The sequence below is a fragment of the Spirillospora sp. NPDC047418 genome, from assembly GCF_040643275.1.
In the GTDB taxonomy this organism is placed as follows: domain Bacteria; phylum Actinomycetota; class Actinomycetes; order Streptosporangiales; family Streptosporangiaceae; genus Spirillospora.
On the sequence record NZ_JBEYTW010000003.1, the window covers coordinates 126438 to 220250 of the forward strand.

A 93813-nucleotide genomic window follows, 5' to 3' on the forward strand; every position below is an offset into this window, starting at 1 on the left:
GTTATTTAGATTCATCCACCACCCCCACCTGCCCCCCCTGGGGCCGTTTGCCCGTGGGGTTTTTTTTTTTATCTCCACATAAAAAACAACCACCACGCCGCAGATCAACAACGGGTGGCTCGGGCGTGGCCCGGCGCGCTAGGGCTGGTAGCGGTAGCCCATTCCCGGTTCCGTCAGCAGGTGCCGGGGGTGGGACGGGTCGCTCTCCAGCTTGCGCCGCAGCTGGGCCATGTACTGCCGCAGATAGTGGGTCTCCGTCCGGTACGAAGGGCCCCACACCGTGGTGAGGAGCTGCTGCTGGGCGACGAGCTTGCCGGGGTTGCGGAGCAGGACGTCCAGCAGCCGCCATTCGGTGGGCGTCAGGTGGACGCCGTCCGACACCGTCTTCGCGGCCAGGTCGATCGTGTGCCCGCCCACCTGGGCCTCGGCGACCGCCTCGGCGGACGGGACCCGGCGCGTCACGGCGCGGATGCGCGCGACCAGCTCCTCGATGTCGAACGGCTTGGTGACGTAGTCGTCGGCGCCGGCCTCCAGCGCCTCGACCTTGTCGCCGCTGCCCGCCCGCCCCGACAGGACGATGATCGGGACCTCCGTCCAGCCGCGCAGCCCGTGGATCACCTCGATGCCCTCAAGATCGGGCAGCCCCAGGTCGAGCACGACCAGGTCGGGATGCCACGACCCGGCCCGGCGCAGCGCGGTGGTGCCGTCGGCGGCGACCTCCACCTCGTAGTCGCGGGCGCGCAGGTTGATCCGCAGCGCCCGCAGCAGCTGGGGTTCGTCGTCGACGACGAGCACGCGCGTCACGGCGCCTCCTTCCGGCCCATGGGCAGCGAGACGATCATCGTGAGGCCGCCGCCCGGGGTGTCCTCGGGGATCAGCGCGCCGCCCATCGCCTCCGTCAGCCCGCGTGCCAGCGCGAGCCCGAGCCCGACGCCGGTGTGGTTGTCGCGGTCGCCGAGCCGCTGGAACGGCAGGAACGCCCGCTCCCGCTCGCCCTGCGGGATGCCGGGGCCGCGGTCGGCGATCCGCAGCTCCACCCGGTCGCGGATCGCGCCCGCGGTGATCAGCACGGGCTCGCCGGGCGGGCTGTGCCGCAGCGCGTTCGCGATGAGGTTGACGAGCACCCGTTCGAGCAGGGCCGGGTCGGCCGACACCTCGGGCAGCGCGGGATCGAGCCGCACCGACGCCTCGCCGGCGCCGAGATCGCCGAGATCGTCCAGGGCGCGGGGGACGACCTCGTCCAGGGCCAGCGGGCGGGCGGCGATGCCGAGGACGCCCGCCTGCAACCGGCTCATGTCGAGCAGGTTCGCGACCAGCCGGTCGAGCCGGTCGAGGGACTGCCGCGCCGTGTCGAGCAGTTCGGCGCGCTCCTCGTCCGTCCAGGCGATGGAGGTGCCGGTGAGGCTGTCCACCGCGGCCTTCGCCGAGGCCAGCGGCGTGCGCAGGTCGTGGCTGACCGCGTTGAGCAGGGCGGTGCGCATCCGGTCGGCGGCCTCCAGCGGGCGCGCCCGCTCGGCCTCCGCCCGCAGCCGCTGCTGCCGCAGCGCGCCCGCCGCCTGCACCGCGAACGCCTCCAGGACGCGCCGGTCGCCGGCCGGCATCGGGCGGCCCCGGACGGCCAGCGTCAGATCGTCCCCGACCGGGATCTCGGCGTCGCCGTCGCCGGGCGCGCCGCAGGGACGGCCCCCGACGGTCGCGACGATCCGCCAGTCCGCGTCCCCCACCGGACGCTCCGCCGGACGTTCCAGCAGCGTCACCGACGCCAGCCCGAACGTCTCGCGGAGCCGGCCGAGCACCGCGTCCAGCGCGTGCTCGCCGCGCAGGACGTCCCCCGCCAGCGTCGACAGGACCTCCGCCTCCGCGCCCAGCCGCGCCGCCTCCCGGGACCGGCGCGCGGCACGGTCCACGACCACGCTCACCCCCATCCCGACCAGCACGAACACCGCCAGCGCGAGGAGGTTCTCCTCGGCGGCGACGGTGAACCGGTGGACGGGCGGGGTGAAGTACCAGTTCAGCAGCAGGAACCCGGCGACCGCGGTGAACATCGCCGCGCGCATCCCGCCGACCAGCGCGATCGCGACCACCGCCGCCAGGAAGAACAGGATGTCGGACGGCAGCGAGATCGCCGGACGCGCCTCCAGCAGCCCGAACGTCAGCAGCGGCAGGCCCGCCAGCGCCAGCAGGAACCCGCCGACCCGGCGGCCCACCGGAAGCCCCTGCTCCCGCCCCGGCCGCGCGACGCCGCGCCGCGCCTGGTCGTGGGTGACCATGTGCACGTCGATCGAGCCGGACCGCGCCGTCGTCGTCACGCCGATGCCCGGCCGCAGCAGCTGCGCGAACCGTCCCCGCCGCGACACCCCCAGCACCAGCTGCGTCGCGTTGGCGCCGCGCGCGAAGTCCAGCAGCGCGCGCGGCACGTCGTCGCCGACGACCTGGTGGTAGGTGCCGCCGAGCCCCTCCACGGTCTGCCGCTGCCGGGCGAGATCCCCCGGCCGCGCGCCGGCCAGCCCGTCGCCGCGCGCGACGTGCACGGCGAGCAGGTCGGCGCCCTTCGACCGGGCCGCGATGCGGGTGGCGCGGCGCAGCAGCGCGTCGCCCTCCGGGCCGCCGGTCAGCGCGACGACGATCCGCTCGCGCGCCTCCCACGTCCCGCCGATGCCGTGGTCGGCCCGGTACCGGTCGAGCTGGTCGTCGACCTTCCCGGCCAGCCACAGCAGCGCCAGCTCCCGCAGCGCCGTCAGGTTGCCGACCCGGAAGTAGTTCGACAGCGCCGCGTCGACCTTCTCGGGCCGGTACACGTTGCCGTGCGCCATCCGCCGCCGCAGCGCCTCCGGCGCCATGTCGACCAGCTCGACCTGGTCGGCGCGGCGGACCACCTCGTCCGGGACGGTCTCCCGCTGCACCACCCCGGTGATCTGCTCGACGACGTCGTTGACCGACTCCAGATGCTGGACGTTCACGGTCGAGATGACGTCGATCCCGGCGTCCCGGATCTCCTCGACGTCCTGCCACCGCTTCGCATGGCCGCCGCCGGGGGCGTTGGTGTGCGCCAGCTCGTCGACCAGGACCACCGCGGGCGCCCGCTCGATCACCGCCGCGACGTCCAGCTCGGTGAACTCGGCGCCGCGATATGTGAGCGTCGTGCGCGGGACGACCTCCAGGCCGTCGAGCAGCGCTTCGGTGCGCGGACGGTCATGCGTCTCGACGTACCCGACGACGACATCGGTGCCGCGCTCGCGTCGCCGCCGCGCCTCCGACAGCATCGCGTACGTCTTCCCCACGCCGGGGGCGGCCCCCAGGTAGACGCGGAGCTGCCCCCTGGCCATACCCCCATCCTCCCAGGCCGCGCCCCTTGCGCGATGCCGTGCCCTCCCGTCTTGACGCCGTCCATACGCCATCGCCGCCAACCTCGACGCTCTTCATACGCGAGGAGGGTGACGGCCGGGGCCGGTGGGCCGGGTACCGTTTCGCCGTATACCGGTCACGCCGAACGACCGCGTCCGCCAGTCATTCGAGTGAGCGCCCGTGCAGACCCTGATCATCGACAACTACGACTCGTTCACGCACAACCTCGTCCAGTACGTGGCGGAGGCGGGGGCCGAGCCCGTCGTCCTGCGCAACGACGAGGTGCCGTGGAGCCCGGGGCTGCTGGAGCCGTTCGACAGCGTCGTCATCTCGCCCGGCCCCGGCTCGCCGGAGCGGGCCGAGGACTTCGGGATCTGCGCGGACGTGATCAGGCACGCCGGGATTCCGCTGCTCGGGGTGTGCCTCGGGCATCAGGGGATCTGCCATGTCCTCGGTGCGCGCGTCGTGGCCGCCCCGGAGGTCCGGCACGGGTTGTCCTCATGGGTCGAGCACACTGGGGACGGGTTGTTCCGGGGGGTGCCGTCGCCGTTCTCGGCCGTCCGGTACCACTCGCTGGTCGTGGACGAGCTGCCGCCGGAGCTGGAGGCGGTGGCGTGGACGTCCGATGGCGTGCTGATGGGCGTCCGGCACCGGCGCCGCCCGATCTGGGGCGTCCAGTTCCACCCGGAATCGGTGTGCACGGATCATGGGCGGCGCATCATCGCGAACTTCCTGGCGCAGAGCGGGCAGGTTGACGCCTCACCGCGCCGCGGCGCGGCAGGTCCGGGGGCGTTGGCGCGGGCGCAGGCGGGGGCGAAGGCGCCTGCGAAGGCGTTCAGGGTGGTCGCGCGGAGGCTGGGCGCGCCGGCGGTGGCCGAGGACGTCTTCGGTGCGCTGTTCGCCTCGTCCGACCGGGCGTTCTGGCTGGACAGCAGCCGGACCGGCGAGCACGGCGGACGGTTCTCGTTCATGGGGGACGCCGGCGGCCCGCTGGCCCGGTTCGTCACGTTCGACGTGGAGACGGGCGGGCTGGCCGTCGAATCGGCGAGCGGGCGGGAGCGGATCGAGCGCGCGTCCTTCTTCGACTGGATCGATGCCGACGTGCGCGCCCACGCGGCGGAGATCCCGGATCTCCCGTTCGGCTTCGCGCTCGGCTGGGTGGGATACCTCGGTTACGAGCTCAAGGCCGAGACCGGAGGCTCCCGCGCGCATCGCTCCCCGCACCCCGACGCCGCCATGATCTTCGCAGACCGCGCCGTGGTGTTCGATCACGCGGACGGTGTCGTCCATCTCCTGGCGCTGTGCCCGGTGGGCGACGACCGTGCGGCACTGTCCTGGCTGGACGACACGGAAGCGCGCCTGGCCGAGCTGCCCGTCCCGGAAGCACCCGCCCCGATCACCGAGCCGCCCGGGGCGTCGCGGCCGTCGAGGGCGTCGGGGCTGCTGACGCTGCGGCACGGGCGGGGCGCCTACCTCGGCAAGATCGCCGAGTCCCGGCGGGAGATCATCGCCGGGGAGACCTACGAGGTCTGCCTGACCAACCTGCTCACGGCCGCCGTCCGCGCGGACCCGTGGGACCTCTACCGCCGCCTCCGGCGCAGCGACCCGGTGCCGTTCGGGGCCCTGCTGCGGTTCGGCGACCTGACGGTGCTGAGTTCCTCACCCGAGCGATTCCTGCGGGTGTCGGCGGACGGGCAGGCCGAGTCGAAACCGATCAAGGGCACCCGGCCGCGCTCGTCCGACCCGTCCGAGGACCGGCGGCTGCGCGCGGAACTCGCCCGCAGCGTCAAGGACCGCGCCGAGAACCTGATGATCGTCGACCTCGTCCGGCACGACCTCGGGGGAGTCGCCGAGGCCGGGTCGGTCACCGTCGACCCGATCTTCGACGTGGAGAGCTACACGACCGTCCACCAGCTGGTGAGCACCGTCCGGGCCCGGCTCCGCCCGGACATCTCGGCGGTGCGGTGCGTGCAGGCGGCGTTCCCCGGCGGCTCGATGACGGGGGCGCCGAAGATCCGCACCATGCAGATCATCGACCGGCTGGAGGAGGGGCCGCGCGGCGTGTACTCCGGGGCGATCGGCTACTTCTCGCTGTCCGGGGCGGCCGACTTCAGCATCGTGATCCGGACGGCCGTCGCCTCGGCCTCCGCCGGGCGCATCGAGTTCGGCATCGGCGGCGCCATCACCGCGCTGTCCGATCCGGCCGCCGAGTTCGAGGAGACCGCGGTCAAGGCCGCCCCGCTGCTCCGCCTGCTCGGCGCCCCCTTCCCCGGCCTCCCCGGTCACCCCGGCGTTCCCGCTGCTCCGGTCTCCGAGGCGACCCTCGTGGGCGGCGTCTGAAAGAGCCGTTGCGGAGCCCGAGGTGAGGGGCGGGGCGGGAGCGCGGGACCGCCCCGTCCCCTCGCGTCACTCGCCGTCGCAGGCGGGAGTGACGGTCTCGGGCGTCCCGGTGCCGATGAACCCGAACGTGGTGCCGGCGCCGGGCGCCAGCGCGCCGTTCCAGGATTCGTTCGCCGCGCTGACCGCCGTGCCGTTCTGCGTCACCTTGGCGCCCCAGAACTGCGAGACGGCCTGGCCGCCGCCGAACGTCCAGGACACCTTCCACGCGTCGATCGCCGCCGTCCCGGTGTTCTTGACGGTGACCTCGCCCTGGAAGCCGCCTCCCCACGACCCGGTCGTCTTGTAGGCGGCCGTGCAGTTGCCATCGGACGGCGGAGGGGTGGTGGGCGGGTCGGTCGTCGGCGGGTCGCTGGTGACCGGCGGGCTCGTCGGGGGCGTGGCGTCGGAGGTGTCGCCGTAGACGATGCCCCGCCCGTTCGTGCCGAGATAGACACGGCCGTAGACGCGGGGATCGCCGGTGAGCGCCTCGCCGGCGTTGCCGTACTGGTGCTGGTCGTCGTTGATGCGCGTCCAGGTGCCGCCCGCGTCGTTCGACCGGAACAGCCCGGTCACGCCGCCGACCGTCCCGACCAGGTAGACCGCTGGGTAGTTCGCGCCCGGAGCGGCCTTCCCGAACCCGACGTTCACCGCCTTGGAGATGCCCGCGGCCGTACTGTCGCCCGCCTTGCTGAAACTCGCGCCGGAATCGGTCGAATGGAACAGCCCGGTGTCGCCCGCGAGCCAGATGTCGCCCTCCTTGCCGGGCACCGCCTTGAAGTGGACACCGCTGGACGGCAGCCCGGACGCCGCCGTCGCCGAGAACGACTGCCCGCCGTTCGTGCTGACGTAGAACTTGCCTCCGGAGAACGCGTAGAACTTGCTCGCGTTCACCCGATCGGACTCGACGATCGCATTCGCGGGCACGCCGGACGACTGGCTCCAGCCGTTACCGAACCCGACCGAATACACGACCTGCTGCCCGCTGTCACCGGGCGCCCACACGAAACGGCTTCCGTCCGCCGCCGCCGCGACGGTCCCGCCATTGTTGATGCCGCCGGGCTCGGTGCCCTGGAACCAGTTGGCCCCGCCATCGGTCGAGAACGCCACATGACTGTCGTTGGGACGATCCGAATCGGTGAAGTTGCCCGCCCGCACCATGATGCTCGGCTTGCCCTCGGCATAGTCGAGGCTGGTGGTGCTGGTGAAGACGGGCTGCGTGAACATGGTCGACGGAACGGATCCGAGATCGGTGTGCCGGAACCCGCCGATGTCCCCGAGCCCGCTGATCAGCGGTGCCCCGGACGGCGGGCTGACCAGGTCCAGGACGGCGGTCTCCTCCAGCCCCTTCACCATCGGTTCGATCGTGAACTGGCCGCCCGCGTCCCACTGGGTGAGGTTCTCGGTGCCGTAGATGGTGGCGCCCGTCCCGTACATCAGCCGGTTCGAGTTGAACGGGTCGATCTCCACCGACTCGTTCATCCAGCCGAGTTTCGGGGTGACCTCCGGTGGCGACGGATTGGTCCCGAACGTCAGCCAGGGCACGTCGGAGACGTCCTGGGTGTAGCGGAAACTGCGGTTCGGATAACTCGTCCAGTCCCAGATCCGGGTCCAGGACGCGCCGCCGTCCGTGCTCCGCCACATGATCATGTCGGGCCACCAGGACACCTGCGTGGCCACCATCAGCGTCCCGGGATGCTGCCGGTCGACGGTCAGGCCGCTGTAGCCGAAGTAGTCGTCCGAACTGCTCGACGGTATCGGGCTGATCTGCGTCCAGGCACCCGACTGAGTATCGAACTTCCACACATCGCCCTTGCCGCCGTCATAGGGGCCGGCCGTGTCGCTGGTAGCGATGTAGAGCACATGATTCGCGGCATCGAGCACGCCCTTGTGGGCGATGTACCCGGTCGGCCGCCCCGGTACGGGCTCCCACGTGGCACCCGCGTCCGTACTCCGGTAGACGGTGTTCTCCTTATCCGCCACGCCCACATAAATCGTCCTGCTCGGCGATCCGGCGGTTCCGCTGCTCTCGTCGAACGTCACCCAGACGACTCCGGGCCGGTGATTGCCGTACCCGGACGTGTCGCTCGGGTTGTCGGAGTAGTCACCGGGATTGGTGAAGCTGTTCACCTTCGCCCAGGTCGCACCCCGGTCGGTGCTCCGCCAAAGCCCATGCCCCTCGGACGTGCCCATATAGAGCACGCGATTGTCGTTCGGATCCACCGCGAGCCGCTCGCCCATGCCCCGTCCCGGCATGTTCCCGCCGAGCTTGAACGGCAGTTCGGCCGCCTGCCACGTCTTGCCCCGATCGGCCGACCGCAATACGGCCCCATGATTGGGATCCCAGTCATTGGTATACATGCCAACGGCCGCATAGACCCGATCCGCGTCCACCGGGTCGGCGGCAAGACTGATGACGCCGTTGTACCCCCACTTGTCCCAGCCGACCCAGTCCAGCAGCGGCACCCACCGCCCGGCCGGCTGGTCCCACCGATAGGCCCCGCCGATGTCGGTGCGGGCGTAGACCAGGTTCTTCTCCTTGCGGCTGAAGACGATGCCGGGCACGAACCCGCCCCCGTCGATCCGCACGTTCTTCCACGTATACGTCTCGGCGGCCGCCGCGGGACGGACCGCGACGGCGGCCACCACCGCCACCATCGAGGCGACCAGGGCCAGCGCCGCCACCACGGCCGCCACGGCCCCGCTGATCGATCTCCGCATGGGCATGCACAACCTCCCTGGATCCGACTGGAGTTGGATCTGACTGGAGGCTGATCGAAGCGCTTCGATTCGTCAACGATTCCCGTGGCCTGCCACGGTGCGCCCCGCCCACCTGCGCAGACGAGCGGACCGCCATGAAAACCCGCGAAAACCATTCGAGCGCCCGCGTCCCCGCGTCCCCGCGTCCCCGCGTCCTCGCGGCCCGCATTCCCGGGTGGCCAGTTGCCCGGCTCGGCGGGTCAGGGGCGTTCTAGGGATTTGCGGGTCCAGTGGGCGGCCTGGCGGGCCAGGTCGTCCTGCTGGTCTCGTCCGGTGCCGTACTGGATTTCGGCCACCAGGTTGTCGACGTGGAACCAGATCACCGAGTCGCCGTCCGGGCCGGGGGTGGTGAAGGCCGCGTCACTCAGGTCGGAGAGTGGCGTGACCTGCTCGGTGGCGTTGGCCTTCTCCTCGGCGAGCAGGCGGCGGGCCTCGCCGGCGGTGTCCGCGGTGCGGAGGGTGAGGGTGAGCCGCTCGTCTCCCTTCGCCAGCGCGGAGGTCTGCCAGACGCAGTTCTTGCGCGGCCGTCCGGTGGACGAGTCGGGGCTCTCGTCGCCGTGGTTGTGGAAGGTGCGCACCAGCCGGGTCGCCTGTTCGGCGCTGATGAGACCGCATGGGGCGGGCGCGGACGCGAACGGGGCCGGTCCGGCCGTGCCGGTGGATGCTCTTGCCCGGGGCGCCGGTGAGGGCGGCTCGTCCTGGCTGCGGGTGATGATGATCGTGATGGTCGCGATGACCGCCGCTGTCGCCACGGCGGCGGCCAGGGCGGCGAGGAACCAGGGGCGGCCCGGTTTCGGCGAGTGGGCGGGGAGGGTGGGATGCCCGGCGTCGGCGGAGTGCGGTGTCGGCGGCGGGGCCGTGGGGAGCGGGGCCGTGTGCTCACCGGCCACCAGGGCGCGCAGGTACGGCTCGGCCGCTTCCGCGCCCAGGCGCGCCACGGGGTCCTTGACGAGGAGCCGTTCCAGCAGCGGGGCCAGTGGCCCGGCGGCGCGAGGCGGATCCGGCTCGTCGGCGAGGACGGCTCCCAGCGTGCCCATGACGGTGCTTCGGGCGAACGGCGAGCGGCCCTCGGTCAGGGCGTAGAGCGTCGCTCCCAGTGACCACAGGTCGGAGGCGGGGCCGCCGTTGTCGTGCCGCGCGCGTTCGGGCGCCATGTAGGACGGCGACCCGATCAGCGAGCCCGGCCGCGTGAGCGTGGCCTCGCCTTCCAGCGCGGCGATGCCGAAATCGGTGAGGACGGCGGCTCCGTCCTCGCGGAGGAAGATGTTGGCGGGCTTGACGTCCCTGTGCAGGATCCCCTGGGCGTGGGCCGCGCGGAGGGCGCCGACGATCTCCAGGCCGATGCGTGCCACCCGATCGGGCGGGAGGGGGCCTTCGTCGGCGAGGATCGTGTCGAGGGAGCGGCCGGGAAGCAGATCCATGACGATGCACGGCCGGCCCTCGTCCATGACCACGTCGTGCACGGTGACGATCGACCTGTGCTGGAGGAGGGCGGCCGCCCGGGCCTCGCGCAGGGCGCGTTGTGCCGCGTGGTCGCGCTGCTCGGCGCTCAGATGGTCGGGGAGCAGGAGTTCCTTGACGGCCACGTCCCGGCCGATGAGCTCGTCGCGGGCGCGCCAGACCACGCCCATGCCGCCCGCACCGAGGCGCTGGACGAGCCGGTACCGTCCGGCGAGCGTGCGGACCTGCGCGGTCATGACTTCGCCGCCGCTCGCGCGACCCAGCGCGCCGCCTCGCGCGCCGCGCCGGGGGACGCGGTGCCGCGCTCGTACATGAACTCGATTCTCAGCACCGTGTTCTTCACCCGGAGTACGACCCCGGAGATGTCCATGGACTTCGACAGGCCCGTGGACGTGTAGGTGAACGCCTCGTCCCCTATGCCGTCGGCGGTGCGCGCCGCGCTCTCCCGCGCCTTCACGTGGGGGACGTCGATCTCGGTCCATCCCCAGTAATGGATTCCGGGTGTGGACGCGTTCTTGGTGCTCACGTACTTGTTGTGCGCCTCGACGGGCGACCGCGGGGGAGCGTCGACGGTGGTCCGGCCTAGGTCGCTGATCGCGACTCCGCGTTTGGACACCGCCCATCCGCAGGATTTCTCGTCCTCGTCGACCTCCGGCTTCCCGCGTGGTATCAGGCGGTCTACCTGCTGCTTCGTGAGCAGGCCGCACAGGTCGAGGCCGGGCGGCGCGCTCGGGGACGGCGTTGTGGAGGGCGCCGCCACCCTCGGCGCGGACGGCGCTGACCGTGTCGGATCGTCGGTCGCCCCGGTCTCTCGACTGGAGGTGTTCATGGCGACGGCGCCCACGAGCGCAGCGCCGATCGCGACCATGGTGACGCCCGCGGCGATCGGAACCCATATCCGCCGCGTTCCCGTCCGCGCGGGAACGGACGGGACCGGGGCCGGGGGCGGGGCCGGCAGACCGGACGGCCTCCCGGCGGACACATTCCACAGGGCCCGCCGCACGTCCCCGATTCCCGGCCGCGCGGACGGGTCCTTCCGCAGCAGATGCCACAGCAGCGGTGAAAGGTGGCCGGCCTGCCGTGGCGGCGCCGGCTCTTCGGCCAGCACGGCGCCCAGCACCGCCATCGGGCCGTCCCGCTCGAAGGGCGGTCTGCCCTCGACCGCCGCGTAAAGGGTCGCCCCGAGCGACCACAGATCGGACTCGGGGCCGCCCGGCTGCTCGCGCAGCCGCTCGGGGGCGATGTATCCGGGGGAACCGACGAACGTCCCGGTGCGGGTGAGGGCGGGATCGGCCTCGATGTTCGCGATGCCGAAGTCGGTCAGGACGACCCGGCCGTCCTCGGCGAGCAGCACGTTGCCGGGCTTCACGTCCCGGTGCACGATGCCCCGGGCGTGCGCGGCCCCGAGCGCGTCCAGCAGGGCCGCGCCGATCCGGGCGGCCGCGGCGGGCGGGCACGGGCCGTCCCGCCGGATCGCCTCGGCCAGGGAGGCACCGCGGACCAGCTCCATCACGATCCACGGCCGCTCGTCCTCGATCACCACGTCGTGCACGGTGACGACACCGGGGTGGTCGATCAGCGCGGCCGCCCGCGCCTCCCGCTGCGCCCGGTCCGCCGCCACCCGGCGCTCGTCCGCGGTGAGCACGTCCGGGAAGACGATCTCCTTGACCGCGACGGTGCGGTGCAGCGTCTCGTCCACGGCCGACCAGACCGTCCCCATGCCGCCGCTGCCGAGCCGCTCCCCGAGGCGGTACCGGCCGGCGAGCACATGACCTGACACCTGAACCCCGGTCCCCCTTCCGACGACCGATCACGTGGCCGATCCGGCAATGATCCGACACGGACCCGCCTTCGCGCGACCCGGGAGCCACATCCGATGGCGCCGCCACTACCGGACGGGGAGGTGGTGAAGGGAACTGGGCAAGGGGAGCAGGCTTCTTGAGCGGGGCGCGCGAGGGCCGGAGCATCCCGCGCGCCCCTGGTGGATCAGCAGTGGTCCATGTTGTTGGGCGGGTCGTTGCTCGTCCACACGTGGACGGCCGGGACGTAGCCCCAGGTGCCCGTGTCGTCGCCGTAGGTGTAGTACCAGATGTAGTTCCCGCCGCCCGTGTAGGCCCCGGTCACGTAGCACTTGAACCAGCTGGGGTTGCTGCGCAGGTGGTCGACGATCGGTGAGTTGGTGCCGTACATCGCCCGCTGGTAGATGGCCGTCGGCGCGTCGTTCCCGCAGTGCAGGTGGCCGCTGCCGTCGACGTAGCAGGGCGGGTTGGCGTAGGCCGTCCCGCCGGTGAGCGTGAGCGTCGTGGCGGCCGCCGCCACGGCCGCGGCCCCCGCGATCGCGGCCCGCCGGTGCATCCTCATCCGGAGGTTCTCCTTTACTCGTGACTTCGTGTCTGAAACGTGAATCTCTTCCCCCGGCCTGCGTCCTCCTCCCCCGGTTCCGGGATCGTCAGGACGTCAGAATCGCTCGGCTTTTACGAAGGCCACAAGGTGTTTTAGTCTGGGCTGAAAGACGCATCTCGCGACGGGGGTCCGGGTGTTTCGCATTCATTTCACGAGTGAAGATCTTGCGCGCGTCCGGGTCGCCGTCCTCGGGCCATTGGCCGAGACCCAGTTGAGCCTGCAGGTCCTGCAGCGACGGGACGACGCGGTGGCGTTCGGTGCCTGGCGGCGGCGGGCCGGGGACGCGCTGCCGCCCGAGGCGCGCGGCCTCGCCCGGTTCCTGGCCCATGCGTCCCATGCGCCGCTGGACCTGTTCACCCTGGTAGGCGCCGTGGGCGAGCGGGACGAGTTCGTGGACCGGGTGATGGACGTCCCGTTGGAGCCGCTTCGCGTCGAGGTGGAGACCTTCCCCGGAATGGCGCGCCGCCGGCCGCCCTGGCTGCGCCACCTGGGCCACGAGGAGGACGCGTCACATCGGTTGGCGACGGCCGTCCGGGCCTGTTACGACGCCGGTCTCCGCCCTTACTGGACGCGGATCAATGATCACCTGGAGGCGGAGAAACACGCATACGGAAGGGCCATGGCCGAAGGCGGAGTCCATGCCCTGCTTTCCAGTCTCCGGCCCATGCTGCAATGGAAACCGCCGGTGCTGGAGATTCCTGGATATCAGCCGTACAGAATAAGCGATCTGCACCTGAACGGCAGGGGAGTGGTGCTCGCACCCTCCCTGTTCTGCCGCAGCCGCCCCCTGGCGTACGCGCCCCTCCGCGACCCGGACGCCGCCCTGCTGCTGATCTGTCCCGCGCTCCGCGACCCGCTCGCCGCCGCGCAGATCTGGGCGCCGCCCACCTCGCGTCCGAGCGAAGCCGTCGTCGCGCTGCTCGGCCGGACGCGCGCCGAGGTCCTGGACTGCGTCGCCGAGGAGCGCACCACCAGCGAGATCGCCGGGCGCCTGCGGATATCGGTCTCGGGCGCCAGCCAGCACGCGGCGGTGCTGCGCAGCGCCGGGCTCGTCACCTCCCGGCGGGACGCCAACCGCGTCCTGCATCACCTCTCCGCCCTCGGCGCCGCCCTCCTCGACGGCCGGACCCCCGCCACCGGCCGCGCGTGACCGCGCCGCACCGGGCCCGCCGCCAGGCCCGCGGGCCCCGTGAGGGGCAGGGCCCGCCGCCGGGCCCGCGGGCCGGCGGCGGGCATCGCTGACCGTCAGCCGGTGACCGTCAGCTGGCGAAGGTGAACCAGTTGAGGTTGACGAAGTCGGCCGGCTGTCCGCTGCTGAACGTGATGTAGACGGTGTGCTTACCGGTCACTCCGGACATGTTGGCGGGCACCGTCCGCCAGGTCTGCCAGCCGCCGGTGTTGGCGACGGCGAACTGGCCGAGCACCTGCCCGGTCGGGCTGTCCAGCCGCGCCTGCACCAGGCCGCTGACCCCGGCCGGCGCGCCGGAGGCGACCCTGGCCTTGAACTGCGTGGCCGGGGTGCCGCCGAAGTCGACGTTGTCGTAGCGGAGCCAGTTGCCGTTGTTGATGTAGCCGACGTCCTGGCCGCCGCCGCTGTCGGTCGTGCTCTCCAGCTGCGTGCCCGACTGGGCCTGGTAGCCCTCCGCCTGGATGGTCGAGCGGGCGTCGACCCCGCCGCCCGTCGGGGGCGGGGTGGTGGTGCCGCCGCCGCTCTGCCAGATCGCGACGTAGTCGACGACCATCGGACGTCCCGAGACGGTGTCCGCGGTGGGCGTGCCGAACCCGGCGACGCCGTTGGGGAAGCCGCCGCCCATGGCCACGTTGAGCAGCAGGAAGTAGCCGGCGTGGCTCGTCATGTTCGCCCATGTGGTGGCGTCGAGCTGGTTCTGGCCGATGCTGTGGAACTGCTGGCCGTCCACGTACCAGCGCAGCTGGTTGGGGCTGACGCTGCGGTCCCACTCGAAGCGGTAGGTGTGCATCGCCGACTGGCAGGACGAGCCCGGGCAGGCGCGGTTGGCGCCGAGCCCGTTCGTCTCCTGGCACGCGCCGCCGGGGTTGACACCGCAGTGCAGGACGCCCCAGACGGAGTTGATCCCGTTGACGTTCTCCATGATGTCGAACTCGCCGATCGCCGGCCAGTTCTGGTAGTTGCCGCGGTACGGGGAGCCCAGCGCCCAGAACGCCGGCCAGTAGCCGAGGGCCTGGTTCCCGGTGACGTTCGGCATCTGGACGCGTCCCTCGATGCGCAGGACCCGGCCGTCGGCGGGCTTGAAGTCGGTGCGCTGGGTCTCGATGCGGGCCGACGTCCACTCGCCCGAGGAGCTCTTGATCGGGGTTATCCGCAGGTTGCCGCCGCCGTCCAGGCTGACGTTGGCGGGGTCGGCGGTGTAGCGCTGGATCTCGCCGGTGCCCCAGTTTCCGGGGCCTCCCGGGTAGCCGTGGCCGGTGTCGATGATCCAGTTCGCGGACGAGGGGAGCTGTCCGGCGGAGCCGTTGAAGTCGTCGCTCCAGACCAGGCTCCAGCCGTCCGGGGGCGGCGGGACGGCCGCGCCGGCCGTCGGCGCCGTCACGGTGGTGGCGAGCACGGCCGGGAGCGCTGCGGCGAGCACGGCCAGGACGGACCTTCGCCAGCGGCGGGGACGTCTCGGTGGGGTCATGGCGGGGACCTCCAGAGCGGGGGTGGGAGCAGGCGCGGGGCGCCTGCCTCTGGTGGGGTCAATGTCGCCCGCCGAGACCCGCCCGTCAAGAGTCTGGAGAGCGCTCTCTCGGGCGCCTTGGAGTGTGATGGCCGCGCCCATCTGCGCATATATCGGTTATATCGCTGGTCAGATTCTTGGGAGAAATCGCTCTCTTGACAGCCCTGCCTGCTGGCGCCATTCTCTGCGAGAGCGCTCTCTCACCCGGTTCCGGGCCGGTTCCAGACCCCACCCCCACCGAGGACAGCCATGCGCAGAGCCCACCGCCGACTCCTGCCCAGCCTCGTCTCCGCCGCCGTCCTGGCGCTCGGCCTCTCCGCCTGCGGGAGCGGAGACGGCGGCGCCGGCTCGGACGGCACGGTCACGCTGACCGTCGACACCTTCAGCACCTTCGGGTACGAGGACCTGTTCAAGCAGTACGAGTCCGCCCACCCCGGCATCAAGATCAAGCACCGGAACGTGGTGCAGCTCGACGAGTACCTGCCCCGCCTGGAGCAGTGGATCGCCGCGGGCAGCGGCGCAGGCGACGTCGTCGCCATCGAGGAGGGGATCCTCACCAAGTTCATGGCCCACCCCGACAAGTTCGTGAACCTGCTCGACCACGGCGCCGGCTCGCTCCAGGGCAACTTCCTCGACTGGAAGTGGAAGCAGGCGCTCAGCCCCGACGGCACGTACCTGGTCGGCCTCGGCACCGACATCGGCGGCCTGGCCATGTGCTACCGCACCGACCTCTTCGAGAAGGCGGGCCTGCCGACCGACCGGGAGAAGGTCGGCGCGCTGTGGCCGACCTGGGACGACTACATCGCCACCGGCCAGAAGTACTCCGCCAAGGTGAAGGACTCCAAGTTCGTCGACGGCTCGGTGAACCTCTACAACACGATCCTCGCGCAGAGTGCGAGCCAGACCGCCGGCTACACGTTCTTCGACCGCTCCGGCAAGCTCGTCGCCGGGAGCAATCCCGCGATCAAGAACGCCTGGGACACCACCGTGAAGATCCAGGAGGCCGGGCTGTCGGCCGGGCTGAAGTCGTTCGAGCCGAGCTGGGGCTCCGGCTTCAAGCAGGCCAAGTTCGCGACGATCGCGTGCCCGTCCTGGATGCTCGGCGTCATCAAGGAGAACGCCGGTGCGGACGCGTCCGGCAAGTGGGACGTCGCGGCGATCCCGGGCGGTGCGGGCAGCCGCGGCGGCTCGTTCCTCGCGGTGCCCAAGCAGAGCAAGCACGCCACGGAGGCGGCCGAGCTGGCCAAGTACCTGACCAGCGTGAACGGTCAGATCACCGCGTTCAAGGCGCGCAACAACCTGCCGTCGTCCCCGCAGGCGCTGGACGACCCCGCGGTGAAGTCGTTCAAGAACGCGTACTTCAGCGACGCCCCGGTCGGGGAGATCTACGCCGCCGGCGCGAAGGCGGTCAAGCCGCTCTACCTGGGCGCCGACAACAACCCGGTCGGGCAGCGCTTCGAGGACGCGCTGCTCGCGCTGGAGCAGGGCAGGCTCGCGCCCGACGCGGCGTGGAAGAAGGCCCTCGACGACGCCGAACGCGAAGCTCGATGACGATCTCCATCGGTTCCCGCACGGGGCCCCGGGCGGCCGGTCCGCCCGGGTCCCCGGTGCCGCGCCGCCGGTCGCGGACCGCGCTCACCCGGTGGGACATCAAGTTCTCGCCCTACCTGTTCATCTCCCCGTACTTCCTGCTGTTCTTCCTCTTCGGGCTGTTCCCGATGGGCTACACGGTCTGGGTGGCCCTGCACGACTGGGAACTGCTCGGCGCCCATGAGTTCGTCGGCCTGGAGAACTTCCGGCTCGTCCTGACCGACCCGCAGTTCTGGAACTCCGTCCGCAACACGGTCGGCATGTTCGTCATCGCCACCGTCCCGCAGCTGCTGGCCGCGCTGGTGCTGGCGAACGCGCTGAACCAGCGGATGCGGGGGCGGACGCTCGTCCGGATGGGCGTGCTCGTCCCGATGATCACCTCGATCGCCGCGGTGGCGATCGTGTTCGGCCAGCTGTTCAGCCGGGACTTCGGCCTCGTCAACTGGGTGCTCGGCTGGTTCGGGGTCGACCACCTCGACTGGGCCGCCCGGCGCTGGACGTCCTGGCTGGCGGTCTCGGTGATGGTCGACTGGCGGTGGACGGGCTACAACGCGCTGATCTACCTGGCCGCCATGCAGTCGATCCCGCGCGACCTGTACGAGGCGGCGGCGATCGACGGGGCGTCCCGCGCCCGCCAGTTCCGGACGATCACGCTGCCGCTGCTGCGGCCCACCATCATCTTCACCGCGATCGTGTCCACGATCGGCGGGTTCCAGCTGTTCACCGAGCCGCTGCTGTTCGGCAACGGCGACATGGCCGGCGGATCGCTGCGGCAGTTCCAGACGGTCACCATGTACATGTTCGAGAACGCGTTCCGCCGGTTCGACTACGGCTACGCGTCCGCCGTCTCCTGGATGCTCTTCATGCTCATTCTCCTCGGATCCCTCCTCAACTTCCTGTGGCTGCGGCGGATGGGAGGCACCAGATGATGATCATGAAGACGCCGGGGCGGCCGCGGCGCAAGCGCGGCGGCGGCGCCGTCGCGGCGCTGTGGGACGCCGGGCCGCTCACCCGCGTCACGCTCCTCGCGACGATCGTGCTGTCGCTGTTCCCCATCTACTGGATGTTCGTCGTCGCGACCCGCACCAACGACGTCGTCGGCTCGACGCCCCCGCCGCTCACGCCCGGCGGCGAACTGGGCCGCAACCTGTCCCGGCTGTTCGGCAATGAGCAGGCGCACTTCACGCTCGGGCTCGTCAACTCGGCGATCGCCGCCACGACGGTCACCGTGTCCACGCTGCTGTTCGCCTCGCTCGCCGGATTCGCCTTCGCCAAGCTGCGCTTCCGCGGGCGCGGGGCCCTGCTGCTGGTCATGCTGGCGACGATGATGGTGCCGGTCCAGATGGGCATCATCCCGCTCTACATGCTGATGGCCGAGATCGGATGGACCGGGAAGCTCCAGGCCGTCATCGTGCCGTTCCTCGTCACCGGTTTCGGCGTGTTCATGATGCGGCAGTACACGATGCAGGCCGTCCCGGACGAACTCATCGAGAGCGCACGCATCGACGGGTGCTCGACGTTCCGCATCTACTGGAACGTCGTCCTGCCGGTGCTGCGGCCCGCCATGGCCGTCCTCGGGCTGTTCACGTTCATGCAGACCTGGAACGAGTTCATCTGGCCCCTGGCCGTGCTCAACCCCGACAACCCCACCGTCCAGTACTCCCTGAACCTGCTCAACGGCGCCTACTACACCGACTACTCGCTGATGTTCACCGGCACCGCCGTGGCGACGCTCCCGCTGCTGGCCGTCTTCGTGCTGTTCGGACGCCAGATCATCAGCGGAATCATGGACGGCGCTCTCAAGGCATGACGAGTCACCACTCACCAGAGGGACCACGAGAACGATGACGGCCACGACCCCGCAGACCGACGACCGGCCCCTCACCTTCCCGCCAGGCTTCGTCTGGGGTGCCGCCACCGCCGCCTACCAGATCGAGGGCGCGGCACGCGACGACGGACGCGGCCCCTCGATCTGGGACACCTTCTGCCGCGTCCCGGGCAGGGTCGCGGGCGGGCACACCGGCGACGTCGCCTGCGACCACTACCACCGCTTCCGCGACGACGTCCGGCTCATGGCCGGCCTGGGCCTGGACGCCTACCGCTTCTCGGTCGCCTGGCCGCGCGTCCAGCCGGACGGCTCGGGCCCGGCCGACCCGCGCGGCCTCGGCTTCTACGACCGGCTGGTCGACGCGCTGCTCGACGCGGGCGTCACGCCGTACGCGACCCTGTACCACTGGGACCTGCCGCAGGCACTGGAGGACCTCGGCGGCTGGACGTCCCGCGACACCGCCCTGCGCTTCGCCGACTACGCGGGCCTCGTCCACGACCGCCTCGCCGACCGCGTCGACACCTGGACGACGATCAACGAGCCGTGGGTGGCCGCCTACCTCGGCTACGGCGCGGGCGTGCACGCCCCCGGCCGGACCAGCGCCGCCGACGCCTTCCGCGCCGCCCACCACCTGCTCCTCGCGCACGGCCTCGCCACCCGCCGGCTCCGCGCCGGCGGCGCCGAACAAATCTCACTGACCCTCAACCTCGCACCGATCATCGCCGTCGGCGCCACAGGGGTGTCTGGCGCCACAGAGGCAGCCCGAGCCACAGCGGTCTCCGGCACCACAGCGGTCTCCGGCACCACAGGGGTGTCTGGTGCCACAAGGGCCTCCGGCGCCGCGGAGGCGGACGCCGCGGCGGTCGGGCTCGTCGACGCGATGCTCAACCGGCAGTTCCTCGACCCGGTGCTGCGCGGCGAGTACGCCGGGCCGGTGCTGGCGGTCGCGTCCCGCCACGGGGGGCTCGACCACGTCCACGGCGACGACCTGGCCGTGATCGCCGAACCGATCGACTCGCTCGGCATCAACTACTACAACCCCACCTATGTCGCCGCCGCGCCCGGCACGCCGCCGAACCCGGTCTACCCGGGATCGGAGGGCATCGCGTTCCCGCAGGCCGGCCCGCCGCACACCGCGATGGGCTGGCCCATCGTCCCGGCGGGGCTCGGCGACCTGCTGATCCGGCTCAGCCGCGACTACCCGGGGGTGCCGCTCGTCGTCACCGAGAACGGCGCCGCGTTCGACGACGCCCCCGGCCCGGACGGGCGGGTGCGCGACGACGCCCGCATCCGCTACCTCGACGCGCACCTGCGCGCCGCGCACGCCGCGCTCACGGCCGGTGCGGACCTGCGGGGGTATCTCGTATGGTCGTTCCTGGACAATTTCGAGTGGGCGGAGGGCTACGGCAAGAGGTTCGGCATCGTCTACGTCGACTACGCCGACCAGCGCCGCCTGCCCAAGGACAGCGCGCAGTGGTTCCGTGACGTCATCGCCCGCAACGGGCTCGGGGGAGAGGTGGCGTGAAACGTCCCACGCTGGAGGCCGTCGCGGCCAGGGCCGGGGTCTCCCGGGCCACGGTGTCGCGCGTGGTCAACGGATCGGCCACCGTGAACCCGGAGATCCGCGCGACCGTCCAGCGCGCCGTCGAGGAACTCGGCTACGTCCCGAACTCGGCGGCCCGGAGCCTGGTGACCCAGCGCACCGGATCGATCGGGCTGGTGGTGTCCGAGCCGCCCGCCCGCGTCTTCTCCGACGACCCCTTCTTCTCCCAGGTCATCCGGACGGTGAGCCATGAGCTGGAGGCCGCCGACCGGCAGGCCGTGCTCATGATGCCGTCGTCGCCGGCGGGGCAGACGAGGGTCGAGCGTTACGTCGCGGGCGGCCACGTGGACGGCGTCATCCTCCTCTCCCTGCACGGATCCGACCCCCTGCCCGCGGCCCTCATGCGGACGGGCGTCCCGGTGGTGTCGCACGGCCGCCCGGTCTCCACGGCCCGGCCGCCGTACTGCGACGCCGACAACGTCGGCGGCGCGCGGGCCGCCGTCGAGCACCTCCTGGCGCGGGGGCGGCGGCGGATCGCCACTATCAGCGGCCCGCTCGACATGTCCGCGAGCCTGGACCGCCTGGCCGGCTACCGCGACACCCTGTCGGGCACCGGCCGCCGCTCGCTGGCCGCGATGGGCGACTTCACCCGCGAGTCGGGCGCGGCCGCGATGCGGCAGCTCCTGGAGGACGACCCGGGCCTCGACGCGGTGTTCGCCGCGAGCGACCTGATGGCGATCGGCGCCGTCTACGCCCTGCGGAAGGCGGGCCGCCGCGTCCCCGGCGACGTCGCCGTCGTCGGCTTCGACGACATCGACGCCGCCCGCTTCACCGACCCGCCGCTGACGACCGTCCGGCAGCCCATCGACGACGTCGCCAGGACGATCGTCCAGATGCTCCTCACCGGCTTCGAGGGCCACCCCGCCCCGGTGATCTTCCCCACCGAACTGGTCGTCCGCGACTCCACCTGACGGGCGGCCCGAACGGCCCCGCCCGCGTTGACGATCCCACGTCCCCGCCTTCGGCATGCCCGTAAAAAGATCGTATCGATTTATTGAACATATTCAATGTGCCCCTTAGGTTGGGACGTCATGAGGACGCGTCGCCGGAGGGGGCGGAGCCGTGCCGACCCTGCCGACCGGCATCGCCGGCAAGCCGCTGACCAGCGGACTTGCCGGTATCCGCCCACTGTGCCACAGCGCTGCCGCCGCCGAACGCACCTCGCCCCGGGCCCCGTCCCGCACCGGAACCACTGACGACCTCGCCGCGCCTGGCGCGCCTGCTCTCGGGAGTACCGACATGTCCCTTCTCCAGCGCGGCCACCGCGGGCACCGCCCCGCACCGCTCGCCGCCTGCGCGGCCGCCGCGGCCGTGGCTCTGGCGGCCCTCACCGGCTGCGGCTCCGGCGCCGCGGAGGTCGCCGCCGACGGCACCGCGGAGGTGAAGCTCGGCGTCATCCCGATCATCGACATCGCGCCGGTGAAGCTCGGCGTCACCAACGGCGTGTTCGCCCGCCACAAGCTGAAGGTCACCACGCAGGACTCGCAGGGCGGCGCCGCCATCGTGCCCGCCGTGGTCAGCGGCGACCTCCAGTTCGGGTACTCCAACATCGTCAGCCTGCTCGTGGCCCGGGAGAAGGGCGTCCCGGTGACGATGGTGTCGATCGGCGCCCGCGCGTCCGGCGACGTCATGGACGACGGGTCCGGGCAGCTGATGACCCGCGACCCGAAGATCACGAAGGTGGCCGACCTGAAGGGCAAGAAGGTCGCCGTCAACACGCTCAAGGGCATCAACGAGGTCGCGGTCGCGTCCGTCCTGAAGAAGAACGGGCTGCAGCGCGGCGACGTCGAACTGGTGGAGGTGCCGATCCCCACGATGCCCGACACCCTGGAGGCCGGCCGGGTGGACGCCGCGATGATGAGCGAGCCGTTCATCACGATCGCCGAGGGGCAGGGCGCCAAGCGGCTGCCGGTCAGCTACGCGGGCATGGGCGCGCACCTGCCGTTCGCCGGCTGGTTCACCTCCAAGCAGTACGCGGCGAAGAACCCCGACGTCGTGAAGAGGTTCACCGCCGCGCTGAAGGAGTCCATGGCGTACGCCGAGGCCCACCCGGACGAGGCCCGGAAGGCCCTGGACGCCTACCTGAAGCTGGAGCCGGGCCTCAGCGACAAGGTCACCCTGCCGGGCTGGAACCCGGAGGCCGGGAAGGCGGAGGTCGCCCCGCTCGCGCAGCTGACCGTCGAGACCGGCCTCATCGGCGGCACCGGCCCGCTCGACGAGCTGTTCGCCCAGGAGTCCCGGCCATGAGCGGCGACGGGATCCGCGGTGACGTGTTCGCCGGCACGCTGGCGGAGCTGACCTGGTACGAGGTCGAACGGGCCGCCCGGTCGGGAGCGGTCCTGCTCTGGGCGTTCGGCGTGATCGAGCAGCACGGCCCGCACCTGCCCACCGGGACCGACGTCTACGTTCCCGGTGCGCGCCTGCGCGGCGTCCAGGCGCGGCTGGCCGAGCGCGGCGTGCAGGCGCTGATCATGCCGCCGTACTACTGGGGCGTCAACGTCGTCTCGGGAGCCTTCCCCGCGTCCTACGGCGTGCGGCCCGAACTGATGCGGGAGGTCATGGCCGACCTGCTCACCGGCATGGCCCGCGACGGGTTCCGGCACGTGTTCTGCTTCTCCGGGCACGGCGACGCACTGCACAACCGCACCGTCCACGACGGGGTGCGGACCGCGTCCGAGCGCGCGGCCGTGGACGCGAGCTTCGTGACCGAGCCCGCCCTGGCCCGCCGCATCGGCCTCGACCCGGACGACCCGCACCTCACGCTCTACGGGCCGGACGAGCCCGCGCCCGGTGCCCGGCCCGAGGCCCCGCCCGACGTCCACGCCGGGCAGTGGGAGACGTCGCTGATGATGCACATCCAGCCGAAGCTCGTGCGCGAGGACGTCCGCGTCCGGCTCGAACCCAGCGGCCGCGGGCCGGGCGACCTGGCGACCTGGCGGCAGGGGTTCGAACACGCCCGCCGGGTCACGCCCGAGGGCTACTTCGGCGACCCGGCCGCGGCCGGCGCCGAGGAAGGACACCGGATCCAGGCGACCGCCTCCGCGCAGGCCGCCGACGCCATCGTGCTCCGCCTGCGGCGCACGGCGGCGTCCCATTCCCACGAAGGACGGAGGAACCATGGCTGAGATCAGCCTCGCCATAGCGGCGAGCCACGCGCCCGGCCTCACCGGCTGGTTCGACAAGGCGCCCGAGGGCGACCAGAAGACGGTCCTCGCCGCCTACGCCGAGATCCACGACGCCATCGTGGAATCCCGCACCGACGTGCTCCTGGTCATCGCCAACGACCACATCGCGAACGGGTTCGTCAGCGACTACAACGACTTCACCTTCGGGCTCGCCGAACGGCACACCGGCCCCGACGAGTGGTTCAAGCCGTGGCTGCGCGTCCCCGACTACGAGCTTCCCGGACGTCCCGACGTGGGCGAGATCCTGTACGAGAGCGTCAAGGACTGCGCCCCGCGCGTGCGCGCCGTCCGCGAGAACCTTCGCTACGACGACAACCTGTCCGTCCCGACGACCATGGCCGGCCTCGTCTCGACGGGGGTGGCGGTCATTCCCGTCCTGCAGAACTGCACGGTCCCGCCCGTCCCGGACGAGAAGGTCTGCTACGGGCTCGGCGAGACCCTCGGCGAGGCCATCCGGACCCGCCTGCCCGACGGGCTGCGGGTCGGCCTGTTCGGCTCCGGCGGCCTGTCCCACGAGCCCGGCGGCCCCCGCTACCTGGAGATCGACGAGAAGTTCGACCGCTGGTGGATGGACCTGCTGGTCGAGGGCGACCACGAGCGGGTCCTGGCCGACGTCACGTTCGAGCGCATGGAGGAGGCCGGCTCGGGCGGCACCTCCGAACTGCTGTCCTGGATGGTCGTCATGGGCGCGATCGGGCCCCGCCCGTGCAAGGCCCTCGGCTACGCCGCCGTCGACCAGTGGCGCTGCGGTTTCGGCGCCGTCCGCTGGGACCTGTCATGACCGCGCCGACCGGAGACACCCCCGAAATGGCACTCGAGCACTTCGACCCGCTGCTGCGGGCCAACGACCTCGTCCAGGAACTGAAATGGGACCGCGAGCTGCGGGCCCGGTTCGAGACGTCCGAGAAGGAGGTGCTGGACGCCTACCCGCTCACCCCCGAGGAGCGCACGGCGATCCTGGACCGCGACTTCCGGACGCTGTTCGAACTCGGCCTGCACCCCTACCTGCTCGGCCAGCTCGCCCGGCTGATCTACGGCACCGGCGAGAAGGCCGGCACGTCCGGCGCCGCGACCGCGCTGATCAAGTCGCTGCTGGGCGACCGGTACGAGGCCTACATGGCGGAGCGCGGTGAGTAGGGGCGCCACGCCGGACGCGGGCCCCGCCCCGCGTCCGCGAACGCGGGCGACCGAGCGCGCCGACGACAGCCGTACGAGGCCCGGCACCGGCCCGGCCCCGAGGCGGCACCAGCCGGGCCGAGGAAGCCGCACCCCTGCCCGGACGAACCCGGCCCCGCCGGGGTCGCCGAGGGCACCCCGGGCGGCGCACTCGACCGGCACAGCCTCCTCCTCTGCCGCCTGCCGCAGAGCGGCGGGCCCACCCCCACCGCCGGCGGCGGTCGGCGACCGTGCCGTACCGACCGCCGCCGCCCGCCCGGCCCACCGCAGCGAAGGACGAACACGATGAGCACCGACAGTCCGGTGACCGACCTGCCCCGCCTCTCCCGCGCCGAGACCGTCGCCAGGCGGATCGAGGCGCGCATCGCCGAGGACGTCCTTCCCAACGGCCACCGCCTCGGCACCAGGGACAGCCTGCGCCGCGAGTTCGACGTGGCCGCCGCGACGTTCAACGAGGCGGTCCGGCTGCTGAGCGCGCGCGGCACGGTCTCGGTCCGTCCGGGCGTGAAGGGCGGGATCTTCGTCGCGACCCCGCCGCCGCTGGTCCGGCTCGGCCGCAAGATGCTCGAACTCAGCGGCGACTCCGTGCCGGTCTCCGACTGCCTGGTGATGCGGGACGCGCTGGAGCCGCTACTGGCGCGCGAGGCCATGCGGCACCGCACCGGGGCCGACATCGCCGACCTGCGCCGGCTCTCCGGCGCGATGGCCGCCGCGGCGGCGGAGAGCGGCGTCGGCTACCTCGCGGCGAACTGGGCGCTGCACCGCCGCATCGCGGAGATCACGCCGAACAAGATCCTCCAGCACACCTACGTCTCGCTGCTGGAGTTCGTGGAGACCCGGCTGCGCGGCGTCACGCCCGACGAGCCGGCCACCCGCCACGTGGCGGGCCCGGCCGTCCACGGGGAACTGGTGGAGGCCATCGCCTCCGGCGACTCGGAGCGCCTGGAGGCGGCCGTCGCCGCCCACGGCCGCCTGACCACCGCGAACGGAGGTGACGCGTGACCGCGCTCCTCGTCATCGACATGCAGAACGACTACTGCCATCCCGACGGCGTCTTCGCGCGGGCCGGGCTGCGCGTCACCGGGCTGGACGACCTCGTCCAGAACGTCAACACCCTCGCCGCCGCGGCCCGCTCCGCCGGCCGACCCGTCATCTGGGTGCGGATGGAATGGGCCGACGACGCCGACGTCGGACTCCTCGCCCAACGAAGCCCGTTCCTACGCGAGCACGGCCTGCGACGCGGAACGTGGGGCTGCGAGCTGGTAGCCGGCCTTGACCGCGCGCCCGGCGACCACGAGATCGTCAAACCGCGCTTCGACGCCTTCCACCGCACCGGGCTGGACGACCTGCTCCGCGACCTCGGCGTGGAGACACTCGTGATGGCCGGGGTCCGCACCGACTTCTGCGTAGAGTCGACCGTCCGCGCAGCCTTCTTCCGCGACCTGAAGGCAGTCGTGCCACGCGAGGCCGTCGCCGGCTACTTCGAGGACCTCCACCAGAACAGCCTGCGCCTAATGGACACAGTCTTCGCCGACGTCGTCTCCGCAGACGAAGCAGCCACCCGGCTAACCACACCACCCCCCCACCACCCCTAACCCCAACCCACCCCGGTCCAGCCCCGGCACCAATACCGCTCCCCAAACCACCGGACCACCACCCCCAAACCGACCTAGCGCCCACCACCACCCCGCACGACCACCGGCCCGGCCCGGTGGCGCTGCCGCGCGCCACCCCGGCGAACCGCTGCCCGGAACGGGCCTGGCGTTCACCGCCACCCTGCACGCCCTACGGCCGGGCCCGGTGGCGTTGTCGCGCCGCGCACCGGCGAATCGCCGCGCCGGAACCGGGCCGGCGTTCATGACCACCAATCACGACCAACGGCCCGGCCTGTCCGGCGGGGCCTGTTCGGCGCGGCCTGGCGGCGATGCTGTTCGCCGCACGAGCGGACTGCTGCCCCTGATCGGGGTGGCGTTCGTCGTTGGCCTGCGCGGCCTGCGGCGTGGCTTGGTGGCGATGCCCCTCGCGCCGGGGTGGACCTCCTCAAGGTCGCCTCGGCTGCGCTTCGGCTGCTTTCACCGTGGACGTCTACACGTTGAGGACGCGGACGCCATGATCGCGGCGTTCGTGTGGTGCGGGGGCCGCGCATGGGCGGGATGGTGCCGCCAACGCGTCGACATCTGGGGCGTGATGATCTGCCGGAACGGCGGACGCGGCGTCCGGCCGTTGTGTTTCGGCTGGTCGGCGCGTTTCGGTGGTGGCGCCTCCGGCAGGATTCGAACCTGCGACACCCGCTTTAGGAGAGCGGTGCTCTATCCCCTGAGCTACGGAGGCGTGTCGTCGCTCGCGCTAGAGCGTAGCGGACGGCAGGTACAGGGTAGGGGAAAGGGACCCGTGTGCGCTTCTTCTTATGGGGTGGCCGGGGCTCTAGGCCCGGTGGGGCCGGTGTGGGTACGCTTCGGTGCCGTGACGGGACGGCATCGCGGGCAGCCCAAGGCGGCCGAGGACGAGGTGGAAGAGCGCACGTCCCGGGGCAGACGGGCCGCGGTGATCGCCGGTGCCTTCCTGGTCCCCGTCGTGGTGGCGTCCGTGATCGCGGTCGGGCTGCGGGAGGGACGCGTCCCGGAGCGGCCGGAGACTGCGGGTACGCCGGTGCAGCATGTGGCGCCGGCCACGCCGGAGACCGAGCCGACGTACGGGAGGTACGTGCCGCCCGAGTCGGAGCAGCAGGCGGCGACGAAGGCGGTCCCGAAGCGGGTGCCCGCGCCGGCGCCGAAACCGCGGAAGGCCGTGACCCGGGCGCCGACCCCGTCTCCGACGGGGCGGGTGCGCCGGCCGTGCCCGTCCGGATGGGACGATGTCTGGTGGATGCGCCGGTGGTGCGAGCGGAACGGTTACCGTGACCGTTGAACCGGTTACGCGCAGGTCATCGTAGAACCTGTAGTAGCGTTCTGCCGCTGTTCCGCATTTGGGCATCTGGAGGAAAACCACCGTGCCGTACCCTCGGTCGGCGGCGCTGACCGCGGTCTTCCTGGTATTGGCGGTGCTCTCACCGCACGGCGCCGCGGCCGCGACGCGGGCCGACACGCTGGAGTCGCTGCGCCGCGAGGCGGCGAAGGCCCGTGACCAGATGGAGAAGGCCACCGATCAGATGAAGGGTCGGCAGAAGGAGCTCGCCGCCTCGCAGGTGAAGCTGCGCGCCACCCTGAAGGACCTCGCCGTGGCCGAGGCCGAGCTGAACAAGATCCGGGGGCCGCTGGCCAGGCTGGCGAACTCGTCGTACCAGCAGAGCGGCGCGGCCGGCTCGATGGCGATCTTCGGGGGCGGCGATCCGAGCCAGGCACTGCGGTCGACGGCCGACGTGACGTTGCTCGCACGGTCGCAGCAGGCGCTCGTGGACCGTGCCGACGAGCTGCAGAAGCGCCGGCAGCGGCTCGCGTCCACCGCGCAGGAACTGCAGTCGCGCAACGCGGTGGAGCAGACCCGCCTCCAGCAGGAGGTGGACGGGCTGAAGAACAAGTCGGCGCAGCTGACCAAGCAGCTCAACGCGATGCTCGACAAGCTGGCGGTGTCCCGGCAGAAGCGGCTCGAACTCGGCTGCGACAAGAGCCTCGCCGCGGACGCCAAGAAGTTCCCCAACGGGCTGATCCCGTCGAAGTATCTGTGCCCGCTGCCGCAGAAGGGCGGGCACAAGCTGCGGGCGGACGCGGCGCTGGCCTTCTACAAGCTCAACGCCGCGTACAAGCGCCGGTTCGGCCGCGATATGTGCGTGACGGACGCCTACCGGAGCCTGTCCGAACAGCACTCGGTCTACGCGCGGCGCCCCGGTTTCGCGGCCGTCCCCGGGACGAGCAACCACGGCAAGGGGCAGGCCCTGGACCTGTGCGGCGGCGTCCAGAACTCGGGTTCGGCCCAGTTCAACTGGATGGAGGCCCACGCCGGCAAGTACGGCTGGATTCATCCGGCGTGGGCCTACAGCAATCCGTTCGAGCCTTGGCACTGGGAGTTCGGGACCGAGGACGAGTGATCCCCGGCGCCCGGCGTCCGTACGGCCGGTAGGGGTTACCGGTGCGGGTGGTAGGACGGGACCTCGGTGGCGGGGACGATCTCCGCCGTGCAGTAGCGGCAGCGGCGGGCCTTCACCGGGATCTCGCTGAGGCACTGCGGGCACTCGCGCTCGGTGGCCTCCTTGCCGCGGTCCAGCCGCTCGATCAGCTTCGCCGTCGGCAGGACGACCAGGAAGTAGACGATCACCGCCGTGATGGCGAACGCGATCGCGGAGGTGACGAAGACCCCGTAGGGGAACGTCGTGCCGTTGATGGTGACGGCCAGCCGGGTGTAGTCCGGCTTACCTCCGATGAGCGCGATCAGCGGGGTGATGAACGAACTCGCGAAGTCCTTCACCAGTCCCGCGAACGCGGCACCGACGACGAACGCGACCGCGAGGTCGACCAGGTTCCCGCGGAGGAGGAACTTCTTGAATCCGCTCATGTATGTACTCCAGGGGAGATCGGGGGAGCGCCCTCCTGGCTGACGAGGGCACCGTACGGCTACGGATCGTATTGGCTTCCTCCGCATGCCTAAAAACGATCCCCGCACCGCGAACCTCGCGCGTTGACCGCCGCCCCGGTGGAGGTGGCCGGCTAGCTCGCGGTGATGGTCAGAGACAGGGGTGGGGTGGCTGCCGCGAGGGCCAGGGCCTGGGCTCTGTCGGTCGCCAGGACGATCAAGGCGCCCTCCTGCCCGTCCTCGGCCGGTGGCGGGATCGCTACGACCGGTACCCCTGACACCACGACTCGGGCGCCGCGCCAGCCTGGCCCCGTGGGGGACGCGGCGAGGACAGAGGTGGGCAGGGCGGAGGTGGACACGGGTGTGGCGGGTCGGGGGGCGGTGGTGTGGGTTGGGGTGCGTGCGGTGGGGGCTGCTGCGAGTGCGGTGAGCCTTGGTGTGGTGGTGCGGGTGTGTTCGGCGGTGGTGGGGAGGTGAGTGGGCGCTTCTTCGGCCGGTGGCAGGGGCATGGGGTCGGGGGTCGGGGTTGAGAGGACGTCTATGCGGTCGCCGGGGTGGAGCAGGTGGGCGGCGGCCGGGTCGGCTATGCGGATCGGGGCGGCGACCGTGCCCGGGCCGTAGCCCTGGAGGAGGGCGTCGCCCAGGACGCGGGCGTCGGTCAGGGGTTCGCCCTTGCGCATCGGGCCCGCGAGGACGTGGCCCACGGCGGATGAGCGGAACGCGCCGGCCGGCACCGCTGGAGGAGGGAGATCGACGTGGCGGAGGTCGGCGGGGGCCAGGGTCGTGCCCGCGGGGAGGTCGCGGGCGGCGGCCAGGACGCGGACGGACGGGCCCGGGCCGGGGCGCAGGGCCAGCAGGGCGAGGCCGGCGGCGGCCGCGGCGAACAGGGACGCCAGGGGCCGCCGCAGGCGGGCTAACCGGGGGCTCACGGCAGCTCCAGGGGGAGTTCCATGCCGTCCAGGACGTTGGGGCAGGGGCAGGTCCGTTCGGTCGGCAGCGCCTTGACCACGTCGGCGACGAGGGTGCGGAGGCGGCCGATGTTCTCGCCGAAGACGCCGAGCACCTCCTGCATGGTGACGCCCTCGCCCTCCTCGATGCCCGCGTCGAGGTCGGTGACGAGGCAGAGGGAGGTGTAGCAGAGCGCGAGTTCGCGGGCGAGGACGGCCTCCGGGTGCCCGGTCATGCCGATCAGCGTCCAGCCCTGGGAGGCGAACCACTGGGACTCGGCGCGGGTGGAGAAGCGCGGGCCCTCGATGACGACGAGGGTGCCGCGGTCGACCGGATCCCAGCCGGCGGCGCCGGCGGATTCGGTGGCGGCGCGGCGGCCGGAGGGGCAGTACGGGTCGGAGAACGACACGTGGACGGCGGCGCCCTCGTCGTAGTAGGTCTGGTCGCGTCCGGACGTCCGGTCGACGAGTTGGTCGGGGACGGCGAGCGTGCCGGGCCCGTAGGCGGGCGTCAGGGAGCCGACGGCGGAGGGCGCGAGGACCTGCCGGACGCCGAGGGAGCGCAGCGCCCACAGGTTGGCCCGGTAGGGGATCCGGTGCGGCGGGAACCGGTGGTCGCGGCCGTGCCGGGGGACGAACGCGACCCGGCGGCCGGCGAGGTCGCCGACCGCGATGGGGTCGCTCGGCGGGCCGTACGGGGTGTCGACCCGGACTTCCTCGATGTCGTCGAGGAACGAGTAGAACCCCGAGCCGCCGATGACCCCGATCTCGGCGGCGGGCTGGGAACCGAAAGTTGGCATGCCGCCGACACTAGCCACCGCCCGGCCAGAGGCGGCAGGACGTTCGCCGATTGTGGATAACTCGGCGAAGGGGCCCGGCCGCGCCCGGCCGGACCCCTCGCTTCCCCGTCCCGGCCGGAGCCGGGAGTCGGTCAGCCGACCGGGTCCAGGACCCGCGGCTCGGCGGCCGGCTCCTTCGCGGCGAGGCGTCCCGGCGCCCAGATCCGCCGTCCGATGTCGTGCGCCAGGGCCGGCAGCAGCAGCGACCGCACGACGAGGGTGTCCAGCAGGACGCCGAACGCGACCACGAAGCCCATCTCGACCATGCTCACGAGCGGCAGCGTGACCATGGACGCGAACGTGGCCGCCAGCACCAGCCCGGCCGAGGTGATCACGCCGCCGGTCACGGTGAGGCCGCGCCGGATGCCGCGGCGGGTGCCGAGCGCCTGCGACTCCTCCCGGACGCGGTGCATGAGGAAGATGTTGTAGTCGACCCCGAGCGCGACCAGGAAGATGAAGGCCAGCAGCGGGAAGCCGGCGTCGGTGCCCTCGAACCCGAAGCCCTGCTGGAAGATGACCGCGCAGGCGCCGAGCGAGGCCAGGAACGACAGCACGACGGTGCCGATCATCAGCAGCGGCGCGACGACGGCGCGCAGCAGCGCGATGAGGATCAGGAGCACCACGGCCAGCACGATCGGGATGATCACCTTGTTGTCGCGGGCGGAGGCGCGCTTGATGTCCAGCGACGTCGCGGTCGTGCCGCCCACCTTCGCGTCCGCGGACGGGACGTCGTGCACGGCGGCGCGCAGCCGGTCGATGGTCGTGCGGGCGGCCGCGCTGTCGGCCGGGTCCTTCAGCACCGCCTCGTACTTGACCAGGCCGTTCACGGTCATCGGCGGTCCGAGTTCGGCGACGCCGGACGTCCCGCGCACGGTCTGGGCGATCTGCTCGGACGCCGGGGCCCGGCCGATGACGACGGCGGGGGAGCCCGACCCGGCCGGGAAGTGCCGGGCGACGGACGCGGAGCCCTTCACCGAGTCGGGTGTGCCGGTGAACTGTCCAGCGTCCGACAGGCCGTCCGCCTTGAGCGTCCCCAGCCCGAGGGTGAGCACGACCAGGCCCAGCATGGTGACGGCCCAGAGCGCGCGCGGGCGCCGGCCCACCAGGGCGGCCACGCGGCTCCACACGCTGTGCTCAGCCTCGTACGCCTCCGGCTTGAGGTACTTCTCGTCGTACCGGGGGACGAGCGGCCAGAACAGCCAGCGGCCGAAGATGACCAGGAGGGCCGGCAGCAGCGTGGTCATGGCGGCGAGCGCGGTGAGGACACCGGCGGCGGCGACCGGGCCCAGGCCGGACGTCGAGTTCATGTCGGCGAGCAGCAGGCACAGCAGGCCGACCGCGACCGTCGCGGCGGACGCGATGATGGCGGGCGCCGCGCGGCGCAGCGCGAAGGCCATGGCCTCGTGCCGGTCCTCGTGGCGGTGGAGTTCCTCCCGGTAGCGGGCGACGAGCAGCAGGGCGTAGTCGGTCGCGACCCCGAAGACGAGGACGGTCAGGATCCCGGCGCTCTGCCCGTTGACCGTGAGGTCGGCGTACTTGGCGAGCAGGTACACCGTCGACTGGGCCAGCCCCAGGGCGAAGACGGCACTGAGTACCGGGACGAACCACAGGATGGGGCTGCGGTAGATGAAGAGCAGCAGGACGATGACGACGAGGCCCGCGGCCATGAGCAGGAAGCCGTCGAGGCTCTGGAAGACCTCGAACATGTCGGCGCCGCTGCCGGCGGGTCCGGTGACGTGCGCGGCCAGCCCGGGAGGCCCGCGCTTGGCGATGTCCCGCGCACTGTCGACGGCTCCGGTGATGTCCTCGTCGGTGAGCGGCACGAACGTCTGCAGGGCCTTGCCGTCCTTGGACGCGAACGGCCCCTGCACCTGCTGCGCCCCGGGGAGCTTCTGCAGTGCGGTCACGTCCGAGGCGGCCTTGGCGCGGTCCGCCGCGGTGAGCCCGCCGGAGCGCTCGTAGACGATGACGGCGGGCATCGTCTCGTCCTTGCGGAACTGCTCCTCCATCTGGACGACCTGCGTGGACTCGGCTCCGGCGGGCAGCCATGCCGCCGCGTCGTTCTCCTCCACGTCGCCGAGCTTGCCGGCGAGCGGACCGAGTGCCATCAGCAGGACGACCCAGACGGCCAGGACGGCCCACTTGCTGCGTCGTCCGGCGACGAGTCCGGCCAGCCGGCGGGCGGGTGGTCCCGGCGGGGCCGGGCTTGGTGCGCTCATGTTCTTCTCCCGAAGGCGCTGCAAATCAAGATATGTCGCGTTGCCTCAGACTCTCTCGATCGGCGAGAAAAAGTCAAGTACTATCGCGAGATTCCGAGGCGGTGGACGGCGGGCGTCAGGCGATGGGGGCCCGAACCGCGGGGGCTGGACTCCCATCCCCTCAATCGTCGCCAGGGGGACGCGTCCGCGCCTCCGGCGTGAGAAGTGAACGCGGCTACTTCGCGCGGGGCATGAGAAAGCCGCCGACTACCTCTTGAGATGTAGCCGGCGGCCGGAACGCCGAAAGCCGGGGGACCCGCGGATGGGATCCCCCGGTGGGCGTCAAGAAGGTCCTAGGAGGTCAGGCGACCTTTTCGGACGAGGACTTGCCGGACGACTTGCCCGACGACGAGGAGTCGCCGCCGGACGACGACGAGGACGGCGAGTCAGCGGACGACGAGGACGACGCGCCCGAGTCACCGCCCGAGGAGCCGCCGGACGACTCGCTCGACGACCCGTTGGACGACGAGCCCACGGTCGAGGACGACTTGCCGGAGCCGCGGCTGTCCGTGCGGTAGAAGCCCGACCCCTTGAAGATGATCCCCGCCGCGGAGAAGACCTTGCGGAGCCTGCCGCTGCATGCCGGGCATTCGGTCAGCGCGTCGTCGCTGAACTTCTGCACGACCTCCAGCGGCTCGCCGCACTCGGTGCAAACGTACTGATACGTCGGCACGGTTCCTCCTAGCTGACTCAGCCCGGCGGAGTCCGGACTGGCACTCACTTTGAACGACTGCTAATGGTACTCGCGTGTGGAACACGATTCTCCCCCGGCCTGTTCCCCGGCCGGTCGGGGAAGCCCGTGCGCAGGTCACGCGCCGGTCTCGCCGAACCAGCCGGCCAGCCTGCCCTTGCGGCTCACGGCGCGCAGCCGCCGCTCGGCGGCCTCGCGGACGGAGTCGGTGGTCACGACCAGGAGGGTGTCGCCGGACTGCAATGGCGTCGTGGGCTCGGGGACGAAACTCGTCCCGTCCCGCACGACGAGGGTGACGGACGCGCCGGGCGGCAGCCGCAGCTCGAAGATCTCCACACCGCTCAGCATCGAGTCGGCCGGGATCCGCACCTCCAGCAGGTCGGCGTGCAGCTCCTCCAGCGGCGCGGCCTCCACGTCCAGCTCGCGGGGCTGCTCGTCGTCCTTCAGCCGGCACCAGCGCGCCACCAGCGGCAGCGTCGGGCCCTGGAGCAGCGTGAACAGGACGACGATGTTGAACACGATCGCGAACAGCCGGTCGGCGCTCGGGACGTCCGCGACCATCGGGATGGTGGCGAGGACGATCGGCACGGCGCCGCGGAGCCCGGCCCAGGACGTGAAGACCTTCTCGCCCCAGCTCAGCCTGAACCCGATCGTGGACAGCACGACCGATACCGGACGGGCGACGAGCAGCAGCACGAACCCGATGACGAGCGCGGGCACGATCTGGCCGGGGAGGTCGCCGGGGTCGGCCAGCAGCCCGAGCATCACGAACAGCCCGATCTGCGCGAGCCAGCCGACGCCTTCGGCGAAGCCGCGCGTGGCGGGACGGTGCGGGAGGCGCGCGTTCCCGAGGACGACGGCGCTGACGTAGACGGCGAGGAACCCGCTGGCGTGCAGCAGCGAGGCCGCGCCGTAGGAGCCGACCGACAGCGACAGGACCGCGATGGGGTAGAGCCCGGAGGCGGGCAGCGCGACGCGCCGCAGGCCCTGCGCGCCCAGCCATCCGACGGCGATGCCGATGACGGCGCCGGCGGCGAGCTCGTAGACCATCACGCCGAGCAGTTCGGCCAGGTTGGGGGCGGCGCTATGGGCGCTGAGCGTGACCACGATGATGACGACGGGGGCGTCGTTGAAGCCGGACTCGCCCTCCAGCAGGCCCATCAGCCGCGAGGGCAGGGGCAAGCGCCGCAGCACCGAGAAAACGGCCGCGGCGTCGGTCGGGGCGAGCACCGCGCCGAGCAGGAACGCCGGGCGCCAGTCCATCCCGACCAGCCAGATGGCGGCGCCCGCCACGATGCCGATGCTGATCAGGGTGCCGAGGGTGGAGACGCTGATCGCGACGGGCACCGACGGCCGCATGCGCCGCCAGTCGGTGGTGATGCCGCCCTCGTAGAGGATCAGGACGAGGGCGGCGAGGCCGAGCGTCTCGGCCAGCTCGGCGTTGTCGAAGTAGATGTGGAGGGGGCCGGACTCGCCGATGAACAGGCCGAGGCCCATGTACGCCAGCAGGGTCGGCAGTCCCGCTTTGTGGGACAGCCTGACCGCGATGATGGCGCAGAGTACGAGCGTGGCCCCGAGGAGTAGCCAGATGTCGAGATGCACATCCCACCCTTCGGGGTCGTCAAAGTTGAACGTTTAGCAATCCTACAGATTCATCGGTCGATCGCGCATTTCCAGTTGAGGGATGGCCTGTCGTAAACCGTTGTTATCGCCGTATGGCCTGCGGTTTTACCCCGTTCACGATGTTCCGCACGTCCCGTCCCTGAACGGCCGCGGTGACGTTGTCGCGGACCGCCGCGAGCAGGTTCCGCTGCGACTGGACCGACGATCCGGCCGCGTGCGGCGACAGCAGGACGTCCTCGCGGGACCGCAGCGGATGGTCCGCCGGCAGCGGCTCCCGTTCGAACACGTCGAGGGCCGCGCCCGCCAGCCGTCCGGACTCCAGCGCCGCGAGGACGGCGCCGTCGGGCGCGATGCCGCCCCGCGCCACGTTGATCAGCAGCGCGCCGGCGGGCAGGAGGGCGAGCCGCTCCGGGCCGATCAGGCCCCTGGTCTCCTCCGTCAGCGGCAGGGCGAGGACGAGGATGTCGGACGTCGCGACCAGGTCGTCCAGCCCCCGGTACGTCGCCGCCGCCTCGGGGCGCCGCCGCCTCGTCCAGTAGGAGACCGCGCAGCCCAGCGCCGCGAACAGCCGCGCCGCCTCCGCGCCGATCGCGCCGAACCCCCCGATGCCGACCCGCTGCGCGTGGACCTCCCGCGGGTCGCGCCCGGCCAGCTCCGCCTGCGGCCACCCGCCCGCGCGGACGGCCCGGTCGCCCCAGGCGAGGTTCCGGCACAGGACGAACGCGGCCCCGACCACCCACTCGGCGACCCCGCGCGCGTTGAAGCCCGCCGCGTTCGCCACCGGGACGCCCGCGGCGGTGAGCGCGGCGAGGTCCAGCCTGTCGACGCCGACCGCGGGCATCTGCACGAACGCCAGCCGCCGCGCGGCGGCCACGGCCTCGGCGTCCAGGACGAACCCGTGCGAGAAGTCGGCGATCACGATGTCGGCGGACGGGAGCGCGGCGAGCAGCCCGGCGCGGTCCCTGGTCGCCGGGAACACCACCTCGGCGGCGTCGCCGAGCGGTGCGAACAGGCCGCGGACGACCTCCTTGCCGACCGGGGGCAGGGACAGGATCCGCCACGGCGCCGTCGGGCCGGCCGTCGTCCCGTCGGTCATGCCGGCCGTCATCCCAGCCGGACCAGACCGCCGGACGGGGTGACGGCGGCGCGAACGCGCTGGTCGTGGGCCTCGGCCGGCAGCGACTCCACCAGTTCGCCGTCGTACAGCGGCGCCACCGTCAGGATCGCCGGGCCGACCCGGGCCAGCGCGCGGTCGTAGGAGCCGCCGCCGCGGCCGAGGCGCACGCCCGTCCGGTCGACGGCGACCGCCGGGGTCAGCACGACGTCCGCGCCGGCGATGGCGCCGGGCCCGCGCGGCGGCTCGGACGGCTCCAGGCACCCGTGCGCCCCCGGGACGAGCGAGTCGGGCCCCTCGTAGGACGCCCAGTCGAGGTCGCCGTCCGGGAGCAGGAGCGGGAGCAGCACGTACGTCCCGCGCTTCCAGAGCGCGAACAGCAGGCTGCGCGTGTCCGGCTCGTCGCCGATCGAGGCGTACGCCGCGATCGTCCCCGCCATCTCCACCTCCGGCAGGGACAGCAGCGCGTCCCGGATCGGCCGCGCCGCCGCGGCACGGGTCTGCGGCGGCATCGCCGCACGCCGGCCGAGCATTTCCGCCCGGAGATCGGTCTTCGAAACGATGTCCTGCACGTCGCCGTCCTCACGGATGGTTATGGTCGGTACATGGCCGACAGTGCACCTGTGCTCAAGGCGGTCGTCCCCGCGGCCGGCCTCGGTACCCGATTCTTGCCCGCGACGAAGGCGACGCCCAAGGAAATGCTGCCCATCGTCGACAAACCGGCGATCCAGTACGTCGTGGAGGAGGCGGTCGACGCCGGCCTCTGCGACGTACTGATGATCACCGGCCGCAGCAAGCGGTCCATCGAGGACCACTTCGACCGAGCCTACGAGCTCGAGGAGGCGCTGAGCGCGAAGGGCGACGCGGACCGGCTCGACGCCGTGCGCGAGTCCAGCGATCTCGCGATCATGCACTACGTCCGGCAGGGCGAGCCGAAGGGCCTCGGGCACGCCGTGCACTGCGCCCGCCAGCACGTCGGCGACGAGCCGTTCGCGGTGCTGCTCGGCGACGACATGATCGACGACCGCGACAAGCTGCTGCGCCGCATGATCGAGGTGCGCAACCAGTACGGCGGCAGCGTCATCGCGCTGATGGAGGTCGCGCCCGACCAGGTCTCCGCCTACGGCTGCGCGGCCATCGAGGCGACGGACGAGGACGACGTCGTCCGCATCTCCGACCTCGTCGAGAAGCCCGCCGCCGAGGAGGCGCCGAGCAACTGGATCATCATCGGCCGGTACGTCTGCGACCCCGCCGTGTTCGACGTCCTGGAGAAGACCCCGCCCGGGCGCGGCGGCGAGATCCAGCTGACCGACGCCCTGCGCACCCTCGCCGACACGCCCGCCGACCAGGGCGGAACCGTCTACGGCGTGAAGTTCCGGGGGCGCCGCTACGACACCGGCAACAAGCTGGAGTACCTGCGGACGGTCGTCCAGTTCGCGGCGGAACGCCCCGACCTGGCGCCGGAGTTCATGCCGTGGCTGCGCGAGTTCGTCCAGCGGCAGGACGGCGCGGGCGACGGCGCGGGGAACGGCGCGGGCGGCGCGTGACGGCCCGGCGAAGCGGAAGCCCGGTCACGAGAGAAACCTGGTCATGAGAACGGTCGATGAGCATCTGACGGAGATCCTCGGCAGCGTGAAGGTGCTGCCGCCGCTCGATCTGGCGCTGCTGGAGGCGCAGGGCACGGTGCTCGCCGGGCCCGTGTCCGCGCCGGTGCCGCTGCCGCCGTTCGACAACTCCGCGATGGACGGCTACGCCGTCGTCGCGGCCGACATCGCGGCGGCCACCGACGCGGCGCCGGTCACGCTGCCCGTCGTCGGCGACATCGTCGCGGGCGACTCCGGCGTGTCGGCGATCCGGACCGGGCTGACCGCGCGGATCATGACGGGCGCGCCGCTGCCCGCCGGCGCCGACGCGGTCATCCCGGTCGAGTGGACCGACGGCGGGAACGCCAACGTCAAGGTCTTCCGCGCCGCCCCGCCGGGCAACTACATCCGGCGTTCCGGCGAGGACGTCCTCGCCGGGCAGGTCGTCGCGGAGGCGGGCACGCGGCTCGCCGCACCGCAACTCGGCATGATCGCGGCGGTGGGACGTCCCCGGGTCATGGTGCGTCCGAAGCCCCGCGTCGTGGTCGTCGCCACCGGCGACGAACTGCGCGAGCCGGGCTCCACCCTGGCGCCGGGCCAGATCTGGGAGTCGAACAGCTTCATGCTCACCGCCGCCGTGGTCGAGGCGGGCGGCGTGGGTTTCCGCCAGGCGACGGTCGAGGACGAGCCGGGCAAGGTCCTGGAGATGCTCCAGGACCAACTCGTCCGGGCCGACGCCATCGTCACCACCGGCGGCGTTTCCATGGGCACGAGGGACGTCGTCAAGGAAGTGCTCAGCACCACCGGGACAGTGGGTTTCCACAAGGTGCGGATGCGTCCCGGTAAGCCGCAAGGGTTCGGCCTCCTCGAAGGCACTCCCGTTTTCACCCTCCCTGGGAACCCGGTGAGCGCGTACGTGTCGTTCCAAGTTTTCGTTCGTCCCGCACTGCTCGCGATGCAGGGGCTGGCGCCGGAACCACTGCCGACTGTGAGCGCCGTCCTCGCGGAGGACGTCAAGTCGCCTGCGGGGCTTCGCCACTACCTGCGCGGCAGGTTGTCCCTCAACCGAGGCTCCTACAGCGTCACCGCGGCCGAGGTGCAGGGCTCGCACCAGCTCGGGTCGCTGTCCTCGGCGAACGCGCTCATCGAACTTCCGGAGGACGCCGAGGCCCTGCCCGCCGGTTCCCACGTCAACGTTCTGAGGTTGCCGTCTTGACCGAGTTCACCCACCTGGACGACTCCGGTTCCGCCCGCATGGTCGACGTTTCGGCGAAGGACGTCTCCGCCAGGACGGCGACGGCGACGGGCTTCGTCCGGCTGTCACCGGAGTGCGTCGGCCTCCTGCGCGCCGGTGACATCCCCAAGGGCGACGCCCTGTCGGTGGCCCGCATCGCCGGGATCATGGGCGCCAAGCGCGTCCCCGACCTCGTCCCCCTGTGCCATCCCATCGCGCTGCACGGCGTCACCGTCGACCTGGAGATCAGGGACGACGGCGTCGCGATCACGGCCGTCACCCGCACCGCCGACCGCACCGGCGTCGAGATGGAGGCGCTCACGTCCGTCGGCGTCGCCGCGCTCGCCCTGGTCGACATGGTGAAGGCCGTCGACCCGGCCGCCGTGATCACCGACGTCCGGGTCGAGGAGAAGACCGGCGGGAAGACGGGGGTGTGGCGCCGGTGACCGGGGCGCTGCTCAGGGCGATGGCGGTCACCGTCTCGAACCGGGCCGCGGCCGGCGTCTACGCCGACCGGTCCGGGCCCGTGCTGGTCGAGATGCTGGAGGACCTCGGCTGCCAGGTGGACGGCCCGGTGGTGATCCCCGACGGCGGCCCGGTCGCCGAGACGTTGCGGGACGCGGTCGCCGGCGGCTACGACGTCGTCGTCACGACGGGCGGGACGGGCCTCACCCCGACCGACCAGACCCCGGAGATGACCCGCCAGGTGATCGAGTGGGAGATACCGGGCATCGCCGAGGCGGTCCGGCTGGAGGGCCGCGAGCAGGTGCCCGCCGCGATCCTGTCCCGCGGCCTCGCCGGCGTCGCGGGCCGCACCCTCATCGTCAACCTGCCCGGCTCGACCGGCGGCGTCCGCGACGGCATGACCGTCCTGGGACGGGTCCTGGCTCACGCGATCGACCAGATCAGGGGCGGCGACCACCCGCGCCAGAGCGGCTAGGCGCGGATGACGTGGACGCCGGCCTCGGTGAAGGCGGCCGCCGCCGCGTCCGGCACCGTCCCGTCCGTCACCAGGACGTCGATGTCGCCGACGTCGCAGATCCGGGCGAACGCCCGGTGGCCGACCTTCGACCCGTCCGCCACCACGACGACCTGCTCGGCGCGCTCGGCCATCAGCCGGTTCACGTCCGCCTCGCCCTCGTTGTGGCAGGTCGCGCCGTGCCGCGCGTCCACCCCGTTCACGCCGATGATCGCCACGTCCAGCGTCACGTGGTCGAAGATCCCGGTGGCCAGCGGCCCGGTCAGCTCGTAGGACTGCGGCCGCGGCACCCCGCCCGTCAGGACGATCTTCACATGCGGCCGGACGGCCAGCTCGCCCGCGATGTTCAGCGCGTTCGTCACGATCGTCAGCGCCGGCGTCGGCCCCTCGGCGTGCAGGTCGGCGCGCGTGGCGAGGACCCGGGCGACCTCGGACGTCGTCGTCCCGCCGTTCAGCCCGACGATCGACCCGGGCCTGGCCAGCTCGGCGGTCGCCGCCGCGATCCGCTGCTTCTCGGAGGCGTGCCGCGCCGCCTTGTAGCGCAGCGGCAGGTCGTAGCTGACGCTCTGCGCGACGGCGCCGCCGCGGGTGCGGGTCAGCATCTGCTGCTGCGCGAGCTGGTCGAAGTCGCGGCGGATCGTCGCGGCCGACACCCCCATGCGCAGGGACGCGTCCTCGACCGTCAGCCTGCCCGCGTCCGCGAGCAGTCCGAGCAGCGCGTTCCAGCGCTCGTGCCGGGTCACACCGGCCCCCTTTCACGCGGGCGAGGGAAGGCCCGGGGCTAAGGTCGTCCGAGAATCCTAGCCTGCACGCCCCTGGCTCTACCTGCGCGTTCAGTCCGTGGAACAATCGGCGGCGATCAGCTGCGCGCATCGAGAGGACGCCATGGCGAACGCGATCGACGAGCCGGCTCGCGGGACGATCCTCACCAATGCCCGGATCGTGCTGCCGGACGGCGTCCGCCACGGAGACCTCCACATCGTGGACGGCAAGATCACGACCATGGCCGCGGGCGACGAGATCGACGTCGCAGGCCGGTACGTCGTCCCCGGCTTCGTGGACATGCACGTCCACGGCGGGGCGGGCGCCTCCTACCAGCGCCCCGAGGACCCCGGCCGCGTCGCGTCCTTCCACCTCGCCCACGGCACCACCACCGGCATGGCCAGCCTCGTCACCGGCGACCCGCGCGAACTCGCCGACGCCGTCACCCGCCTCGCCGGCCTCGCCGCCGACGGCGTGATCACCGGCATCCACCTCGAGGGCCCCTACCTCGCCCGCGACCGCTGCGGCGCCCACGACCCGGCGCTGCTGCGCGACCCCGACCCCGCCGAGTTCGCCCGGCTCGTCCGGCTCGGCCGCGGGCACCTCCGCATGATCACCGTCGCGCCCGAACTGCCCGGCGCCCTCGACCTCGTCCGGCGGGCCGCGGACGCGGGCGTGATCGCGGCCGTCGGCCACACCGAGGCCACCGGCGCCACCGCCCGCGCCGCGTTCGACGCGGGCGCCCGCGTCGCGACGCACCTGTTCAACGCCATGCGCCCGCTGCACCACCGCGAGGGCGGGCCGATCGCCGCCGCGCTCAACGACCCGCGCGTCACCGTCGAGCTGATCAACGACGGCGTCCACGTGGAGCCGGCCGTGACGCGCCTCGCGTTCGCCGCCGCCCCGTCCCGCGTCGCGCTGATCACCGACGCCATGGCCGCCACCGGGATGGGCGACGGCGACTACCGCCTCGGCGTGATGGACGTCGAGGTCCGCGGCGGCCGCGCCACCCTCGCCGGCGGGACGTCCATCGCCGGCAGCACGATCACCATGGCGGACGCCTTCCGCCGCACCGTCACCGACACCGGCCTCCCCATCGAGGACGCCGCCCGCGCCGCGTCCCTGATCCCCGCCCGAGCGCTCGGCATCGACGCCCGCACCGGCTCCCTCGAACCCGGCAAGGACGCCGACCTGGTCGTCCTGGACGGCGATCTCCGCGTCACCCAGGTGATGAAACAGGGCACGATCGTCCCGCGTGCCCGAATTCTCGGGGACAATTGATGGCGTCCAGACGTCCGACCAGGGAATCATGGAACCGTGGAACGTTTACGGGGATGGCCGGTCACCCTGACCGAGGGCCCTGTCGGCCTGCGCCCGCTGCGGCATCGCGACGCCGCCGTCTGGCGTGAGCTGCGGGTCCGCAACGCCGACTGGCTCCGCCCGTGGGAGCCGACCAACCCCGAGACGCCGCTGTTCCGCAGCGGCCTCGGGCCGTACCTCAGCATGGTCCACACCATGCGGCGCGAAGCCCGCCAGGGTCTCGCGCTGCCCTGGGTCGTGACCCACGAGGACGAGTTCGCCGGCCAGCTCACCATCGGCGCGGTCGTGTGGGGGTCGGCCCGGTCCGCGCAGATCGGCTACTGGGTCGACAAGCGGGTCGCCGGACGCGGCGTCATTCCCACCGCCGTCGCGCTCGCCGTCGACCACTGTTTCTTCACCGTCGGCCTGCACCGGCTCGAAGCCAATATCCGCCCGGAGAACACCGCGAGCCGCCGCGTCGTCGAAAAGCTCGGATTCCGCGAAGAGGGAATTCGCCGCCGCCACCTGCACATCGACGGCGCCTGGCGCGACCACATCTGCTACGCCCTCACCGTCGAGGACGTGCCCGGTGGCCTGCGCGCCCGCTGGCTCGCCGAGCGCAAGCAGGCATTTCCCCGCGGCACATGAGCCCGCCGTGACTTTCCCACCGTAAGAATCCTGCGATCGAGAAGGCGCGGCAAACGGAGAGTAACGGCGAGATCGATCTCGCGACACACCGCCCCTTATGCTCGTCAACCTCTGACACCCCCTCGTACCGTGCGGGGCGTGACCCTGCTCCCATTGCACGTTCGCGCGCCGAAAGTCGGCCCGCCTCTTAAGCGTGCCCTGGGACGGTGGGGCCGGTGAGCAGCGCCGTCCTGTACCTCGCCATCGTCGCCGTCTGGGCGATCGTCCTCGTGCCCATGTGGCTGCGCCGCGACACCGAGACGACCGGGATCTCCCGCCTCCTCCACAAACGTCCCGAGGAGGACGAGGCCGAGGAACCGCTTCCCGAGGAGGCCCCCACGCCTGCCGAGGAGGCCCCGGAGCCCCGCCGCGTCACCCGGGCCGCCGTCATCGCCCGGCGCCGCCGCCGCACCACGGGCCTGACCGCCCTGGTCCTCACCGCCATCGCCGTCGTCGCGTCCGGCGTCGCGCCCTGGTGGATCACCATGCCCCCGGCCGCCCTCCTGGCCGGCCACCTGGCGCTGCTGCGCGTCGCCGTCGGCATGGACACCGCTCGCCACCGCGCCGCCGCCCAGGCCCGCGCCGAGGCCCGCACCCGCGCCCTGGAGGCCCGCCGCGCCGCCGAGGAGGCCGAACCGGCCGAGGTCATCGACCTCATCACCCTCGACGAGGTCTTCGACCAGTACGCCGACGACCGCCGCGCCGTCGGCGAGTAACCGGTGCGCGAGCACCCCCCGATGTTTGCTAACCTTACGGAGTCCTTGGGGCTGTAGCGCAGTCCGGTAGCGCACCTCGTTCGCATCGAGGGGGTCAGGGGTTCAAATCCCCTCAGCTCCACCCAGGATTTACAGGTCAAGGGCCTGATCGGAGCATGCTCCGATCAGGCCCTTGATCGTTTGTCATCAAGATGTCATCAAGACCGACCAGCACCAGATGACACACCCCGGCAACCAAGACCTGACCCTCACGCCACCAGTCGCCCCCGCGCTCACGTCCTAGGTGCCGCATCAAGATCTCCGAGAAGTCCTGGTCTCGTACCTCAACGATCGGACAGAGCTCTACCTGCGGGCCGAGGCGTATCGGCAGGCTCCTGAGCGTGTTCGCTGAATCGCGGACACGGCCCCGATAAAGGCGGCGCACACGGTGCCGGACAGCATCCGGGCGGCGGGTGATCAGCCATGGTGATCAAGGGCGATTCACGGTCGCTCGCAGCACGTGTCGAGACCAGGTCAGCAGCCCTGACGACCATGATCGGTTGATTCCCAGGCTGACAGCGTGGGCGTTCGGCCGGGACGGGGTTCGAAAGTTGGACTACAGCCTCCGCGGGCCCCGTTGCGAGGCTGAAGATCGTCAACGGTAGAGCGTGTAGGTAGGCCGCCACTTTTCGGGAACAGTGGGCACTCGCGCCGACTGTCGGTGTGGGGCCGCTGCGGTTCGGGATGACCTCCAGGGAGGTGGCGGACGCGCTCGCCCCCCACGCCATCAGCGCCGCCAAGGGCTCCTCCATCGACAACAGCGATCTGTGGTCTCTCACTACTTCCGAGGATCAGTGGTCGCCGCACTTCAGGCCGCGCTGGTTCCAGTTCTCCACGTTGGGCGTGACGACCCATTACAGCAACATCTACTGTCTGGAGGTCGTGGCGGTCGACGCGTTGACCGGACCGCAGGTTCTGCTGGACGGTGTGCCCTTGACCGGGCGCGTCCCGTCAGAGCTGGAGAGGTGGATCTGCGAGCACACTGAGGCCAAAGGACTCGATCTCCACTACACCTATGACGCCAACCCCGCCTCGACAGATCTTGGACTCACCGTACGTGTACAGCGGGCCGGAGACGTCGTTCTCACGCGCCCGGTCTTGACGGTGCGCGAACTGGCGCGAGATGCGTGGGAGTGTCTGCCGGCCGACGAGCTTCACACGTTCTGAAGAAGACCGTGGAGCAATGCTTGAGACCTGTGGATCGGCCGGGGAGGGGTGTACGTTCCCGCTGGCGGGCGGTGAACGCACCCCACCTTGTCGCCCGCGTCCGTGCAGGCGCAACGTTCACCAGCGAACGACCCGACGACCAAGCAGCCTGACCCGTCTTCCTACGGAAGGATCAAACGATGAGCGCGACCATCGACAAGATCGCCTGGATCCACCTGGACAACGGCAAGATCCTCAGCACCCGTTCACACGGCAAGGACGCCTACTACATCCCCGGCGGCAAACGCGAAGAAGGCGAAAGCGACCTTGACACCCTGATCAGAGAAATCGATGAAGAGCTCGCCATCGCCATCATCCCGGCCACCGCCACGCACGTGGGCACCTTCCGGGCGCAAGCCCACGGCCACGCGGCCGGCGTCACCGTGCAGATGACCTGCTACACCGCCGACCACCATGGCCAGCCGACCCCCAGCAGCGAAATCGCAGAACTCGTCTGGCTCACCTACGCCGACCGCAACCAGGTATCTCCCGTCGACCAGGTCATCTTCGACCACCTACATCAAGCCGGCCAACTCCACTGACACGAAAGACCCGAACCACAGGTATTGACTATTCCTCGACCGTGGCGCATCTCTCCATTGCGGGAGGCGAGGCACACAGCGCCAAGAGGACGTGAGTGAGGCAGCGGCTCAGACGACGGCGCCGCTACGTCCGGGGGCGCCTCCCGCAGTGGCCCGTATCCGACCAGACCTGGGGCGGTCGTCACCAACGACGTCCGCCCCGGCGAAGAGAAGAAGACCTCTCCGCCGCGGACACCGCAGACACGCGCCCAGCGGGGCCGACGCCGGCTACGCAACGCCGCCCGCCACGGGCTGGAAGCTCGGCCACTGGGACGAGTACACCGCCGGCCTCAACACCCAAGACCCACCCGAAGCCGCTGCGTGGCTGGTGCACCGCAATATCGCCGTGGTCCACGACGTCGGCGAGCACAACGAGTTGCCCTATCTAGTGCTGGAGTATTTGCACGGGCCCAATCGCTCCCGGGGTCACGGGCGGCCGCGGGCCTAACTGCCGCGCACGCAGCCGGGATCGTGCATCGCGACATCAAACCCGCCAATTTAATGCTCCATTCCCAGACTCTGGTTGTCCGCAGCACCCCTCGCCGACTGGACGCTGCGCAAGGGACTTCGGCTTTTAGTGGGTACGGTTGCGCAGTGGTCGCCGACCTGGGCGAACAGAACTGACTGGCAGGGTGAACCCTCGGGTCGCCGAGCAGGTCCAGGTGCAGCAACCCGAAGAACGACCCTCAAGTCGTTAATTCACGGACCCATCAGAGTCAGTATCCGGGACGAGCTTTGAGTAGTCCAGGGCACGTTCGGCTTACGGGGTTGCCCGTGGGGCGGCTATGGCCGGCGAGTACGCCGAGGCGCGGCGGGCGTTAAGTTCCCGTGTTCAGGTGGTTTGCGAGTTCGGTTCTCGAGCGGACGGAGAGCTTTCGATATATTCGGGTCAGATTGGCTTCCACGGTTTTGACGGACATGAAGAGTTCGGCGGCGGTCTCCTGGTTCGAGCGGCCGGACGCGACCAGTTCGGCGACGCGGCGTTCCGTTGCCGTGAGGGTTCCCGTCGTGGGGTGCAGGCCGACTCGGCCGGCCTCGTCCCGGGCTCGTTCCGCCCATCGCGGTATGCCGAGTTCCTCGAAGGCGTCCGCCGCCGCGCTGAACGCCCGGGTCGCCTTGCCCTTGTAGCCGGCGCGGCGGTAGACCTGTCCCAGGGCCAGCTGGGAGCGTGCGGCCTCGAATGGACACTCGGATCCCGGTTGGTCGACGATTCTGAGAAGCTCACTCAAGGCGTTGTCCACGTCGCCCCGCGCGGCCGTCAGCAACGCCTGGCAGCGGTCCGCAGCGACCGTCGCCTCTGGTCTACCGGCCGATCCTTGGCGTCGCAGAATGGAGATGGCCGCTTCGACGTCCTCCGTCGCGCCGAGCTGCAGTGCGGCCTCGGCGTAGTCGACGCCCCACAACAGCGCCTCGACTTCGACCATCCCGGTGCGCGCGAAAATCTCCGCGAGTTCGCGCAGTAGTTCGAGTGCCGCCTGCCAATTGCGGGCGGAGGTCTCGACGAATCCGAGCAGCGCCAAGAAGCCGCCTCGCCAGTACGCCGATCCCTGCATCTGCGGCTGGGCGGCCGCACGGCGGGCCCACTCACGTGCAACGTCGAGTTCACCCGCATGTGCGTTGACGATGATGTGGGTGATGTCCTCCTGGGAACCGGCGGCCGCCGACCAGCCTCGGATGACCGCCGCCCACCCGCCCGACCGGTCTGCCTCCTCAAGGGCGGCTTGGGCCTCACGCACGTGCGACTTACGGATCAGGACCATGATCAGGCTGAGGTAGAGCATCGGCAGATCGCGGTACCGACCAGCGTCAGCGGCCCATTCGATACCCTCCCGTGCGTATTTCTCGGCCATCGGGTCGTCCCAGGGCGCGTGGAAACTGCGCGTGAAGGCCAGCAACGTCATGGGCACGGGCATGGTGCCGGCCAGCCGCTCGATGTCCTGTATCGATTGCTGTGGACGGCCCACGCCCCAATGGCTTTCGGTCAGGAGCCGCTCGATCAGCGCTTTGAGCTGGACGTCCGGACGCCGCACCGCCGCCGCCTCGGTGATCGCCATCTCCGCCAGTTCCAGCGCACGCGTGCCGTCGCACTGCATGCGGCAGATCACCGCGAGGTTGCCCAGAACTTCGGCGCGGGCCTCGCTGCCGGCGGGCGCCAGCTCATGCGCCTGCTCGGCGAGGGACCGGGCGGTCGGCAGGTCCTGGGCCAGGCGGATCCGCCGTACCAGCACCCGGGCCTGTTGCTCGGGGGTCGTGGCCAGCCCCGATCCTTTGCACAGGGCCGCCCGTGCCGACACCGCGTCGCCGGCCTCGCTGTAGGTGTCCACCGCGCGCAGCCAGCGTCCCAGGCCGGCGGCCACGTCGGCGGGGGTGGCCAGTGCTGCTCCCTCCAGCAGCTCTCCGGCCACGTCGGGGGCTCCGCGGCCTCTGGAGAGTTCGGCGGCCCGTTCCAGTTCGGCCGCGACGGCCTCGTTGGGGGCCGTGATCGACTTCGCGCGATGGTGGGCACGTTCCACCGGGTCATCGAGCGTCTCCGCGAGCAGGCGATGCGCCCGGCGGCGTTCGGCGACCGTGGCGGCGTCGTACACGGTCGACGCCAGCAGCGGGTGGGGAAAGCCGATCACCGACCCGGCGCCCACCACCGCCACGTCCGCGTCGGCCGCGGCCTCCAGAGCCGGCCACAGCCGGGCACGCTCCACGATTCCCTGCGCCTGCGCCACGGTGAGCCGTCCCGCCGCGGACGCCAGGAGGAGCACTTCCCGCGTTTCCTCCGTGAGCAGCGCCACCCGCTCACCGAGAAGTTCGGCCATGCTCGGCGGGACCTGGACGCGGCCGTGGTCGGACGCCCGCGCGATCTCCAGGGCCAGCAACGGGTTCCCGCCGCTCGCCCGGGCCACCCCGGCGCTCATCGGCGGAGACGCCGCGCAGCGCGAAACCGAGGCTGCCGACGCTCGCCTGGTCCAGCCACTGCAAGTCGTCGATGAGGAGTGCGACCGGCTCGGATTCGCACAGCCGCGTCAGCAGGCCCCGGACCGCCAGGGGAACGGCCAAGGCGTCGACCTCGCCGCCCGCGGGTTCGGCGCGCTGCAGGGCGACGGCGAGCGCGCGCTGCTGCGGGCCAGGGAGGGCCTGCTCCGCTCCCTTGGGGAACCGGCCGAGCAGTTCGGCGAGCCCCGCGAAGGGCAGTCCTTGCTCGAATTGCGTCGGAGCAACGGAGAGCACCCTTCGCCCCTGGCGCCGCGCCTGGTCGGCGGCGGCCTTCAGCAGGACGCTCTTGCCGACCCGGGATCGCCGACGGTGATCACGCTGCGCCATGGACCATGAGGTCGTTGACGACTCTCAGAGCATCTTCGCGCCCGAATAGCTCCTCATTCACATGAATATTCTGTCCTATCCGCCCCCCGCGCGGCGGTCGAGGGATTCCCCTGATGCCTCCGTCGCCACCAGGAACGACGCTACTGCCATGACGCAGATCAAGAATGTGGTCCTGGTCCAAGGGGAGTTCATGGACGGGTCCGGATGGCGGCAGGTGTACGAGCTGCTCACCTCGGACGGCTTCCGGGTGTCGGTGGTCCAGCACCCGACGCTGTCGCTCGCGGGCGACGTCTTGACCACCCTGAGGGCCCTGCGCGCGCAGGACGGCCCGTGCGTACTGGTCGGCCACTCCTACGGCGGCGCGGTGATCTCGGAGGCCGGCACGGACGACGACGTCGCCGCCTTGGTGTACGTCGCCGCGTTCGCCCCCGACGCCGGCGAATCGGTGCACGACCTCATGTCCGGGACCCCGGCGATGCCCCCGTCCAGGGACGGCTTCCTGCTCCGTGACCGCGCCGAGTTCCATGCGTCGTTCGCGGCCGATCTCCCACCGGCCGAGGCGCGCTTCATGGCCGATGCGCAGGTCCCCTGGCGGGTCGATGCCCTCGGCGGCCGGGTCACCCGGCCCGCCTGGCGCACCAAGCCCAGTTGGTACCTAGTGGCCACCGACGACCACGTGATCCCGCCGTCGGCGCAGCGGGCCATGGCCGCACGGGCCGGTTCCACGGTGCGCGAGATCGCCGCGAGCCACTCCGTGCACGTGTCCCAGCCGCACGCCACGGCCGACCTCATCCGCGAGGCCTCCGCCAGGCCTCCGCCACATGCGGACGTGGTGGTGTTCCCGGGCGCGCAGGTGGGCCCCGATCGCTCCCAGGAAGAACAGGACGAGCCCGACGGAGGCGGCGACGCCGATGTAGGGGACACCGGAGAGCCCGAGCAGCAGGCCCAGGGCTCCGGCCACCTTGAGCGTGCCGAGCATCGGGAGCCAGGACTTCGGGACGCCGACCCTGATCGAGTTGGCCATGGCGAATTTCGTGTACCTGAAGTCGGAGACGGCGGCTGCGACGTTGGCCGCGATCGCGGCGACGACGATGAGCACGCAGAGAACGAGTACGTACATGGCGGTCCAATCGGCGAGCCTCGGGTCACGGCGTCTCACGACGGCGTCCGGAGAATGCGACCAGCGCCTGTTGAGCGCAGCGGTCAGCCCGCTAAGACCAAGCACGCGGCCGTGATGTGACACGTCCGCTGCCGCTGGTTACTTCGCAGAAAATCCGTCGAGTCGTCACAAGCAGTGAGGGCCGTCCTGTCCTAGCTGCTGAGGGGGCGGCGACCGACCGGTTTCGATCTCTTCCTCTCGAACTGATGCGTTCGAGCGGCGCCGGGACTCGTCCGGCGCCGGCGCATTCCCTTCGCTTTCGCAAGGAGTACGTAGATGGACGTTTTTGAGCGGCGGATCGCATGTTCGGTCTTGGTGATCGGCACTGGCGGGTCGGGGCTGCGGGCCGCGATCGAACTCGCCGAGCGGGGCGTGGGCGTACTGGCGGTCGGCAAACGCCCCAAGGCCGACGCCCACACCACGCTCGCCGCGGGGGGCGTCAACGCGGCGCTGGGGACGATGGATCCGCAGGACACCTGGCAGCAGCACGCCGCGGACACCCTCCAGGAGGGTTACCTGCTGGGGGATCCGCGCACGGCGCGGATCGTGGCGGAGGGCGCCGCGCGCGGCATCGCCGATCTGGAACGGTACGGGATGCCCTTCGCGCGGGAGGCCGACGGGCGGATCTCGCAGCGCTTCTTCGGCGCCCACACCTGGCGCCGCACCGCCTTCAGCGGCGACTACACCGGTCTGGAGATCCAGCGCGCCCTGGTGCGGCGGGCGACCGAACTCGACATCCCCATCCTGGACACCGTCCACATCACCCGCCTGCTGGTCCACGACAACACGGTCTTCGGCGCCTACGGCTTCGATGTGAACGACGGCAGCCGGTACGCCGTCCACGCCGACGCGGTGATCCTGGCCACCGGCGGCCACACCCGGATCTGGCGCCGCACGTCCTCCCGGCGGGACGAGAACACCGGCGACACCTTCCGCCTGGCCGTCCTGGCCGGCGCCCGCATCCGGGACCCCGAACTCGTGCAGTTCCACCCGTCCGGGCTGCTGGAACCCGAGGACGCCGCCGGGACCCTGGTCTCCGAAGCGGCACGCGGCGAGGGCGGGAGGCTGCTGAACGGCGTCGGCGAGCGCTTCATGGCCCGCTATGACCCCGAGCGGATGGAGTTGTCCACCCGCGACCGGGTCGCGCTGGGCGCCTTCACCGAGATCAAGGAGGGGCGCGGCACCCCGAACGGCGGGGTCTGGCTGGACGTGTCGCACCTCCCCCGGGAGACGATCATGACCAGGCTGCCGCGCGTCCACCAGACGCTCCTGGAACTCCAGACGCTCGACATCACCAAGGACCCGATCGAGGTCGCCCCCACCGCGCACTACTCCATGGGCGGCGTGCGGGTGCGGCCCGAGGACCACGGCACCGACGTCGACGGCCTGTACGCCATCGGCGAGGCCGCCAGCGGCCTGCACGGCGCCAACCGGCTGGGCGGCAACTCCCTCATCGAACTCCTGGTGTACGGCCGGATCGTGGGCGAGGCGGCGGCCGCCTACTCGGCCCGCCTGACGGTCCAGCGGCGGTCCCCGCTCGCGCTCGCCGAGGCGCGCCGGGAGGTGGACCGGGTCCTGGCCTGCGACGGTCCGGAGAACGTCCGGTCCCTGCAGCGGGCCGTCCGCGACGTCATGACCGAGCACGGCGGGGTGGTCCGCGACGAGGCGGGGCTGCGGGCGGGGCTGGCGGAGCTGGACGCGATCGGGGCCCGGATCGGCGCGATCGGCGTCCACCCCGACAACGCCGGCTACCAGGACCTCGCGCACGCCTTCGACCTGAAGTCCACCGTGCTGGCCGCACGGGCCACGCTCGAGGCGGCGCTGGAGCGGCGCGAGACCCGCGGCTGCCACAACCGCTCGGACTATCCCGCCTTGGACGAGTCCCTGCGGGTCAACCTGGTCTGGTCGGGTCCGGGCAAGATCGAACGCGAGGAGGTGCGTCCGGTCCCCGCGGAGATCGCCTCGCTCATGCGGCATGTCTCGTCGGCCGGAAAGCTCGTCGAGTGACCCCGCCGGTGCCGGCTTGATCGGCTCGAAGGCCGTCACCAGCGGCTCGGTGCGGATGCCCCCGGTGGCGGCCTTCTAGGCGCTTGCGGGCGAGGAGGTCGCGCCGGGTGCTGCGATGGACGGTCTCGTCCAGCCACCGCATGTGGAGGCCCGGGGCGGGTCACTCACATCGACCCCAGCACACGCACGCTCGCCCGGGGGCGGAGCCCCGGGCCCGGGCCGACCCGGGTGGCAAGGGGGTGCCCGGGTCTCTGCACGTGGGCCTCCGCACCCTCGAACGCCACCCGGGCGGGATCTGACCGAACCCGGCGGCACCCCCCGCCACCAGGGTGAAGACCTTTCTGACCGGCCGGCGGCCCGTGGGTGTCCCTTGGCGGGGACCCCCGGCCCCCCCGGGGGTCCCCGGGGGCCCTCCCTAGGGCCCCGGCCAGGGGATCCCCTGATGCGACCGACTCGCGCTCCAAGCGACCGTAAGTCGTGTTGATGAGGAGTTCGCGGATACGACGAACGGAGCGGACATGGCGGTCGAAGAGATGGTGCGGCGGCGGGGAAGCGCGGGAAGCGCCCGGGTCACGTGCGGGTCGTCCGGTGGTCTCGCGGTGCGCGGGCGTGGACTCGAGCCGCACGGGGGCGGGTTCGAGTTGCTGGGGCGCGGCGCCGAGGTCGCCGAGCTGAGCGGTCAGGTCGAGCGGCTGCGCGACGGGCGGGGCGGCGTCCTGCTCATCGAGGGCGTCCCGGGAATCGGCAAGAGCCGCCTCGCCCGCGAGGCGCGGGCCATCGCGGCGGCCTCCGGGGTCCGGGTCCTGACCGCGACGGGCGAGCGCGACCGGCAGGACGTCCCGTTCGGCGCACTGCTGCAGGCGCTGGTGTCGGACGGGCAGGCTGCCGTCGAAACGGGCGTCCTCCGGTCGCTCTCGGACTCCGCCGAACAGGGATTCTGGGTGTTCCCGGCGGTGCGGGACGAACTGGCACGGGCGGCGGCGGATCGGCCGCTGCTCATCGCCTTCGACGATCTCCAGTGGTGCGACGCCGGGACGCTCGTGGCGTTGCGCACCCTCGCCGCCGGCCTGTCCGCGCATCCGATCCTCTGGCTGGCGACCGTCCGCACCGGGTCGTCCGGCGCCGACGTGCGGGCGGCCGTCGACGGCCTCGCCGATGCGGGCGCCCGCAGGATGCGCCTGGGTCCGCTGCCCGAGGACGCCGTCGCCGCGATGGCCCGCGGCCTGCTCGGCGCCGAACCCGGCCGGGACCTCCTCGGCCTGCTCCAGCGGGCCGACGGTCAGCCGCTCATGGTCGTCGAGATCGTCCGCGGACTCCTCGGCGAAGGCGCCGCCATCTGGACGGACGGGGTCGCGCATCTGAGCGGACGGCACGTGCCGATCTACCGGTACGGCTGCGCTCGGCACGTCCTCGACCACCTGTCGCCAGTCACCCGGGGCGTGCTCCGGATCGCGTCCGTGCTCGGTCGCGACCTGGACCCCGTCGAGCTCGCCGAACTCAGCGAGCACACCTTCCTGGAGGTCCTGGCGGCCCTTGAGGAGGCCATCGACGCCGACCTCGTCCGCATGGACCCGCTCACGTTCCGGCACGACATCGTCCGGGAAGCGATAAGCGAGACGCTGCCCGTCCCGCTGCGCCGGGCACTGCGCCAGGCGCTCGCCGACCTGAACCTGCAGCGGGCCGTGCCCGCCGACCGGCCCGTCCCGCCCGCGGCCGAGCCCGACTCGGTCGTCCGCTAGACCGGTCGAGGACGCCTCCCACCGCTCACCGGTCCGGACGGACCGGGACGTGCCGACGCCACCAGACCGGCCGTCTCGCGCGCGGCAGCGGGAGCGGAAGCAGCCGGCGCGCAGCCGCCGGAAAGCGCTCTCCCTCCCTGGTCGCAGTAGAACGCACCGGGAGCGCGCCTGACGACCCCGATTAATCCCGACCGCCTTTTCTAGTGGCCGACTCCTATTCGTCGATTCCGTGCGTGCACGTCATACCCGATTAAAACCGACAAGAGTTGCCGAGATCCTCGCGTTGAGGTGTGGAAATGAGCATGCTTCTCCAAGAGCCGACGAATTCCCTCGACCAAGCCGCCGCCGCCTTCACCGACATGCGCCCGCGCCTGTTCGGCATCGCCTACCGGATGCTCGGCAGCCCGGCCGAAGCCGAGGAGATCGTCCAGGAGACCTGGCTGCGCTGGCAGCGCACCGAACGCTCGGCCGTCGCCAATCCGACGGCGTTCCTGGTGCTGATCACGACGCGGCTGTCGATCAACACCGTCCGGTCCGCCCGGGTCCGCCGGGAGACCGGTTTCGCCTCCTGGCTGCACGAGCCGATCGACGCCGAGGCCGATCCCGCCACGAGCGCCGAACGCGGCGACGCGGTCGAGCGCGGCCTGCTGCTGCTGATCGAGCGGCTCACCCCCGCCCAGCGGGCCGCCTACATTCTCCGCGAGGCCTTCGACTACCCCTATGCGCGGATCGCCGAACTCATCCGGCTCAGCCCGGACAACGTCCGGCAATTGGTGAGCCGCTCCCGCAGGCACCTGAACGCCCCCCGGCGCGGGCCGATCAGGGCCGGCGAGCACCGGCACCTGCTGTCGGCCTTTCTGGAGGCCGCCCAAAAGGGGAATATGCGGGTGCTGGAAGAGTTCCTCGCCGCTGACATCGTCACCCAATCGGGCAACGCGAACGATCCGCTCCGGTACCCGTTGCTCGCCCCGAAAACCGTCCGCAACCGCCCACCGGGAGAGCGTGACGTCCCGGGTCCGGGCGGCCGTTCCCGGACCCGCTCAGGAACCGGCGGCACCTGTTCAGGCGACCGTTACCGGCGCCCGCTGAAACGGAGCAAAGCCCGGACCTGAACAAGGTGAATCCGAGTAGGCCCGCACCAAGGAGGTGAGAGTGGACGTGCGAAGCCAGGTAGATGTCGTGGTGGGGGCCGAGGTCGGCGGGCTCGCGCAGGAGCGGCCTGCACGTTCTGTGCTGATCCTGGGACGCGAGATGCGCCGGTCGCCTGCGGGACGTTGCCCGGAGGCGACCGGCGCGTCGCTGTTCGCGGGGCCGTCGGGCACTGGCGGCGGCCGGGGTGTCAGGGGCTGCCTCCGCGTCGGCTGATCAGCCCGTCCTTCATCAAGCCGTATCGGGCACGGCGTGGGCGTGGGCGGCCGGGGCGGGTGGCGCCTGCCGGGCCTTGTCCGCCGGCTGCCGCAGCCCGGCTGGCCGAAGTCTGCGGACGACCTGCTGTCGTGCCATCAGCGGTGCGCTCATCGGCTCTCCACCGGTTCTGTCACGGCGGTGGCCTTCGGCTCGCCACCGCTGGTGAAGGAGCCCCGGGGGTTCTGCACGGACGCCAGCGAGACGATGTCGCGGCCGAAGAACGCGGCCGTCAGCCAGATCGCCAGCACCCGGGCCTTCCGCTCCCAGCTGGGAATCGCGAGCAGGTGGTAGCCGCGATGCATCAGCCAGGCCGCGAACCCCTTGATCACCAGGCGGTGGTACTGGAAGATCCCGTGGCCCAGCCCCAGCGTTGCGATCGACCCGAGGCTGTGGTGGATGTACGGCCTGCCGCCCCGGCCGCGCAGCGCGGCGGCGATGTTGGCGGCCAGCCGCTTGCCCTGCCGCACCGCGTGCTGGGCGTTCGACACCGTCACGGCCCCGGGTTCGGCCGAGGCGAGGTCGGGGACCGCGGCGTCGTCGCCCGCGGCCCAGGCGTCCGGCACCGGTTCGGTGTCCGTGCCGACGCGCAGGTCGGCGCGCACGGTGAGCCGTCCGTGCCGGTCGACCGGCAGGTCGGTGTGCGTGCGGACCACCGGGTTCGCGGTGTTCCCGATCGTCCACACGATCAGCTCGGACTCGAACTCCGCGCCGCTGGACAGCACCACGTGGCCGTCGATCGCCGAGACCAGCCGGGCGCCGAGGTGGACGCGGGCGCCCCGCTTCTCCAGCGCGCGCACCACCCACGCGCCGGGCCGGTCGCCGACCTCGGGCAGGATCCGCCCGCCGGCCTCGACGAGGTGGAAGCCGAGTTCGTCCGCCTTCAGCTCCGGGTAGACCCGCAGCAGCGACCGCGCCAGCGACAGCAGTTCCGCGAAGCCCTCGACCCCGGCGAAGCCACCGCCGACGAACGTCACGGTCAGCAGCCGCCGCCGCAGCGGGCCCGGCTGCAGCGCCGCGGCCTGGTCGAAGGCGGTCAGCAGCCGGTCGCGGATCGCCACCGCCTCCTCCACGTGCTTGAGCCCGATCGCCCGCTCGGCAAGCCCGGGCACGGCGAGCCTGCGCGTGACCGCGCCCGCGGTGACGGCTATGACGTCGTAGCCGAGCGTGAACTCCGGCCCCCACGCGGGCCGGACGGTGACCGTCCGGCCCGCGTGGTCGATCCCGGTGACGGTCCCGGAGACCAGTTCGGTGCGGCGCAGGTGCCGGCGGTGCGACACGGTGGCGTGCCGCGCCTCGATCGATCCGGCCAGCACCTCGGGAAGGAACGGCTGGTAGGTCATGTAGGGGCGGTGGTCGACCAGGGCGAGCCGCGCCTCGTGCCGGCGCAGCCGCCGTTCCAGCCGCCGGGCCGTGGCGAAGCCGGCGCCCCCGCCGCCCACGATCAAGATCGTTTTCATGTCGTCCTCTCTGCGTCGGCGCGCGGGTCTACCGGTGACCGGCGCCGGACGGGGCCCTGCGGGCGGCCCGGATGCGGCGCCGCTCGCCGGGGGTGGTGCCGGCCCAGATGCCCTCCGGTTCACCGGTGGTCAGCGCCCATTCCAGGCAGCGGCGCGCCGCCGGGCACGAGGCGCAGATCCGCCGGATCGCCGCGATCTGTTCCGCGTGGACGCTCTCGTCGCCCAGCGGGAAGAACAGGTCGGCGTCGAACGAAACGCATGCCGCCGTCTCGGTCCAGTGCAGATTCATCGTGTTCACGCTCACTTCGCGGATCCGGGCCACGGATCGTTGGTCGTCACGTTCGCGTGGCCCGGAACGGCGTCCGGCCGGTTCCGCCGGCCTGGCTCGATCCTGCGGCTCGGGCGGGGGCTCAGGACGGGCGCGGTGCGCGGCGATCCTTGCGCTCGGCCAGTTCGGCCTCGTCCACCATCGTGGTCATCGGCTCACCGGGTGTGCACAGCATGGTGACGGTGAACCGGACCGGCACGTCGTCGCGGTTGTTGCCGTCCTGGTAGTGGATGAGGTCGCCGCCCGGCTCCCAGAACGCCTCGCCGGCGCGGACCACCCGTTCGGGCTCCCCTTCCAGCTCCAGCAGCAGCTCGCCCTCGAGGACCAGGCCGAAGGCGGGACCGGGGTGTCGGTGCGCCGGCGAACCCGGGCTTCCCGGCGGGTACTCGATGATCACGGTCATCGCGTGCGCGCCCGCGGGGACGAACGGGGGCTCCACGTCCTGCAGCAGGGTCAGCGGGCTCTTGGCGGCGTTCGATCCTGGGTCGTCCATGGTGCGGCCCTTCTCCTTCTCGGTGGACTGGCCGAGCCAGTCGCGGTAGGTGATGGTGCCCAGCTGCGCGCCCTCGCCCGGCACCAGTGAGCGCTCGTTCAGCACCCTGCCGGAGTAGCGCGCCAGCGGGTCGGCGACGACCTCGCGGGAGTCGCCCCAGGCGGCCAGCGCCTTGCGGAAGAACTCCTCCATCCGGTACCGGGTCGGTCCCGCGATCTCGATCCGGCCGTTCAACGGCGGGCCCACCGCCGTCCTGGCGACGGCGCGGGCCACGTCGTCGCCCGCGATGGGCTGGAACAGCACCGGCGGGACGCGCACCTTGCCGTCGACGGTGGCCGTGTCGGCGATGCCGGGAGCGAACTCGAAGAACTGCGTCGCGTGCACCAGCGAGAACGGGATGCCCGACCGCTCGATCAGCTTCTCCTGGGCGATCTTCGCCGCGAAGTAGCCGTTCTCCGGCATCCGCTCGGTGCCCACGATCGACACCGCGACGTGGGCGCCTTTCAGCACCTCGGCCAGGCCCGCACCCGTCAGCGTGTCGACGCCGGTGCTCGGCGCGGCGGCCACCGCCTCGTGTCCGTGGTCGCCGAGTATCTTCACCAGCTTCGACCCGATGAGCCCCGTTCCGCCGATGACCACGATCCTCATTGCCCATTCCCTTCCGCCTTCGGGGATGCTCGTCCGCACCCTGTCGTCAGCTAGGACAGGAGGCCCTCCCGGCTTGTGACAGCCATCGCGAGCGAAAGGTGTCTCCGTAGCTTCTAGGCGTCGCGTGTGCGCAGGAGAAGACCGCCGGCCGCCAATGTCGCGGTGGCCCAGCCGGCGGTTACGGCGAGCCCGGCCCAGGGGCTGATGGGCAGGTTTCCGAGATCGGTGGTGGCCTGGATCGCGAGCCCGGAACTCATTGGCGCGGTCTTTTCCAGCAGGCGCTGCCATTCCGGGTCGCTGATCGTCTGGGCGACGATCGGGACGATGTAAAGCAGGCCGAGGACGACGCCGATGCTCGTGGCGGAGTCCCGCACCGCGGTCGCGACGCCGAGGCTGAGAAGGCCGATCAGGATCAGGTAGAGGACCGTCCCGAAGACTGCGCGCAGCGCCGGGCCGTTCGAGAGTGACAGGGCCCGGTCGCCGACGTCGGGCAGCATGAGCCGCCCGGCGAGCACCGCCCCGAGGACGGCGGCGGTTCCGCCGGCGGTCACGGCGCCGGTGAGAGCGACGGCCTTGGCCGCCAAGGCCGTTACTCGCCGCGGCACCGCCGTCAGGGTCGTGCGGATCATGCCCGAGCTGTACTCCCCGCTGATCATCAGCAATGCCAGGATGGCGACCGGCGCCTGGCCGAGGTAGACGCCCATGAGGGTCAGCCTGGTCGTGTCACCGCCACAGCCGTCGGCCGTGCAGTTCACCAGCGACGTCGCGCCCGCGCTCAGGGCCACCGTCGTCGCGATGGTGCCGAGCAGCAGCCACAGCGGGCCGGCGACGGTCCGCAGCTTCGTCCATTCCGCGTGCAGCGCGAGTCTCATGCGTCCCTCCTGCCGAGCAGGACGGCGGCCGCGGACATGCTCACGACCGCGTAAGCGGCCAGGACGGCGAACCCGGCCCAGGGCGCCAGCGGGTAGTAGCCGTAGTACGGCGTGTAGTGGCCCGCCACCTGGTCGTACTCCACGAGCGTCTGCTGGACGGCGAAGGCCGCCCCCGGTGTCACCCGGGCCAGCCAGTTCGCCGCGCTCGCGGGCATGAACGGGACGGCGGTCAGGACGTAGGGCAGCACGATGGCCAGGAGGACGGCGGTGACCGCGGCGGCGCCGTGCCGGAAGACGGCGCCGGCCGAGAGGGCCAAAACCGAGGCGGTCGCGAGCAGCGCCGCGGTCCCGACTGCCACCCGCAGTTCCGCCGGGGACGACACCGGGAAGAGGTAGACGCCGTTGTCCTGGGCGAGCCGCTCACCGAGCGGAGTCGCGACGGCCGTCCCCAGCAGCCCGGCGATGAAGGTGACGGCCCACAGCACGATCGCCTTGGCGGCCAGCACCCGGCTCCGCCCGGGGCTCGCGGCCAGGGTGAGGCGGATCATCGTGCCGCGGTACTCCGTGGTGATGAACAGCGCCCCCACGACGATCACCGCGATCAGTGCGGCGAACGTGCCGGTGAGGATGTCCCGGAGGGTGCCGCCGGTCGGCAGGGTCTCGCGGTTGGCGGGTGCGATATCACCGGCGCCGGTCACCGTGAGCCGGCCGTCAGATCCCGTGACCGAACCCGACGTGTCCTCCGGGTAGCCGGCGAAGCTGGGGGATTCGGGCCCCACCTGGTCACCGGTCCACGTGCCACCGGCCCAGCCTTCCTGGAAACGAAGGCCTTCGAAGACGGCCGTCGACACGCTGCCGGCCGTCCCCATGCCTTCGACGGCGGGCGGTGACGCCACGAACAATCCGACTTGCGCGGTCTGCCCGAGTCCACCCACCCGCGCGGTGCCCACTGTCTTCCAGTGCGCGCCGTCGGCGGAGGCATAGCCGGTGATCGTGTCGCCGGAGCGGTCCAGCCGCAGCCGGCGAGGGGACTCGGCGGAGACGGGGCCGGGCGGGCCGGGCCTGTCGTTGACGTAGGCGTCCTGCATTCGCACGCCGCGGCCGCCGGTGACCATGATCGCCGCGTACGGCGATCCCTGGCGCGTGCTCTGCTTGATGATGAGGCCGGCCTTCGCCCATGGCACGGTGCCGGGCCGCAGATCCCCCGGCCCCCTGGGAATGCTGCTTTCGAGTGCGGAGACCGAGACGGTGATGCTGCCGTTTCCGGAAAGGGGTTGGTGTACGAAATAGAAACTGTCGGTGACCGGCTCACCTCCGGGTCCGATCGGAACGGGCGGCGAACCATTCTGATCGCTGCTGATGCCGGTGAGCACGGCGAACAGCAGCAACAGCAGCACTGCGGCCACCATGCCGGTCGGCCAGCCGCGGACGGTCCGGAACTTCGTCCATTCCGCGTGCAGCACTTGGAGGAAACCGTCCCGTCCGGCGTGTTGGCCGGACCGATGAGACGTCACGGTAGGAGTCACCGTGTCACCTCCGTGGACGTGGCACGGAACTCGACGGCCTCGCGGGTGAGGTCCAGGTAGACGTCCTCAAGGGTGGCGCGGTGTGCCGATACCTCGGAGAACGGCACCGCGCCCTCGCTGAGCAGCGCGACGATCCGATCCGGGGGCAACTCCGAAACGGTGATGGTGTCGCGGCTGGTGGCCGCGACGGTCGCGCCGGCCTGCGCGAGCACCCTCATCGCGTGCGTCCCGGCCGTGGTCCGCACGGCCACCCGGTTTCCGGAGGCAGCCGCGATCAGGTCGGCCACGGCGGCGTCGGCGATGGCCTTGCCGCGCCCGACCACGACGAGACGATCGGCTGTGTCCTGCACTTCGCTCATCAGGTGGCTGGAGACCAGCACGGCGCGGCCCTCGGCCGCGAGGGACCGCAGGAAGCCGCGCATCCAGACGATGCCGTCGGGATCCATGCCGTTGAACGGCTCGTCGAGCATGATGGTCGGCGGGTCGCCCAGCAGGGCGGCGGCGATCCCGAGCCGCTGCCGCATTCCCAGCGAGTAGCCTCCGGCCTTGCGCCGGGCGGCGGAGGCCAGGCCGACCTGCTCGATCACCTGCTGCACCCGCCGCGCGTCCAGGCCCTGCGAATGCGCCAGCCACAGCAGGTGGTGGCGTCCGCTGCGGCCGGGGTGCAGCGCCGACGCGTCCAGCAGTGAACCGACGTGGTTCAGCGGACACCGAAGGCTGCGGTACGGCTTCCCGCCGATGAGCGCGGTGCCCTCATCGACCGAGTCCAGGCCGAGGATCACCCGCATCGTGGTGGACTTCCCAGCCCCGTTCGGCCCGATCAGCCCGGTCACCGCACCCGGACGGACGCTGAAGGACATGCCGTCGAGAGCGAGGGCCGAACCGTACCTCTTGCGCAGTCCGGCGACGACGATCCCGGGGGCGCTCATCGCGGCGCGCTCGCGGTTCGTGATGCGATCATGCCGACGGTTGTACGCGGCACCGGGGTCCGGCCCGGTCGCAGCGGCCGCGACCGGGCTGCGACCGGGGATCTGGCATCGTCGGGGCATGGCCCCTCGACCCGGCAGCCGCCCAGCGGGCACGACGACCGGCGGTGCGCGGCGGTGAGGATCCTCGTCGTCGAGGACTTCGAGGTCCTCGCCCGCTCCATCGGAACCGGGCTGCGCCACGAGGGCATGGCGGTCGACGTCGTCCTCGACGGAACCGCCGCCCTCGACCGCCTGGCCGTCACCCGCTACGACGTGGTGGTCCTCGACCGGGACCTGCCCGGCGTCCACGGGGACGAGATCTGCCGGCGGCTCGCCCGCGGCCGCTGCGCGACCCGGGTCCTGATGCTCACCGCCTCCGGCACGGTCGAGGACCGCGTCGACGGGCTGAGCCTCGGCGCCGACGACTACCTGCCCAAACCGTTCGCGTTCGCCGAACTGGTCGCCCGCGTCCGCGCGCTGGCCCGCCGCGCCTCCCCGCCGCTCCCGCCCACGCTGGAAAGCGGGGACATCACTCTCGATCCGGCCCGCCGGGTCGCGTTCCGGGCCGGGCGGCGCCTCCAACTGAGCCCGAAGGAGTTCGCCCTGCTCGAATGCCTGCTCGCCGCACCCGGCCTGGTCATCTCGGCGGAGGAACTGCTCGAACGCGTCTGGGACGAGGCCGCCGACCCCTTCAGCAGCGCCGTCAAGCACACGATGCACCGGTTGCGGGCCAAGCTCGGCGAACCGCCCGTGATCGAGACCATCCGCGAAGGCGGCTACCGCATCGGACCGCCATGACCTCCCGGCAGCTCCCCAGAAGGTCCCTGCGGACGCGGCTCGCACTCGCCTACGCGGCGGGCATCTACGCCGCCGGGGTCTTCGTCCTCGTCCTCGCCCTCGTCCCACTCGTCAGCGTCGACGCGGCCGCGCCCGAGGGCCGGCCCTCGACGGGCGTGACCACCGAAGCCGGGCCCGGGATCAGCCTGGCCCATCTCCTCACGGGAGCCGCCTTCGCCTTGGTCGTCCTGGTTCCCGTCGCGCTGGCCCTCGGATGGTTCGTCGCCGGCCGGTTCCTGCACCCGCTGCGCACCATCACCGCGACCGCCAGGATCATCTCCGCCGGTGACCTCCACCGGCGCCTCGACCTCGGCGAACCGGCGGACGAGTTGACCGAGCTGGGCCGCACCCTCGACGACCTGTTCGCCCGCCTCCAGGCGTCCTTCGACGCCCAGCGCCACTTCGTCGCCAACGCCTCCCACGAGCTTCGCACCCCGCTGGCCGGCCAGCGCACCCTCCTCGAAGTCGCCCTCGCCGCCCCCGACGCCGACGCCGGCACCCTGCGCTCGGCCTGCCGGGAGGCCCTCGCCCTCGGCGAACACCAGGAGCGGCTCGTCCGGGCACTGCTCGCCCTGGCCACCAGCGAGCGCGGTGTCGCCCGCCGGGACCGCCTCGACCTGGCCCGAGCCGTCGAAGGAGCGCTCGCCCTCCGCCGCGGCCAGGCGGCGGAGAGGGGCATCGACGTCGCCGAGCACCTGACGCCCGCGGTGACGGCCGGGGACCCGAAGTTGATCGAAAGCCTCGTCGCCAACCTCGTCGACAACGCCATCCGCCACAACCACGCAGGCGGCCATGTAGAGGTCACTACTCGGACCTCCGGCACGCAGGCGGTTCTCCACGTCGCCAACAGCGGGCCGGTCATCCCCGGCGACGAGATCCAGCGCCTATTCCAGCCCTTCCAAAGGCTGGCGCCTGATCGCCACGGGCTCAGCGACGGCTACGGTCTCGGCCTGGCCATTGTGAACGCCGTCGTCCAAGCTCACCACGCCGCTCTCACCGCCGACGCGCGCCCTGAGGGCGGCCTGAACGTGGCTGTTCGGTTCAGCTCCCGGGGCGTTTGAGGCGCTCTGGCCGGGGCCGTTCGGCCGCGCGGGCGATGCCGCGGCACATCCCGGCGAAGATCGGGCGGTGGAACGGCCGGAGCGCCCACCAGTACGCATGGCCGGCCAGCCCCCGCGGAGAGAACAGCGCCCGCTGCTCCAGCAGGCCGCGGCCGTCCTGCTCCGACACCCTCAGCTCCAGCCAGGCCAGGCCGGGCAGCCGCATCTCGGCGCGCAACCGCAGCAGCCGTCCCGGCTCGATCTCCTCCACGCGCCAGAAGTCCACCGTCTCCCCGATGCGCAGCCGGCGCGGGTCCCGGCGCCCTCGCCGCAGCCCGACGCCGCCGACCAGCCGGTCGAGGACGCCCCGTGCCCGCCAGGCGATCGGGAACGAGTACCAGCCGCGTTCCCCGCCGATCCCCTCGACGACCTCCCACAGGCGCTCCGGCCCGGCGTCCGCGCGGCACGAGCGGTCGTCGGTGTAGAGGCTGCCACCGGCCCAGTCCGGGTCCGTCGGCAGCGGATCGCTCGGCGCGCCCGGGGTACTGGCCGACGACCAGCGCGTGGCGACATCCGCTTCACGGACCCGGCGCAGTGCGAGGGCGACCGCGCGGTCGAAGCCGATCGGTCCTCCCGGAGGAGGCGGGACGTACCGGCCGATGTCGTTCTCGGTGCACACGACCTCGTTGCGCAGCGACTCCACCAGCGGACGCGCGAGACCGCCCGGGACCGGAGTGATGGCGCCCACCCACAGGCTCGACAGACCCGGGCTCAGCACCGGAACGGAGACGATGAGCCGCCGCCTCAACCCGGCCACGGCGGCGTACCGGCGCATCATGCCGGCGTAGGTGAGCACGTCCGGCCCGCCGATGTCGAACCCGCGGCTCACGTCGGCGGGCAGGTCCGCGGACGCCACCAGATAGTGCAGGACGTCCCGGATCGCGATCGGCTGGATCCTGGTGTGCACCCACCGCGGCGTGATCATCACCGGCAACCGCTCGGTGAGGTAGCGCAGCATCTCGAACGACGCCGAACCGGAGCCGATGATCACTGCGGCCCGCAGCCATACCGCGGGAACCCCGCTGTCCAGCATGATCCTGCCGACCTCGGCGCGGGACCGCAGGTGCGGCGACAACTCCTCCTCCGGTTCCATGCCGCCGAGATAGACCAGTCGCCTCGCCCCCGCGTCCCGCGCCGCCCCGGCGAACGTGCGGGCCGCCCGGCGATCGCTGTCGGCGAAGCCGCCCGGACGGCCGATCGCATGGATCAGGTAGTAGGCGACGTCGACACCGTCCAGCGCGCGCCGCGTCGCCTCCGGATCGGTGGCGTCGGCCTCCACGATCTCCACCCGTCCGGCCCAGGGGTGGTCGCGCAGCCGCCGCGCCGAACGGGCCATGCACCGCACCCTGTACCCGGCGTCCAGCAGCGCGGGCACCAGCCGGCCTCCGATGTAGCCGCTGGCCCCCGTCACGAGGCACAACTCGTCCCGGCTCACGACCGGCCGCGTCCCGGCGTCGCTATCGCATCGCCGCCGCGGACCGGTTCGGCGCCGCCCATGGGGCGAACGCCGACCCGGCCGGGGCGATGCCGGCCGTGTACATGAGGTCGGACCTCGCGTCCCGCCCATGCGGCGTGTTGATCATCTGCCCTCCTCGGTCGGACCCCGCCTACCCGGAACAGGCGTCCACAAGCGTGCGGGTCCGGGATTTTGCCGCCGCGGGAGGCGAGGATCCCGTATCTGTGACGGGTCCCTGCCGAAGCGGGCACGGTAGGCCCTCAATCGGGGCGCAGAGTGCGAGCAAGGATGCGCACCACCGCTTCGTCGCCGTGGCGGGGCTGCTCGCCGGCTTCGATGACGGCCTCGACGATGCCCACCGCCATCGTCGCCCTCTACCCCGCTAGATCGATCCCGGCGGCGACCACCGGCTCACGCCTCGTCCGGCCTGTTCCGGTGCGGTGACGGCCGGTGCCGTCGGAGCTCGGCGTTGATCCGCTGGGCCTCGGCGAGCTGGTCTTCCAGGATGATGATGCGGCAGGCCGCCTCCAGCGGGGTGCCCTGGCCGACCAGGTCGCGGGCGCGCTGCGCCAGCCGCAGCTGGTACCGGGAGTAGCGGCGGTGCCCGCCCGGCGATCGTTGCGGGACGATCAGCCGAGCCGTGTCGAGACTGCGCAGGAAAGCCGGGGTGACCTCCAGCATCTCGGCGGCGCGGCCCATGCTGTAGGCCGGGTAGTCCTCATCGTCGAGCCTGCCCTCGAGACGATCACCGGGCTCGGCCTGCGCCGGCCCCTGCCGCTCCGGTTGGTCCTGCGGGGCCTGGCCTTGCTGGTCGCCGGCCTGGGCCGGCTGGGGTGCTCTCACTTAACCGTCCGTATCGCCTTAGGTCGGTAGTGGCGACAACGAGGGCCCCGGTGCCGAACAGCGGCACCGGGGCCCAAAGGTACAACACCATCTACCGGCTCTGAGCCGGTCTTCCGCGTCGCCCGCTCAGACGAGAGCGGGTGCGCGGGGATCGCGGATGCGTGACCGGAGACCACCGTCCAATCTGTGGAGCTGCGGTACCCGCGCGGGCTGATGAAAGCCTGCAGCGGGCGATCCCGATGGCGTCGAACCCTCCTTTCCTCGACATCACTACCTGTACTGCGTGTTCTTTTCGATCTCCTGCTACCGGCGGCGCGGTCGCCGCCGGCCGGACCGGCTGCCGGGGTCCCTTGCACTGCGTTGACCCCGGCACGCACCGTCCGCGTGATTCCTGCGTGCCGACAGTTCGTCCTCTGCCGGTTGCCCTGGACTCTTCTCTCTTCGATGACAGGAAGACTACCCGGCTTCGGGACGAATATCTACCACGGCGGCTGCAGAGTTTCGTAGATCACACCATCGGCTTTCCCGTCCGCCGCCAGGACTTCGCCGCACACGGGCGGTCCGCGCATCGCGATCGCCCCGCAAGAGGGTGCATCCGCGGTGGTGGTCTTCTGCGAAGGCTGTGTATGGGGCAGGTGGGCGGACGGCGGGCCGGGCGGCGCGTGAGCGGCGCCGGACGGCGGGCCAGGGGCTGGGCGGTCGCGGGGGCCGGTTGCCTGGGCGCGATGGTGGTGGCGCAGGTGCTGTCGGGGGTGCGGCGCGAGCCGATCCGGTTGACGAGTGTCGTCGTGGTGCTGCTGGCGGCGAGCGCCGTGACGTTCACCGCGGGGCGGAACGGTGCCGGCCGCGCCGTCGGGGCCTTCGGTGCCGCGACGGCCGCGGGGTATGCGGCGGAGTGGATCGGTGTCCGCTCGGGTGTTCCGTTCGGGGAGTACGCCTATACGGCGCTGCTGCGGCCTCAGCCGGGTGGGGTGCCGGTGATCGTGGCGGTTGCGTGGGGCGGTATGGGGCTGGCCGCGCATGCGGTCGCCACTGCGATCGTCCCGGACGGCGGGCTCAAGCGGTGCCTGGCGGGGGCGTTGGCGCTGACGGCGTGGGATCTGTTCCTGGATCCGCAGATGCTTCGGCTGGGCTTGTGGAGGTGGGCGGACGAGGGGCCGTACCGGGGAGTGCCGATCAGCAATTTCGCCGGGTGGCTGGTGGTGTCGCTGCTGGTCATGGGAATGATCGACGTGATCGTCGGACGGACCGGGGCGGCCGCGTCCGGGGGGCTCGTCGCGATCTACGGGGTGATGGCCGTGATGGAGACGCTGGCGTTCGCGGCGGTGTTCGAGCCGCCGGACCGGGTGGTGGCCGTGGCCGGCGGGGCGGCGATGGGGACGTTCGCCGTGCTGGCGTGGAGGGGCCGATGGCCGAGGTGATCGTTGTCGGCGGCGGCGTGGGCGGGATGGTCGCCGCGCTGCTGCTGGCGCGGGGCGGCCACCGGGTCCGGTTGGACGAACGGCTGGACCGGCTCGGCGGGAAGCTCGCCGAGCGCGAGCGTGACGGATTCGTCTTCTCGCTGGGGCCGTCACTGCTGACCCTTCCGGAGATCTTCCGGGAGCTGGGTGCCGGACGCGGGCTGGTGGAACTGGACGAACTGTGCCGCTACCGCTTCGCCGACGGGTCCGAGCTGCGCGCCTACCGCGATCCGGACCGGATGGCGGCACAGGTCGAGGAGCTGGCCCCCGGGGAGGGCGAAGCCTGGCGCGCCTTCCATGACTGGGCGGCGCGCTGCCTGGAGGCGTCGCGGCGGACGTTCTTCGCGGGGCCGCTGGGCCGCCGGCCCGAGCAGGCGCGGATCGGCGACCTTCGCGCGGTCGCGCCGGGCCGGACGCTGGACGGCCTGGCCCGCAGGTTCTTCGGTGACCCGCGGCTGCGCCAGTACGTCGGCCGGTACGCGACGTACGCGGGGTCGAGCCCGTATCGGGCGCCGGCCGCGCTCGGCTGCGTTCCGGCGATCGAGCACGGGGACGGGGGCTGGTACGTGCCGGGCGGGCTGCCCCGGCTCGCCGATGACCTGGCCCGCCTGCTGATCGAGGCGGGCGTGGACGTCCATACCGGCAGCGAGGTGGTGGAGGTGGTCGCCGACCGGTCGGCGGTGTCGGGCGCGGTGCTGGCCTCGGGGGAGCGGGTGGGTGCCGATGCGGTGGTGGTGAACGCCGATGCCGCGGCCCTGTACGGCCGGCTGCTGCCGGATCGGCGGAGGCTGCGCCGTATCGGCCGCCTGGGCCCGTCCTCGTCGGCGTTCTTGCTGCTCGCCGGCGTGGCGGGGCGTACCGACGGGCTGCCGCACCACTCCGTCGCCTTCTCCGCCGACTACCGGCGGGAGTTCGGCGACATCTTCGAACGCGGGGTACCGCCGGAGGACCCGACGATCTACATCGGCTGCTCGGCGGTGGACGACCCGTCCCAGGCACCGGCCGGAGCGGAGAACTGGGTGCTGCTGGTCAACGTCCCGGCCGGTGATCCGGGCCGCTGGCCGATGACCCCGGACGCCTACCGCGACCTGGTGCTGGAACGGCTGGCACGCCGCGGGCACGACCTGTCCGGACGGCTGCGGTTCGTGGAGTCCTTCACCCCCGCGGACCTGCGCGACCGGTACGGCGCGTGGGGCGGTGCGATCTACGGGACCGCCTACCGGGGCGCGCTCGCGCCGTTCCGCAGACCGGGCAACAGGGGGCCCCGGCGCGGGCTGTACCTGGTGGGCGGGTCGGTGCATCCGGGCGGCGGGCTGCCGCTGGTCGCGATGGGCGGCCGGATCGTCGCCTCGCTCGTCGAGCGAGACTTTCCGGTACGGGCGGGGTGCGAGTGGAGATGAGAACGCTGACACCGCTCCAGGCGGTGGCCGCCGGGTTGGCGGCCACGCGGCTGGCGCGCGGCAGGAAGCGTCCCGCGGCCTTCGTGCCCGGACGCTCCGGCCCACCGCCCCGGCCGGTCTCAGTGGTGATCCCCGCGCGTGACGAGGAGTCCCGGATCGAGGGCTGCGTGCGGCCCCTGCTCGCGGACCCCGACGTGTCCGAGGTGATCGTCGTGGACGACGAGTCGCGCGACGGTACGGCACGGATCGCGGCACGGCTGGGCGCCGCGGTCGTCCGCGGGGCACCCTTGCCGGACGGCTGGGTCGGCAAGCAGTGGGCGCTGCACCAGGGCGTGCGCGCCGCCGCGGGGCCGATCGTGGTCCTGCTGGACGCCGACACCCGCCCCAAGCCGGGTCTGTGCGCGGAGCTCGTGGCACTGCTCGACACCTTCGACCTGGTGTCGGCCGGGCCGCGGTTCCGCTGCGGTGGCGTGGCCGAGCAGGCGTTGCACGCCTCGTTCCTCGCCGGCCTGGTCTACCGTTTCGGGCCGATCGGCCCGGTCGCCGCGTCGCCTGACCGGCTCCTGCTCAACGGCCAGTGCATGGCCTTCCGCAGGGACTCGATGCTGAGGGCCGGCGGGTTCGCACGGGTCCGCGGCCACCTCACCGACGACGTCGCCCTCGGCCGGCTCCTCGCCCGGGAGGGGTGGCGGATCGCCTTCCGGGACGCCGGAGCCCTGCTGGACGTCGACATGCACGTGTCGGCCACCGGTGTGTGGCGCGAGTGGGGACGGTCGATCTCGCTGCGGGACGTGACCGGGAACGGCTGGCTGGCAGCCGATCTCGCGGTCGTCTGGCTGACCCTCGCCCTGCCGGTGGTGCGGCTGGTGACGGGGCGCCCGACGCCGGTGGACCTCGGCCTGCTCGTCCAGCGGCTCCTCCTGACGACGGCCCTGCGGGGCAGTTACGCCCGTCCGGGCCTCGGCCTGTGGATCTCGCCGCTCCTCGACGTGCCGATGGCGGCGCGCCTGACGTGGTCGGCGCTGAGGCCGGCGCGTACCTGGCGGGGACGGACCTACGGCCGGCCGGCGGTCAGGCGCGGCGCCCCGCCACGGCGGCCTGACCGAAGCGCAGCCCGATGAGGCACATCAGCGCCCCGGTGCCCGCGACGTGCTCGACGGGCGTGAAGAACAGCTGCAGCACGGGCAGGGAGAAGACCGCCGCGCGCGTGCCCCAGGCGAACGAACGTGTGGCCAGGCTCACGCCGGTCAGCAGCCCGACGCCGAGCCCGAACGCCGGCGGGCAGATCACCGCGAAGCCGCCGGCGAACGCGAGGATCGAGCGGCCGCCCCGCCGTCCCGCGAACGCCGGCCAGGCGTGCCCGATCATCGCGGCGCCGACCGCCGCGTACACGGGCAGGACGCTCGCGCCGGCGACCGTCCCGAGCGTGCCGGTCTCGCCTCCGCCCGCGGCCAGCCCGACCAGGCCCGCCGCGGTGCCCTTGAGCATGTCGCCGGCGAACACGGGGACGGCGGCCTTCCAGCCGAGCTGCTCCATCATGTTCCAGAAGCCGGGATTGCGGTCGCCGACGTCACGCGGGTCGAAGCCGTGGGCGCGTCCGACGAGCACCGCGACCGGCACCGAGCCGAGCAGGTAGCCGCCGATGGCCGCGCCGAGCATGGGAGCCGCCGATGCCAGGGTCATCGCCTCGTTCCACCTCACCAGGTATGCGGGTTTGGACGCCATGCGGCACATGGCGTTCGACCGGCCGGCGCTGCGCCGCACCGGAGGTCTGTCGTTCTGGCGGCTGCTGGGCACGGGCCGCGGCCGGTCCATGAGCCTGGGCGCCGATCTGCGCCGCTGGGCGCTGTTCGCCGTGTGGGACGGCGAGCCGGCGCTGGAGGAGTTCCTCGCGCGCTCGCCCGTGGCCGGACGGTGGAGGGAGGAGGCCGAGGAGTCGTGGCATGTCCGGCTCGCGCCGCTGGGTTCCCGTGGCCGCTGGGGTGGCCGCGACCCCTTCGCCGCGGCCGAACCCGCCAGGCATGCCGGGGACGGGCCGGTGGCCGTGCTGACCAGGGCGTCGATCCGTTCCACCCGGCTGGTGCCCTTCTACCGATCGGTCCCGCGCGTGGACGGGGAACTGCGCCGGCAGGAGGGGTGCCTGGCCTCGATCGGGGTGGGGGAGTGGCCGCTGGCCCGGCAGGCGACCTTCTCGCTGTGGCAGGACGAGAACGCCATGGCGCGGTTCGCCTACCGGACGGACGCGCACCGCACCGTCATCGAGCGCGTGCGCGGCGAAGACTGGTACGCAGAGGAGCTGTTCGCCCGATTCACCCCCTACGCGAGCCGAGGCACCTGGGACGGGCATGACCCGCTGCGCGCCGGGGGCACCGGGTGAGCACCTCACGCGACCGGCCCCACGGAGGCCCGGCCGTCCGCCGGCACGAACCCGGTCTCCGCGCCGAGCTCGGAGGCGACCACGCACGCACGGGCGATGGCGGCGGATCGTGAGGAGCCGTGCCCCACGACGACCGTGCCGGCCAGCCCCAGCAGGGCGGCACCCCCGTGGGCCTCCGCCGTGTAGCGCCGTGCGACACCGGCGAGCCGCCCCGGCGGGGCGATGCCGGCTTCGGCGACCATGTCCAGGGTCGTTCGGACGCAGCCCTCGATGTTCTTCAGCACGACGTTGCCGGTGAAGCCGTCCGTCACGACCACGTCGACCGTTCCGGCCAGCACATCGTGGCCCTCCACGTTGCCGTGGAAGCGGACGGGCATGCCCGGCAGCAGCCCGGCGGCCTCGCGGACGAGCCGGTTGCCCTTCCCCAGCTCGGTGCCGATGGACAGCAGACCCACCGACGGGTCGGGTACGCCGAGGACGTTGCGCGCGTAGGCGGCGCCCAGCAGAGCGAACTGCGCGAGCATCGCCGCGGTCGGGTCGGCGGTCCCGCCGGCGTCGACCAGCACGGTGGAACCGGTCAGTGTCGGCAGCGCCACGGCCAGCGCCGGGCGCAGCACGCCCTCCCGCCGCCCGAAGGCGCGGACCGCGCAGGTCACCACGGCCCCGGTGGACCCGGCCGAGACCAGTGAAGCGCCCCGCCGCCGGGCGAGCGCGCACCCGACCATCAGGCTCGAATCCCGCCGTGCGGCGGCTTCCGCGCCGCGCTCGGCCATCGGCACGATCTCGCCGGCGTGCAGGACCTCCACTTCGCCGGCGCCGCCGTGCCGCCGCAGTTCGCGCTGCACGTCGTCCGTCCGCCCGACGAGCAGGACCGGGACGCCGTGGTCACGATGCGCCTCCAGCGCTCCCGGAACCGTCTCCGCCGGCCCGTGATCGCCGCCCATCGCGTCCAGCACCACCGGGTGCGTCGTCCCGCCCATGTCAGGCCGCCCCGGCGGGGTGCCGCCGCTCGGCGCGGCCGGCGGCGGAGGCGGCCAGCAGGTGCCGCGCGAAGATCGCGGCCCTGCGGTGGCGCGGGACCCGCGCCCGCGCGGTCAGCACGTCGTGGCCGGCCGCGGCGATCTCGTCCAGGATGCCGCCGTACAGCTCGTACGCGGCCCGGATGCAGGGACGGGAGGAGGGGGCCAGCAGTTCCACGCCGTCGAGGGCGCGGCGGTAGTGGTCCAGGGCGCGGCCGGCCTCGAAGGCCACCAGTTCGCGCAGCGCCCGCTCACGGCCGCTGCCGTGGAGGTCGTCCTCGGTGACCCCGAACTTGGCGAGGTCCTCCTGCGGCAGGTAGACGCGGCCCCGGGCCAGGTCCTCGGCGACGTCCCGCAGGAAGTTCGTCAGCTGGAACGCCCGTCCCAGCTCGCGTGCGGGCTCGCGGGCCGACCGGCCGGCGCCGGGCACCGTCTCCAGGATGGGGAGCATCATCAGCCCGATCGCGGCGGCCGATCCTTCCATGTACATCAGCAGGTCGTCGTAGGTGGCGTACCGGGTGACGGTGAGGTCGGCGCGCATGGACCGCAGGAAGGCGTCGAGGTCGGTGCGCTCGATGCCGAAGGAGCGGACGGTGTGCGCGAACGCGGGCAGCACGGGGTCCTCGATCGCCTCGCCCGCCAGGCTCGCGGTCAGCCGCCGGGTCACCTCGTCGAGCGCACTGGCCCGTCCGCCGGTGTCCGCCGCCGCGCCGCAGGCGTCCACGATGTCGTCGACGTGGCGGGTGAACCCGTACAGCGCGTGCACATGCCTGCGCTTCCACGCCGGCAGCAGCAGGGTGGCCAGGTAGAAGGAGCGTCCGTGGCGGGCGTTGAGACGGCGGCAGTGCTCGTAGCTCGCGGTCAGCGTCATCGGCGGCCTTCCAGGATGCGGGCGGCGGCGAGCCGTCCGGAGATCAGAGCCGGCGGGACACCCACACCGGGCGCGGTGTACATCCCGGCGAAGTGCAGGCCGGGGACGCGGCGGCTGCGGCCGGCGGGCCGGAACCAGGCCGTCTGGGCGAACCGGTGGTCCAGCGCGAACGGCGTGCCCGCCGAATGGCCCAGGCGGGCCCAGTCCCGCGGATCGAAGGTCCGCCGCGGCGCCGCCGAGAGGTCGCCGTACCCCAGGTCGGACAGGCGGCCGAGCAGGCGCTGCTCCAGCCACGGCCCGAGACGGTCCCAGCCGGCTCCGCTCACCGTGTTCGGGGCGGGTTCCAGAGCGCTCAGCGTGCAGTGGCCGGGCGGTGCCGCCGTGTCGTCCCCTTCGGGGCAGGTGACCAGCAGGCTCGGGTCGGGTTGCGGACGTCCGGCGGCCAGAGCCGCGAAGGCGCCGGCCCACTCCCGGCCGAAGTGCAGCGTGTGGTGCGCGCGGCCCGGCCGCCGCTGGTCGATCCCGAAGTGCATGACCAGGCAGGACGGCGAGTACCGCGGCCGGCGCAGCCGCCAGTCGCCCGCCGCGTCGGGCAGCAGCCCCCGGTGGGCCTCCGCCAGGTCGCAGGCGACCACGACCGCCCCGGCGGGCAGCCGTTCGCCGCCGTCCAGCCGGACCGCGGCCACCCCGTGGGAGTCCGTCTCGACCCGCTCGGCGCGCACCCCGTACCGGATCGCGGCGCCGGCCTTCTCGGCCACGGCGGCCAGGGCCCGTGGGACGGCGTGCATACCGCCCGCCGCGGGGAAGTACACCCCGCCGACGGTGTCCATGTGCGCGACGACCGCATAGACGGCGAGCGCCTCGGCCGGAGGAAGCCCGACGTACAGCGCCTGGAAGGTGTGCGCCCTGATGAGCCGCTCGTCGGTCAGCTGGCCCGCCACGAACCGGTCCAGGCGCCGGAACCCGCCCGCCGCCGCCAGCCTGAGCAGCGCGATGGGACGGGCCATGCTCCGCAGCCGGGTCATGTCCGCGTCGATGAACGACGACCATTCGGCCTCGAACATCGCCCCGAGCCGCCGCCGGAACCGCAGGTACCGGGCGGCCTCGTCCGGCCCGCACAGGGCGCGGACGTTCTCGGCCATCCGCTGCGCCCCCGCCACCACGTCCAGCCGCGAGCCGTCGTGGAAGGACAGCCGGTAGAACGGGTCCAGGCGCCGGAGCGGCAGCACGCCGCCCATGTCCTCGCCCGCCGCGCCGAACGTGTCGGCCAGTACGTGCGGCATGGTCAGCACCGAAGGGCCCGTGTCGAACCGGTAGGCGCCGGCCGAGGCCGATCCGCAGCATCCACCCGGTTCGTCACGGGCCTCGAGCACCACGACGTCGCGGCCCCGCGCCGCAAGGTGGATCGCCGCCGACAGCCCGGACAGACCCGCTCCGATCACGACGACCGGACCGTTCGCGGCCATCAGCGCCCGCCGGGCGAGCCGTGCACACGATGTCGAGAGTGCACTGTTCCTCCATCATTGTCCGAAGGGTTCTGCATCGTTCTTCGGAACCGGGCGGCCGATCGGTTGCACGGCTCGCGGTGCACGGTGCACGGTGCACGGAGATGCGGAGGTGCGACCGGATTCGCCGCGATTACCGCATGGCGGCGGATTGGGATGCGGAGACCCTTTCGTCCATCGAGCCGTGCCGCCCGCCCGCCTCGAGTGCGGCCTCGTCGCGGGTCTCCTCCATGCGGAGGGCGATACCCATGGCGAAGAAGGTCGGGGCCCATTCGCCGACGAAGATGCCCCACCGGTCGGCGCGCTCCAGGCCCGCGTCCTCAAGCTGCTTGGACGCCGCCCAAGAGGCGAGCGACAGGCCGACCGAGACGATGCCCGCCGTGTACATGAAGCTGGACCGGATGCCCATCCTATGCAGTGAGTTGATCATTCTTCCTCCTTGGTCGGTCCGCCCGTACCCCCGTCTGACCTGCACAAGCTCGTCCTAAAAATGATTTTTGGCCACCCTGCACCGTTCGAATGGCGCCGCATCCGGCGGCCGGGCCGCCGGCTCCCGGACGCCGGAGCGACCAGCGCCGTGCTCGGCATCGATGCGGACGGAGCGGGTACCGCGACGCGCATGGGAGACCGGAAGAAGGAACCCGCCGTGGGCGACGAGGTCACCTGGCGCAGCCACGGCTCCACGGCCGAGGGCCGGGTGGAGAAGAAGGTCACCGACCGCCGGAAGGAGGCCGGCCGTACCGTCGCGGCCTCGCCCGAGGAACCGCAGTACGTCGTGCGGAGCGAGAAGAGCGGCAAGAAGGCCGCCCACAAGGGCTCGGCGCTGCGCAAGCGCAGGGGCTCGAAGTGAGCGCCGAGGACGAGACGGCGGCAGAGTTCGGTGCGGCCGTGAACATGACGGCCGAGGAACTGGAGCGATGGCTGGATACCGAGGAGTCGCGGTCGGCCGGCCAGAAGGACGGCGGCGGGGAATCGACGGGCCACGCGTCCGGGCGCCGGATCGTCGAGCTGCTCCGGGCGAACAGGGCGGACCTGAGCGCGGACGACTACGCGCACATGCGCAAGGTGACCGGGTACGTCCATCGGCACCTCGCCCAGCGTCCGTCCGGTGACGTCGCCGACACCAGGTGGCGCTACTCGCTGATGAACTGGGGCCACGACCCGCTCAAGTGAGGGCTCGTCACTTTGCGCTGCTCTGTCACCGCTTCTCCCCGCCTTGACGATGAACACGTTCTGCGGCGATTTCCGCGGGCACCTGGACCGCATGACACTGGAGCAGCGGCTCGCCGAAGGCGACGAGACGGCGCTGAGCGAGTGCTATGCGGTGCTGGGTCCCCTCGTCCGCCGCCACGCGGGAAGGCTGGTGCCCGACCATGCCGTGGACGACGTCGTCCAGTTGGTCTTCCTGGAGGTCTGGCGATCACGCGGGCGCTTCGACCCGGCACGCGCCCTGGAGCCGTGGGTGCTGGCCATCGCCCGGAGGCGGGCCATCGACCTGCTGCGGGCCGGGGCGCGGCACTCCCGGCGGTCGGTGCCGCTGGAGGACACCATCGGCGTGCCCGACGCCACCTCCGCCGTGGACACGGCATGCGACGTCCGCGACGCGCTCGCCGGGCTGCCGTCCCCGCAGCGGCAGGCGATCGTGCTCGCCCACTTCGGGCAGCTGACCCAGCGGGAGATCGCCGACCGGCTGGCGATCCCGCTCGGCACCGTCAAGGCGCGCACGACCCGCGGGGTGCGGCGGTTGAGGGATCTGCTGTGACCTCTCCCGGGCCACCGCCCGGTCCGGCGCCGGGCGCTCCTCCGCGTCCCCGGCTGGCGGTGTCCAGTTGCCTGCTGGGCGCGCCGGTCCGCTACAACGGCGGCCACAGCCGCGACCGGTTCCTCACCGGGCCCCTCGCCCGCCACGTCGACTGGGTCCCCGTCTGCCCGGAGATCGAGATCGGCCTCGGCGCCCCCCGCCCGAGCCTGCACCTGCTCAGCGACGGGCGGATCGTCACCAAGGACCGGGCCTCCGACCACACCGAGGCGATGGCCGCCCTCGCGGACGACCGGCTACCCGGCCTCGCCGACATCGACGGGTACGTGTTCAAATCGAGATCGCCGAGCTGCGGGCTGCTGAGCCTGCCGCGCTACGCGTCCGGCCGGCCCGGCGAACGCACCGACGGGCAGCCGGTCGACCGCCGGGGCCGCGGCGTGTTCGCCGCACTCGTCACCGATGCGCTCCCGCACCTTCCCATCGAAGAGGACGGCCGGCTCCGCGACCCCGTCCTCCGCGAACACTTCGTCGAGCGCGTCTTCGCCCACGCGCGGTTGCGCGAGCTCTTCGCCGGCGACTGGCGCCCCCGCGATCTGGTCGCCTTCCACAGCCGCCACAAGCTGCAGATCCTCGCCCACGACACGGTCGCCTACCGGGACATGGGCCGCATCGTCGCCCAGGCGGGTACCCGGCCGCGCCAGGATGTGGAGACCGACTACCGCCGCGCCTTCGCAGAAGCCTTCGCCGTCCGTCCCAAGCGCGGTCGCCACGCCAACGCGCTGCTGCACGTCTTAGGCCCGTTGAGCGCGCACCTCGACCCGACCCGGCGCCGCGACATCCTGCTCGCGATCGAGACCTACCAGCGCGGCGAGGCGCCCCTCAGCGTCCCGATCGCTCTGCTGCGCCACCACGCCGAAGGCGAGCATCTCGCCTACCTGGCCCAGCAGACCTACCTCGACCCCTATCCCGCCGACCTCCTGCTCCGCCACCACATCTGACGCGTCGCTGGTCTTGACGCGGCCTGCTCTCAATCATACATTCACTCAAAAACTGTATGAATGAAGGGCGACGGGATGCGGCGAGGGACGGCGGTGGTGCTCGGTGGCAGCGTGGCGGGGCTGTGCGCGGCGGGGGTGCTCGCCCGGCGCTTCGAGAAGGTGGTCGTCCTGGAGCGGGACGAGCTTCCGCCGGGCGCCGAGCATCGGCGGGGGGTGCCGCAGAGCAAGCACCCGCACTTCCTGCTCAACTCCGGGCGCCGCGCGATCGGGGAGATCTTCCCCGGGTTCGAGGAGGCGCTGATCGCCGCGGGCGGCATGCGGCTGATGCCGTCGATGGACGCGGCCTACTGCGAGAACGACGGCTGGGCGCCGCGCAAGTCCGGGTCGATGACGATGGTCTACAGCTCCCGGGTGCTCATCGAGCGGGTGCTGCGGGAGAAGGTCCGCGAGCTGCCGGCCATCGAGATCCGCGAGGGCGTGACCGTCACCGGGCTCCGCTCCAGCGGGGGCGGCACGGTGGACGGGCGCGTCGAGGGCGTCGCGTATCGCAGCGGTGATGAGGACGGCTACCTGGCCGCCGATCTCGTGGTCGACGCGCTCGGGCGCGGCTCCTCGGTCGTCGAATGGCTCGGGGCGGACGGCTGGTCGGCGCCGCCGGAGAAGACCCTCGACGCCAAGGTCACCTACATCTCGCGGTGGTACGACCTGCCGCCCGAGGGGCAGCGCCCCGAGTCGTGGTGGTGGCGGCACCTGGTCATCACGCCGAGCCAGGACACCGGCGACCATCCCGAGGAGCACGAGTTCCTCAGCAACTTCTTCCCGATCGAGGGCGACCGCGCCATCGTGTGCATGGGGTCGTGGGGCATTCAGATGCCGCGCAAGACCGAGGCGTTCGAGGCCGCGGTGGACCGGGTGCGCGCCGCGGCGTTCGGGCGGGCGACCCGCGCGTGCACGCCGACGTCCGAGGTGCATCTGACCCGTTCCACCGGCAACAAGTGGCGCCGCTTCGACCTGCTGGAGGTGCCGCCGGTCGGGCTGGTCGGCGTCGGCGACTCGGTCTGCGCCTTCAATCCGTTCTACGCCCAGGGGATGAGTTCGGCGGCGCGTTCCGCGCTGATCCTCGGCGAGATGCTGGACGGTCGCGAGACCCTCGACGCCGGCTTCTTCAGGGAGTTCCTCGCCCGGCAGAAGAAGTCGCTGGACGTGCCCTGGATGCTCGCGATGGCGCGCGACCAGGCCTACGACTTCGCGACCGGGAGCGAGGTCGCGCCTGCGTGGCGCCGCAGGCTGGCCGCGCGGTTCAGCTGGCCGATCTTCAACGCCATCAACGCCACGAGCCGCGAGGACGCCTACGTCGAGCAGACGTTCGCCCAGGTGTTCAACCTCGACAAGTCGCTCAGGGAGATGGCCACCGACCCGCGGTTCTGGTTCGGCATCGCGCGCTACAAACTGCGCCATCGGCTCGGACGGACGGTTGTGCCCGGCGGGTTCGACGAGCGGAAGGATCCGCCCGGCACCGACTACACCGGCTACACCGGCCCGAAGGGCGTGCCGGCCGGCGGAGCACGCCGGGGCGACGACCTCGTCGGAACCTGATCAGGGGAGTCGGACATGGGTTACACCTGCGATCCGGTGGCCGAACGCGTCGCCGAAGGGCTCGGCTTCTCCTGCCGCGGCGCCGATCCCTTCGTGACGTTCCGCAATCCGTTCGGGCTGGAGAACGGCACGATGCCGTTCCTCGAACTGCTCATCGTCGGCGGCGCGGTGTTCGCCCTCGTCCACGCGTGGCGGCGGTGGCGGCGCGACGGCGACCCGGTCAACATCTCGCTGTGGTTCGCCTCGGTCGTGTACCTGGCCGTGATCGAGCCGCCGCTGTACTTCCCGGGCTGGTTCGGCCTGGAGGAGCACGTCGGGTTCATCTTCTCCCACAACGTGTTCACCGTGCAGTTCATGTACGACCGGCTGCCGCTCTACATCGTGGCCTTCTACCCGGCGATCTCGCAGCTCGCCTACGAGCTGGTCCGGGCCCTCGGCGTGTTCGCCCGGCGCGGGCCGCTGCTCGGCTCGGTGGCGGTCGCGTTCGCCTGCCAGGTCTTCTACGAGATCTTCGACCAGCTCGGGCCGCAGCTGAAGTGGTGGGCGTGGAACCCCGGCAACGAGATGATCAACCAGCCGGCGCTCGCGTCCGTCCCGATGAACAGCATGCTCCTGTTCGCCTCGGTCTCCTTCGGCGCGATGACCTACCTCGTCGTCCGGCTGGTCGGGATGGGAGCCGGCCTGGACGCGCGCCCGGGGTGGAGCGTCGGCTGGCGCACCGTCGTCGCGGGCGCCGTCACGCCGCTGGCGATGATCATCGTGAGCGCGCCGAGCGGCGCCTTCCGCGGCGAGGACCAGCTCGGGATCCAGCGGGCCATCCTGTCCGCCGAACTCGCCGTGGTCTGGATCGCCGGCCTCTACCTGCTCGTGGACGCGCGACGCGCGACGCGCGCCGATCCCGATCCCGCCCCCGTCCGGTCGCCGCTGTTCGTGCGGGTCTACCCGGCGCTGTATCTGGGCGTCCTCGTCGTCCTGTGGCTGACGGCGCTGCCGGCGTACTTCGCGTCGACCGGCGGCGTCACCGAGCAGGGCACCCCGGTCGGCAGCCTGTGGTACGCCGCGCTGTGCGCCGTCGCCGCGGCGGCGTTCGTCCTGGCCGCGGTGCGCGTCCGCGCGCCGCGGCCGGCCGCGGGGGCTGTGGGATCCTAGGGCCATGGCGCACCACGGCTGGGGAGGCAGGCCCCCCGCATCAGACGCCGAGGCCCGGCAGCGCATCGTCGACGCGACCGCCCGCTGCATCGACAGGCACGGCGTCGTGAAGACGACCCTGTCGGACGTGGCGAACGAACTCGGCGTCACCCGCCAGACCGTCTACCGCCACTTCGCCCGCATCAGCGACATCGTGGGCGAGGTGGCGGCGCAGGGCGCGGAGTCGTTCGTCGACCGGCTGGTCGCCCACCTCCAGGGGATCGGCGATCCGGCCGAGGCCGTCGTCGAGGGCATGATGTTCTGCCTGCGGACCATCCCGACCGAGCCGCGGTTGAGCCTGCTGCTGCAGCTCAGGGACTCGGGCGCGTTCGGACGCGGGGCCACCACCACGGACGCCATCGCCTACGGCGCCCAGATGCTGAAGCGCTTCCCGGTCGACTGGACGTCCGCCGGGGTCGGCGAGGACGACCTCAAGGGCCTCGCCGAGATCATCATGCGGCTGCTGACCTCGCTGCTGGAGCATCCGAGCGAGCCGCCGCAGCCGGAGGCGGAACTGCGCGCCCTCCTCGACCGCTGGCTGGCCCCCGCGCTGCTGCGGCCGTCCGGCCGCCGCGTCCCTGTGGGCGCGCGGCCGGACTCCTGAAGCCCGTGACCGGTCGTGCGGTTCAGGCGGCCTGGCGCTGGTCGGCGAGTGCGGCCGCCGTCAGCGTTTCCATGCGGTGGCACGCTCGCCTGTAGAACCTGACCTGGGTCAGGCGGCCGAAGAGGACGAAGCCGAGCCGGACGACGGGATTCGGGATGGGGCCCCGTTGCGAGAAGACGTGGATGTGGAATTCCACCTCGCCGGTGTCGAGCCATTTGCGCACTTCCTGGTCCATCTGGCCGCGTTCGAGGTGCCCCTTCAGCGTCCGGTAGTTCCAGCCCCACACACGCGCGCGGCGGCCGTCCCGCTCGATGTAGCCGTCGACGACCTCCCCGATGCGTACCCCGAGGTAGAAGCGCAGCCCGTAGAAGCGGCCCTGCAAGAGCATGTCCTGGTCCGGTTCGGGCGGCCCCGAACGGCAGACCTCCCGGATGATGGCCGGGTCCGCGTACTCGTAGTCCGCCACCAGGCGGCGGGCGGTCTCCCAGCTTCCGCCGGGGACGGTCGGGCCGGGCGGCTCGCTCGGCAGCGGCTGCCGGTAGTCGTCGACGTGCCAGCCGTCCTCCGGCCTGTGGACGTCGTGCCGCCGCGGATCGAAGTTGAGGGGGAGGCGGTGCAGCGCGGCGCGCTGGCGAAGCATGCGCCGCTGGACGCGGGTGCTCCCCTTCATCGGGGCGCCCTCTCCGGGCGGCGGCGCTCCGCGGACCGGAGATCCCGGGTGCGGTGGGGGACGTGCTGGACGGCGGCGTAGGTGGGGCCGCGCACCTGCTGGAGCAGTCCCGCCGGGGGCAGATCCGGGATGGGGTTCTCCGCCGGGTTGAAGCGCATCGTTTCGTTGTCGCCCCGTCCGGGGCCCAGGATGCGCAGCCCGCCGAAGCGCTCCCACCGGCCGGTCTCGGTCGCCACCACCAGGTCCAGTTCCAGTGGCCGGTAGTCCACGGAGTAGGCGAGCGACGCGAGATCGGCCGGGATGAACCGGGCCGGGTCCCCGACCGCGCCCAGCAGGATCCGGCGGTCGCCGGCCCGGTACGCGAGCAGGGAACCGTAGAACGCCGGGCTCCAGTGGGACGAGGGACGCAGCAGCCGGCGGCCTATCGGCGTGTGCCCGGTGGTGGCCAGCAGCAGTTCCGCGGTGCCGCCCGCCTCAGCGCCGGCCTCCGCGTCGGCCGCCGGCGGCTGCGTCCAGCGCAGCGCCAGGCCCAGCAGGTCCGGCAGCTGCGGCGGCAGCCCGATCGCGCGGGAGAGCCGGACCTCGGCCGCCAGTTCCGCGCGTTCGTCCAGGAACGGGACGCCCCAGTAGCGGGACGAGCCCCGCAGGACGAGCGTGGCGTCGAACACGACCCCCCGGGGATGCAGGGGCCGGTCGCGCACCCGTGCCGCCAGGGCGAAGGGGCGTGCGAACGCCGCGGTGACCGCGCGGGTGACGAGCCGCCGCGCCGGGCCGCCGCCGGAGACGTCCGTCCGCTCGGTCTGGACCTCCACCTCGCCGATCCGGTCGCCACCGGACATCTCGGCGACGCGAGCGCAGAAATGCGCCCACATGTGCAGCTGCATCTCCTTGGCGAGGCCCACCCCTTCATAGAGGGCCTCCGCCAGCCGGTCTCCGCTCCGCGCCCAGGACTCGATCGTGAACACGAGCTCGTCCTCCCCGGTTTCGGACGCCCGGAACTCGATCTCCCCGGCCTCCAGATGCCCGCTCAGCGTCACGAACCGGAACGACGCCGGGGTGCGCTCCACGACCCGGACCGGGCAGTTCCACGGCCCCGGCATGTGGACGACGTACTCGTCCCCCATCTCCAGCGGCCGGGACGTCCCCGCGGTCTTGTCGAAGACGGCGACCTCCACCGGTGAGGCGGCGTTGAGGTCGGCTCCCAGGCGGCTGATCAGCTCCGCGGCGGTCAGCGGGCTACCGGAGATCCGGACGGTGTACCGCCGCTGGTAGAGCGGCCCGACACCCTCCCGCGGGGACTGGATCCGCTCCCCGCCGCGCCGGGGGAGCTGGTCGATCTCCGACCGCGCCCCCGACCGCAGCCTTTGTCGCTGCACCCCGCGCGAACGCCGCATCCACCGCCACGCCGCGATGCCCATGCCCACGGGCCAGCGCACCGCCCGCACACGCCGCCGCGAACGCAGTCGCATCGCGTCCCTCCCCCCGGATGTCGCCTCCCCGCCGGGCTGACGCGCCGTGCCTTACCCCCTCTGACCAGCGCGAACCGCCCACCCCAGGACCCGGACGGACGCGATCCCGACAGGTGGCCACGAGCACATCCGCGATGACGTCGATCAGGTGATCACTGCGCTCGCGGGAACACTACCGACGGGTCGTGACGGGGCCTGGCGTCTCCGTCGGCTGCTCGATCGATGCGGGCGGGCCCGCCGGGACGAGGACGACGGGGCACGGTGACATGCGCAGGCAGGCCGTTCTGACCGGGCCGCGCTCGGTCGGCGTGTCGCCGAGGACGAGGACGTCCGCCCGCGCGGCGAGACGCAGCAGGTTGCGTGCGGGGTGGCCGTACGCCAACTCCTGGTGGACGCGGACCACCGGCTCGGGGCCGAGCACCGCCTGCACGTCCCTGGCGAGCGCGCGCCGTGCCCGCTCCCGCTCCCGGTCGAGGGGCGGCCTCCGCGCCACGATCGCATAGGGCGCCGGCCGTCCCTGCCATGAGCGGACGGCCAGGACCTCGGCGCTCCGCTGCCGGGCCTCGCTCACGGCCCAGCGCAGCGCACTCAGGGACGCGGGAGACCCGTCCACACCGACGAGGATGCGCGCATGAGGAGACCCGGTCGTCCACGATGGCGCTCGGCTCATGGGTGCCTCCCTCGGTTCCGCGACGCCCGTCCATCATCGCGCCGCCGGGCCGCCGCGCCCCATGGCCCTGCGGCCCCGATGGCGGGGACCAAGGTCCCGCGCGTCAGGTGAGGGCGAGGATTCGCATGGTCAGGCGGGCGGTGCGGCCGCCCTCCTGTTCGGCGATGCCGAGGGCGGTGGGGACGTCCAGGTCGGTGAGAAGCGCCTTGGTCACGGCTGCCTCGGCGGTGGGGGAGTCGGTGTGGCGGCCGGCGGCGGTGTGGAGGCGGTCGAGGAGGGCGGCGGCCTGGGGCAGGACATCGGGGGTGTAGTCCCATTCGCCCTGCCAGGGGGTGGTGATCAGCATGAGGCGGACGGCGGCGGGCGGGTGGCCGGGGACCAGGTCGGATACCAGGACCAGGTTGCCGGTCGACTTGGCCATCTTCTCGCCGTCCCGGCGGACCATGCCCACGTGCAGCCAGGCCCGGGAGAACGGGCGCACGCCGGTCAGCGCCTCGGCCATCGCGGATTCGTAGGCGTGGTGCGGGAAGCGCAGGTCGGTGCCGCCGGCGTGCAGGTCGAGGGACGGGCCGAAGGTCGTCATGGCCATCGCGGCGCATTCGGCGTGCCAGCCCGGCCGGCCGGGGCCCCACGGGCTCGGCCAGGCGGGCTCGCCCGAGCGGGACGGGCGCCAGACCGCGACGTCGAACGGGTGCCGCTTGGCCGGAGCGTCGGGTTCGTCCCCGTACTCGGCCAGGAGCGCGTGGGCTTCGTCCGAAGGCAGGTCGGGAACGTCGCCGCCGTGAAAGTACACCGTGCCGTCGTGGACGTAGGCGTGGCCGGAGGTGAGAAGGCCCTGTGCCAGCGCGATGACCTCGCGGACGTGGTTGTGCGCGCGGGGCTGGTGGTCGACGGCGTGGACGCCGAGAGTGTCGAGGTCGCGTTCGAAGTAGTACTGCTGGACGGCGGCGAAGCTGTCGTAGGGGCTCCCCGCACGGTGGGCGGCCTGGTTCAGCACGTCGTCGACGTCGGTGACGTTGCGGCAGACGCGCACGTCCCCGCCCGCGTGCCGCAGGACGCGGGCCGCGACGTCCGCCCAGACGAACGTGCGGGCGTGGCCGAGGTGGGTCGCGTCGTACGGGGTGATCCCGCAGACGTACATCCGGGCGGGACCGGCGACCGGCAGCGGACGGCCGCCGATCCGGAGTGTGCGGTCGGGTGCGTTGAGATCCACGGGATGCCGTTCCTCACGGTCGGGAAGCCCGAAGGCCGTCCTCCCTCCAGTGTGCGAAGTGTGAGGTAAAGACGGAACCGGGACCTTGGTCCCACCGGCCGGGGACTTTGGGACCCTGATCCGCGACCTGCCGCGTCAGAGGGTGGGGACATGACAGAACTCTCCGGCGGCGTGCGGGCGCGGGTCGTCGCGGTCATCGGAGTGTCCCGCGGGTACCGGACGGCCGTCGCCGACCTGCTGGGCGGTGGTTTCGAAGGCGCCGTGTACGCGGTGAACCCGCACTGCGCCGGGAACGGCGTGGACGGCGTGCCCTGCGTGGCCACGCTCGCCGACCTGCCCGAGGCGCCCGATCTCGCTGTCATCGCTGTCCCCGCGTACGCCGTGCCCGGCGTCGCCGAAGCGTGCGGCAGGTCCGGAATATCCGCCCTCATGGTGAGCAGTTCGGGAATGACCGTGGAGCAGGAGCGGGCGCTGCTCGCCGCCTGCCGGGACCACGGCATGCGGCTGGTCGGCCCGGACTACCTGGGCTCCGGATCCTGATCGCACGCGCTGCTCCGAGGTCAAGCGCCGAGCCGTCCCCACGCTGCGCGGGGCGGGGTCGTCTAAGTTGCGGTGACCAGGGAAGAGCCACGGGGAAGCGGGGGTGCCGTTCGCTCTCAGTCGGTACCATTCATCATTGCCGTAGGGCAGGGGATGCGGTCGGAGGGACGGTCATGACCGGCAGCGGGGAGCGGGTCGGCGATCACCCGGGTGCGGGGTCGCGGGCCGCCGTCGACTCGTCCGACCGGCCGCGGCGGCTGCCGTTCAACGCGCGCACGCTGAAGGTGGTGCGGGCGCTGGTCGTGCAGTGCGCCACCGCGGCGGGCCTCACCGAGGACCGCGTCCAGGACGCCGAACTCGTCGCCAGCGAGCTGACCGCCAACTCCGTCGAGCACGGCGGTGGTTCGGGCGTGCTGTGCCTCTGGTACGACGCCACCCACCTGATCATCGAGGTCGGCGACGCGGGGCACATCACCGATCCGCTGGCCGGGCGGCGGCCCGTCCCGCCGGACACGGTCGGCGGCCGGGGGCTGCTGCTCGTCCACAAGCTGGCCGACCTCGTCCGTGTCCACACTGGGCCGGACGGAACCACTACCCGCGTGTACTTCACCCGCGCGATGATGTGATCATGACCGAGGCTTCAGCGCAGGGGTACGGACCGGACCACCGGACGCCGTTCGCCTACGGGGTGCACCACGTGCAGATCGCCATCCCGGCGGGGAGCGAGGACGCGTGCCGCGCGTTCTACGTGGACGCGCTGGGGATGAGCGAGGTCCGCAAGCCGCCGGTGCTGGCCGCGCGGGGCGGGCTGTGGGTGCGCGCGGACGGGCTGGAGATCCACCTGGGCGTCGAGCAGGACTTCCGCCCGGCCCGCAAGGCGCACCCCGGCATCCGGGTCGCGGACCTGGACGGGCTGGCCGAGCGGCTGGCCGAGCACGGCACGGGCGTCGACTGGGACGACGGTTTCCCAGGTCACCGCCGGTTCTACGCGTTCGACAACCTGGGCAACCGGCTGGAGTTCCTGCAGCGGGACGGCACGACCCCGCAGTGGTGACGCCCTAGCGGGCCTCGGGGGCCTCGGGGAACGGCCCGGCGCGGCCGAGCAGGGCCTGCACCGGGCTGTCGAGGCGTCCGCTCAGCCAGGCCGCCGTCTCGGTCACCGGCGCCATCCGGACGCCCGTGGCGACCCCCATGCGGTCGAGGGAGTAGAGCAGGTCCTCGGTCGCGATGTTGCCGGTGGCGGCGGGCGCGAACGGGCAGCCGCCGAAGCCGCCGGTGCTCGCGTCCAGCGCGCTCACCCCGTGGTCGAGCGCGGTGAGGGCGTTGGCGTAGCCGGTGTTGCGGGTGTTGTGGAAGTGGCAGCGCAGCGGGATGCCCGGGGCGATCTCGGCGGCGCCCGCCAGCAGCGTGCGCACCTGCGCGGGGACGCCGACGCCGATCGTGTCGGCCAGCGCGATCTCGTCGGGCTCGCTCTCGGCGACCCGCCGCACCAGGTCCAGGACGCGCTCGGCCGGCACCTCGCCCTCGAACGGGCAGCCGAAGGACGCGGCGATGGTGACGGTGCGGAACAGCCCGGCGGCGCGGGCGTCGGCGGCGATCCGCGCCCAGTTGGCCACGCCCTCGTCGACCGTGCAGCCCTGGTTGCGGCGGCTGAACTCGTCGGTGGACACCACGACGACGTTGACCTCGTCCACGCCGGTCGCGAGCGCCCGGTCGAGGCCGCGCGGGTTGAGGACGAGCCCGGCGTAGCGCACCCCGTCCGGCCGGGGGAGGCGCTCCATCACGGCCTCCGCGTCCGCCATCTGCGGGACGCGCTTGGGGTTGACGAAGCTGACCGCCTCGATGCGCCGCAGCCCGGCGGCGACGCTCCGCTCGATGAGCCGCACCTTGTCGGCGGTGGGCAGGATCGCGGCCTCGTTCTGCAGCCCGTCCCGGGGGCCCACCTCGATCAGTTCGACGTCCGTCATCGGCCTTCCCTTGTATGCAATCTGTGGATGTAGGAAGAATCGGCCAGGTAGAACCCTTGTGTCAAGCGACCGAAATGCATATCTTGCATGCAATCGACCCACCGAGGAGGTTCGGATGGTCCGTGCCGTGGACCGTGTCTACACACGGCTGCGCGCCGACATCCTGGACGGCGTCCACCCGCCCGGGGCGCGGCTCGGCGAGGCCGAGCTGGCCGAGCAGACCGGCTCCAGCCGGACGCCGGTCCGGGAGGCGCTGCGCCGGCTGGAGGTCGAGGGGCTGGTCGAGGTGCTGCCGCACCGCGGCGCCCGCGTCCCCGATCTGACCGCGGAGGACCTGGAGGAGATCTACGACCTGCGGATGCTGCTGGAGGGCGCCGCCGCCCGCCGCGCCGCCACCCGGATCGAGTCCAAGGACGGCGACCGGCTGGCCGAGCTGTGCGCGCTGATGGAGCGGTCCACGGCGTCCGGTGACGGCCAGGACCTGGACCGGGTCGCCGAGCTGAACGCGGAGTTCCACGGCATCATCCGCGCCGCCGCGGCCAGTAGCCGGCTCGTGTCGATGCTCAACGCGGTGGTGCAGCTCCCGCTGGTCATGCGCACCTTCCACCGGTACTCGCCGGACGACCTGGCCCGCAGCTCCGCCCACCACCGGGAGCTGGTCGCCGCGCTGCGGGCGGCCGACGGAACCTGGGCGGAGTCGGTGATGCGGGCGCACGTGCTCGCCGCGAAGGCGGTCCTCCTCCGCGGCGCACCCGACCAGACCGGCCCGACCGGCCCGACCGGCCTGAACGGCCACACCGACCACACCGACCGGACCGACCAGACCGACCAGCAGGAAACAGTCGAAACGACCGAAACGAGGGTTCGCTAGATGTCAACGCACGACGGTGCCACGCAGGACGCCCGGGGGCCGCTCGCCGATCTGCGCGTGGTGGAGATGGGGCAGTTGCTCGCCGGTCCGTTCTGCGGCCAGCTGCTCGGCGACTTCGGCGCCGAGGTGATCAAGCTGGAGTCGCCGGGCGCGGGCGACCCGATGCGCCAGTGGGGGCGGGAGAAGCCGCACGGCAAGTCGCTGTGGTGGCCGGTGGTCGCCCGGAACAAGAAGTCGGTGACGTGCAACCTGCGCACGCCCGAGGGCCAGGACCTCGCGCGGCGGATCATCGGGCAGGCCGACATCGTCGTGGAGAACTTCCGGCCGGGCACGCTGGAGCGCTGGGGGCTGGACTTCGACACGCTCCGCGAGGCGAACCCGGGGCTGATCCTCGTCCGGGTGTCGGGTTTCGGGCAGAGCGGCCCCTACGCGCCGCGCGCCGGGTACGGGTCGATCGGCGAGGCGATGGGCGGCATCCGGTACGTGACCGGCGATCCGGGGAACGCGCCGTCCCGCGCCGGGATCTCGCTCGGCGACTCGCTCGCCGCGGTGTTCGCCACGATCGGCGCGCTCGTCGCCGTCCACCACCGGAGCAACACCGGGCGCGGCCAGGTCGTCGACTCCGCGATCTACGAGGCGGTGCTGGCGATGATGGAGTCGCTGCTGCCCGAGTGGGCCGTGGCCGGCTACCAGCGCGAGCGCACCGGGTCGGTGCTGCCGAACGTGTCGCCCAGCAACGTGTACCCGACGGCGTCCGGCGAGATGATCCTGATCGCCGCCAACCAGGACACCGTGTTCGGGCGCCTCGCCAAGACGATGGGGCGGCCCGAGCTCGCCGGCGACCCCCGGTTCGCCGGGCACGCCGACCGTGGCCGCAACATGGCCGAGCTGGACGAGCTGATCTCCGCCTGGTCGGCGACCCTCGGCACCGAGGCCCTGCTGGAGACCCTGCATGAGGGCGGCGTCCCGGCGGGCCGCATCTACACCGCCAAGGACATGTTCGACGACCCGCACTTCGCGGCCCGTGAGGCGATCGTGCGCCTCGTCCACCCCGACTTCGGGGAGCTCCCGATGCACAACGCGTTCCCCAGGCTCAGCGAGACGCCGGGATCGGTGCGCCACGCCGGTCCCGCGCTCGGGGAGCACAACCGGGAGGTGTACGGCGGCCTCCTGGACCTGCGGGAAGACGAGATCGCCGCGCTGGCCGAGCGCGGAGCCATCTGAGAACGAGCAAGGCATCCAGTAACGAGCACGGCATCGGGAGGCCGGCATGGGTTATCGCCTAGGCGTCGATGTAGGAGGCACGTTCACCGACGTGCTGCTGGTGGACGAGGAGACCGGCGTCAGCCACCGCGCCAAGACCGCTTCCACTCCGGCGGACCAGTCCGAGGGCGTCCTCAACGGCATCCGCAAGGTGTGCCTGGACGCGGGGATCGAGCTGTCGGAGGTCGCGCACGTGCTGCACGGCACGACGGTGGCGACCAACGCGATCCTGCAGGGCAGGGGCGCGCGGGTCGGGCTGGTGACGACCGAGGGGTTCCGGCAGGTACTGCAGATCGCCCGGTCGTTCGTGCCGGGCGGGCTGGCCGGCTGGATCATCTGGCCGAAGCCCGAGCCGCTGGCCAGGCTGGAGCACACCGTCGAGATCCCGGGCCGGATCGCCGCCGACGGCGGGGTCGTCACCCCGCTGGACGAGGACCGCGCCCGCGCCGAGCTGCGCAGGCTCGCCGGGGCCGGTATCGAGGCGCTCACCATCTCGCTGATCAACTCGTACGCGAACGATGAGCACGAGCGGCGGGTGGCGCAGCTGGCCGCCGAGGAGCTGCCGGGGATCCCGGTGTCGCTGTCCAGTCACGTCCTGCCGGAGATGCGGGAGTACGAGCGGACCGTCACGACCGTGGCGAACAGCTACGTGCAGCCCGAGGTCGCCCGGTACGTCAAGAACCTCGACCGGTCGCTGACCGGGAGCGGCATCGCGGCGCCGCTGTCGGTGCTGCGCAGCGACGGCGGGCTCACCCAGGCGTCCAAGGCCGCCGAGGACCCGGTGTCGCTGCTGCTGTCGGGCCCGGCGGGCGGCGTGACCGGCGCGGCGTGGTTCGCCGAGCAGGCCGGGTTCGGGGACTTCCTCACCTTCGACATGGGCGGGACGTCCACGGACGTGGCGCTGGTGCTCGGCGGGAACCCCCGGATCGGCCGGGAGACGAGCGTCGGCGACCTCACCGTCCGGGCCACCAGCGTGGACGTCCGCAGCGTCGGCGCGGGCGGCGGGTCGATCGCGCACGTCCCCGAGCTGACCAGGGCGCTGCGGGTCGGCCCGCAGTCGGCGGGCGCCGACCCCGGCCCCGCCGCCTACGGCGCGGGCGGCACCGAACCGACCGTCACCGACGCCAACGTCGTCCTCGGCTACCTGCCGACACAGCTCGCCGGCGGGGAGATCTCGCTGGACGTCGAGGCGGCCCGCAAGGCCGTGAACGGCGTCGCCGAGGCGATGGGCCTGCCGAGCGTGGAGGCCGCGGCCGCCGGGATCATCGACATCGTCAACGAGAACATGCTGGGCGCGCTGCGGCTGATCAGCGTCCAGCAGGGCTTCGACCCGCGCGAGTTCGCGCTGATGTCGTTCGGCGGCGCGGGCCCGCTGCACGCCAACGCGCTCGGCCGGCTGACCGGCGCGTGGCCGGTGATCGTGCCGCCGTCGCCGGGCGTCCTGTGCGCCTACGGGGACGCGACGACCTGCGCCCGCGACGAGAGCGCCCGCACGATGGTGCGCCGCTTCTCCACCCTCGACGACGACGAGTTGCGCGCCGTCCTCGCCGAGCTGGCCGACGCCGCCGCCGGCCGCCTGGAGTCGGAGGGCGTGCCGCGCGACAGCCAGACCGCGACGTACCAGATCGACCTGCGCTACCACGGGCAGGGCTTCGAGATCCCCGTCGAGGTCGACCGCGCGAGCGTGGACGGCGACCTGCTCACCGAGCTGGGCGCCGCGTTCGACGCCGAGCACAAGCGGCTGTTCTCGTTCCTGCTCGACAACGAGCGCGAGGTCATCAACCTGCGGGTCACGGTCAGCGGGCCGCGCCCGGAGGTCGCCTGGCGCACCCTCCCCGACGGGGACGGCGACCCGTCCGGGGCGCTGCTCCGGGAGACGGAGGTGTGGATGGACGGCGCGTCCGTGCCCGCCGGCATCTTCGATCGTTCGAAACTCCGCGCGGGGGACGTGCTGCCCGGACCGGCCGTCGTGGTCGAGATGGACTCCACCACCCTCGTCCTGCCGGGGCACGCCGCGACCGTGCACCCGAGCGGCAGCCTGCTGATCCGTCCCACTGAGGAGGGCTGATGGCCGAGATCCTGCAGACCACCACCGAGCCGGCCGCCCGGGTCGACGTCGACCCGGTCACCCTGGACATCATCGAGAACGCGCTGCGCAACGCCCGGTACGAGATGGACGAGGTGCTGTTCCGCACCGCGCTGTCGCCGGGCATCCGCGAGCAGCACGACGAGTTCCCGCTGATCGCGGACCCGTCCGGGAAGATGGTCGTCGGCCAGTTCGGGCTGTCGGTCCCCGACTTCCTGGAGAACTTCGACGGGACGATCGGCGAGGGCGACATCCTGATGACGTCCGACCCGTACGCGTGCGGCGCGGCGATCAGCCACGCGAACGACTGGCTGCTGGTCGTGCCGATCTACCACGGGGGCCGGCTCGTCGGCTGGTCGTCGATGTTCGGCCACATGTCGGACGTGGGCGGCAAGACGCCGTCGTCGATGCCCGCCGACGCCCGCACCATCTACGAGGAGGGCGTGGTCGTCCCGCCGTTCAAGCTGTACGAGGGCGGTGAGCTGAACGAGGCGGCGCTGCGCATCATCCTCAACCAGGTGCGGATGCCCGACTGGAACCGCGCCGACCTGAACGGCCTCGTCGCGGCGTGCACGACGGCCGCGCGGCGGGTCACCGAGCTGTGCGACCGGTTCGGCGTCGAGACCTACCTGTCCGCGCTGGACGCCCTGCTCGACCGCAACTACCAGGCCATGAAGGTGCTGCTCGCGACCCTCTTCGAGGACGGGCAGACGCTGGAGTTCGCCGACTACATCTGCGACGACGGCTGCGGCTACGGCCCCTACGAGCTGAAGATCTCCCTCACCCGGACCGGGGAGAAGATCCATCTCGACTTCAGCCACGCCGCGCCGCAGGCGGTCGGGCCGATCAACTACTTCATCAACGAGAACCTCGTCCGGATGTTCTTCGGCATCTACGTCATCACGGTCGCCGACCCGCAGATCCTGTGGAACGACGGCTTCTACCCGCTGATCGACGTGACGATCCCCGAGGACTCGTTCTGGAAGCCGCGCCACCCGGCCGCGCTGAACGCCCGCAACCACGGCATCGGCCGCGTGTTCGACCTGTTCGGCGGGCTGCTCGGGCAGACGAACCCGGAGATCCTGAACGCGGCCGGGTTCTCGTCCTCGCCGCACTTCATGTACTCGGGGCACTACACGTCCGGGGCGCGCGAGGGCGAGTGGTTCCAGCTGTACTCGATCGGGTTCGGCGGCGTGCCGGGACGCCCGGTCGGGGACGGCCCCGACGGGCACTCGCTGTGGCCGTCGTTCGTCAACATCCCCTGCGAGTACCTGGAGTCGTACTACCCGCTGCGCATCGAGCGGTGGGAGACGATCGCCGACTCCGGCGGCGCCGGCCTGCACCGGGGCGGCAACGGCGTCGACGTCGCGTACCACTTCGAGGAGCCGGGCACGATCGCGATCCACGACGACCGCTGGCTCACGTACCCGTGGGGCGTGAACGGCGGGCGTCCGGGGGAGCGGGGCCGCAAGTGGATCGACCGGGCCGACGGCACGCGGGAGGTGCTGCCGAGCAAGGTCCACGACGTCCCGGTCGCGCCGGGCGACGTGCTGCACTTCGTGACGTGGGGCGGTGGCGGATGGGGCGACCCGCTCGCCCGTCCCGCCGGGCTGGTGGCGCAGGAGGTGCTGCGCGGTCTCGTCACCGCCGATGGCGCCCGGGACGGATACGGCGTCGTCTGCACCGGTGAGGGCGTCCTCGACGAGGGGGCCACCGAGCTGCTGCGGGCGAAGATGGCCGCCGACCGGACGGAGATCCCCGTGTTCGACATGGGCCCGCCGCTGGCGGAGATCCTCGAACGCTGCGAGGAGGAGACCGGGCTGCCCGCACCGCGCCCGCCGGTCGACGTCCGCTCCGCCGAGGCACTGCGCCGATGACCGGCCCGGCGGAGCGCCCGGCGAACCGCCCGGCGAGCGGTGCGGACGACCTCGTCGCCGACTACCGGGCGTCGGGCTTCGGCGAGAGCCTCGGCTGCGGCGACGCCCCGGCGGTGCTGGTGATCGACTTCGCCCGCGCGTACCTGGAGGACGGGTCGCCGCTGCGCGCCCCGGTCGAGGACGCCCTGGCCGCGACGGTCACGCTGGTCGACGCGGCACGGGCGGCCGGGGTACCGGTCCTGTTCACGCGGGTGAGATACCAGCCGGGCGGCGCGGACGGCGGGCTGTTCCGCCGCAAGGTTCCCGCGCTGCGTGTGTTCGAGGAGGGGAACCCCCTCGGCGACTTCGCCGAGGGGGTCGCCCCCCAGCCCGGGGAGACGGTCGTCACCAAGCAGTACGCGAGCGCGTTCCACGGGACGTCGCTGGCGGCGACGCTGACCGCGTCCGGCATCGACACCCTGTTCATCTGCGGGCTGAGCACGAGCGGCTGCGTCCGGGCGAGCGCGACCGACGCCCTGCAGCACGGGTTCCGCCCCCTGGTGGTGGACGAAGCGTGCGGCGACCGCGACCGGCGCCTGCACGAGGCCAACCTGCTGGACCTCCAGGCCAAATACGCCGACGTGATCCCCCTGGCCCGAGCCCTAACCCTGATCACCTAACCGTTGACCTGCGGCGTGAGCCGGTCCGGCCCGGCCTGGCCGTCTTCGAGAGCCACCTGGGCCGGCACTACTCCGACAATCCCAAGTACATCTACCGGGAATTGCGCAGGAG

Annotated in this window: 86 protein-coding genes, 2 tRNA genes and 1 pseudogene; 50 read left to right on the top strand and 39 right to left on the bottom strand. The window is 72.2% G+C overall.

The genetic code is table 11. The features are described from left to right. Window positions 1–138: 138 nt before the first annotated feature. Window positions 139–804, bottom strand: a complete 666-nt coding sequence (locus ABZ806_RS02695) for a response regulator (protein WP_500214884.1) — start codon at window positions 802–804, stop codon at window positions 139–141. After that, window positions 801–3326, bottom strand: coding sequence for a DUF4118 domain-containing protein (locus ABZ806_RS02700; RefSeq protein ID WP_500214885.1), 2526 nt, complete (start codon window positions 3324–3326; stop codon window positions 801–803). The genes ABZ806_RS02695 and ABZ806_RS02700 overlap by 4 nt, the downstream gene beginning before the upstream one ends. 199 nt (window positions 3327–3525) lie before the next feature. Here ABZ806_RS02700 and pabB point away from each other — a divergent pair, with 199 nt between their 5' ends. Then, a complete protein-coding gene (gene pabB, locus ABZ806_RS02705; RefSeq protein WP_500214886.1) occupies window positions 3526–5685 on the top strand; it encodes an aminodeoxychorismate synthase component I in 2160 nt (719 codons plus the stop codon). A gap of 66 nt (window positions 5686–5751) precedes the next feature. Here pabB and ABZ806_RS02710 read toward each other — a convergent pair whose 3' ends face one another. From ABZ806_RS02710 to ABZ806_RS02725, 4 genes are all read right to left on the bottom strand, one after another. Next, on the bottom strand, window positions 5752–8442 hold the full coding sequence (locus tag ABZ806_RS02710) for a cellulose binding domain-containing protein (RefSeq protein WP_500214967.1): 2691 nt from the start codon (window positions 8440–8442) through the stop codon (window positions 5752–5754). Between the two features lie 239 nt (window positions 8443–8681). After that, window positions 8682–10178 carry a serine/threonine-protein kinase gene (locus tag ABZ806_RS02715; RefSeq protein WP_500214887.1) on the bottom strand — a complete coding sequence of 499 codons (1497 nt, stop codon included), beginning with the start codon at window positions 10176–10178 and terminating at the stop codon, window positions 8682–8684. Beyond that, on the bottom strand, window positions 10175–11722 hold the full coding sequence (locus ABZ806_RS02720; protein WP_500214888.1) for a serine/threonine-protein kinase: 1548 nt from the start codon (window positions 11720–11722) through the stop codon (window positions 10175–10177). Before ABZ806_RS02720 ends, ABZ806_RS02715 begins: the two co-directional genes overlap by 4 nt. Window positions 11723–11928: 206 nt before the next feature. Beyond that, the gene (locus ABZ806_RS02725) at window positions 11929–12303 is read right to left on the bottom strand and encodes a hypothetical protein (protein ID WP_500214889.1); all 375 of its coding nucleotides are present in this window, start codon (window positions 12301–12303) and stop codon (window positions 11929–11931) included. A gap of 238 nt (window positions 12304–12541) precedes the next feature. On the opposite strand from ABZ806_RS02725, the gene ABZ806_RS02730 reads away from it, so the two are divergent. Continuing rightward, complete coding sequence (locus tag ABZ806_RS02730; protein WP_500214890.1) at window positions 12542–13495, top strand: ArsR/SmtB family transcription factor; 954 nt, start codon at window positions 12542–12544, stop codon at window positions 13493–13495. 109 nt (window positions 13496–13604) lie between these two features. On the opposite strand, the gene ABZ806_RS02735 is transcribed toward ABZ806_RS02730, so the two are convergent. After that, the gene (locus ABZ806_RS02735; protein ID WP_500214891.1) at window positions 13605–15002 is read right to left on the bottom strand and encodes a glycoside hydrolase family 16 protein; all 1398 of its coding nucleotides are present in this window, start codon (window positions 15000–15002) and stop codon (window positions 13605–13607) included. A 288-nt stretch (window positions 15003–15290) separates the two neighbouring features. Between ABZ806_RS02735 and ABZ806_RS02740 the strand changes: the two genes are divergently transcribed. The 11 genes from ABZ806_RS02740 (at window position 15291) to ABZ806_RS02790 (ending at window position 26018) form a co-directional block, all read left to right on the top strand. Continuing rightward, on the top strand, window positions 15291–16592 hold the full coding sequence (locus tag ABZ806_RS02740) for an ABC transporter substrate-binding protein (protein ID WP_500214892.1): 1302 nt from the start codon (window positions 15291–15293) through the stop codon (window positions 16590–16592). Next, the gene (locus tag ABZ806_RS02745; protein WP_500214893.1) at window positions 16589–17560 is read left to right on the top strand and encodes a carbohydrate ABC transporter permease; all 972 of its coding nucleotides are present in this window, start codon (window positions 16589–16591) and stop codon (window positions 17558–17560) included. Before ABZ806_RS02740 ends, ABZ806_RS02745 begins: the two co-directional genes overlap by 4 nt. After that, a complete protein-coding gene (locus tag ABZ806_RS02750) occupies window positions 17560–18441 on the top strand; it encodes a carbohydrate ABC transporter permease (protein ID WP_500214968.1) in 882 nt (293 codons plus the stop codon). Before ABZ806_RS02745 ends, ABZ806_RS02750 begins: the two co-directional genes overlap by 1 nt. Window positions 18442–18475: 34 nt before the next feature. Next, window positions 18476–19984: a glycoside hydrolase family 1 protein gene (locus ABZ806_RS02755; protein WP_500214894.1), complete on the top strand. Its 1509-nt coding sequence runs from the start codon at window positions 18476–18478 to the stop codon at window positions 19982–19984. Beyond that, window positions 19981–20973, top strand: coding sequence for a LacI family DNA-binding transcriptional regulator (locus ABZ806_RS02760; RefSeq protein ID WP_500214895.1), 993 nt, complete (start codon window positions 19981–19983; stop codon window positions 20971–20973). Before ABZ806_RS02755 ends, ABZ806_RS02760 begins: the two co-directional genes overlap by 4 nt. A 151-nt stretch (window positions 20974–21124) precedes the next feature. After that, a complete protein-coding gene (locus ABZ806_RS02765) occupies window positions 21125–22309 on the top strand; it encodes an ABC transporter substrate-binding protein (RefSeq protein ID WP_500214896.1) in 1185 nt (394 codons plus the stop codon). Next, window positions 22306–23187: a creatininase family protein gene (locus tag ABZ806_RS02770; protein ID WP_500214897.1), complete on the top strand. Its 882-nt coding sequence runs from the start codon at window positions 22306–22308 to the stop codon at window positions 23185–23187. Before ABZ806_RS02765 ends, ABZ806_RS02770 begins: the two co-directional genes overlap by 4 nt. Beyond that, window positions 23180–24028: a DODA-type extradiol aromatic ring-opening family dioxygenase gene (locus ABZ806_RS02775; protein ID WP_500214898.1), complete on the top strand. Its 849-nt coding sequence runs from the start codon at window positions 23180–23182 to the stop codon at window positions 24026–24028. The genes ABZ806_RS02770 and ABZ806_RS02775 overlap by 8 nt, the downstream gene beginning before the upstream one ends. After that, window positions 24025–24384 (top strand): extradiol ring-cleavage dioxygenase, encoded by a 360-nt coding sequence (locus tag ABZ806_RS02780; RefSeq protein WP_500214899.1) that lies wholly within the window; start codon window positions 24025–24027, stop codon window positions 24382–24384. Before ABZ806_RS02775 ends, ABZ806_RS02780 begins: the two co-directional genes overlap by 4 nt. 324 nt (window positions 24385–24708) lie before the next feature. Continuing rightward, window positions 24709–25425 carry a FadR/GntR family transcriptional regulator gene (locus ABZ806_RS02785; RefSeq protein ID WP_500214900.1) on the top strand — a complete coding sequence of 239 codons (717 nt, stop codon included), beginning with the start codon at window positions 24709–24711 and terminating at the stop codon, window positions 25423–25425. Beyond that, the gene (locus ABZ806_RS02790) at window positions 25422–26018 is read left to right on the top strand and encodes a cysteine hydrolase family protein (RefSeq protein WP_500214901.1); all 597 of its coding nucleotides are present in this window, start codon (window positions 25422–25424) and stop codon (window positions 26016–26018) included. Before ABZ806_RS02785 ends, ABZ806_RS02790 begins: the two co-directional genes overlap by 4 nt. 660 nt (window positions 26019–26678) lie before the next feature. Here the strand turns inward: ABZ806_RS02790 and ABZ806_RS02795 are convergent. Beyond that, window positions 26679–26754 (bottom strand) — tRNA-Arg (locus ABZ806_RS02795). Between the two features lie 132 nt (window positions 26755–26886). On the opposite strand from ABZ806_RS02795, the gene ABZ806_RS02800 reads away from it, so the two are divergent. Beyond that, a complete protein-coding gene (locus ABZ806_RS02800; protein ID WP_500214902.1) occupies window positions 26887–27330 on the top strand; it encodes a hypothetical protein in 444 nt (147 codons plus the stop codon). 82 nt (window positions 27331–27412) lie between these two features. Beyond that, a complete protein-coding gene (locus ABZ806_RS02805) occupies window positions 27413–28447 on the top strand; it encodes a D-alanyl-D-alanine carboxypeptidase family protein (protein ID WP_500214903.1) in 1035 nt (344 codons plus the stop codon). A 35-nt stretch (window positions 28448–28482) separates the two neighbouring features. On the opposite strand, the gene mscL is transcribed toward ABZ806_RS02805, so the two are convergent. From mscL to ABZ806_RS02845, 8 genes are all read right to left on the bottom strand, one after another. Then, the gene (mscL, locus tag ABZ806_RS02810; protein WP_500214904.1) at window positions 28483–28911 is read right to left on the bottom strand and encodes a large conductance mechanosensitive channel protein MscL; all 429 of its coding nucleotides are present in this window, start codon (window positions 28909–28911) and stop codon (window positions 28483–28485) included. Between the two features lie 152 nt (window positions 28912–29063). Continuing rightward, window positions 29064–29858: an SAF domain-containing protein gene (locus tag ABZ806_RS02815; protein WP_500214905.1), complete on the bottom strand. Its 795-nt coding sequence runs from the start codon at window positions 29856–29858 to the stop codon at window positions 29064–29066. Further along, window positions 29855–30676: an S-methyl-5'-thioadenosine phosphorylase gene (locus tag ABZ806_RS02820; RefSeq protein ID WP_500214906.1), complete on the bottom strand. Its 822-nt coding sequence runs from the start codon at window positions 30674–30676 to the stop codon at window positions 29855–29857. Before ABZ806_RS02820 ends, ABZ806_RS02815 begins: the two co-directional genes overlap by 4 nt. A gap of 131 nt (window positions 30677–30807) precedes the next feature. Further along, complete coding sequence (locus ABZ806_RS02825; RefSeq protein ID WP_500214907.1) at window positions 30808–32934, bottom strand: MMPL family transporter; 2127 nt, start codon at window positions 32932–32934, stop codon at window positions 30808–30810. A gap of 340 nt (window positions 32935–33274) precedes the next feature. Next, window positions 33275–33646, bottom strand: a complete 372-nt coding sequence (locus ABZ806_RS02830; RefSeq protein WP_500214908.1) for an FmdB family zinc ribbon protein — start codon at window positions 33644–33646, stop codon at window positions 33275–33277. Window positions 33647–33781: 135 nt separating this feature from the next. Continuing rightward, window positions 33782–35266, bottom strand: a complete 1485-nt coding sequence (locus tag ABZ806_RS02835; protein WP_500214909.1) for a potassium/proton antiporter — start codon at window positions 35264–35266, stop codon at window positions 33782–33784. 103 nt (window positions 35267–35369) lie between these two features. After that, on the bottom strand, window positions 35370–36383 hold the full coding sequence (locus ABZ806_RS02840; protein ID WP_500214910.1) for an NAD(P)-dependent oxidoreductase: 1014 nt from the start codon (window positions 36381–36383) through the stop codon (window positions 35370–35372). An 8-nt stretch (window positions 36384–36391) separates the two neighbouring features. Then, a complete protein-coding gene (locus ABZ806_RS02845; protein ID WP_500214911.1) occupies window positions 36392–36973 on the bottom strand; it encodes a 5-formyltetrahydrofolate cyclo-ligase in 582 nt (193 codons plus the stop codon). A 33-nt stretch (window positions 36974–37006) separates the two neighbouring features. On the opposite strand from ABZ806_RS02845, the gene galU reads away from it, so the two are divergent. From galU to ABZ806_RS02865, 4 genes are read left to right on the top strand one after another with little or no spacing between them, the layout of a single operon-like run. Beyond that, a complete protein-coding gene (gene galU, locus ABZ806_RS02850) occupies window positions 37007–37948 on the top strand; it encodes a UTP--glucose-1-phosphate uridylyltransferase GalU (RefSeq protein ID WP_500214912.1) in 942 nt (313 codons plus the stop codon). Window positions 37949–37991: 43 nt separating this feature from the next. Beyond that, window positions 37992–39200, top strand: a complete 1209-nt coding sequence (gene glp / locus ABZ806_RS02855; protein WP_500214913.1) for a molybdotransferase-like divisome protein Glp — start codon at window positions 37992–37994, stop codon at window positions 39198–39200. A 38-nt stretch (window positions 39201–39238) separates the two neighbouring features. Further along, window positions 39239–39664 carry a cyclic pyranopterin monophosphate synthase MoaC gene (gene moaC / locus ABZ806_RS02860; protein WP_500214969.1) on the top strand — a complete coding sequence of 142 codons (426 nt, stop codon included), beginning with the start codon at window positions 39239–39241 and terminating at the stop codon, window positions 39662–39664. Continuing rightward, entirely contained in the window at window positions 39661–40158 is a 498-nt protein-coding gene (locus ABZ806_RS02865; RefSeq protein ID WP_500214914.1) for a MogA/MoaB family molybdenum cofactor biosynthesis protein, read from the top strand. The genes moaC and ABZ806_RS02865 overlap by 4 nt, the downstream gene beginning before the upstream one ends. On the opposite strand, the gene ABZ806_RS02870 is transcribed toward ABZ806_RS02865, so the two are convergent. Continuing rightward, window positions 40155–40940, bottom strand: a complete 786-nt coding sequence (locus ABZ806_RS02870; RefSeq protein WP_500214915.1) for a DeoR/GlpR family DNA-binding transcription regulator — start codon at window positions 40938–40940, stop codon at window positions 40155–40157. The genes ABZ806_RS02865 and ABZ806_RS02870 overlap by 4 nt on opposite strands. Before the next feature lie 142 nt (window positions 40941–41082). Between ABZ806_RS02870 and nagA the strand changes: the two genes are divergently transcribed. The 6 genes from nagA to ABZ806_RS02900 all read left to right on the top strand — a co-directional run bounded on the left by nagA (window position 41083) and on the right by ABZ806_RS02900 (window position 45448). Continuing rightward, entirely contained in the window at window positions 41083–42240 is a 1158-nt protein-coding gene (nagA, locus tag ABZ806_RS02875; RefSeq protein WP_500214916.1) for an N-acetylglucosamine-6-phosphate deacetylase, read from the top strand. Between the two features lie 36 nt (window positions 42241–42276). After that, window positions 42277–42906, top strand: a complete 630-nt coding sequence (locus tag ABZ806_RS02880) for a GNAT family N-acetyltransferase (RefSeq protein ID WP_500214917.1) — start codon at window positions 42277–42279, stop codon at window positions 42904–42906. A 215-nt stretch (window positions 42907–43121) separates the two neighbouring features. Beyond that, entirely contained in the window at window positions 43122–43661 is a 540-nt protein-coding gene (sepX, locus tag ABZ806_RS02885; RefSeq protein WP_500214918.1) for a divisome protein SepX/GlpR, read from the top strand. Between the two features lie 47 nt (window positions 43662–43708). Beyond that, window positions 43709–43782: transfer RNA gene (locus ABZ806_RS02890), tRNA-Ala, on the top strand. Window positions 43783–44384: 602 nt separating this feature from the next. Then, a complete protein-coding gene (locus ABZ806_RS02895) occupies window positions 44385–44867 on the top strand; it encodes a hypothetical protein (RefSeq protein WP_500214919.1) in 483 nt (160 codons plus the stop codon). A 179-nt stretch (window positions 44868–45046) separates the two neighbouring features. Continuing rightward, on the top strand, window positions 45047–45448 hold the full coding sequence (locus ABZ806_RS02900) for an NUDIX hydrolase (RefSeq protein ID WP_500214920.1): 402 nt from the start codon (window positions 45047–45049) through the stop codon (window positions 45446–45448). Between the two features lie 857 nt (window positions 45449–46305). Here ABZ806_RS02900 and ABZ806_RS02905 read toward each other — a convergent pair. Both ABZ806_RS02905 and ABZ806_RS02910 read right to left on the bottom strand, forming a co-directional pair. Continuing rightward, window positions 46306–48294: a LuxR C-terminal-related transcriptional regulator gene (locus ABZ806_RS02905; protein ID WP_500214921.1), complete on the bottom strand. Its 1989-nt coding sequence runs from the start codon at window positions 48292–48294 to the stop codon at window positions 46306–46308. After that, window positions 48275–48799: an ATP-binding protein gene (locus ABZ806_RS02910; protein WP_500214922.1), complete on the bottom strand. Its 525-nt coding sequence runs from the start codon at window positions 48797–48799 to the stop codon at window positions 48275–48277. Before ABZ806_RS02910 ends, ABZ806_RS02905 begins: the two co-directional genes overlap by 20 nt. Before the next feature lie 148 nt (window positions 48800–48947). On the opposite strand from ABZ806_RS02910, the pseudogene ABZ806_RS02915 reads away from it, so the two are divergent. Further along, window positions 48948–49574: pseudogene (locus ABZ806_RS02915) on the top strand (alpha/beta fold hydrolase); the annotation flags it as partial. Here ABZ806_RS02915 and ABZ806_RS02920 read toward each other — a convergent pair. Further along, window positions 49455–49919: a DoxX family protein gene (locus ABZ806_RS02920; RefSeq protein WP_500214970.1), complete on the bottom strand. Its 465-nt coding sequence runs from the start codon at window positions 49917–49919 to the stop codon at window positions 49455–49457. The pseudogene ABZ806_RS02915 and the gene ABZ806_RS02920 overlap by 120 nt on opposite strands. Window positions 49920–50273: 354 nt before the next feature. Between ABZ806_RS02920 and ABZ806_RS02925 the strand changes: the two genes are divergently transcribed. The 3 genes from ABZ806_RS02925 to ABZ806_RS02935 all read left to right on the top strand — a co-directional run bounded on the left by ABZ806_RS02925 (window position 50274) and on the right by ABZ806_RS02935 (window position 54816). Then, window positions 50274–51965, top strand: coding sequence for an L-aspartate oxidase (locus tag ABZ806_RS02925; RefSeq protein WP_500214971.1), 1692 nt, complete (start codon window positions 50274–50276; stop codon window positions 51963–51965). Between the two features lie 518 nt (window positions 51966–52483). Beyond that, window positions 52484–53704 (top strand): AAA family ATPase, encoded by a 1221-nt coding sequence (locus tag ABZ806_RS02930; protein WP_500214923.1) that lies wholly within the window; start codon window positions 52484–52486, stop codon window positions 53702–53704. Between the two features lie 296 nt (window positions 53705–54000). After that, window positions 54001–54816: a sigma-70 family RNA polymerase sigma factor gene (locus tag ABZ806_RS02935; protein ID WP_500214924.1), complete on the top strand. Its 816-nt coding sequence runs from the start codon at window positions 54001–54003 to the stop codon at window positions 54814–54816. 402 nt (window positions 54817–55218) lie between these two features. On the opposite strand, the gene ABZ806_RS02940 is transcribed toward ABZ806_RS02935, so the two are convergent. From ABZ806_RS02940 to ABZ806_RS02965, 6 genes are all read right to left on the bottom strand, one after another. Next, window positions 55219–56568 (bottom strand): NAD(P)/FAD-dependent oxidoreductase, encoded by a 1350-nt coding sequence (locus tag ABZ806_RS02940; RefSeq protein WP_500214925.1) that lies wholly within the window; start codon window positions 56566–56568, stop codon window positions 55219–55221. Window positions 56569–56596: 28 nt separating this feature from the next. After that, on the bottom strand, window positions 56597–56857 hold the full coding sequence (locus tag ABZ806_RS02945; protein WP_500214926.1) for a WhiB family transcriptional regulator: 261 nt from the start codon (window positions 56855–56857) through the stop codon (window positions 56597–56599). 121 nt (window positions 56858–56978) lie between these two features. Further along, the gene (locus ABZ806_RS02950; RefSeq protein ID WP_500214927.1) at window positions 56979–58037 is read right to left on the bottom strand and encodes a cupin domain-containing protein; all 1059 of its coding nucleotides are present in this window, start codon (window positions 58035–58037) and stop codon (window positions 56979–56981) included. A 113-nt stretch (window positions 58038–58150) separates the two neighbouring features. Next, a complete protein-coding gene (locus ABZ806_RS02955; RefSeq protein WP_500214928.1) occupies window positions 58151–58909 on the bottom strand; it encodes an ABC transporter permease in 759 nt (252 codons plus the stop codon). Continuing rightward, entirely contained in the window at window positions 58906–60372 is a 1467-nt protein-coding gene (locus ABZ806_RS02960; protein WP_500214929.1) for a DUF1349 domain-containing protein, read from the bottom strand. Before ABZ806_RS02960 ends, ABZ806_RS02955 begins: the two co-directional genes overlap by 4 nt. A gap of 59 nt (window positions 60373–60431) precedes the next feature. Next, a complete protein-coding gene (locus ABZ806_RS02965; RefSeq protein ID WP_500214930.1) occupies window positions 60432–61364 on the bottom strand; it encodes an ATP-binding cassette domain-containing protein in 933 nt (310 codons plus the stop codon). A gap of 174 nt (window positions 61365–61538) precedes the next feature. Between ABZ806_RS02965 and ABZ806_RS02970 the strand changes: the two genes are divergently transcribed. Together ABZ806_RS02970 and ABZ806_RS02975 are read left to right on the top strand one after the other, a co-directional pair. Further along, window positions 61539–62201: a response regulator transcription factor gene (locus ABZ806_RS02970; protein ID WP_500214931.1), complete on the top strand. Its 663-nt coding sequence runs from the start codon at window positions 61539–61541 to the stop codon at window positions 62199–62201. Further along, window positions 62198–63301 (top strand): sensor histidine kinase, encoded by a 1104-nt coding sequence (locus tag ABZ806_RS02975; RefSeq protein ID WP_500214932.1) that lies wholly within the window; start codon window positions 62198–62200, stop codon window positions 63299–63301. Before ABZ806_RS02970 ends, ABZ806_RS02975 begins: the two co-directional genes overlap by 4 nt. Here the strand turns inward: ABZ806_RS02975 and ABZ806_RS02980 are convergent. The 3 genes from ABZ806_RS02980 to ABZ806_RS02990 all read right to left on the bottom strand — a co-directional run bounded on the left by ABZ806_RS02980 (window position 63282) and on the right by ABZ806_RS02990 (window position 65495). After that, entirely contained in the window at window positions 63282–64751 is a 1470-nt protein-coding gene (locus ABZ806_RS02980) for an SDR family oxidoreductase (RefSeq protein WP_500214933.1), read from the bottom strand. The two genes, ABZ806_RS02975 and ABZ806_RS02980, sit on opposite strands and share 20 nt — an antisense overlap. 46 nt (window positions 64752–64797) lie before the next feature. Continuing rightward, window positions 64798–64923: a hypothetical protein gene (locus ABZ806_RS02985; RefSeq protein WP_500214934.1), complete on the bottom strand. Its 126-nt coding sequence runs from the start codon at window positions 64921–64923 to the stop codon at window positions 64798–64800. A gap of 284 nt (window positions 64924–65207) precedes the next feature. Further along, window positions 65208–65495: a MerR family transcriptional regulator gene (locus ABZ806_RS02990; RefSeq protein ID WP_500214972.1), complete on the bottom strand. Its 288-nt coding sequence runs from the start codon at window positions 65493–65495 to the stop codon at window positions 65208–65210. A 770-nt stretch (window positions 65496–66265) separates the two neighbouring features. Between ABZ806_RS02990 and ABZ806_RS02995 the strand changes: the two genes are divergently transcribed. From ABZ806_RS02995 to ABZ806_RS03005, 3 genes are read left to right on the top strand one after another with little or no spacing between them, the layout of a single operon-like run. Further along, window positions 66266–67060: a carotenoid biosynthesis protein gene (locus ABZ806_RS02995; RefSeq protein WP_500214935.1), complete on the top strand. Its 795-nt coding sequence runs from the start codon at window positions 66266–66268 to the stop codon at window positions 67058–67060. Then, on the top strand, window positions 67048–68499 hold the full coding sequence (locus ABZ806_RS03000) for a phytoene desaturase family protein (RefSeq protein WP_500214936.1): 1452 nt from the start codon (window positions 67048–67050) through the stop codon (window positions 68497–68499). The genes ABZ806_RS02995 and ABZ806_RS03000 overlap by 13 nt, the downstream gene beginning before the upstream one ends. Beyond that, complete coding sequence (locus ABZ806_RS03005) at window positions 68496–69620, top strand: glycosyltransferase family 2 protein (RefSeq protein WP_500214937.1); 1125 nt, start codon at window positions 68496–68498, stop codon at window positions 69618–69620. The genes ABZ806_RS03000 and ABZ806_RS03005 overlap by 4 nt, the downstream gene beginning before the upstream one ends. Here the strand turns inward: ABZ806_RS03005 and ABZ806_RS03010 are convergent. Beyond that, window positions 69571–70182 carry a glycerol-3-phosphate acyltransferase gene (locus tag ABZ806_RS03010; RefSeq protein ID WP_500214938.1) on the bottom strand — a complete coding sequence of 204 codons (612 nt, stop codon included), beginning with the start codon at window positions 70180–70182 and terminating at the stop codon, window positions 69571–69573. The genes ABZ806_RS03005 and ABZ806_RS03010 overlap by 50 nt on opposite strands. Here ABZ806_RS03010 and ABZ806_RS03015 point away from each other — a divergent pair. Continuing rightward, window positions 70157–70876 (top strand): spheroidene monooxygenase, encoded by a 720-nt coding sequence (locus tag ABZ806_RS03015; protein WP_500214939.1) that lies wholly within the window; start codon window positions 70157–70159, stop codon window positions 70874–70876. The genes ABZ806_RS03010 and ABZ806_RS03015 overlap by 26 nt on opposite strands. 5 nt (window positions 70877–70881) lie before the next feature. Here ABZ806_RS03015 and ABZ806_RS03020 read toward each other — a convergent pair whose 3' ends face one another. The 4 genes from ABZ806_RS03020 to ABZ806_RS03035 form a co-directional block, all read right to left on the bottom strand. Beyond that, complete coding sequence (locus tag ABZ806_RS03020; protein ID WP_500214940.1) at window positions 70882–71856, bottom strand: phosphate acyltransferase; 975 nt, start codon at window positions 71854–71856, stop codon at window positions 70882–70884. A 1-nt stretch (window position 71857) separates the two neighbouring features. Next, window positions 71858–72766 (bottom strand): phytoene/squalene synthase family protein, encoded by a 909-nt coding sequence (locus ABZ806_RS03025; RefSeq protein WP_500214941.1) that lies wholly within the window; start codon window positions 72764–72766, stop codon window positions 71858–71860. Beyond that, a complete protein-coding gene (locus ABZ806_RS03030) occupies window positions 72763–74232 on the bottom strand; it encodes a phytoene desaturase family protein (RefSeq protein WP_500214942.1) in 1470 nt (489 codons plus the stop codon). The genes ABZ806_RS03025 and ABZ806_RS03030 overlap by 4 nt, the downstream gene beginning before the upstream one ends. Before the next feature lie 172 nt (window positions 74233–74404). Beyond that, a complete protein-coding gene (locus ABZ806_RS03035; protein WP_500214943.1) occupies window positions 74405–74701 on the bottom strand; it encodes a hypothetical protein in 297 nt (98 codons plus the stop codon). Between the two features lie 189 nt (window positions 74702–74890). On the opposite strand from ABZ806_RS03035, the gene ABZ806_RS03040 reads away from it, so the two are divergent. Genes ABZ806_RS03040 through ABZ806_RS03070 form a run of 7 tightly spaced genes read left to right on the top strand, consistent with a single transcriptional unit; the run spans window position 74891 to window position 80416 of the window. Continuing rightward, window positions 74891–75121, top strand: coding sequence for a hypervirulence associated TUDOR domain-containing protein (locus ABZ806_RS03040; protein WP_500214944.1), 231 nt, complete (start codon window positions 74891–74893; stop codon window positions 75119–75121). After that, complete coding sequence (locus ABZ806_RS03045) at window positions 75118–75444, top strand: DUF3140 domain-containing protein (RefSeq protein WP_500214945.1); 327 nt, start codon at window positions 75118–75120, stop codon at window positions 75442–75444. The genes ABZ806_RS03040 and ABZ806_RS03045 overlap by 4 nt, the downstream gene beginning before the upstream one ends. Before the next feature lie 49 nt (window positions 75445–75493). Beyond that, the gene (locus tag ABZ806_RS03050) at window positions 75494–76033 is read left to right on the top strand and encodes an RNA polymerase sigma factor (protein WP_500214973.1); all 540 of its coding nucleotides are present in this window, start codon (window positions 75494–75496) and stop codon (window positions 76031–76033) included. Continuing rightward, window positions 76030–77028 carry a YbgA family protein gene (locus tag ABZ806_RS03055; RefSeq protein ID WP_500214946.1) on the top strand — a complete coding sequence of 333 codons (999 nt, stop codon included), beginning with the start codon at window positions 76030–76032 and terminating at the stop codon, window positions 77026–77028. The genes ABZ806_RS03050 and ABZ806_RS03055 overlap by 4 nt, the downstream gene beginning before the upstream one ends. Before the next feature lie 60 nt (window positions 77029–77088). Further along, window positions 77089–78624 carry an FAD-dependent oxidoreductase gene (locus tag ABZ806_RS03060; protein ID WP_500214947.1) on the top strand — a complete coding sequence of 512 codons (1536 nt, stop codon included), beginning with the start codon at window positions 77089–77091 and terminating at the stop codon, window positions 78622–78624. Window positions 78625–78639: 15 nt separating this feature from the next. Next, window positions 78640–79773, top strand: coding sequence for a hypothetical protein (locus ABZ806_RS03065; protein ID WP_500214948.1), 1134 nt, complete (start codon window positions 78640–78642; stop codon window positions 79771–79773). Between the two features lie 4 nt (window positions 79774–79777). Next, window positions 79778–80416, top strand: a complete 639-nt coding sequence (locus ABZ806_RS03070; RefSeq protein WP_500214949.1) for a TetR/AcrR family transcriptional regulator — start codon at window positions 79778–79780, stop codon at window positions 80414–80416. Window positions 80417–80438: 22 nt separating this feature from the next. Here the strand turns inward: ABZ806_RS03070 and ABZ806_RS03075 are convergent, their stop codons facing one another. The 4 genes from ABZ806_RS03075 to ABZ806_RS03090 all read right to left on the bottom strand — a co-directional run bounded on the left by ABZ806_RS03075 (window position 80439) and on the right by ABZ806_RS03090 (window position 84438). Then, window positions 80439–81086: a DUF1990 family protein gene (locus tag ABZ806_RS03075; protein WP_500214950.1), complete on the bottom strand. Its 648-nt coding sequence runs from the start codon at window positions 81084–81086 to the stop codon at window positions 80439–80441. Continuing rightward, window positions 81083–82555 (bottom strand): DUF1990 family protein, encoded by a 1473-nt coding sequence (locus ABZ806_RS03080; protein WP_500214951.1) that lies wholly within the window; start codon window positions 82553–82555, stop codon window positions 81083–81085. The genes ABZ806_RS03075 and ABZ806_RS03080 overlap by 4 nt, the downstream gene beginning before the upstream one ends. Before the next feature lie 172 nt (window positions 82556–82727). Next, window positions 82728–83225: a universal stress protein gene (locus tag ABZ806_RS03085; RefSeq protein ID WP_500214952.1), complete on the bottom strand. Its 498-nt coding sequence runs from the start codon at window positions 83223–83225 to the stop codon at window positions 82728–82730. Window positions 83226–83328: 103 nt separating this feature from the next. Beyond that, window positions 83329–84438 carry a class I tRNA ligase family protein gene (locus ABZ806_RS03090; RefSeq protein WP_500214953.1) on the bottom strand — a complete coding sequence of 370 codons (1110 nt, stop codon included), beginning with the start codon at window positions 84436–84438 and terminating at the stop codon, window positions 83329–83331. 150 nt (window positions 84439–84588) lie between these two features. Here ABZ806_RS03090 and ABZ806_RS03095 point away from each other — a divergent pair, with 150 nt between their 5' ends. From ABZ806_RS03095 to ABZ806_RS03105, 3 genes are all read left to right on the top strand, one after another. Then, complete coding sequence (locus tag ABZ806_RS03095; RefSeq protein ID WP_500214954.1) at window positions 84589–84978, top strand: CoA-binding protein; 390 nt, start codon at window positions 84589–84591, stop codon at window positions 84976–84978. 173 nt (window positions 84979–85151) lie between these two features. Next, on the top strand, window positions 85152–85604 hold the full coding sequence (locus tag ABZ806_RS03100; protein ID WP_500214955.1) for an ATP-binding protein: 453 nt from the start codon (window positions 85152–85154) through the stop codon (window positions 85602–85604). Between the two features lie 2 nt (window positions 85605–85606). Next, complete coding sequence (locus tag ABZ806_RS03105; protein WP_500214956.1) at window positions 85607–86032, top strand: VOC family protein; 426 nt, start codon at window positions 85607–85609, stop codon at window positions 86030–86032. Between the two features lie 4 nt (window positions 86033–86036). Here the strand turns inward: ABZ806_RS03105 and ABZ806_RS03110 are convergent, their stop codons facing one another. After that, window positions 86037–86945: a hydroxymethylglutaryl-CoA lyase gene (locus ABZ806_RS03110; protein WP_500214957.1), complete on the bottom strand. Its 909-nt coding sequence runs from the start codon at window positions 86943–86945 to the stop codon at window positions 86037–86039. A gap of 115 nt (window positions 86946–87060) precedes the next feature. Between ABZ806_RS03110 and ABZ806_RS03115 the strand changes: the two genes are divergently transcribed. From ABZ806_RS03115 to ABZ806_RS03135, 5 genes are read left to right on the top strand one after another with little or no spacing between them, the layout of a single operon-like run. Beyond that, a complete protein-coding gene (locus tag ABZ806_RS03115; RefSeq protein ID WP_500214958.1) occupies window positions 87061–87816 on the top strand; it encodes a GntR family transcriptional regulator in 756 nt (251 codons plus the stop codon). Then, window positions 87817–89040 (top strand): CaiB/BaiF CoA transferase family protein, encoded by a 1224-nt coding sequence (locus ABZ806_RS03120; RefSeq protein ID WP_500214959.1) that lies wholly within the window; start codon window positions 87817–87819, stop codon window positions 89038–89040. A 46-nt stretch (window positions 89041–89086) separates the two neighbouring features. Further along, window positions 89087–91147 (top strand): hydantoinase/oxoprolinase family protein, encoded by a 2061-nt coding sequence (locus ABZ806_RS03125; RefSeq protein WP_500214960.1) that lies wholly within the window; start codon window positions 89087–89089, stop codon window positions 91145–91147. After that, entirely contained in the window at window positions 91147–93042 is a 1896-nt protein-coding gene (locus ABZ806_RS03130; protein ID WP_500214961.1) for a hydantoinase B/oxoprolinase family protein, read from the top strand. Before ABZ806_RS03125 ends, ABZ806_RS03130 begins: the two co-directional genes overlap by 1 nt. Beyond that, window positions 93039–93701: an isochorismatase family protein gene (locus ABZ806_RS03135; protein ID WP_500214962.1), complete on the top strand. Its 663-nt coding sequence runs from the start codon at window positions 93039–93041 to the stop codon at window positions 93699–93701. The genes ABZ806_RS03130 and ABZ806_RS03135 overlap by 4 nt, the downstream gene beginning before the upstream one ends. Window positions 93702–93813: the final 112 nt, after the last annotated feature.

What these genes read in the sequence shown, in the direction of transcription:
- ABZ806_RS02740 (WP_500214892.1), top strand. Translation starts at nt 15,291, where the DNA reads ATGCGCAGAGCCCACCGCCGACTCCTGCCCAGCCTCGTCTCCGCCGCC.
- ABZ806_RS02950 (WP_500214927.1), bottom strand. Translation starts at nt 58,037, where the DNA reads ATGAGGATCGTGGTCATCGGCGGAACGGGGCTCATCGGGTCGAAGCTG.
- ABZ806_RS02735 (WP_500214891.1), bottom strand. Translation starts at nt 15,002, where the DNA reads ATGACCCCACCGAGACGTCCCCGCCGCTGGCGAAGGTCCGTCCTGGCC.
- ABZ806_RS03080 (WP_500214951.1), bottom strand. Translation starts at nt 82,555, where the DNA reads ATGCGACTGCGTTCGCGGCGGCGTGTGCGGGCGGTGCGCTGGCCCGTG.
- ABZ806_RS02750 (WP_500214968.1), top strand. Translation starts at nt 17,560, where the DNA reads ATGATCATGAAGACGCCGGGGCGGCCGCGGCGCAAGCGCGGCGGCGGC.
- glp (WP_500214913.1), top strand. Translation starts at nt 37,992, where the DNA reads ATGAGAACGGTCGATGAGCATCTGACGGAGATCCTCGGCAGCGTGAAG.
- galU (WP_500214912.1), top strand. Translation starts at nt 37,007, where the DNA reads ATGGCCGACAGTGCACCTGTGCTCAAGGCGGTCGTCCCCGCGGCCGGC.
- ABZ806_RS02725 (WP_500214889.1), bottom strand. Translation starts at nt 12,303, where the DNA reads ATGAGGATGCACCGGCGGGCCGCGATCGCGGGGGCCGCGGCCGTGGCG.
- ABZ806_RS03115 (WP_500214958.1), top strand. Translation starts at nt 87,061, where the DNA reads ATGGTCCGTGCCGTGGACCGTGTCTACACACGGCTGCGCGCCGACATC.
- ABZ806_RS03020 (WP_500214940.1), bottom strand. Translation starts at nt 71,856, where the DNA reads ATGGGCGGGACGACGCACCCGGTGGTGCTGGACGCGATGGGCGGCGAT.
- ABZ806_RS02920 (WP_500214970.1), bottom strand. Translation starts at nt 49,919, where the DNA reads ATGTACGTACTCGTTCTCTGCGTGCTCATCGTCGTCGCCGCGATCGCG.
- ABZ806_RS02930 (WP_500214923.1), top strand. Translation starts at nt 52,484, where the DNA reads ATGGCGGTCGAAGAGATGGTGCGGCGGCGGGGAAGCGCGGGAAGCGCC.
- ABZ806_RS02995 (WP_500214935.1), top strand. Translation starts at nt 66,266, where the DNA reads ATGGGGCAGGTGGGCGGACGGCGGGCCGGGCGGCGCGTGAGCGGCGCC.
- ABZ806_RS02710 (WP_500214967.1), bottom strand. Translation starts at nt 8,442, where the DNA reads ATGCGGAGATCGATCAGCGGGGCCGTGGCGGCCGTGGTGGCGGCGCTG.
- nagA (WP_500214916.1), top strand. Translation starts at nt 41,083, where the DNA reads ATGGCGAACGCGATCGACGAGCCGGCTCGCGGGACGATCCTCACCAAT.
- ABZ806_RS03135 (WP_500214962.1), top strand. Translation starts at nt 93,039, where the DNA reads ATGACCGGCCCGGCGGAGCGCCCGGCGAACCGCCCGGCGAGCGGTGCG.
- ABZ806_RS03130 (WP_500214961.1), top strand. Translation starts at nt 91,147, where the DNA reads ATGGCCGAGATCCTGCAGACCACCACCGAGCCGGCCGCCCGGGTCGAC.
- ABZ806_RS02785 (WP_500214900.1), top strand. Translation starts at nt 24,709, where the DNA reads ATGAGCACCGACAGTCCGGTGACCGACCTGCCCCGCCTCTCCCGCGCC.
- ABZ806_RS02905 (WP_500214921.1), bottom strand. Translation starts at nt 48,294, where the DNA reads ATGGCCGAACTTCTCGGTGAGCGGGTGGCGCTGCTCACGGAGGAAACG.
- ABZ806_RS03050 (WP_500214973.1), top strand. Translation starts at nt 75,494, where the DNA reads ATGAACACGTTCTGCGGCGATTTCCGCGGGCACCTGGACCGCATGACA.
- ABZ806_RS02975 (WP_500214932.1), top strand. Translation starts at nt 62,198, where the DNA reads ATGACCTCCCGGCAGCTCCCCAGAAGGTCCCTGCGGACGCGGCTCGCA.
- ABZ806_RS02955 (WP_500214928.1), bottom strand. Translation starts at nt 58,909, where the DNA reads ATGAGACTCGCGCTGCACGCGGAATGGACGAAGCTGCGGACCGTCGCC.
- ABZ806_RS03110 (WP_500214957.1), bottom strand. Translation starts at nt 86,945, where the DNA reads ATGACGGACGTCGAACTGATCGAGGTGGGCCCCCGGGACGGGCTGCAG.
- ABZ806_RS03095 (WP_500214954.1), top strand. Translation starts at nt 84,589, where the DNA reads ATGACAGAACTCTCCGGCGGCGTGCGGGCGCGGGTCGTCGCGGTCATC.
- ABZ806_RS02840 (WP_500214910.1), bottom strand. Translation starts at nt 36,383, where the DNA reads ATGACCGACGGGACGACGGCCGGCCCGACGGCGCCGTGGCGGATCCTG.
- ABZ806_RS03070 (WP_500214949.1), top strand. Translation starts at nt 79,778, where the DNA reads ATGGCGCACCACGGCTGGGGAGGCAGGCCCCCCGCATCAGACGCCGAG.
- ABZ806_RS02755 (WP_500214894.1), top strand. Translation starts at nt 18,476, where the DNA reads ATGACGGCCACGACCCCGCAGACCGACGACCGGCCCCTCACCTTCCCG.
- ABZ806_RS02820 (WP_500214906.1), bottom strand. Translation starts at nt 30,676, where the DNA reads ATGCCAACTTTCGGTTCCCAGCCCGCCGCCGAGATCGGGGTCATCGGC.
- ABZ806_RS03015 (WP_500214939.1), top strand. Translation starts at nt 70,157, where the DNA reads ATGGGAGCCGCCGATGCCAGGGTCATCGCCTCGTTCCACCTCACCAGG.
- ABZ806_RS02715 (WP_500214887.1), bottom strand. Translation starts at nt 10,178, where the DNA reads ATGACCGCGCAGGTCCGCACGCTCGCCGGACGGTACCGGCTCGTCCAG.
- ABZ806_RS03085 (WP_500214952.1), bottom strand. Translation starts at nt 83,225, where the DNA reads ATGAGCCGAGCGCCATCGTGGACGACCGGGTCTCCTCATGCGCGCATC.
- ABZ806_RS03105 (WP_500214956.1), top strand. Translation starts at nt 85,607, where the DNA reads ATGACCGAGGCTTCAGCGCAGGGGTACGGACCGGACCACCGGACGCCG.
- ABZ806_RS03035 (WP_500214943.1), bottom strand. Translation starts at nt 74,701, where the DNA reads ATGATCAACTCACTGCATAGGATGGGCATCCGGTCCAGCTTCATGTAC.
- ABZ806_RS02965 (WP_500214930.1), bottom strand. Translation starts at nt 61,364, where the DNA reads ATGAGCGCCCCCGGGATCGTCGTCGCCGGACTGCGCAAGAGGTACGGT.
- ABZ806_RS03075 (WP_500214950.1), bottom strand. Translation starts at nt 81,086, where the DNA reads ATGAAGGGGAGCACCCGCGTCCAGCGGCGCATGCTTCGCCAGCGCGCC.
- ABZ806_RS02935 (WP_500214924.1), top strand. Translation starts at nt 54,001, where the DNA reads ATGAGCATGCTTCTCCAAGAGCCGACGAATTCCCTCGACCAAGCCGCC.
- ABZ806_RS03025 (WP_500214941.1), bottom strand. Translation starts at nt 72,766, where the DNA reads ATGACGCTGACCGCGAGCTACGAGCACTGCCGCCGTCTCAACGCCCGC.
- ABZ806_RS03040 (WP_500214944.1), top strand. Translation starts at nt 74,891, where the DNA reads ATGGGAGACCGGAAGAAGGAACCCGCCGTGGGCGACGAGGTCACCTGG.
- ABZ806_RS03005 (WP_500214937.1), top strand. Translation starts at nt 68,496, where the DNA reads ATGAGAACGCTGACACCGCTCCAGGCGGTGGCCGCCGGGTTGGCGGCC.
- ABZ806_RS03000 (WP_500214936.1), top strand. Translation starts at nt 67,048, where the DNA reads ATGGCCGAGGTGATCGTTGTCGGCGGCGGCGTGGGCGGGATGGTCGCC.
- ABZ806_RS02770 (WP_500214897.1), top strand. Translation starts at nt 22,306, where the DNA reads ATGAGCGGCGACGGGATCCGCGGTGACGTGTTCGCCGGCACGCTGGCG.
- ABZ806_RS02700 (WP_500214885.1), bottom strand. Translation starts at nt 3,326, where the DNA reads ATGGCCAGGGGGCAGCTCCGCGTCTACCTGGGGGCCGCCCCCGGCGTG.
- ABZ806_RS02780 (WP_500214899.1), top strand. Translation starts at nt 24,025, where the DNA reads ATGACCGCGCCGACCGGAGACACCCCCGAAATGGCACTCGAGCACTTC.
- mscL (WP_500214904.1), bottom strand. Translation starts at nt 28,911, where the DNA reads ATGAGCGGATTCAAGAAGTTCCTCCTCCGCGGGAACCTGGTCGACCTC.
- ABZ806_RS02825 (WP_500214907.1), bottom strand. Translation starts at nt 32,934, where the DNA reads ATGAGCGCACCAAGCCCGGCCCCGCCGGGACCACCCGCCCGCCGGCTG.
- ABZ806_RS02985 (WP_500214934.1), bottom strand. Translation starts at nt 64,923, where the DNA reads ATGATCAACACGCCGCATGGGCGGGACGCGAGGTCCGACCTCATGTAC.
- ABZ806_RS02940 (WP_500214925.1), bottom strand. Translation starts at nt 56,568, where the DNA reads ATGAAAACGATCTTGATCGTGGGCGGCGGGGGCGCCGGCTTCGCCACG.
- ABZ806_RS03030 (WP_500214942.1), bottom strand. Translation starts at nt 74,232, where the DNA reads ATGGCCGCGAACGGTCCGGTCGTCGTGATCGGAGCGGGTCTGTCCGGG.
- ABZ806_RS03010 (WP_500214938.1), bottom strand. Translation starts at nt 70,182, where the DNA reads ATGACCCTGGCATCGGCGGCTCCCATGCTCGGCGCGGCCATCGGCGGC.
- ABZ806_RS03065 (WP_500214948.1), top strand. Translation starts at nt 78,640, where the DNA reads ATGGGTTACACCTGCGATCCGGTGGCCGAACGCGTCGCCGAAGGGCTC.
- ABZ806_RS02900 (WP_500214920.1), top strand. Translation starts at nt 45,047, where the DNA reads ATGAGCGCGACCATCGACAAGATCGCCTGGATCCACCTGGACAACGGC.
- ABZ806_RS02910 (WP_500214922.1), bottom strand. Translation starts at nt 48,799, where the DNA reads ATGGCGCAGCGTGATCACCGTCGGCGATCCCGGGTCGGCAAGAGCGTC.
- ABZ806_RS02945 (WP_500214926.1), bottom strand. Translation starts at nt 56,857, where the DNA reads ATGAATCTGCACTGGACCGAGACGGCGGCATGCGTTTCGTTCGACGCC.
- ABZ806_RS02895 (WP_500214919.1), top strand. Translation starts at nt 44,385, where the DNA reads ATGACCTCCAGGGAGGTGGCGGACGCGCTCGCCCCCCACGCCATCAGC.
- ABZ806_RS02775 (WP_500214898.1), top strand. Translation starts at nt 23,180, where the DNA reads ATGGCTGAGATCAGCCTCGCCATAGCGGCGAGCCACGCGCCCGGCCTC.
- ABZ806_RS03060 (WP_500214947.1), top strand. Translation starts at nt 77,089, where the DNA reads ATGAAGGGCGACGGGATGCGGCGAGGGACGGCGGTGGTGCTCGGTGGC.
- ABZ806_RS02745 (WP_500214893.1), top strand. Translation starts at nt 16,589, where the DNA reads ATGACGATCTCCATCGGTTCCCGCACGGGGCCCCGGGCGGCCGGTCCG.
- ABZ806_RS03120 (WP_500214959.1), top strand. Translation starts at nt 87,817, where the DNA reads ATGTCAACGCACGACGGTGCCACGCAGGACGCCCGGGGGCCGCTCGCC.
- ABZ806_RS02990 (WP_500214972.1), bottom strand. Translation starts at nt 65,495, where the DNA reads ATGGGCCGCGCCGCCGAGATGCTGGAGGTCACCCCGGCTTTCCTGCGC.
- ABZ806_RS03125 (WP_500214960.1), top strand. Translation starts at nt 89,087, where the DNA reads ATGGGTTATCGCCTAGGCGTCGATGTAGGAGGCACGTTCACCGACGTG.
- moaC (WP_500214969.1), top strand. Translation starts at nt 39,239, where the DNA reads ATGGTCGACGTTTCGGCGAAGGACGTCTCCGCCAGGACGGCGACGGCG.
- ABZ806_RS03100 (WP_500214955.1), top strand. Translation starts at nt 85,152, where the DNA reads ATGACCGGCAGCGGGGAGCGGGTCGGCGATCACCCGGGTGCGGGGTCG.